The sequence below is a fragment of the Moraxella sp. CTOTU48841 genome, assembly GCF_032061225.1.
GTDB classification, from domain to species: domain Bacteria; phylum Pseudomonadota; class Gammaproteobacteria; order Pseudomonadales; family Moraxellaceae; genus Faucicola; species Faucicola cinerea.
This window is the reverse complement of record NZ_DAMBFQ010000002.1, coordinates 1-115,343: the sequence shown is the minus strand read 5'-3', so window position 1 is coordinate 115,343 and position 115,343 is coordinate 1. Positions and strand designations below refer to the sequence as shown.

The following is a 115,343-nucleotide window of genomic DNA, read 5'->3' as shown; positions in this document are numbered from 1 at the left end:
ACGCCAAGTTGGGCGGGGTTATAGTCGCTTGACATCAGCGCGTGCTTGGCATGGACTTGGGCAAATTCAAACGGTTTTTGCAATCGCTCTAGGCTCTCGGCAACGTGATTATTGACGGCTTGTCCAAGTACGGATGACACCCCGATAAAGTCAGGATTGAGTCGTTCAAGCCGAAAGGTCAACCCTTTGAGCAATTCAGCAGGGGCTTGCAAATGCTGCTCAGCCGCATGATCGAGCACTTGACCGCTATCGTCCGTGAGCCAATATTTTAAGCGGGTATTACCCAAATCTAGCCAAAGTTTTGTCATAAATAATAGCCTTTGAATGGGGTGTTTTATTTGTGTTTATTTGCCTGCAACGATGAAACGGTTGAATCCAAAACTTGAATGGTGCCTGTCCAAATCGTTTGTGTGCTGCCATCTGCTTGCTCAATCAGTAGACAGCCTTGCGCGTCGATACCTGCTGCAATGCCTGTTATTGATTGCTCAGATAAGGCGTTATGAATTTGCAAATGCTTGTTTTTTAATACGTCTCTTTGCGCAAAATCATGGATAAATTGCTGGCTTGCTTCAGCCGCTTGCAGCTGATTAAATTGCCCAATCGCATTAGCTATGGCATCGCTAACAGGCTGATAAAAATCACGGGGCTGTAAGCGCTGCGCTGTCAAATCTTGCAAGCTTACCGCTTGGTAGTTTAAGCCTTCTTGGGTTTGCTCGGTCAGCACAGGGGCATGGGCAATATTGACCCCCACACCGATGACGACCCCTATCATGTGACCTGCGACATTGACAGGCTCTATCAAAATACCCGAGAGTTTTTGAAATTGGTCAGGTAGGTTGTCTTGTGGTTGATAAAAACCCACATCGTTCACCCATTTGACGCCAATGGTTGGCAAATGCTTTGCCAGTCTTGTTTGATTGATGGCTTCTATGATAGGGATTTGACTGAGCTGATAGCCCACGCACAGTGACAAGCGACCATCTAATCGATAAGATAAGCAAAGATTTTGCGACAATGCATAGGCTTGCGTCGGCACATACAGCGATAAATAAACATTGCCTAGCGGTGATTGCCATGTTCTGCCATGTTGACCACGTCCGCCTGATTGGGTGTCGGCAGTGAGTAAATGGGGTCGGCTAAAATGCGGTCGGTTATGGTCGGTGGGCGACTGCTCTTGATAGCTTAGCACCATCCACTCAATCAGCTGGCTGTTGGTTGAGTGGGTGCTAGCTAAGTGGGTATGGCAAAGCGAATCAATTTTCATGAGGATGGGTACGTAGGGTCGGGTTCATAAGCTTAGGCACAATGTTACAAACGTCAAAAAGATAAGTTTGCTATACTAACGCTATTTTTAATCAAAGGAAATGCAAAAAATGATGTATCTGTGGTTTTTGCTGGCGGGGGCATTTGCTGGCACTTGTGCGGGTCTGTTTGGCGTCGGTGGCGGATTGATTATCGTACCTGTGCTGATGGCGATTTTTAAAGCGTATGGCTATCCAAGCGACGTCATTACCCATTTGGCGGTAGGGACATCGCTTGCCACGATTGTGGTGACATCGATAAGCTCCATGCAATCGCACAATAAGCGCGGTGGCGTGCGCTGGGATGTATGGCGCAATATGTCGATTGGCTTGGTGGTCGGTAGTTTTGTTGGTGCTTATATCGCAGATTTATTGCATGGTAAGGTCTTGGCGTTTTTGATTGCTGGAATGGCGCTGTTTATGGGGCTAAAAATGCTTCTGGCTAAAAAATCGGAAGTTGTTGCGACTACTCACTTGCCATCCGCTGCTGTGCAAACAGGGGTCGGGGGCTTGATTGGCGCAGCATCGGCGATTTTTGGTATTGGCGGTGGCAGTTTTACCGTGCCTTTTTTGAGCCGTTTTGGTTTGACCATGCAACAAGCGGTGGGTACGTCAGCAGCCTGTGGCTTACCGATTGCCATTGCAGGGGCGCTCGGGTTTATGTTCTTTGGTAAAGACGTACAGGGCTTGCCCGCTGAGGCGATTGGCTTTGTGCATATCACTGCGTTTTTGTGTATTTCAGTGATGAGTTATTTATTTGCCAAAGTGGGGGCAAAATTGGCGCACCAATTGCCTGCCAATACCTTAAAGCGCATGTTCGGTGGTTTGCTGCTGATTGTGGGAGCAAAAATGATGCTGGGCGCGCTTGGGATTAATTTATGGTAAAAATAAACAATGGGTTTTGTATCATGTCATGAGAGTGAATTTTATAATCCATTCTCAATCATATGCCCCATACGCGCTTTTTTGGTGTTGAGGTAGGCTTCATTGTGGGGGTTGACACCCACCAACAGCGGCACGCGCGCTACCACCTCAATACCAATATCATTGAGATAGTCAATTTTGTTGGGGTTATTGGTTATCAGCTTTACCTTATCCACACCGACATGCTCAAGCATCGGCTTGCACATTTCATAGGTGCGAGCATCGGCAGGTAAATCGAGCAGCAAATTGGCATCAAGCGTATCATGACCTTGGTCTTGCAACGCATAGGCACGGATTTTATTGGTCAGTCCAATCCCGCGCCCTTCTTGGCGCAAATATAAAATCGCCCCGCAGCCGCCATTTTTAGCATAAGCTTGAATCATCTGCATGGTGGCGTTGAGCTGGGGACCGCAGTCGCATTTAAGCGAACTAAAGGCATCCCCTGTCAAACATTCGCTATGAATGCGTACCAATGGGATTTTGGATTTATCAGCCGTGGGCAAGCCAACCGTCAGCATGACGTGTTCATTTTTGCGATTGCCAAGCGCATCGCGTGCGGTGTCGTCGGTATCTTCAAACACATGAATGTCAAATAACCCATGCGCTGTTGGTAAGGTTGCTTGCGTGATAAATTGATACGACACCCACTACTCCAAAAAAATGTCCAACTGACCCAAATAACTGAACCAAGTCGGTAAACCCAAAAATAAAAGTGCCCTTTACATGAAGGCATTGATTAAAATATCAAGAAGGATAGCGTCATTACGCATCTTATCAATAAGCCGCAAGCTAGGCTCACATGCTATATGACGCAACTTTTTTGTCAAAATTTATCAAAAATTCAAGGCGCTAAGCTAAACTTTATAGAAGCTATAAGATACAATCTAAAATAGCGAGGTTTGATGTTTAATCAACAAAAAAATGCTATTATGCCACATTCATGCGCCACATTGGCAATTCAAAGCTGGTAATGCTAGCTTAGTCACCTCGATTTTCAAGCGCCCAACGCTTTGGCAGTCTGTCAACTTTGTGCCCGTATCTTGTGCCAATTTTGTGCCAACAATAAGGTGTTAATAGTCATTGTGCGTTTTACCATTTATTTTTTTCACCTGTGTTAACAAGGCTCATCGAGTGCCTGTAAGCAATGAAAAGTGTCAGCCAAGATATGTCAAAAACTAAAATAGCTAACCAAAACTACTCATTAAAAAACTTTGATACCATCCCTATGCTAAAGCCGCATACGCCGCTGCTCGATGGGGTGGACAGTCCTAACGACCTAAAAAAAATGAGTACCGCGCAATTGCAGCAATTAGCCGATGAACTGCGCGAGTTTTTGCTGTATACAACGGGCGTCAGCGGCGGGCATTTTGGTTCTAACCTTGGCGTCGTTGAGCTGACCATTGCACTGCATTATGTCTTTAACTCACCCAAAGACCAAATTGTCTGGGACGTAGGGCACCAAGCCTATCCCCACAAAATTTTAACGGGTCGCCGTGACAAGCTTACCACCATTCGTAGCCAACATGGGCTGACTGCCTTCCCTGAGCGTCATGAGTCTGAGTATGATACTTTTGGCGTTGGGCATTCATCGACGGCGATTTCTGCAGGGCTAGGCATGTCGCTTGCTATGCGCTATTTAGGCAAACGTGACAAAGTGGTTAGCATCGTCGGTGATGGTGCTATGACAGGCGGCATGGCGTTTGAAGCGATGAATGACGCGGTGCAGCAAAATGCCGATTTGATTGTGGTGCTCAACGATAATGACATGTCAATCTCACAGGCAACGGGCGGATTTTCTAAACATTTAGCCACCCTCTGGCAGCGTGGTTTGGCAGTCGATATCGATAAAAACGGTGATGCTATTTTTACCAAGCGCGTCATCTCTAGTGAAGACCGCCGTATTCGTCATTATTTGCACATGGCAAACGAAGCCTTAGATGATTGGACCTCGCGCCTGCCCAATAAAATTGTCGAAAAATTGGCAGAAAAAGGTATTCCTAAACCCTCTCAGTTAGAGACATTACCTGAGAAAATCGCCAATAAACTCATTGATGAAGTGTTTCCCGAAAACTTATTTAAAGCCATCGGCTTTCAGTATTTTGGACCATTTGATGGGCATGATGTTGCCAAATTGACGCAGGTATTTGAACGGGTCAAGCAGTTACAAGGTGCGGTACTCGTCCATGTACATACGGTCAAAGGTAAAGGCTTTTTACCTGCAGAATGCGACCCGATTACTTATCATGCCATTACCAAACTTAAAAAAATCAACCCAGCGCAAGAAAAATCTGTGCCAGTTGACAGCCAAAAGCCAGTGCCTACTCCCGCCAAAAAATACTCGCAAGTGTTTGGTGAGTTTATCTGCGATAAAGCCGCCACTGACAAACAATTGATGGCAATTACCCCGGCGATGGCTGAAGGCTCAGGTATGACCGAATTTGCCAAGCGCTTTGCCAGCCAATTCTTTGATGTGGCGATTGCCGAGCAACATGCAGTGACGCTAGCGGGCGGTATGGCGACCCAAGGCGTCAAACCGATTGTCGCGATTTACTCCACATTTTTACAACGTGGCTATGACCAACTGATTCACGATGTGGCTTTGCAAAATTTGGATGTCATGTTCGCCATTGACCGTGCGGGCTTGGTCGGTGAAGACGGCGCGACCCATGCGGGGGTGTTTGACATCGCTTTTATGCGAACTGTGCCTAATATGGTGATTGCTTGTCCCAAAGATGAGAATGAATGCTATAACTTACTCAATACCTGTTATGAACATATTGGACCCTCTGCGGTGCGTTATCCACGTGGCAATGGCATTGGGGCAGAGATTGATAAAAACCAAGCGATGTATCCAATCGGTAAGGCACAACTAGAGCAGACTATTGATGCTACTGCAGCCGGTACGAGCAACGTAGAGAAAAAAGTTGCGGTGCTTGCTTTTGGTACCATGGTAAAGACAGCGGTCACGGCGTGTCAAAACTTAGCCGAAACTTACCCAACGACGACGTTTTTTGTTTATAATATGCGGTTTGTTAAACCGTTAGACAGCGAATTACTGGATACTCTATTGGCGCAAAACTGCTCCATTGTTACCCTTGAAGAACACCAAATCATGGGCGGTGCCGGTAGTGCGGTCAATGAATACCTCGTTGCTCAAGCAGCAAAAACAAGCCAAACCTTGCCAACGCTACTTAATATCGGTATCCCCGATAAATATATCGCGCATGGCAGCCCTGAGCAGCAATTAGCCGATTGTGGGCTAGATGTCGCGGGTGTGGTCAAACAGATGCAAACGATTTTGTCATAAATTTTAGATTTTTATCCTTCAACAAAAGGTCAATTATGGAACCGATGGTCGTCATGGCAGCCCGCGCTGCACAAAAAGTAGGTCAAGAGATTTTAAATGCACACAACAATCGCCACAAGCTAGAGTTCACGATTGAAAGCAAAGGCTTAGATGGTTTGGTGACCCAAATCGACCGTTACAGCGAAGAATTATTGATCGCGATGCTCAAAGAAAGCTACCCAACCCACTCATTTTTGGGTGAAGAATTTGGGCTACAAGAAGGCAAGGGCAATGATAAAGACTGGTGCTGGGTCATTGATCCATTAGATGGTACCCACAATTTTATTCATGGTTTGCCGCATTTTTGTGTCTCAATCGGCGTGCAAAAAAATGGCGTCACCGAACATGGCATCATCTATGACCCAGTGCGTGATGAGATGTTCTCAGCCAGTCGTGGTAAAGGCGCGCGTCTCAACCAACGCCGTATCAGCGTCAGTGAGCATAAAACCATTGATGGCGGCTTTTTTACCACAGGTCATCCGCTTGAGCGTAACCGCGCGGAAGGTAAAGTATCGTATGCCAAGGAGCATTTTGAAAGCTTACAAAAAATCTGCGAACAAGGCGGTCAAGTGCGCCGTGTGGGTTCAGCCGCGTTGGATTTGGCATATGTAGCAGCGGGACGGTTTGATGGTTATTTTGAAATGTCTATCAAACCTTGGGATATCTGTGCCGGTGAATTGATTGTCACTGAAGCACGCGGTACTGTGGTTGACCATACAGGCGCACACAATGCAATGCAAACAGGTTCTATCTTTGCGGCAAATATCAAACTGTTAAAACCATTGATGCAAACCGTGGTGCCAGTTTGGGGCAGTGCCGTAAAAGGCTGATGTTACTGTGACACTAAAAACGCGCTAATCCATAGCGCGTTTTTTTTCATAATCAATTTGCAAAAAAAGGCTAAGCTAAAGACGTTAAGTTAAGCAAATAGACAACAACGTTGACGTAATAAGAGATGGCAATATAAAAACGGCAATCAGTATTCACTGATTGCCGTCCGCGTTGTATAGGCTGTTTTATAGCATCTTGTTTATAGCATCTTTATAGCATCTTGCTAAAAATCACCAAAATGGCGTATGTTAGAAAGGCTATCTTTCAATATACTGTAATTTATTGGGTACGCCATCCCATTCTTTGGCGTCGGGTAGTGGGTCGTGCATAGCTGAGATGTTTGGCCATTTTTCGGCGAGTTCTGCGTTCAGTTCGATGTATATTTCTTGACCTTTTGGTACTTCATCTTCTGAGAAAATCGCATTGGCAGGACATTCTGGCTCACACAGCGCACAGTCAATACATTCATCAGGATGGATGACCAAAAAATTCGGACCTTCATAGAAACAGTCCACAGGACAGACTTCAACGCAGTCAGTATATTTACAACGAACACAGTTATCAGTAACGACGAAAGTCATGGCGGTGGCTACCTTTTTTTAGTTGCACAAATGTTAAAAGCATAAAAAATACAATCGTATTATTTTAGCGCGTTACGCTTTTTTTAACAATTCCTTTAATGAATAAATAAATTCTAACGCCTGTTTCGGCGTCAGCTCGTCAGGGTTTAGGGCGTTGAGTTGTTGGCTAAGCTTATATTCATCAGCCTTCAACGTTTGATAGTCAGCTGCTGCACTTTGCAAATCTAGCCCCATTTGCTGCTCATCTTTTGGTGGATAGGGTAAAGAATTGTTGGGCAAGCTTTTTTGTTCGCTTTGGTTATCCAAATAATATTGCGCTTGGGCTAATAAGTCTTGCGGCAAACCTGCCATTTTGGCGACATGCAGTCCAAAACTGCGATGCGTCGCCCCGGGTGCGATTTTATGCAGTAGTAGTAACTGCCCGTTGATTTCTTGGGTAACAAGGTGTTGATTAAACATTTTGGGGTGGCGCTCAGCCAGTTCAGTGAGCTCAAAATAATGGGTGGCAAATAGGGTCAAACAGCCAATTTTTTCTGCTAAATAATTCACGCACGCATGCGCAATTGCTAGACCATCTTGGGTGCTGGTGCCACGACCGACTTCATCCATGAGTACCAATGAGTTGGCATTGGCTTGGTTCATGATATTGGCGGTTTCAATCATCTCGACCATAAAGGTTGATTTACCACTTGCCAAGTCATCTGCCGAGCCAATGCGGGTAAAAATCCGCTCAATACGACCGAGCGTCACCGACTGCGCAGGGACATACGCGCCACAACAAGCAAGTAGCACGATGAGGGCGGTTTGACGCATGTAGGTCGATTTACCGCCCATATTGGGCCCGGTGATGAGCATTAAGCGTTCAAGTTGGGTGGCTGTTCCCATGACACAGTCATTGGCGACAAATGGGTCAAGCGATGGCGTCTGATGGTGAGCTTGGCGCTGTTGACCTGCTTCAACCACGATATGGCGTCCCCCTTGGATATTGAGGCTTGCGGTATCATCCGTGGTATTAAACAACGGGCGGCACCAGTTTTTACTATGATGAGAATGATTCTGCAAACGCGTTAGGCTGACCCAGTTGGCAAGCACGTCCAAATACCCAATCGCTTTGGCAAGGCGCTGCACATCGCCAAGCTGTGACTTGAGCTGATGGAGCAGATTTTCATAGATACGTTTTTCAAGGGTCAACGCTTGCCCTTGAGCTGATAAATAGGATTCTTCAATAGTTTTGAGCGCTGGCGTGATAAAGCGTTCAGCATTTTTGAGCGTTTGACGGCGAGTAAAATATTCAGGCGCGTGCTTGGCTTGTAGGGCACTGAGTTCAAAATAAAATCCGCTCACTTTATTAAAGCCCACTTTGAGCATGGGCAGGTTGTTTTTTTGCCGCTCTTGCGCCGCCAATGCTTCCAAAGTTTGCTCGATATTGCCATGCAGATTTTGTAATTCATCAAGCTGTGGGTCATAGCCCTTTTTTATCATGCCGCCATCACGGATGTGGGCGGGCGGCTCATCGACAATCGCTTGCTCTAGCAAGGCATGGATATTGGCAAAGCTATCAGTTAAGGCTAAGTCAGGTAGCTGTTTGCTAAGCATGGCAAGCAAAGGCGTCTCAGCACTAAGCGTCGTTATGGTGGTAAAATCAAAATGTTGCTGCAACTGCTTTGACAACGCTAACGCTTGCGCCAGACTCAGACGCAATTTGAGCAAATCGGTCGGTTTTGCTGAACCCAAGCCAATGCGTCCCCCAATGCGTTCGATATCGCTCATTTCGCTTAAGGTTTGTTTAAGCAATTCAAACGCTGCTATCGGTAATGTCATCAGTTGTTCAACCGCATCAAGCCTGCGGTTAATCAGGGTGACATTGCGTAGCGGTCGGTGCAAATGATGGACTAGAGCGCGTTTTCCCATCGGCGTTTGGCAGTGATCAATCACCGATAACAGCGAAATACCCGATGCCAACACGGGTTTAAAAATTTCCAAATTTTGCTGACTGATGGTATCAAGCTGCAAAAAATCGCCGTTATGCTCGAGCTGCAGGCTGCGAATATGGCGTAAATCAGCTTGCTGGGTCTGTTTGCCGTAATGCAGTACAACCGATGCCGATGAGATGGCAAGCGGTTTTTGCTCAATGCCAAACCCTGCCAGCGTGGTGACGCTTAGATGTTGGGTGAGGTGTTCAAGGGCGTTATTGGGGAGAAAATAACTGTGCGGCTGTGACAAAATCGGTGGCAGGGTAGCTGTTGGGCTATTTGCGCTCAAACAGTCCTGCAAAAAATGTTGCCATGCCTCAGACAGCTGCTCATCTATCAGCACTTCACTGGGATCAAAGCGGGCGAGGGTATTAGCAAGCTCACTTTGTAGCGCAGTATGGCTATCGCAGTTAAGCTCAGTGACGCGGATTTGCCCTTGTGCCAAATCCAGCTGTGCCAATCCCACCGACATTTGCTGTTTGGCAAAGCTGATAGCGACGACCGTTGGCGTCTGCCCTTGGGTGATAAGGCTATCATCAGTCAGTGTTCCTGCGGTTAAGGTACGGACGACTTTACGTTCCATAATCTTAGCGGCATTGGCTTTTGTTTTGCTGGTTTTTTTTGCTATGCTTTTGCCTGCAGTGTCTGTTGCTACAGTGTTTTCTTCAAGGCTGTCTTCTGGCTTTTCTTCTTCGACTTGTTCACAGACCACCACGGTTTGCCCGGCATTAATCAGCCGAGCAATATAGCCGTCTGCCGAATGAAACGGCACGCCTGCCATCGGGATGGTATTGCCCTGTTTATCTTTGCCACGTCGGGTCAAGGTGATGCCCAAAATATCGGCAGCAAGCTTGGCATCATCGAAAAACAGCTCATAGAAATCGCCCATTCGGTACAGCACCAAGGCATGCGGATAATCCGCTTTTAGCGTAAGATATTGCTGCATCATGGGGGTGTGATGGTCAAGATTGTGAGGCATGGTCTGGGGCATAATATTTAAATGTTATCAAATTAATCAACAGGTGCGTTTGTCGCACCATGTTGGGTGTGTGAGGTTGGTTAAGGCTGGCATGCACGTTACTTGTAGCTTATTTCTGCCAGCCTATTTTTTCGAGCTTGTTTCTTCCAGCTTATTTAAAAGCTTAAAGCGATGCGATTTTTGAGATCCAATGCTGTTTTTCAGCATCCCCTATAAAAGACGCGTTAAAGCTGTTGATTGCCAATTGTTTGATATCGTCATTTGATAGCGCTAACGCTTGCTCAATAGCGACAAAGTTGTCATTCATATAGCCACCAAAGTACGCCGGGTCATCTGAGTTCACCGTCACGCACACACCTTGGTGCAGCATGGTTTTGATATTGTGCTCGCCCATGTCTTGCACCACTTTTAGTTTAAGATTACTTAACGGACACACCGTCAACGGCATTTGCTCGGCTATCAAGCGTTGCATGAGTTTATCATCTTCAGCCGAACGCACACCGTGATCGATACGATTGACCTTTAGTAAATCTAATGCTTGCCAAACATACGCGGGATCGCCTTCTTCGCCCGCATGCGCAACCGTCAAAAACCCAAGCGCTCGAGCTTTGGCAAATACCCGTTCAAACTTGGCGGGTGGATTGCCCACTTCGCTAGAGTCAAGCCCCACGCCAATGATATTATCTTTAAATGGCAAAGCCTGCTCAAGGGTGGCAAACGCGCTGTCTTCGCTCAAATGACGCAAAAAACACAAAATCCAATGCGAGGTGATACCCATTTTTGCTTTGGCATCTAAGCTGGCTTGATAAAGCCCTTGAAAACAGGTGGCAAAATCCACCCCCCGCTCAGTATGTGTCTGTGGGTCAAAGAAAATCTCCGTATGCACCACATTATCAGCCTGGCATTTTTCAAAATACGCCCACGCTAAATCATAAAAATCCTGCTGTTTGACCAAAACGTTTGCGCCGGCATAGTAGATATCCAAAAACGATTGTAAATTATGAAAATTATAGGCATTTTTGACATCTTCAATGGTTTGGTAGGGTATATCGATTTGGTTGCGTTTAGCGATGGCAAACATCAACTCCGGCTCAAACGTGCCTTCGATATGCACGTGGAGTTCGGCTTTGGGTAATTGATGAATCAGTTGTTGTGGCGTCAATGGGGCAGTCATAGCAAACTCGATAGCATAATGGCAAAGATGGGGTTAAAATCTTTCAAGAAAATTTCAACAATGAAAATTTCGAAAATAAAGCTCAATTATGGGGATGGATTCATAAAGATAAAGGTAATAAAAATCAAGCTGCAAAGAAAAGGTGCAAACATCCAGTCGCTTTATCGTATCAATTCATCAGGCATATTAAATAATATGTTATTTCACTTATTTAACGAGACTCGTTATTGAACTGTGATTATTTTAAAGCTTGACGACATTGCTTGGGAGTTAATCGGCTGATAAGTGATCGCCTAAGAGTTAATAGGCGGATGAGGCGAGCGGTTCAAACTCACAGGCTGTCATAACCTTGTATCTAAAAAAAGCAAACCCATATATAATAGCAAAATTTATTTTGAACACCTTTATTAACCGTCATCGTATTAAAAGTCATCGCACTTATTGATTTGAGCACTTTAGGAAAATCCTCGTATGTTAGGCAAAATGATAGGCAAGGTTATCGGCACCAAAAACGACCGTGAGCTTAAGCGAATGCGTAAGTTGGTCGACAAAATCAACGCCTTAGAACCCAAAATCCAGCCCCTCTCTGACGAAGCATTAAAACAGAAAACTGCGGAATTTAAAACCCAGTTTGAGCAGGGTACTAGCCTAGATACCATTTTACCTGAAGCCTTTGCGGTCTGTCGTGAAGCCTCAAGCCGTGTCCTTGGCATGCGTCACTACGATGTACAGCTCATCGGGGGTATCACCCTGCACGAAGGTAAAATCGCCGAGATGCGCACGGGTGAAGGTAAAACCTTGATGGCAACGCTTGCGATATATCTCAACGCGATTAGCGGTAAAGGCGTGCATGTGGTTACCGTCAATGACTACTTGGCAAGCCGCGATGCCGAATTAAACCGCCCGTTGTTTGACTTTTTGGGCTTGACTGTCGGCGTGATTTACTCACAGCAAGACCCGATGGAAAAATTTGAGGCCTATGCCGCGGATATTACCTATGGTACCAACAACGAATACGGCTTTGACTACCTACGTGACAATATGGTATTTCGCCTAGATGAGAAAAAACAGCGCGGACTCAACTATTGTATCATCGATGAGATTGACTCGATTTTGATTGATGAAGCGCGTACGCCGCTGATTATCTCGGGTCAAGCTGAAGACTCATCGGCTATGTACCGGCTGATTGACACCATCATCCCGCGCCTCAAGCGTTCAGAAACCGAAGAAGGCAACCGCGAAAACCGTGAGCAGGATTTTTGGATTGATGAAAAAAATCGCCAAATCGAAATCAGCGAAAAAGGCTACGAGAAAATCGAAAAATTCTTGGTGGAAAAAGGCGAGCTTGGCGAAAACGAGAGTCTATATAGCCCAACGCGCTTGCCACTACTAGCCCACGTCCAAGCCGCGATTCGTGCGCACCATTTATTTGTTAAAAACATTCACTATATCGTGCATGAAGGCGAAGTCATCATTGTTGATGAAAACACAGGGCGTACCATGCCAGGTCGCCGCTGGTCAGAAGGGTTGCACCAAGCGGTTGAAGCCAAAGAACAAGTTGAAATCCAAGCCGAAAACCAAACGCTCGCCACCACGACATTCCAAAATTATTTCCGTCTGTATGACAAACTCTCAGGCATGACGGGTACAGCCGATACCGAAGCTGCGGAATTTAAACAAACTTACGATTTAGATGTGGTGATTATCCCAACCCACAAACCGATTCAGCGTATTGACCTCGATGACCAAATTTTCCTAAGTAAAATGGGCAAATATCAAGGCATCATCCGCGAAATCAAACGCATTCAAGAAAAACAGGCGCCGATTTTGGTGGGGACGGCAACCATTGAAGCCAGTGAAGTGCTTTCAGAATTATTGACGCAAGAAGGCATTCAACATAACGTCCTTAATGCCAAACAGCACGAGCGTGAAGCCGATATTATCGCGCAAGCGGGTAGCCCCAATGCGGTCACTATTGCTACCAACATGGCAGGTCGCGGTACCGATATTATCTTGGGAGGTAACTGGCAAGCCGAGCTCGCCAAAATCGACAACGTCACCCCCGAAATGAAAGAGCAAGCCCATGCCGAATGGCAAGTGCGAAACCAACAAGTGCTAGAGGCGGGTGGTTTACATATCATCGGTTCTGAGCGTCACGAATCACGCCGTATTGATAACCAATTGCGGGGTCGTGCGGGTCGTCAAGGTGACCCGGGGGAGTCACGCTTTTTCTTGTCGCTTGAAGATGACTTGATGCGGATTTTCGCTGGTGATCGCGTGGTGAATATGATGCGCGCGATGGGGCTAAAAGAAGACGAAGCCATTGAACACAAAATGGTGTCACGCTCGATTGAAAACGCCCAAAGCAAAGTGGAAAACCGTGACTTTGATGCCCGTAAGAGTCTACTCAAATACGATGATGTTGCCAACGAACAACGTAAGGTTATCTATAAACAGCGCGATGAACTGCTTGCCCAAAGTAATCTACAAGCAGGTATCGAAGCGATGCACTATGATGTATACAATGCCTTGATTGACCAATTCGTGCCGCCCGGCTCGATTGATGACCAATGGGACATTGATGGGCTTGAAGACGAGCTTGAAAATGAGTTTCGTATTTATATGCCAATCAATGACTGGCTAGATGCCGATCGTCGTTTGGATGAAGAAGGCTTACGCCAAAAAATCATTGAGGCTGCGCTACTCAACTACCGCGCTCGCCGTGAGCAAATGGGTGAAGAAAATGCCGCCCAACTTGAGCGTCACTTTATGCTATCTAGCCTAGATAAGCATTGGAAAGAACATTTAAACCAAATGGATCAACTGCGTAAAGGTATTCATCTGCGAGGCTATGCGCAAAAAAATCCTGAGCAAGAATATAAATCTGAATCTTTCTCATTGTTCCAAAGTATGCTCGGTGCTATTAAGTCTGAAACCGTGCAAGATTTAGCGCGTGTGCATATCCCAACGCCAGAAGAAATTGCTGAGCTTGAGCGCCAGCAACGTGAACAAGCTGAGATGATGCGTCTGCATTTTGAGCACCAAGAAATGAATGGCGTGACCGGTGAGCTGAGTGACGATGAAGACATGATTGCGCGTAACAGCCAGCAACGCACGCGAGCCACATATTCATTTGGTCTTAGCGGCTCAGCCGCGGCAACCGCGAGTCCAGAGATGGCTGAAAATGGTGACAATCCGTATGCCAACTTAGCCATTAGCCGAAATGCCCCTTGTCCATGTGGTTCGGGTTTAAAATACAAGCAATGCCATGGTAAAATTTAAGGTGACATCATTATCATCTTTGAATTAGCAACCTTGTTGATTGAACAATTTTGACTATATAGGCTATCAAGTACATTGTCGGATTGAGCGATTTATTGATAGTAGAGGAATACCCATGCAAAACACCCTAGCAAAAATCACCATGCTGAGTTTAGTATCGGCGCTTACGTTGACAGCTTGTGATAAAAAGACAGACAGCACAGACAACGCCGCGGCAGCATCAGCGGCAGAATCACAAGCCGTACCAATGTCAGCTGCGCCTGCCGATGAAAAAAATAGCGCCGCTGTGACCGAAGCCAATGCTAACGTGGATGCCGGTCCTGATGCTGCCAGCGCCAGTGGCACAGCAGCGACCCCTGTTGATGCGATGTCAGCGAGTAGCACTGAGGCAGACGCTACCGATGACGGCGGCGCGGATAATTCAGACATGGATAAGATTACGGAAAATGATACCGTGATTGATAATGCCCCTGCCTCGCCCAATGCACCAAAAGCTAGCGATGATGCAGCGCCTGCCGTCGGTAACCAAAAAGTAGGTCAATAACAACTAAACCCACAAAAAAAGCTGATACCCATCAGCTTTTTTTAATACTTCCTCTAAACGCTGTTAAAACTAAATGCTGTTCAAATAATTATCAAAACGCACGATATCATTTGATAGGCTTAGATTAGGTGATTGGTTGGCAAAAAAAGGCGCTGATTTAGGTCGTTTAACTACCACCATACCCTGTGGGGTTATTTGCGCCAACGCCGCCGACAATAATTGTTGGGCTTGCGCAATCGACGGCGGGGTCGTCACAGTATGCAACATCTGCATATGTTTATTAACCGCTGATTTGTAGCTATCAGCGGGAAACATCGGATCTAGATAGACACGGTCGACTTTTGGCAATTTAGCCAGCAACTCTATTGCATCGCCATGATAAATCGTTAATCGACTCATCAATTTTTGCCAGTTGCGATGCTGCGCCATTTTTTGCTGTTCAAGTTGCAGTAGCAAAAACATGAGTGGCTGCTGTTCAAGCAACGTCACACTGGCACCGGTACTTGCCAAGATTAAGCTATCATGCCCAAATCCTGCGGTGGCATCGATGACAGTCATGTTAGCTTGTAGCTGCATGGCTTTGAGTAGCAGCTCAGTTTTTTTGCCTGCTTTGACCACCCGCTGTTGTAGGCTTTGCCAATTTGGGCTGACTTTCATGCCAGCTGCGATGACAAAAACGTCGCCTACCTCATCAATCAGCACACTGTTATCATCGACTGATTTCAGCCATTTTTGAGTTACTTTGCTAGTAATCTTTTGCAATTGTAAATTGATGGATAAAGGGGCGAGTATGGTTTCGACGTTTGCCAAACGCTGCTCGCTTGGCAAAGCGTCAACATAATACAGTTGGATTGATTGATGAGATAGCATTGCGAATTAAATATAGCCCAACATGCCAGCGATGAGTACCAGTACGCCTACCACGATGCGCCACCAAGCAAAAATCGTAAAATCACGGGTACTGACCCAGTTAACCAACCATTTGATGAAAATCATGGCAAAAATAAATGATACCACCACACCCACTGCCATGATGGTCCAGTCTTCAGTGGTGGTTAAAATATGATGGTTTTTGGTCAGATCTAGTAGCCCAGCACCCACCAATACAGGAATCCCTAAAAAGAAAGAATACTCCGCAGACGCCTTACGTGATACCCCCAAAAATAGCGAGCCGATAATGGTAGACCCTGAGCGAGAAGTACCAGGAATCAAGGCAAGACATTGAATCAAACCAATGATAATCGCCGTTTTAATATCAATATCTTCCGCTTCGGCATATTTGACCGTATGTTTGTGTTGTTGGCGCTCCGCCCAAAAGATAATTAAACCACCGACAATCAATGAGATTGCCACCACGGTTGGGTTAAACAACGCCGCTTTTAACGCTTTATCAAACATCAAACCTATCAGCATAATCGGAATGGTGGAAATAATCAGCGAGATACCCAATTGACGCGGGTTTTTACGCTCAGGGTCTTTACCCGTAATAAGTCCCATCAAGGCACGCCATAGCCGTCCCCAGTACAAATAAATTACCGCTGAAATCGCACCCAGCTGAATGACGACGATAAACAAGTCGGCTTTATCTTTGGTCCAAAAATTTAACAAGGAGTCGGCAAGAATTAAATGCCCGGTACTTGAAATCGGTAAAAATTCGGTAATGCCCTCAACCATGCCCATGATGATGGCTTTAAAAATCAAAATAAGATCCATAACGTATCCAACAATGTTAGTTATTAACAGTCAAAGCTAACAATTTTTGCGCTTATAACAAGGTAAAGGGTAGCGAGTCAAACTTAACACAATATGAGTAATCAGCCGACAACTTAAGGGTTTTGTTGTTCGGCTAGGGTTTTCCAAGCGTTATTTCTTAAATAAACTGGTAACGCCAGCTCAGCAGGGACGGATTGATGCTGCTGGTATAAGGCTCGCCCAAGTTTGGCAATGATAACCGCTGAGGGGCGAATATCGGCAAATATGGCTTGACCTAGCTGCGCATTGACCAAGGTTGCGCCATTTCCTACTAAGGCTAAGTCTTTGTCTATCACACTGTCATAATCAAGTAAATGCTCAGTAGCGCCTGCCACAAGTTGCATGATATCATCGTTCATGGCGTATTCACCTGCGTACACTTGGTTCATGCGCGCATCTGTCAGCGCCAATACGTGGGGGCTTTGGTGTCGTTCAAATGCCGATTGGGCGATAGCTTGCAGGCTTGATACAGGCAAACATGGCACATCATGGGCAAAGGCGATGGCTTGCGCTACCGCCGTATTAATGCGTATACCACTAAAAGCCCCGGGACCTCGATTAAAAGCAATCGCAGTCAGTTGTGACCAATCAATCGATGATGCCGTCATCAACGCATGTATCATCGGCAAAATTTGCTGGGTTTGTAGACGATTTCCCGTAAGGGTCTGTTCAGCGATGACATTACCCGCTAACTCCACGAATGCCACTGAGCATTGGTCAAATACACTTTCAAGTGCCAAAATCATAACAAATTGCCTTTACCGTTTGTAGCAATCATGCGCTTAAACCGCACAAATTTTGCCTAAAAAATTGCTTGGTATGATACCACTAAAAACAAATTTGAGCACAATTTAGTTAACATTGATTTAGGCAAAAATGCCCTCAATCCCGTCAATAAAATGCTATAATCCTTACTATTTTTAGGGATTTAAAGCCAATGTATTAAAGTTGATAGCTAACGGTTAACAATGGTTTGCAAAGTTACTCAAAGTCACTTTGCAAACCATTTTATAGCGTATGTTATAGCATGTTTTATTAGTGGTCTAAGTTTTATTTGTCGGTTAAATGGGTAGATAGGTTATGAGCGGTAAAATAATTTTTGATAATGGCAAGCATCAGTGCATTATGTTTAGTGATTTGGTAAAAGGTGACGGTATTCAGTCCAATCAATTTTTAATTTTGCACTCAGATGAAGAAACTGTCGGCGCTGTTATTGACCCAGGTGGGGATTTGACCTATACGCCGCTAACCCTAGCACTGCTCAAACATACGGATATAAGGCATATCCGCTATGTGATTGGCTCACACCAAGACCCCGATATCATTGCGTCATTGCCGCGCTGGCTATTGCATACCCAAGCCAATATCGTCATCTCAAGATTGTGGGAGCGTTTTTTACCTCATCTTAACTCCGCGTTTACCACTGACCGCCTGCAAGAAGGGTATCTTAAGCGCTTGATTGCGCTGGCAGATGAAGGCGCGGTGTTGCCTTTGGGTAAAACCCAGTTGTTTGCTTTGCCTGCACACTTTCTGCATTCAGAAGGTAATTTTCAGTTTTATGACCCCATCAGCAAAATTTTGTTTTCAGGCGATATGGGGGCTTCGTTGCTCGGTGATGCGAATGTACCAGTGGAAGATTTTGATTCCCATATTCCGACTATGCGAGGGTTTCATCAGCGCTACATGGTCAGTAATAAAGTCACCCGTTTTTGGGCAGATGCGGTTCGGCAGTTAGATGTCGAGATGATTGTACCGCAGCATGGCAAATCTTTTGTTGGCAAAGCCATGATTAATCGCTTTTTGGATTGGATAGGCAATTTGCCTTGCGGGGTTGATTTGCTCACACAAGACGATTATGACTATGCAGGGCTGATTAATAGTGTTAAAGTTGACTGATTTGTTGTTTTAGTCGATGATGTCCTGTACTGTCACCCCTGTTTTTGAACAATTTGCCAACTCATACGATGCCGCCACGCCGATTCAATCGCAGGTGGCAGAGCACTTGGCGAAGCTCATTGCGCGTTACCATACCGGTGTAACCGATATGTGCGTGGTTGATGTGGGCTGTGGTACAGGAAAATTGACTGAGGCGGTGATGTCAAAGTTTTTACAAAACGCGGCGTTAGCTTCCGCTCAGTTATATGGCGTCGATACGGCTGCCAGTATGCTTGCCATTTGGCAACAGCGAGTCGAGCATCTTTTGTCGATGCCGCTGTCATCTAGCCCAGTCTCGTCGCTACCAACTTTCCCAATGACGCTGCACAGCCAAGCGCTCTGCGCCAATATGGCAGATATGGCATTGGCGAATCAATCTGCCGATTTGGTGATGAGTAGTTTTGCCCTTCATTGGACATCGCCAAGCGTTATCGCAGAGCTTGGGCGCATTGTCAAAACCAAAGGTCAGCTGCATTTGGCGATTCCGGTGGCAGGTTCTTTTCATCAAGTCAGTCAGCGCTTTCCCAAGTTACCTGTTTTTGATTTTTTGCCCAGTCACGCTTGGCTAGCGGCGATAGAGACCTTGCGGCAACAGCGGCAAGGCACGCTAATGTATCACACCGAGCAATCGTTTGCTTTTTCTTATGACAATTTAAAAAGTCTGTTAAAAAATCTCAAGCAAATGGGCGGCGCCGTCTCTGGCAAAGACCGCATCGACACGGCGGTATTTAGACGCTATCTGCAAGACCAATCGCCGATTGGGCTGGATTACCAACTGCTGATGATTGGCTTACAGCTGTAAGGGTAACAAATTTATCGACGATTTGGCTAACATTTAGCGCTACACTAGCATCAACTTTATCCCCTTTTTCGATTAGTTTAATTAAACATGCTATGACTACACACACTCTGTCTTTTAAAGATAAGCTACAAGCCTATATTCACTTGACCCGCTTTGATAAGCCTGTGGGCATTGAGCTGGTGTTTTGGTCGACTTTATGGGCGGTGTTTTTGGCGGCAAAAGGATTTGAGCAACTCCCACCGTGGCATGTGGTGGCAATCTTTGCGACGGGTGCGGTGTTGATGCGAGCGGCAGGCTGTGCCATCAATGACTTTGCTGACAGAAAAGTTGATGGGCATGTGTCGCGAACCAAAGGTAGGCCGCTAGCGGATGGTCGCTTGACGGGTAAAGAAGCGGTTTGGACGTTTTTAATTTTATCTTGGGTGAGTGCAGCGTTATTAGTATTTTTGCCCGTGCAGGTCTTTATTTGGTCATTTGGTGCGGTGGCGCTGGCGTTTATCTATCCGTTTATGAAACGCTTTACCCATTTGCCGCAAGTGTTTTTGGCGGCGGCTTTCGGCTGGGCGATTCCGATGGCGTATGTTGCGGTATCGCAAGTATTAACGGGTCAGACCGAGGTTGATATTTGGTGTTGGCTGCTGTTTTTCGGCTATATGTGCTGGACGGTGGCGTATGATACCCAATATGCAATGGCAGATCGTGAGGATGATTTAAAAATTGGGGTCAAATCCACCGCGATTTTATTTGGTAAACACGATGTATTGATAATTAGTCTACTTCAAGGGGTATTTTTGCTCAGTTTGGCGGGCGTGTTTTGGCATTATTTTGGTGCGCTTTCAGTATTGGCGCTGCTACCTATCGTTGCCATGTTTTATCGGCAAAATAAACAATGTCTCACCTATGATCGCACGCTTTGCTTTAACGCATTTTTAGATAACGTGTGGGTAGGGCGCTATGTATTTTTGCTAATCGTGATATTGAGTGTATCGGCACTTTGAGGGTAAACTGTGATAAACATAAAAAAACGCCTAAATTTGATTGTAGGCGTTTTTTTTACTATAACCATAACTTGATAGGCAAATTGAGTCCAAGGCGGTTGGTGAGTTGATTATTTTTCAGTGAAACAATCCGCTCAGCAAATAACCCCACCACCATAGGCAGCAGTTGGTGCTCCATCGCATGAACGCGCTGCTGTAATTGGTCAGCGCTCTCAGCCGCGTTGACGCAGGTTACTGCTTGGGCGATGACTTCCCCTGCATCGAGTTCGCTCGTTACCAGATGGACGCTGCAACCATGATAGCGCTCGCCTGATTGTAGCACACGGGTATGGGTATCTAAGCCTTTATAATTGGGTAGCAGTGACGGGTGCAGATTTATCATCGGCACGTTTAATCCATCCTTGCTGGTCACCCCATCAATAAACAGCGGCGTTAAAATCCGCATAAATCCTGCCAACACCACCAAATCAGGTTGCCACGCGCGCAATTCTTGCAGTGCCCGTTGCTCAAAACCGACACGGGTATATTTTTTGCCATTATCGTCACGCTCAATCACCGCGGTTGCAATATTGGCTTGCTGCTGCTCATTGGCAAGGCGGATGCGCTCAAGTGCATAGGCATCGGCTTTATTACTAATCACGCCCACGATTTGAATGTTCAATAGTTGCTGTAGCTGCTTATCAATTAATACTTGCAGGTTACTGCCACTGCCAGAGACAAGGACGGCAATTTTTAACGGGGTAGTGTTTGTCATGTTCAACTTCATAATGATAGCAAAGCAATAGGTTGGAAAAACTAAGGTGCGTAAAAACGCACCTTTTAAATTAGCTCAATGATAAATTAGCTCAAGGGTAAAATAGCCCAATAGTAAAATAACCGATTGTGTCGCTGATAAAATTAACGATAGGTTACCGCATCGCCTGTTCTTTCAACGATTTCACCCAATTTCCATGCGGTTTCGCCTTGTTCATTGAGTAAGTCAATGGCTTGGCCTGCTTTATCTGCCGGTACCACGACGACAAAACCCACACCGCAGTTGAAGGTGCGGTACATTTCCATTTGCGCAATATTGCCTTTTTCTTGCAACCAAGCAAACACAGGCGGGAATGTCCAAGAATTCACATCAATTTGCGCCGCCAAATGGTCGGGCAATACGCGTGGTAGGTTCTCCGTCAAGCCGCCACCGGTGATATGTGCCATCGCATGCAAGCTTGCGTTGCCCAAGGTTTTTTGCAGTTGTCCAATGGCTTTGACATAGATTTTTGTCGGTGCCATCAACACGTCTTTTAATGCTTTGCCGTCTAATTGTTTAGTGGCAACATCGGCACCGCTGACTTCAATGACTTTACGCACCAGTGAGTAACCATTTGAATGCACGCCACTAGAGGCGATACCGATTAATACATCACTGTTGGCAACGTTTTTACCCGTGATAACTTCCGACTCTTCGACGACGCCTACACAAAAACCTGCCAAATCATAGTCGTCATCTTGGTACATACCCGGCATTTCAGCCGTCTCACCACCAATGAGCGCACAATTTGCCAATTTACAGCCGTCACCGATACCGGTGATAACCGTTGCTGCGGTATCGACGTCTAGTTTTCCTGTGGCATAATAATCCAAGAAAAATAATGGCTCGGCGCCACAGACTAGCAGGTCATTCACACACATCGCTACCAAGTCTTGACCAATGGTGTCGTGCTGCTGCAGTTGTAAAGCCAGTTTGAGTTTGGTACCGACACCATCAGTCCCTGAGACCAATAAAGGGGATTTATAGCCTTGCGGAATACGGCACAAGGCGCCAAATCCACCCAAACCACCGACTACTTCAGAGCGGCTAGTTGCTTTGGCAACAGATTTAATGCGCTGAACTAACGCTTCGCCAGCATCGATATCGACGCCAGCATCTTTATAACTTAACGAAGTGGGTTGTGTAGTCATGGTCTTCCTATCGCCAGAATCATTGGGAAAAGTAATATGCGCATTATACCCAAATTCCCATCAAAAAGAAAAATAATCCATCGCTTTCCTACCTGGCTAATATTAGAGTGTTTATCGTTGATGACGCCTTCTAGCCCCACAAATGTGATAGGGCTTTATAACATAGCTTTGAATATTTGTATGAGTTGTGCAGTTTGCGCTATCTATTTTTGTCAAATTACCTAAAATTAGTCGAAAATACAACGATGGCAGTGACCGTCTTTTATTTGACATTACCCTTATATTTTTGGCGTATTTGGCTTTTTTGAGGAACCTATGTACAACCCATTCCCTTATCGATTTACGAAAGATGTGTTTTTCAAACGGGTATTTATATCGCTGTTTTTGGTTGCAATAGGCTATATCATTTATCAATTACAATCGGTAATTTTGCCATTTTTGGTAGCATTTATTTTATCGTATGCGATTAATCCGCTCGTACAAAAATTACAGGACAAGGCGCATATTCGCCGCTGGGTGGCGATTTTGCTGGTATATTTGTCCACTGGGCTGATAATTGGATTGATACTTTGGTGGCTTATTCCACTGGTGTGGGAGCAATTACAATCGGCATGGAAGTATGTACCGACAGCGATTGACTATTATAACAATACGCTGCGAGGCTGGGTGCGTTCTCACACCCCCATACGCTTACCTGCCATGCAAGTGCGTGATATGTCCAAAGGCTTGGTCGATTTTCTCAAAGAAAACTACAATATCACCGATGCGCGGTCATTTTTTACCAATTTAATGTTATCAGGCATGAATGTAATCAACGTGGCTGGCATTGTGGTACTGGTGCCGATTTTGATGTTTTATTTTTTATATAATTGGGATGAGCGCTTGGTAAAAATGCGTCATATGATCCCTAACCGTTATATTCCATCTGTTTATCGTATCGCCAAAGAAAGTGATGAAGCGTTGATGTCATTTATCAAAGGTCAGCTACTGGTGATGGTGCTGCTTGGTATGGTGTATGCGGTACAACTGCAACTCATTGGACTTAAAGTCGGTCTTATCATCGGTATGATGGCGGGTATCGCAAGTTTTGTGCCGTATCTTGGCTTTACCCTTGGCTTTATTGCGGCGATTATTGCAGGGCTGTTTCAATTTGGCGTCGACTGGGTACATTTAGTGTTAATTGTCGGTGCCTTTATGGTAGGGCAGGCGGTTGAAGGTTATGTTTTGCAGCCGTTGTTGTTGGGTGATAAAATTGGTTTATCACCATTGTGGGTGATATTTGCGGTACTTGCCGGGGCGGCACTGGCAGGCATTGCAGGTATGCTGATTGCTTTGCCGCTCGCCGCTGTACTCAATGTGCTATTCCAACATGCGTATGACAATTACCGTGAAACTGAGTTTTACAAAGGCGATGCCCAATATAGCCTATTTAAAGAAAAAAATCTGATGGATATCAAGCTTGAGCAACAACAAAAAAAAATCGAGGCGCAAATGAAAAAAGAAAATACCAGTTGGATGACACGGATAAAAAATATCTTCTAAAACAGCAAGCTGTCATTCAAATGACTACAAGCGCGTAATTTTACCGTATAATAGCCGACTATGTGATAGGCGTTTTCTATCTGATAGGCGGTTATAGATACGCTCAATCAAGCATTTATTGTGAGGGGTTGGTCTGCCTTACGTTAAATGCTTTTTTTATTTGCTATTTTTCCAATAAATAACGCGTCGTTGATAGCCGATAGCGTCATCATAGGTTTATTTATTGGTTTATCATCAGTTAGGTATCTTATGCAATCAAACAATTCTGTAAACCCAGCGGCAGCCATGTCTGCCGTTGAATTAAATCCCCAATTATCAGCCCAACTAGTAGAGAGTGACGTAGATGGGCTTGATGATAAGGATTGGGATGATGAGGCGTCAAACAATGATGCTTTAGACAATGAAGCGTTAAACGAAGCGTTAAATAATGAAGCGCAGCAAACCTTGGGCGATGCCAAAGGTGACAGCCAAGGCGATGACATCAAATCTGCGCGTTTTCGCAAGCTACAAAAAAAATTACGTAAGCTGGTCTCTTGGGCGATTCGTGACTACAACATGATTGAAGATGGTGATGTGGTCATGGTGTGTATTTCAGGCGGTAAAGACAGTTTTACCTTACTGGATATTTTATTGTTCTTAAAGAAAATAGCACCGATTCAGTTTGATGTGATTGCCGTTAATCTTGACCAAAAGCAACCTGACTATCCTGAAGATATTTTGCCCAACTATCTGACCAAGCATGGCATTCCGTATTATATTTTAGAAAAAGACACCTATAGCGTGGTCAAGCAAATCGTACCAGAAGGTAAAACTTACTGTTCTGCATGTTCACGTCTGCGCCGTGGTTCGTTATATGGATTTGCCAAACAAATCGGTGCAACCAAAGTGGCACTCGGTCATCACCGTGATGATATCATGGCGACGTTTTTCTTAAATTTATTTCACGGCGGTAGTCTCAAAGCGATGCCACCAAAACTGCTATCGGATGATGGGCAAAATATCTTAATTCGTCCGCTTGCGTATGTGGAAGAAAAAGACATTATCAAATATGCCAATTACAAGCAGTTTCCGATTATTCCTTGTAACCTGTGCGGCAGCCAAGAAAACCTACAACGGGCGATGATTAATGACATGCTACGCACATGGGATCAGCAATACCCGAATCGCTTGGATTCGATATTTGGCGCGATGCAAAATGTCGCACCGTCACAGCTCGCTGACCGGGAGTTGTTTGACTTTGAAAATTTGCAGTTAAAGCGTGATGAGCATATCCGTGTATTTGAAGGGGAAAACATCCAAGCGGGGCAGATTGATGAGCAGCTTCAGCAAAAAGGGGTACCAATCGCACCTGATGTGCAAACCTTTGACCCCACCAAATCTCAGAAAAACAAAGCGCCTCAAAAATCCAACGCCCGCCAAAACGCTGAGAGCCAAAAAATACCGACAATCAATCCTTTGATTTGATAACTAAGCGGGTCAAGCACACGGCTATTTTGGTTACTGTAATGGGTTAAGCTATTGAGGTGATAAGCGGTTGATTCGATAAGCTACTGGTTTAATAAGAAAGTTCGATTAAATAAACCCGAACTTCTTTTTTAGTTTTAATTTGTAAATTGTTGCCATCACGCAACGAGCCGTATCGCTAAACGAGATTGCGCAACGAGATTTCAAAACAAAATTTCACAACGAATTGTCGCGTTATTTTTATCTTAGCCGCGATTATTTTTTTGACCCTATGGTTGCATCATTGCTAGGGGTAACGGGGCGAGGCGCTACAGGTTGGCTTGATTTAGGCTGATGGGTATTAATGTATTTTGGGTGGCGGTTGTTAGGTGCGATGCGAGGATAATACGGGCGTGACCAGCCACCGTAGCCGCCAAAACCGCCGAGCCTTCCATAAAATGGTGAATCCCAAAATGGATCGGTGTTGTACCACAGTTGGTTTAGTCTTTGCTCACGTTGGTAGTTGAGATAACCTTCATCATGCGCTTTTAACAAATCAAGCGTCATCGATTGTGGGCATACATCATTGTAGTCATAGCCCTCACGTCCCAACTGGTAAGCGCGTAGCGGCGTGCAATAACGTTTTAACCCTTCTTCACGACCTTGTCGCCACTGTTGCTGGTTGGGTGTGATATTAGCTTTAGCGCATTGCTTGATATGCTTTTGAATATAATCTTGACTGCGACCCAGTAAACCATCTTGATAACCAATGGTTTGCCAATTGCTTTGTTGGCATTGAGTGGGTGTTAATCCGCCGCCCAAGGTAGCACAACCTGTCATCGAGGCAGTGACAGCAAACAGTCCAAGCAGTTTTTTTGAGTTGGTTGCTGGGTGATAGGTCTCTATGAATGAAAGTATCGTCATGGTGGCACCTTTGAGGTTTGCGGTCGCTATTAGCCAGTCAAAAACTGGCTAAACCGATTAAACCGTTAATGAATTGATATTTTTTAATTTAGCAGATTATTTATATAAAAGCATTTATCAATGGTTAAAATTTTGTTAGGCTACTTAATACAACCAAATGAATAGCATCAAATTAATAGGGTCAAAATTTTGGGTTAATGTGGTGATATTGCATTAATTTTTTATCAACAGGGTGAGGGTCATGCAAAAAATTTTAATCGCCAATCAAAAAGGGGGATGTGGTAAAACCTCGATTGCGATAAGTCTAGCGGCGGCGTTGGCAAACCAAGGCAAAACAGTGGCATTGGCGGATGCAGACCCCCAAAAATCAAGCCTACAGTGGCTAAAAATGCGCCCAGCGGACGTACCTGCCATTATTGGTATTGACTGGCGCGATAGCAATGATATAGGTGATATCCCAAAAACCTTGGGTAAAAACGACTGGCTGATTATTGATGCCCCAGGTGCGTTATCAGGCACTAAAGCCGAGCAGCTGATTGCCGAATGCAAGGCGATTTTAATTCCTGTTTTGCCTGCTTTTTTTGATATTGACAGTACCAAACGCTTTTTAAAAAGCCTAGAAGACATCAAACGTATCCGTAAAGGCAAAGTCGATATTTATCTGGTTGCCAATCGTGTGCGTAGTCAATTGATGCAGGACAATGAACCGACCGAAAAACTGATGGCATATTTTGCTGATATTGGGCAGCAGCCACTGGCTTGGCTATCTGAGCGTAGTATTTATCAAGCCTTGGCAGAGCGCGGCTTGACGATTTTTGATAAAAGCCAAAAACCGTATCGAGACATTCAAGCCCAGTGGCAGCCGATTATGGATATGCTAGCTTCCGAGCCGCAGCCGACTGACAAAGTTGACGCCAAAGCCGAAAACAAAGCTGAAGCAAAAACGTCATCTAAAAAATCCAAAAATAGCAGCTGGTACGAGTAATATAATCAATGGGAATATGGATAGCCATCGCCATCGGGGTGTTTATTGTCGGTAGTATCATGGGGTTAAAACCATCTGCACGTGAGACCATGCGTGATAATCTGCGTATGGCAGCCAGACGCGTGGGCGTGCAGCCAAAACTGGTCGCATGCCCCGATTGGATTATCGGCGATACAGGCGAACGCGGTAAAGGCATGATGGCGCAATATGGCGTGGTGATTGAGGACGCGAAGATGCGCCCCTGTGATTATCAGGTGATTGAGGGCAAATGGCGACCCTTTACCGGGCATTATCCCGCTAATTTTGCGCTTGATAATCGGGAGGTGGATTTACCGGCCTCCATCGCAACAACCGTTAAAGGTTTAAGCTGTAAAGCCAATTTTGTGTGTATTTATTGGCAAGAAAATAGCCAACTGGGCATAAAATCAGAACTTGAAACCACCGAAAAAGACCTAATCATGTTAAAAAGTAAATTGCATGATTATGCCAAATTGGTGCAGAATAACTAACTTTTCGTATTTTAACTTACCCTTTTTAATGATTTTGTGAACCCAACATGAGTAAAACACCGACAGCGAGAAAATCAACCAAAACCACGGATACGGCTGATACAAAAGCAGACACCAAAGCCGCCGCGCCTAAATCAACAGCCACATCAAAAGCATCAAAAACAGCGCCTAAAACGTCGGGGCAAGGCAAAGCCTTGGTGATTGTGGAATCCCCTGCCAAAGCCAAAACCATCAATAAGTATCTGGGAAATGATTTTATCGTCCGCTCTAGTGTGGGGCATGTGCGTGATTTACCTGTGTCGGGTTCTGGCGCAGCAAAAACCGACGATAAGTCGGATACCAAACTCACCAAAGAGCAAAAAGCGCAGCAAGCCTTGGTACGGCGTATGGGAATAGACCCCGAGCACGACTGGGTGGCACATTATGAAATTCTACCCAGCAAAGTTAAAGTGATTAAAGAATTAAAATCCTTGGCCAAAGACGCCAAAGAAATTTATCTTGCAACCGACTTGGATAGAGAAGGGGAAGCGATTGCTTGGCATCTCAAAGAAGTTATCGGTGGCAGTGATGACAAATACAGCCGCGTGGTATTTAACGAAATCACCAAAAACGCGATTCAAAATGCCTTTAAAAGCCCCACTAAGTTAAACTATGACCGTGTCAACGCGCAGCAAGCCAGACGATTTTTAGACCGTGTGGTAGGATTTATGGTATCGCCATTACTATGGCAAAAAGTAGCGCGCGGATTGTCGGCAGGGCGAGTACAATCTGTCGCCACGCGTCTAGTGGTAGAGCGTGAACGTGAAATTCGTGCTTTTACTCCAGTGGAATATTGGGAAATTCACAGCAATACCCACAGTCAGCAAGCCAAACAAGAGACCATTCGCCTAGAAGCGGTAAAAAAATCCGGCAAACCCCTTGAACTAAAAAACGAAGAACAGACCAGTGCGATTGTTGCGCTGCTTGAACAGTCAGATTTTATCGTAGCGGATCGGGAAGAAAAACCTACCCAGTCAAAACCTGCTGCACCTTTTATTACCTCGACACTCCAACAAGCCGCAAGTACCCGCCTTGGTTTTCCGGTTAAAAAAACCATGATGCTGGCTCAGCGCCTGTATGAAGCAGGTCATATCACCTATATGCGAACCGACAGTACTTTTTTGTCAGCGGATGCACTCACCAGTGTACGCGGTTTTATTGACAAGCAATACGGCGCAAAATATGTCCCAAAATCGCCCAATGTGTATGGTAACAAGCAAAACGCCCAAGAGGCGCACGAAGCGATTCGCCCCTCAGACGTTTTGGTGCAATCTGCCTCGCTAAAAGATATGGAGCGCGATGCCCAGCGCTTATATGAGCTGATTTGGCGCCAGTTTGTGGCGTGTCAGATGCCACCTGCGCAGTACCAATCCATGACGTTGATTGTCAACGCTGGCGAGATTGAGCTGAGAGCCAAAGGTCGCGTGATGACCTTTGATGGGTACACCAAAGTACAGCCCCCGGCCAAAAATGAAGACAATCTTTTACCTGATGTAAAAATCGGGGAAAAATTGGTGGTCGATACTATCGAGCCTACCCAACATTTTACCAAGCCACCGGCTCGCTATACTGAAGCAAGCTTAGTCAAAGAATTGGAAAAACGTGGGATTGGCCGTCCGTCCACGTATGCCGCTATCATCTCAACCATTCAAGAACGGGGTTATGTCAAGGTAGAAAACAAACGTTTATTCGCCGAAAAAATGGGTGATATCGTCACTGACAGATTGGTCAACAGCTTTCCGCATTTAATGGACTACACTTTTACCGCTGGGCTGGAAGAAAACCTAGATGAAGTCGCTGAAGGCCAGCAAAACTGGAAAAAAGTGCTGGATGATTTTTATGGCGATTTTAAAGGCAAGTTAGAGCGTGCCAAAGACGAAGACGGCATGAAGCCCAATGACCCAACCGATGTTCCAGATATTCATTGTGACTTATGTCAGCGCCCAATGCAGATCCGTACCGGTTCAACAGGGGTGTTTTTGGGTTGTACCGGCTATAATTTACCCCCCAAAGAGCGTTGTAAAGGCACCAAAAACTTGATGCCTGTGGAGGCCTTTCATAGCCAAACCAGTAAAGAGAGCCAAAATCTCGGTGAGGACGACGCGGACAACAACGACGAAATCCAAGCGCTACTTGAGAAAAAACGCTGCCCGAAATGCCATACCGCGATGGATGGGTATATCGTAGATGGTGGGTTAAAACTCCATGTCTGTGGTAACAATCCTGACTGTGATGGCTATCTATTAGAAAAAGGTGTCTTTGAAACCGCAGGCAATGATGATGTGCCTACCATACCTTGTGATAAATGCGATGGGCAAATGGTGCTTAAAACTGGACGTTTCGGTGCCTATTTTGCCTGTCAGCAGTGTGATAATACCCGTAAAGTGCTCAAAAATGGCGATGCCGCGCCACCACGCATGACCGCAATCCCTATGCCAGAACTCAAGTCACAAAAATTTGATGACCATTATATTTTGCGTGAAGGGGCAGCAGGGTTATTCTTGGCAGCGTCAAAATTTCCTAAAGTGCGAGAGACGCGCCCACCAAAACTGTCAGAATTACGCACGATACAAGATCAGTTGGAAGATAAATTCCAGTATTTATTTAGCGCGCCAGATACCGACAATGAGGGCAATCCTACGATTTTACGTTGGAGTCGTAAAAATGCCGAGCAATATATCGGCTCAGAAAAAGACGGCAAAGCGACTAAGTTTGCCTTGGTTTATCGTAAAGGCAAATGGGTGGAAGAATAATGGCAACCAACAAAAAACCCTAGCCTATGCTAGGGTTTTTATAGATAAATAAAATCTTTATTTTAAATCAGTGCTGTCATCTTCAATTACAAAGCTAACAATCATCATCACGTTATAGTTAGTGATATTACCATCACTAATGCGTACTTTTTGCTCTTTAATCCAAGCACCTTCCACGTTATTAACTGTTTTGTTGACTTGTGCAATGCCTTTTTTGATTGCATCTTCAAAACTTACCGTTGAGCTGCTGCTAATTTCAATATTTTTTGCCACTGACATAACGATATCCTTATTTTCTATTGTATTATTTTCCTAATTAATTTTTAATCTGAAACTTATCAAGTTTAACTTAAGTTATCTCAAACCTGATGCTTATAACTTATCAAATATGCAAAAAAATACCAAAGTTAACTTGTAACTTTGGTATTAGTTTTGGCTATCACATCGACTAGAAGCGTAACCAATATTGCGCAATTTTAAATGATGTAAAGTTAACTATGCAAGCCTTTAAATTAAGCAAAAATCATTTCAATATCTTTGTGATCAAAACGGTAAACATGCCCGCAGAAACCACAATCTAACGCCACCGCGCCTCCATGCTCATTAGCAATTTCTAAGGCAGCTGGTTTGCCCAACTGAAAAATTGCCGATTCACTTTTCTGCTGTGAGCAAGTACAAGCAAAGGTCAACGGCATAGGCTCAGCCGTCACCACATCTTCTTCATGATACAGGCGATATAAAATCTCATCGGCTGGCAAGGTGGTTAATTCTTCAGCTTTTAACGTTTTGGTTAAGATTTTTAAGCGGGGGAACAAATCATTGTCCACTGTCTCATACTCTTCTTCTGTGGTACGTGGTAGCAACTGCAGCACGATACCGCCCGCTTGCTCACCATCACAAGCCAAGTTGATTAGGGTAGGAATCTGCACGGATTGCTGCTGATAGTGTGCCAAACAATCCGCTAAGTTATCCGCCACACGCTCAACGATGCCTTGATAGCCTTCTGCTTGTGTGCCATACGTGGCATCAGGTTGGATATTAATAAATAACACCCCTTCACCGACTTTACCAAGTTTGGCAAAGGCATCATTCGCCGTTTGTGCGGATTGCCATGCGCCTGTCCACTCTGCAAGACCTCGGATGTGACCTTGGTGGTCGCACTCTGCCATCGCCCAAGTTAAGCTGTCCTCTTCAGTATCCACGGCTGCACCTGAATTTTGCAATTGAATGGATAGACGACCTTCGATTTTTAATGTACCAATCAGCAAGCTTGCCGCAACCAACATTTCCCCAAGTAGTTTTTGCAGGGCAACTGGGTAATCTTTTTGCTGCAATATCGTCTGCAGACTGTCGTTGATTCGTACCACGTCGCCGCGTACGGGGCTTTGCTCAAAATAAAAACGTTGGCGCATATCAAAATCGTGAAGTGCTTGAGTCGCTGTTGTCATAAATAACCTATCTTAAGTGAGTTTTAATCAATTTATTGAGCTATAAATGGGGATAAAATCGAAAATAGCAAAAAAATGGTAAAAAAATTGTCGCTGAAGAAAAAAATATTTTTTGTAAATCTATTGTCACAACACAGAAAAGTAAATTACTATAAACTCACATTTGAAATCTTTTGAGTATCCTTAACTATTTTTTATCAGTCATTGTGCAAGGTTTTGCCAGATTTTAATGGGTGCAATGAGGGATGATGAAGGATAGGGAAAGATAAACACAAAGAGATGGGGGGAGTCTTTTCACTAGATTTGGCATTGACAGCCACACAGCGAAAAGATTAACTAAAAACGTATTATACGACAAGGATCATAGGATGATTTTAATCTCTAAAAAGCCAATCGCCTTAGCAACCGTTGCTATTATGGCATTAGGTCTTGCAGGTTGTAACAAAGCCAGCGACAACAAAGCGGCAGGGACTGAAGGTAGCCAACCAGCGGCAGCGGCTACCGGTGAAAAAACGCTCGATAAAATTAAAAAATCAGGGGAAATCGTACTGGGTTACCGTGATTCCTCAATTCCATTTTCTTATATCGCAGGTACACCAAACCAACCTGTAGGTTATGCCCATGACCTGCAATTAAAAATTGTTGATGCAGTCAAAAAACAATTGAATATGCCAGACCTCAAAGTGCGTTACAACCTCGTAACCTCACAAACCCGTATCCCATTGGTACAAAATGGTACGGTTGACTTAGAGTGTGGTTCAACCACCAACAATGAAGAGCGCCAAAAACAAGTGGCTTTCTCAAACGGTTTCTTTGAGATTGGTACTCGCTTATTAACCGCTAAAGATTCAGGCATCAAAGATTTTGCGGATTTAAAAGGCAAAACCTTAGTGACTACCGCAGGTACTACCTCTGAGCGTTTTATCAAAAAACTCAACGATGATAAAAAAATGGGCATTAACATCGTTTCTGCCAAAGACCACGGCGAATCTTTCTTGATGTTAGAAAGCGGTCGTGCGGCAGCCTTTATGATGGATGACGTACTGCTTGCGGGTGAAAAAGCCAAAGCCAAAGATCCCAACAAATGGGTCATTGTTGGTACCCCACAATCGTATGAAATTTATGGCTGTATGATGCGTAAAGACGATAGTGAATTCAAAAAAGTAGTCGATGATGCGTTGGTTGCGACTTATTCATCAGGTGAAATCAACGACATCTACAAAAAATGGTTCATGTCACCGATTCCACCAAAAAACATCAACATGAACTTCCAAATGTCTGACAACTTAAAAGCCTTGTTAGCAAACCCACATGACGGCGCGCAACCAAAAGACGTCGCTAATGCAGCCGCATCTGCTACCGTCAATGCAGTAGCAACGGGCGCTAGTAATGTGGCAACCGCTGTGGCATCTGCAAGCAATGCAATTGCAAGTGCAGCAAAACCCTAGTTGATGGGATAACAACAAACTAGGTTAGGAAGGTTACTATTTAACATAAAACTGACGTCATCACCTATCAATTGTGGTTACGTCAGTTTTAGTTTTTGGGTAAATCAATTTGCTAGACAGGATTTTGGGGGTGGCAATGAATTATAGTTGGAATTGGGGCGTGTTGCTGCAACCAACAGGTGTAGGCAACGAAGTCTACTGGCAGTGGCTATTGACAGGCTTTAAATGGCTGTTGGTCATTGGTGGGAGTGGCTGGCTGATTGCCTTAATTATCGGTACGATTTTAGGTATTATGCGTACTTTACCAAATAAAACTGCCAGAGCGATTGGTACGGCTTATGTGAGTTTTTTTCGTAACATTCCGCTATTAATACAGTTATTCTTCTGGTTTTATGTGGCACCTACTTGGCTGACACCTGCCTTACAAAAATGGTGGTTTCAGGAGTTAGACCCAAATACCTCGGCGGTGATTTCGGCAAGTATTGGTCTTGGGTTATTTACTGCGGCGCGTATCGTTGAGCAAGTGCGTACGGGCATTGAATCATTGCCAAAAGGGCAAACCAATGCTGCCTATGCGCTTGGGTTTACCTTGCCTCAGACGTATCGCCATATCGTCTTGCCACAGGCATTTCGGGTGATTTTACCACCGATGAGCTCTGAGCTTACCAACTGTTTTAAGAATGCCTCGGTCGCTTCATTGGTCGGGGTTACTGAACTGATTAGCCAAACCAAAACTATCAGTGAATATACCCAGAACAATATCGAAGTGTATACCTTTACCACGATTATTTATTTATTGTTTAATTTGGTGTTGATTTATTTTATGACTTGGCTTGAGAAAAAATTACGCATCAAAGGTCAAATCGATGGGGGTGGCGCATGAATATGATGGAATTACAAGCCGCAATGCCAGGGTTGATGGGTGGCTTATGGATTACCTTTAAAGTGTTATTTTTAGCTATCATTGGCGGTTTGGCGCTGGGTACGATTCTAGCCTTGATGCGGTTGTCAGGCGTTCGAATTTTAGCCGTGCCTGCCAAATTGTATGTCAACTTTTTCCGTTCAGTGCCGCTGCTGTTGGTATTGCTTTGGTTTTATTTTGCTGTCCCGATGGTGTATAACTTGGTGACGGGCACGTATTTGACGTTGGATACGGCGTTCACTTCGTGCGTGGTGGCATTTATGGTGTTTGAAGCCGCATATTTTTCTGAGATTGTACGTGCGGGTATCCAATCAATTGGCAAAGGACAGGTCAATGCTGCTAAAGCCTTAGGTATGACTTATGGTCAGACCATGCGCTTTATTATTTTGCCACAAGCGTTTCGCAAGATGTTTCCGCTACTGCTACAGCAGTCGATTATTTTGTTCCAAGATACCACCTTGGTGTTTGCGATTGGCTTGGTGGATTTCTTCCGAGCCTCATACGTGCGCGGTGACTTGATGGGGTTACTCACCCCCTATATCTTGCTGGCAGGGGCGTTTTATTTTGTGGTCAGTCTAACCGCATCGACCGCTGTCAACCACCTACGCAAACGCTTTCGCATGGCTTAATCAATATTGAATAAAGGAATAATAACATGTCAGTAGTTACTAAAATTGATGAAACCACCTGGCTCAACGAATTTGGTGGCTTGGTATCAAACAGTGGACACGCCAGTCCCGATATCATGATTAATGTCAACAAAATCAGTAAATGGTATGGCGACTTTCAAGTATTGACCGACTGTACCGCGCATGTGCACAAAGGCGATGTGACTGTTATCTGTGGTCCATCAGGTAGCGGTAAATCAACTTTAATCAAAACCGTCAATGGGCTTGAAGCGTTTCAACAAGGTGAAATCTTGATTGATGGCATGTCGGTCGGCGCCAAAGAAACCGACTTGCCAAAACTACGAAGCCGGGTAGGGATGGTATTTCAGCATTTTGAACTGTTTCCGCATTTATCTATCTTAGAAAATTTGACCTTGGCACAAATCAAAGTATTGGGTCGTAGTCAGTCTGAAGCGCAGAAAAAAGGCTTGGGTTATCTTGATCGCGTGGGCTTGTCAGCGCATGCCAAAAAATACCCTGCCGAATTGTCAGGCGGTCAGCAGCAACGGGTAGCAATTGCGCGTGCGCTCAGTATGGACCCTATTGCAATGCTATTTGATGAGCCAACTTCCGCGCTTGACCCTGAGATGATTCAAGAGGTGCTTGAGGTGATGATTGAGCTTGCTAATGAAGGCATGACCATGATGTGTGTGACCCACGAAATGGGCTTTGCGCGCCAAGTCGCCAACCGTATTATCTTTATGGATCAAGGTCATATCGTTGAAAACTGTAGCCGTGAAGAATTCTTCGCCGGTGCGCGTAGTGAGCGTGCGAAAGATTTCTTGTCAAAAATCTTAAATCACTAAATATAAAATAAAGTTTATTTCATTAAAAAACGGCATTCACTGCCGTTTTTTATTATAAAAGTTTGGCACAGCCTAGTTGCTGATGAGTGATTCAAACTGCTTGAGTTCCTCTTCCATATAGGCGAGTAATCGTTGGCTATGGGGCAATATTTGGCTACAGGTGACGATACAAAACTCGATTTTATCCACGTAAGTACACAAGGTGATATTCATCGCTTGGTCATTGAGCACAATCGAGGCAGGATACAGCGCCTGCAGTTTTGCCCCTTGCCAATACAAAGGCTGATGCGAGCCGGGTACATTTGAGATAATCAAGTTAAAACCGCGATAATCGGGAAACAGACCCGTAAGTACCTGCAACCCTGCACGGCTATAAGCAACCCCACTATAAATAATTGATGAGGCTTGCTTCATCCGTGAAAAGCGTTTTTTACTATTTTTGGTGCTGCCATTAATCGTCTTTAACCGTGCAACAGGGTCGGCAAGGTGGGTGGCAAGATTGGCTAAAATAAAGGTAATTTGATTGCCAACGTGTTGGCTTGTGCTATCGTTGACATCGCGCAGGGATAAGGGTACAAAAGCAATCAAGGGTTTTTTGGGTAAGCCATTGATATCGAGCAAATAACGGCGTAACGCGCCCGAACAAATCGCCAAAATCACATCATTGACGGTCACAGCGTAATGTTTGGCGATGGTTTGAAAACGAATAAGCTCATAAGATTGGGCAGAGATACGCCGTGAGCTTGATACTGGTTGGTTGAGGGGGCTATCTGGCGCTTGGGTAGTGGTAATGTAGTCTTTGTGAAATCGCTCCACCACATTTTTACCTAAGGCTTTGATGGCAGGTGGGATAGCGAGCGCTTGCTCTTTGACGACACGCAGAAGGGATTTATCTTCTGGTATCAAAGCATCGAGTTGGTGACGATGACGGGTCATTAGCGACCAAATTGGCAAGCTAATACGCTCGGTTGGCGATTCTGATAGCGATTTTTTGACCAAACGAATCGCCGCTATCCCATCGACCATAGAATGATGAATCTTAAAATACAACGCAAAACGATTGCCTTCAATCCCCTCGATGATGTGACATTCCCACATCGGTTTGGCACGATTGAGTAATTTGCTGTGCTCTTGGGACACATAAGTCAATAGCTCACGGATGCGTGCCGGTTTGGGCAGGGCGATATGGCGAAAATGATGGTCGACTTCAAAGTTTTCATCGGTTTTCCACCATGCTAAATGATATAACACTTGGTTAAACGGAAAACTCGGCGGCGTCTTTTGCGTGACCATCTGCTGCACCAAATCACTGACAAAGGTATCGCTTGCGCCATCGGGAATCTCAAACAAGAACAGCCCACCAATGTGCATCGGCTGATTGCGATTTTCAAGTAAGATAAATAACTGGTCAATGGCGGTGAGCAGACGCATGCGATGTCCTTAAGTGTGAAATAATAAATTAGCGGAAAAAATAGCCAGTCTGTGGCGAGCTAGCTTGTGCCATATAGCGTGCTGGCATACGACCCGCTAAGAAAGCCTCACGTCCAGCTATCACCGCATGTTTCATGGCAGAGGCCATCAATACAGGGTTTTGTGCATGGGCAATCGCGGTGTTCATCAGCACACCATCACAGCCTAATTCCAAGGCAATGGCAGCATCACTGGCGGTACCCACACCTGCATCCACCAACACCGGCACTTGGGTCTGCTCAATGATTAGACTTAAAGTATGGCGATTGAGCAATCCTAGACCTGAGCCAATCAAACTGCCCAATGGCATAATCGCCACACAGCCCATGCTCTCTAGTTCTTTGGCAACAATCGGGTCATCTGAGGTGTACACCATCACATCAAAGCCATCATCAATCAAGGTCTTAGCGGCTTTCACGGTTTCGATAACATTGGGATACAAGTTTTTTTCATCGCCCAATACTTCAAGTTTGACAAGGTTGTGCCCATCCAACAATTCACGCGCTAATTGACAGGTACGCACAGCAGTATCAGCATCAAAACAGCCCGCGGTGTTGGGTAGAATGGTGTATTTCTCGGGAGAAATCACATCGAGTAGATTGGGTTCATCTTTCTTCTGCCCGATATTTACGCGGCGAATGGCTACCGTAACAATCTCTGCGCCACTGGCAGCGATGGCTTCGCCTGTTTGTGCCAAATCTGTATATTTGCCAGTACCGACGAGCAAACGAGAGGTAAACGTGCGCGAACCAATGTGTAGGAGGTCGTTTGGGGCGGTCAGCGTATTTTGGCTTGAAAGATTTTGGGTTTCAGGATTTTGAGTTGAAGTGGTTTGGGTCATTGTCATCCCTTTTTAGATTTTGATTGTCATGGTTATCAATCAGTAAAAAATGCTTTAGTATAACAAAATATAGCTTGTCTCAGGGTCTTTTTGTGCGCCTTAGTAGGATTTGTCATGTTGATAAGCTACAATGGAACGCATCTTTTCTTGGCTTATTTCATTCGATAATCCCTATGCTAAATCCGATTGCCTTGCCCTATAGTTTTGCCAAACGTCATCAACTGCTGTTGCAATACTCGCAAGATTTGACTGCCCCGCCGACGTTGTTGATGACGGCTGATACCCCTATGGAAGCCATCAACGAAGCCAACCGTTTTGCCAGTCAAGCAGGAGTGCCGCTGCCATTTACTTTTGCCATGGCGCAAAGTGACGATTTTGAAAAGCAGTTAGCCGCTGTCTATGCAGGTAACACAGGGGAATCTCAGCATATTGCCGCTGGGCTTGAAGACCATCCCGATTTGATGAGTCTGGCTGACAGTGTCCCTGAGACGGAAGACTTGATGGACCAAGAAGATGACGCACCGATTATTCGCCTAATCAATGCGCTACTGTCTGAAGCCATCCGCCTAAACGCCTCAGATATTCACATCGAAACCTTTGAAAAACGGCTATCGGTGCGTTTTCGGGTAGATGGGGTGCTTAAAGAAATCGTCAGTCCAAAACGGGAACTGTCACCACTACTGGTGTCGCGTATCAAGGTGATGGCAAAACTCGATATCGCTGAAAAACGGGTACCGCAGGATGGACGCATCTCATTACGTCTGGCTGGGCGAGAAGTGGATGTACGGGTATCGACCTTGCCATCAAATTTTGGTGAACGTGTGGTGATGCGGCTGTTGGATAAACAGGCGGGTCGGTTAAATATGACCTATTTGGGGTTGTCAGATAGTGATTATAGCGAGCTTAAACGCTTAATTCATCGACCGCATGGCATTATTCTTGTCACAGGTCCTACAGGTTCGGGCAAAACCACGACGCTGTACGCGGCTTTAACAGATTTGAACGATAACACCCGTAATATTTTGACCGCTGAAGACCCGATTGAGTTTCAGCTAGATGGTATTGGGCAAACCCAAGTCAATAATAAAGTAGATATGACCTTTGCCCGTAGCCTGCGAGCCATGCTACGCCAAGACCCTGATGTGGTGATGGTGGGGGAGATTCGCGATTTAGAAACCGCAGAAATTGCGGTGCAAGCGTCACTCACAGGTCACTTGGTACTCTCGACCCTGCATACCAACACCGCGATTGGTGCGGTGACGCGACTACAAGATATGGGGGTTGAGCCGTTTTTGCTGTCATCGAGCCTCATTGGCGTGGTGGCACAGCGACTAGTGCGTACCTTGTGTCCGCATTGTCATACATGGACAGCCGCCGATGAGTTTCAAAGTCAAATTTTTACTGAAATAGGCGAAGTCGGAGAGATTAAACTGCCAAAACCTGTGGGCTGCGAGAAGTGCAATCAATCAGGATTTCGGGGACGTACTGCGATTTATGAAGTGGTGCCTGTGGATGACAAACTGCGACAACTGATTCATAGCCAAACGGCAGAATTTGAGCTTGAAAGCTATGCCCGCAGTAAGACACCGTCAATTCGTGCCGATGGACTCAAAAAAGTATTGGCAGGGAAAACTACATTGGAAGAAGTATTACGTGTCACTAAAGAAAAAGAGATGTGATATATTTTTCTAGTGTTAATGAAAAAATGAATGTAGGTCGCTAAATTGATACAGATAACTTTTGACCAAAATAAAGCTGAGAGTAATAAAATTAAACATGGTGTAAATTTTGATGAAGCAAAAATTGCATTACTTGACCCGAATGCGCTAGTACGTGAAGATTTTGACCACGATGAACCAAGATTTGTATTATTAGGAATGGCAAATCGCTTATTAGTTGTTGTCTATTGTTATGTGGATAATGATGATATGATTCGGTTAATATCTGCACGAAAAGCAACCAAAAACGAGGAAAAACAATATGCAAACTGAATACGATTTCTCAAATGCTCAAAGAGCGACACAAATTTCCCATCTTAATCGGTTGCGGGAACAACAGCATTTGCTGGATAAAGATGTGAGTGATTGGCTTGTAACCCAAGATGATGATACTAAAAAACATATCAGTGAAATGATTCGCCAAGTAATGGCGATGAAAATGAATACCCAAGTAGTAGGCTAGTTTGAATTGTTACTAGTATCTATGCAGGACTCATGATAAAAGTGTCCAAAGAGAACATTATGCTTGAAGTGTTACGATTGACCAAACAAAATGACGTTAAAAATTAGACAAAATGTAGCGATTGTGATGATAAAACTATAATAGGCAAAAAATTATATTAAGGATAATGTGATGAATCATTACGTATACTGTATAAGTATTGGACTAGTTGCAATCGCTCTTACTGCCTGTAATCAGTCGCCAAATTCGACCGAAAGTAATGGTAGGATAACCTCAACACAGCCCAATAGTAGCCAATCTGTGTCATCCACAAATCCACTAAATAAAACAAACCCACTCAATAAAGATACCAATGTTGCGGTTTCACCAGTAAACACAGACAGCGCTACTGCTTCAAAAAATTTGCAAACATTGGGCAAACAAACTGTCCGAATCTTCTATGAAAATTGCGTGTTGACAGGCGCTAATAGCCAAAAAATTGCAGAACAATCCAAACAAAATCAACTATTTGAGTTATCCGACAAGCAAAAACAAGACTTTGACCTTTCAGCAGAGCATGTTTGGGGTGTTAATACAATTGAAGGAGGACAATATTTTGTTGAAACTGATAAAAACAGATGTTCAGTAAAAGCCCATTATGCGGATGAAATGACCGTAAGAGCAGAAGTCCAAAATATGGTAACCCAAACCGCCAAGCAATTGGGTCTTACCAGTCAGATTGTCAGCGATAGAGATAATGTTAACCAACTCCCTATCAAAGAACTTGTATATACGATGCAAAAAGCTGACGCCCCATCGCAATATGTGGTGACGGCTTATACTAGCATGAGTGATAAAACCCCTGTAAAAGCGACCTTAAATTTTCGGTTAATACCAGTTAAATAACAACGTGCATTTACCCCAAAATATCCACCAACTCACCTTCCACCAAATGCGGACTCATGGCACGCGTGACTTTCACCATCACCAGTTTACCAATCAACGCATCATCGCCTTTGAACAATACCGTTCGCGTATTATCCGCCGTTCCCATCAAAAATTCAGGATTGCGGTCGCCATGTTGCTCCACCAGCACACGCACGGTTTGACCCACCATGCCTTGGGTTTTTGCCCAAGTTGAATCGACAATCACCTTTTGAAACTCAGCCAAACGGGCTTTTTTGGTTGCTATATCGATATTGTCGGGCAAGTCTGACGCAGGTGTGCCTGGACGCTTTGAGTAAATAAAGCTATAAGAATGGTCAAAATCCAAATCTTTGGCAAGATTGAGCGTATCTTGGAAATCTTTGTCGGTTTCATTGGGAAAACCGATAATAAAATCGCTTGATAAATACATATCAGGGCGCACCGCGCGCAGTTTGCGGATTTGCTCAATATAAATATCAATGGTGTGGTTACGCTTCATGGCAGCTAGGATAGCGTTGGAGCCACTTTGCACGGGTAGGTGCAGGTGGGATACCAGTTTTGGTATTTTGGCATACGCTTCAATGATATCATCGCTAAATTCCAGTGGATGGCTGGTGGTATAGCGAATACGCTCAATGCCGTCAACGTGCGCCACATAATGCAATAACTCACTAAAACGGCAAATCGTGCCATCGTGTTTTTCACCGCGATAGCCATTGACGTTTTGCCCCAATAGTGTTACTTCACGTACCCCTTGGCTAGCAAGGCTGTCAATCTCAGCCAGTACGTCATCGAGTGGACGCGAGATTTCTTCCCCGCGGGTGTAAGGCACCACGCAAAATGAGCAGTATTTTGAGCAGCCTTCCATGATGGATACAAACGCCTTAAACCCTTCCACTTTGGGCTCGGGTAAAAAGTCAAATTTTTCAATGCTAGGGAAAGACACATCGACGACGCCGATACGGTTTTTGGGTTTGACATCCAGCTGTTTGGTAGATTGGTCATACAGTTCTGGCAGGCGATGCAGGGTTTGCGGTCCAAACACCATATCGACATGCGGGGCACGGCTTTGGATTTTATCGCCTTCTTGTGACGCCACGCAGCCACCCACACCGATGACCAAATTCGGGTTTTTCTCTTTAAGCTTTTTCCAGCGTCCGAGTTCAGAAAATACTTTTTCTTGCGCTTTTTCACGAATCGAACAGGTATTCATGAGCAGCACATCGGCTTCTTCAGGATTGTCCGTCAGCACCATGCCATGGGAGTCGCCTAGCACATCTGCCATTTTTTCAGAGTCATACACATTCATCTGACAGCCTTGGGTCTCGATAAACACGCGTTTGACACGAGTATCCACTGGTGGCATGTTGGGTTCAACACTCACCGCTAGCGTTGGCGTTACCAAATTTTGAGTTTTGGAAATCTGTGCTTTTGGGTCAAAAGTAGCAACTGTCATGACTACACCTAAATGTTTCGCCTAAAATAAACCCTTAATTATAACAGATTTTTTTGGCAAGATGCGGTAGTGATTATTTTGACAGCACTAAATAAATAACATCGGTGCTAAAATTGCCAGCCTCATCTATCTCAAAATATTGTCTAACGGGCGCGGCACAATTTTTTTGTAAGGCTCGAATCACTTGTATGCTGGTATCAGCTGTATGCATACGGGCGACCCAACTGTCAAAATTTAACGCCAGTTTTTGCATCTCGACAGTCGCCACGCTAAAACCGGTGATTTCTGCAAAATACAACCACTCGGCAAGACTATAATCTTTGACATGACTGGGATCGCGGATGGTTTCAATGGTCTGTAAAAAATTATTGAGCACGGGGTTGCTATTACCCAACACATCGACAATCACCACTTTGCCACCGTCAGCTAGGGCGCGATGCATTTCAAACAGCGCTTGTGGTACATTTTGCCAATGGTGCGCCGAATAGCGCGTGATAATGGCATCAAATTGCTGATTGGCAAAGGGTAATTTTTCTGCTTTACCGATTTGCGTGGTAATATTGGTTAGGCCGCGTGTTTTGGCTTGGCTGGCGACAACTTCGGTCATCGTAGGGGTAATGTCATAAGCAATGACTGACGTGGCAACAGGTGCCACCTGATAACTGACGTGCCCACCGCCACAGCCCAAATCTAATATATGCGCAAGCTTGTGAGCCTCAATCAACTGTTTTATTTTGTCGAACTCAGCGCCTTGCGCATGAATAGCGCTATTAAGGTAGTTGTGGGATTTGTCTTGGTATTGTTGAATATTTAGGGCGTGCTGGGTATGGGTCATGGCTTATCGCATTTAGTTAGCTAATAATAGTCTTATCATAATCCAAATAATTGATAATTTATAGTTAATTAAATTTAAAAATAAAAAACTATTCGTTATATAAAATAAGCTGCAACATTTTTATACAATTAGTTGAGATTTGAGTAAATTTTTTTTAGTCGACAATCGTTATAATCGCTTCAGCAAGGTTAACCATTTGTACATTACTTTTGTCATTTTTTACCTATTTATCCTATTTATTTATCCTAGTTAAAGGTCTTACCAATTATTATGAAAAATCTCAAGCTTTCGATGATTTCATGCGGTGTGATTGCTGTTTTTGCAGAATCTGCTTGTGCAAGTAGCTATTCTGTAGGGACGCCTAGCACCGCAGATAGTTATTTTAACCAAGCTGAACGTGAAGCTAGCCGTGGCAACTTATCGCAAATGGGCAACTATCAGCAAATGATGGCGGGTGGCAGTCTAGACATGTATCCAGAATATTGGCAGCTCAATAAAGACTTAGATACTCAGCCTGCATCAACGATTGTGAGTTTTGCTAACCGTTATCCACAAACTGCGATGGCAGAAAAATTGGCGGCGGATTATGCGGAAACCAAAGCGCGGATGGGTGATTATGATGCGGTTAGACAAGTGGCAAGCTACGTAACCAATCCTGATGCCAGTGAAGCTTGTGCCATTGCGTTAGGCTTCAATCACGGTGGCGATAGCATGCGTGCTTATACCGAAAAAGGTAATGTTTGGCTCAACACGGATAAAAAACTGCCACAACTTTGCCAACAGTTGGCGACAGAACTCAATGGCAATCGTATGGTTAGCAATGATGACCGTGAGCAGCGGCTGTACCGTATGCTACGCACGGGCAACAACGGTGACATCGTGCAACTTGCCAACCGATTGGGCGTGCAGATGAGCTACAATCAGCTCATGAGCGTCAGTAGCAGTCCCAATGCGTTTTTCTCACAACTCGGAAGTATGCCAGCGACTGCCAGCAATCGATATTTATATCTATACGGATTAGGGCAACTTGCCAAAAAATCTGTCAGTGAAGCGGCGATGCAGCTCAACTATGATTTGGGGAGAAATCCGCAGTTTTTTGATGCCAAAACCCGTCAATATGCCTACCGTACCTTGGGTGTGGCAAGGATGGGCGTCAATACCGATCAAGGGTTTAGTAGTGACGCGGTTGATTGGATGCAAAAAAGTCTGGGCGTACCATTTAACAATGAAGAAGCCGAAAACTATGCCCAAGCAGCGATACGCTATAGCCGATGGTCAGATTTGGCACAAGCCATTGGCGCAATGGACTATAAAAATCAGCAGCAACCGATATGGCAATATTGGCTTGCCAAAGCTTACAAATTGGGCGGCACTAACCAGCAGCGTCAACAAGCCAATCAGCTATTTAGTCAATTGGCGCAAACCAATGACTATTATGGACTGCTTGCCAAAGACCAACTGGGGCAGCGTTTTGACCGATTGCCGACCAATCCACCGGTGAGCAATAGTGATTACTCACGCCTCGCAAACGATAGTTTCTTTAATCGTGCATTTACCCTCTATAAACTTGCCGCCAATCCTTCCTATACCAACCGTGAATGGAACTGGGCGGTAAAAAAAGCACGAGACCGTGGTGATGAGACGATGATTTTGGCAGCGGCGCAAACCGCATCGGACATGGGATGGTACGACCGTGCTATCTATGCATTGGAGTCTACCAAAACGATTCCAAATTCGGCACTGGCATTCCCGATGCCCCATCAGTCTAGTGTCGTGCAATACAGCCGCCAAGCAGGAATCGATCCTGCGTGGGCGTATGGCATCATGCGTCAAGAAAGTCGTTTTAATATCGGCGCGCGTTCGGGTGTCGGGGCAGGGGGGTTGATGCAAATCATGCCAGACACCGCGCGCTATATCGCACGTAAATTGGGCGAACCGTATGAACCATCTCGCGTCGCAGGGGGCGATACCAATATCCGCTATGGTACGTATTATATGGGCGATATTTTAAATAAATTGGGTGGTCAACCTGTATTAGCCACCGCGGGCTACAATGCAGGACCAGGTAAGGCCAAAACTTGGCAACCTGAGAACGGTAGCCTAGCGGCCGATCAGTATGTTGAGACCATTCCTTATTCAGAAACACGCAATTATGTCAAAGCCGTGATGGAAAATGCCACCAATTATGATGTGCTCCTTGGCGGCAGTAACCAACCGATTACTCAGCGTATGGGTACCATTGCTGCTAAATATTAAATTAATTTGAATTAAATAAACCTGCTAAATCCGCTAAAAAACAACAGCTAATTGATTGATAATAGTCAATAAATTACTGTTGTTTTTTAGTATATACAGGGTTTACAAATTCTGACCTAATCAGTATGATTTCAAAAAATTGACATGACTCATTAAGGTTAGTTGCAATGGGAAAAAATTAAGTTTTTTCAAGCAAAAAATTGATAGGTCAACAACCCCTGCTGTCACTTCTATTTTAAAAGCTCACTGTAAATTTAAAAGCTCACTGTAAACGTTAAAACAACCTGCTTGTTTTTAATCACCAACTATTTGGTTTAATTGTTATGCTGTCATCTTGTCTAAAAACGTTACTCGATTTTACCAACTTGCACGCGGCATCACACGCCGTCAAATGGGCATCGTTACAGTTTCCATTACAGTTTAAAGATGATAAGGCGGCGGCAAATTTAGCTAGTTTAGTTATCAACTCAAGTCATCAAAAAAGGGCAAAGTTTAGCGGCTATTTGTCAGTTGGCTGCTTGTCACTCAGCTGCTTGGCGGTTATGGGTGCTTTAGTAACCCCAGCTGCCCATGCCGACAGTGTTTTAGGGGTAGAATTCTCCCCTGCTGTCTGCAAGCTCAACCCATACATGGGTAATCTTCGCCAATGTATCGAAGGCAACCCGATGACAGTGAATTTTTATCGGGTGGCGAACCAGTCTTGTAGTAATAGCCGCTATAGCATGTCGCCACTGCAAGAAAAGATCACCTCAAAAGTCATTCCAGATGGTAATATTCGCAAAAATATCTGGCAGCAGTATGGCCGCTGTAGTGGTCTAAGTACCCCTAATTATTTTCGTACCATTAACTCGCTTGCCAGTCAATTAAAACTCCCAAAAGAACTCAGTAGCGGTCGCAGTTATCGATTCGCGTCCAGTGGTTTTAGCCGCCAATTGTTATCTTTAAACCCCGGCATGAAGCCAAACTCGTTTAATTTTTTCTGTCAAAAAAATAGTGCAGGTCAATCTGTATTGACCTATATCAACGTGTGCTATGACAACAATGGACGTTTTGCCCAATGTGCCACCCGCTCTTATACCTGCCCCAATCAGTTTTTGATTGATGGTAATTATTGAGGGATGGCGGTATCAGTTTTTGCCTAGTTTTCAGTATTTTCTATCTTGGTGTTTGATGGTCTTGAACCCATAATTGTCAAGCTCACCCGACAATTGACTCCATAAATTTATGGTCTTTGATGGTGACAAGTGATAAACTAGGCAAGCTTTTTTAGACAACTTTTTCTGCTTTTTTCACTGCCTTGCTTTTGCAAAGGATCTTGTACTTATCATAATAGGAGCTTTCAATGAAACAGCCTGTTCGTGTTGCGGTGACTGGTGCTGCTGGTCAAATCAGTTATTCATTATTATTTCGTATCGCATCGGGTGATATGTTAGGTAAAGACCAACCTGTCATTTTACAATTATTAGAAATCACGCCAGCCTTAGAAGCTTTAAAAGGTGTGGTAATGGAACTTGAAGATTGTGCATTCCCATTGCTAGCGGGCGTCGTACAAACTGACGACGCTAATGTTGCGTTCAAAGATGCGGACTATGCACTACTGGTAGGTGCCCGTCCTCGTGGTCCTGGCATGGAGCGTAAAGATTTGCTAGAAGCCAACGCCGCCATCTTCTCTGCACAAGGTAAAGCGTTAAATGACAACGCTAGTCGTAATGTCAAAGTATTGGTTGTGGGTAACCCAGCTAACACCAATGCCTTAATCGCACAGCGCAATGCCCCAGACCTAGACCCACGTAACTTTACAGCGATGACACGTCTTGACCACAACCGTGGTATGGCGCAATTGGCTGAAGAAACTGAAACCACTGTGAATGACATCAAAAAAATGATCATTTGGGGTAACCATTCTTCAACCCAGTACCCAGATTTGACTTTCACTACGGTAAAAGGTCAACCTGCCCTAGAGCAAGTACAACGTGACTGGTACGAAGGTACTTATATCCCTAACGTACAACAACGTGGTGCTGCCATCATTAAAGCACGGGGTGCCTCATCAGCAGCGTCTGCTGCAAACGCTGCGATTGCGCACATTCGTTCATGGGCACTAGGCACTGACGAGAATGATTGGGTATCTATGGGTGTTTACTCAAACGGTGAATACGGTATCCAAAAAGGTCTTATCTACTCATTCCCATGTACTTGTCAAAATGGCGATTGGAAAATTGTTGAAGGGCTAGACGTTTCATCGGCTTTCTCACAAGAAAAAATGAAAGCCACTGAAACTGAATTGGCTGAAGAGCGTGATGCAGTAAGCCACTTATTACCCAACTAATTAGGTTACAATCTTTTAACTTGATAAAAAAACCAGTCTCATTAGGCTGGTTTTTTTACATGAAATAACCACACTATACAATCAAATCACATTTTTTTTACCCAATTTTGGCTACACTGAAGTGACTATTTAGATAGTATTAGACTAAATATTATTAGAATGGTCTGACGATATAAACAACCTGTGGCACTTTTTGATAATTTTTGAATAAAATAAGTGCTAAAAAATAATGACATTAAAATAAATATTGATACTTTTAAACGTTGATACTAAACGTTGATACTTTTAACAGTACTAGGAGAACCACAATGATGACAGATGGCGAAAGAAACATTAATATGTTGTTTGAACAAATGGGTATGGATGGCGATGATGCTGCGGTTGAACAATTTATTCAAGAAAATCAACTGGCGCAATCAGTCCAGCTGAGCGATGCACCTTTTTGGAGCGACAACCAACGTAAATTTTTAAAAGACGAATACCGTGCAGATGCAGGTTGGATTGAAATCATCGATGAGCTCAATACCCGTCTACACAAAGATGCCATGGATGCACAAAAACTGGCTAAATAAGTCATTTTAATACTGTTGAAGGTATTTTCTAAGTGTATTTAAAGCTAATTAAAAACCCAATCACTGATTGGGTTTTTTACATTGTTAAAACAAGTGGTCAAAATAATTACGAAGCCAATTTTTGTAAATGGGCAATACGGTCATCAAGGGAGGGGTGGCTAGCAAATAACTGGGCAAAACTAAAGCCCCCTTTACCTTCATTAATCGCAAAGGCTTTCATGCCTTGTGGCATATAGTCAGGATGCTGGCTGGCAGGTTTTAATGCTTCAAGCGCAGCAATCATATTGTATTTACCCGCCAAACGCGCGCCTGCTTCATCAGCACGGTATTCACGGTAACGAGAGAACCACATGACCACTGCTTGTGCGGCAATACCAAAAACAATATCTAACACCATACTGGTAATGTAATAGCCCATGCCAGGTGAGTTGCTGTCATTTTTAAATACCGCCTGATCTACAAATAAACCCACAATGCGCGCAAAGAACATTACAAAGCTGTTAACCACCCCTTGAACAAGCGCTAAGGTTACCATATCACCATTGGCAACGTGACCAATCTCATGAGCAAGTACCGCTTCGACTTCTTCTTGGTTCATCGATTGTAGTAGCCCGGTCGATACAGCAACCAAAGCTTTGTTTTTATTCCAACCTGTCGCAAAGGCATTGGGCGATGGATTATCAAAGATACCCACTTCTGGCATATCAATATTGACGTTTTGCGCTAAACGGCGAACCGTTTCGACCAGCCAAACTTCCAACTGGGTAGAAGGCTGTTCAATAACTTGCGTACCTGTAGAGCGCTTTGCCAACCATTTTGACATCAACAGCGATACAAAAGACCCTATCATACCGTAGATGAAACACATCACCAGCAGGCTAGTCGTGCCTGTGCCGCCCAAATTGAACCCTAGCATTGGCGCAATGATGTTCATGACGATACCAAACACTACCATTACCGCTAGGTTAGTTAAAAGAAATAAGCCAATTCGTAACATGACGGTTTCCTAAAGACAATCAAACGATAAAATATACTTATCAACAATAAGTTGACGATGATGATTAGTATAATAGCGTTTAATGCAACAAATTAAAGGGAAAAGTGGCATAAATTTGTAACATAAAAAAAGCCAGTATTAAACTGGCTTTAGGCTTCTGGCTTTGCGGTGATAGACACGCTTGCTAGCGGACGATAGTATAAGATTTAGCGGAATTGTAGCTAACATTTTGCAAACCATTGCTGCTAGTGCTAGAGCGAAGATTGGGGTCATTACGATATAGATTGTTGTAACGGCTTAACACACGTTGTACATAGTCACGAGTTTCACGAAAGGGGGGAATACCGCCATACTTTATGACGTTGCCTTCACCCGCATTGTAGCTCGCTATCACATGCTGGATATTACCAAAACGGCTTTGTAAGAATTTTAAATATTTGGCTGCGCCCTCGATGTTCTCCGCAGGGTTCCAAGCATTATACACACCAAACCGTCTAGCTGTCGCGGGCATTAATTGCATTAACCCTTGAGCCCCAACAGGTGAGCGCGCATTGGGATTAAAACCTGATTCAGTATGCATCATGGCTTTCATCAATGCAGGATCGACCCCATGACGCAGCGCCGAAGCCAAAATCATGCTATCGTAGCTATTTTTGTTGCCACGCGCACTGGCAGGTACGGCAGCTTCATTGGCGCCCCAATTGCTATAACTATGCACATTGGTATCCGCATAATAAGTCACTTTGACTTTTTTGGTAAAATTTTGGAAATTATTTCCTGCAGGGCGATTGTTGCTGACTACATTGGTCAACAGTACCTGACCGTTGCTATCTTTAAACACATACATATTGCCAGCGTTCGCTGCATCCATACTTGCCAAACCACCCAATGACAATAGGGAAGCCGATAGCAAATAGGCTAGGCGAGGTTTCTTTGCAAACAATACCATAAATATACCTATGTAAAATTTTCGACAATACGTCACGGTAAAGCACATGACTATAAAATTTGAAGTTAGCGTAATTCTTTAAACTGACATAAAAAGATAAAATTCGTTATGTTTCAATGACATTTGATAACAATATTATAAAAGAATTGGCATGAAATATACCATAAATCTGTCAAAAACTGGTTAAAGTTTACAAAAAATCAGATAAGGGGAAAAAAGGGGATAAATTGCCAAAAAACTTGTAGAACTTTTGGGTAGGATGATACGGATTAGAAAAAAAAGGGTTCAAAATTTTTAGCCATAAAAACTATCAGATTTTCAAGCCTTAAAACTTAAAAAAAAAGTAAAATTTTTTGCTTGCACTTTGCAAAAAACTATAACTCTATGATTTATATAACTAAAATAATTGGTTAAAAAATAACCAATTTAGAGATAACCTATAGCAATATGCGGTTTATTGTTGTCAAGTCAGAAGTTATCCACATGGTTATCCACATAAATTGGGGAAAATGACCTAAATAATTGATATTTATAACAAATAAAACAAAATAAACACCAATAAAACCGAAAAAAATCTCACCGCCCATTTGCTACATGACAAAAAAATGACAAAGTGTTGAATATATTTTTAAGATTTAATTAACGCATAGCCCATCAGCTTATTTTATCGAGTCGTAAGGTCGTTTATTAAACCAAAAAAACCTGCACCGACTTAAGATTGATGCAGGTCTGATGGTGTCAATGGCTACAAAATTATGTCTCGTCGGCAGTATCCAATGGCTGCTGCTGTAGTAATTGTTCAAATGGCTCAAGCACTGGCGCAAGCAGTTTGGCTTGCGCTTGCGACAACACTTCTTCAGGTGCGATACCAAATTCACCCAACAACTGCTTAAGCTTGTCCACCGACATCATGGCAGTCAGTTTGGTTTGACCCGTTTCATCGTAGCTGAGCTCTTCAATCACTTCTAACTTATGCAGTTCGTGTTGCAATTGTCCAAAATTGGCCGGTAAGGTTAATTCAAACCGCTGTAATTGACCTACCAATAACTGCTGCACGGCAAGGGTGAGTTGCTCGATACCTAACCCCTTATGGGCAGAGACATACACCCGATTGGGCTTGGCTTTATCACTATAACCGATGTGCGGCGGCTCACCTGTGAGGTCAATTTTATTAAACACATTTAGCACAGGCACTTGATTATCAATTTCCGCTAACACAGATTGTACCGCGGCGATTTGCTCATGCATGTCTTCACGATGACTATCAATGACATGCAGCAACAAATCTGCCTCTAAGGTTTCTTCTAGCGTGGCATGGAAGGCTTCCACTAGCTCATGCGGCAAATGGCGGACAAAACCGACCGTGTCGACAAGTACCACCTTACCCACGCCCGACCATGACACACTCCGTAGCGTCGGGTCAAGCGTCGCAAATAGCTGATTGGCGGCATAGATATTTTCATTAGTGAGGGTGTTAAATAAGGTGGATTTACCGGCATTGGTATAACCGACCAGTGAAATTGTCGGTACCGAGGATTTTTGGCGTTTGGCACGACCCTGTGCGCGGGTTTGTTTGACCTTATCAAGCTTGGCTTTGAGCTGCCCGACACGCACTTGTAACAAGCGTCTATCGGTTTCAAGCTGGGTTTCGCCTGGACCACGTAGACCAATACCACCTTTTTGGCGCTCCAAGTGCGTCCAGCCGCGTACCAAGCGAGTCGCTAAGTGATTAAGCTGGGCAAGCTCAACTTGCAGTTTACCTTCGTAGGTTCGCGCACGCTGTGCAAAAATATCCAAGATAAGCCCCGTTCTATCAAGCACACGGCACTGCACCAAGCGCTCAATATTACGTTCCTGCGATGGGGTCAAACTATGGTTAAAAATGACAATATCTGCCTCGTATTGTTTGACAAGTTCCCCGATTTCTTCAGCTTTACCTGTACCCACAAAGTATTTGGCATCAGGCTTAGACCGCGTACCCGTGACCAAGGCTTGTTTTTGCGCCCCTGCCGAATCCACCAGCAATTCAAATTCTTCCAAATCGTCTGGGTCATTGAGATGGGTAATATTTAAATGGACTAAGATGGCTTTTTCACCACCTTCATAACGCTCAAAATACTCCAATGATTTATCCTTTCGTTGTGAGTGTAAAAATGTGTCTATTTATAAGTGTACTATTTAAGTCTATTAAGTTAATCATTCGCTTAAATAATCGACAGCCGCGTTAGAAAAGCGCTAGACACGATAGATGGATTATGTATATCAATATAAGGTTTTTTTGCAGAACTTTTAGTCAAATTTACAATTAGTAACTTAAAACGGGGGTAAAGGCGTAGGTTTGGTCATGGTTTTGCCATGAAAACGTCATTGAAACGACACTGGTGTCACGCATACTGAATTCATCCAGACTGACTAACCATCCAATTAGATGATGGGGGCTTTGTAGCTTTGACAATGAGTCAATGACAAGCAAAGGCATTTTTCGCTCAGCAGCTGGCTAATGCCATAGCAAAAACCACCATAGGTAACAGTAAGATGACTGATTTTGTAGAACAAACTAATTTTGTAGAACAAAATAACGGCGCCAAATTATACGAAGATATCGCCACTTATCCTGTTGATAGTCTTTTTAATACCCAGTTTGTTGCGCAGTTGCTGGAACATAATTTTGCTGATATGGCTGTGGTAGAGACCCTAGCGCCGCTGGTGAAGCCAACGATTAGCCGCCCAAGTACCCGCCAACGCCCGTTATTTAAGTCAGTGATTATTAACGTGAGTGAGGATAAGTTTTCGCTACAAACCGAGCAGCATTTACTCAATGCCCAGCGCCTACGCACTTTGACCTTTACCCAAGCGTTTTCTGTAAGTTTTGGGGGGTTTCATCCAAGCTCGGAGCAGCCGCTAGATCGGGATGATTTTGATAATTATTGCACCCATGTGGTGGTGTATGACGAAACCAAACAAGATAGTTTTGGGCAACCACTCGCGGTGGCAACCACCCGATTATTGGATAAAAACGGCGCGATAAAAGCTGGGCAGTTCTATAGCGAGCATGAGTTTAAACTGGGTCGCTTGCTCGATGATTACCCGTATAATGTGCTAGAAATCGGTCGCACCTGTGTGCACCCAGATTACCGAGGTATTACCACGATTAATCATTTGTGGGAATCCATCGCGGCAGTCGCCAAAGCTTACAATGTCAATGCGTTTATGGGCTGTGCCTCAGTTCCGATGGAAGAGGGCAATGTGCAAAACTGGTTAGATTATCAGCTTGATAGCACCAAGCTAGATGTCAAAGTGACCCGTAAATTGCCAGAAGACAAATTATCCGCTATCGACTTGGCGCAAGTGGCTGATGTGGATTTGGCGAATCCGCAAAATTTTGCCTTGCCAGCGCTGTTAAAAATGTATGTCAAAATGGGCTGTAGTCTTGGCGCAGCGGCTTGTTATGATCCTGAGTTTGATTGTGCCGATGTGTTTGTTTGGTTGCCGTTTGAACAGGTCAAACCGCGCTATCAGCACTATTTGCACTAACTTGTTTATTGATAAAGGCAAAGGTGATAATATTAACCAAGATAAATCCTGTTTGCTGATCTTTAAAAGTCAAGCAGACCTAATAAGCCGTGTGCTCGATAATTTGCTATACTACATTCACAATTTTTCACTCACATATTTACCTTATGCAAAAATCTGACTCTAACATCACCCCATCTGTGCTGACGATTAACAACCTACTAAGCGAAACGGCAAAACAACTGCGACAACCTGCTACCTACAGTAAAAAGAATTTGGCGACCCAGTGGCAACGCAGCAAGCGCGTTATGAGCTTAATGGCTGCGATTCAAACAGGGGTTGGCTATGCTTGGCAAATTAGCCGCACACCAAATCCCGATAATCAGCAAATCATCCAATTGATTCAAAAATTCTGTAAAAAATCGCTCAAATCGTTAGGCATTGAGGTGACTGCACTTGAGCCAATACCGACACATCACGCGCTATGGGCAAGCAACCATATCTCTTGGCTCGATATCCCTGTGGTGGGTAGTATTGTACCCACTTTCTTTTTGTCCAAAGCCGAAATCGCGCATTGGCCGGTGATTGGATGGATGGCGTCCACCGCCAATACCTTATTTATCAAGCGCGGTTCGGGCGATACCAGTAAAATCAGTGAGCAAATGAGTGAGTTTTTATCGCAAGGCTCACCCGTGGTTTTCTTCCCAGAAGCGACGACCACAGACGGCACAGCGATTAAACGTATATATGGTAACTTATTGCAGTCTGCGATGGACAGCCAAGTGCTCATTCAACCGATTGTGATTTGCTATGTCAACCAAGATGGCGAGCTTGACCAAAACATTCCGTATTATGGCGATATTGGCTTGATAGATAGCGTCAAACGTGTGCTCGATAATCGTCCTACTAAAGCGTATGTGTTGCCGCTACAAGCCATTGACCCTGCGGGTAAAACCCGAAATGAAATTACCGCTATCTTGCAGCAGCGCATGGTGGATGGATTGGCGCGTTTGCACCAACAAGTGCTTCACGCTAAACAGCCTTAATAGTTACGGTTTTCTTATAGTTAATTATTAAAAGCCAAGCGGTTATTGTCTTGGCTTTTTTTATCCTATGAATATCACAGACGCTCACTAAAATTTTTCAGTCTCGTTGTATTGTAATAAAATGTAAAAATTTTATTAAATTATGTTATCATACTACCCAGCAAAACGTTATTTGATACTCAGTTGCGATTATAGATTGGATACAGGGGTTGAACCGTTAACCTCCATAAACCACCGATGAGCGCCGCTTAATCAGCCCCTCACTTAATAACATTTCCCATCTATTTTTGCCCTATTATTTTTGCACCATGCCAGCCATAATTAAGAATGATTTTAATACGGATCGCATGGGTGCAAGTTTATTTTTATTTTGCCCACTAAATTTGCCCACTAACCCCTAATTTTGTTTACTAAAAAGGTTCTTGATATGCGTACCGATATGTTCCAACAAATCTTAAACGACCTAAACAGCTCTTCAGCTGACGTGGAAGCCTCGGCGTTAATTTCGACCGATGGTTTGATGATTGCGTCAGCATTGCCAGCGGGCATTGATGAAGACCGTGTCGGTGCGATGTCAGCGGCGCTACTATCACTCGGTGACCGTGCAGGTCGAGAACTCGCGCGTGGTAGTATCGAGCGCGTCATGGTACAAGGCGAAAAAGGCTATGTGATTATGTCGGCATCGGGTACAGAAGCGGTATTGACCATTTTGACCAAACCAAATGCAAAATTGGGTCTAGTGTTCTTGGATATGAAGCGTGCGGCTGAAGCCCTATTAAAACTTATCTAATATTTATAAACATTAAAAAGTTTCTCCTTTTCAGCCTATCACTAATATTAGCAACCGTGACTCAATCAAAAATTTATAAGGAGAGGTAATGAAATCTGTACAATTACCCGATATGGACAAACCTGCTGGCGATGCTACAGCGCATCGTCTGACTTACTCAGATGGCTCAAGTCGTATCGTTTATACCACCGAAAACGAGCTGCCTTATCCCGATGGCAAACTTATCGTTTCACGCGTGGATTTAGATGGCATTATCACCCACGCCAATGACGCCTTTGTGGATATCAGTGGCTATAGCCGTGATGAATTAATTGGCGCGCCGCATCATATTTTGCGACATCCACAAATGCCAAAAGCCGCCTTTAAAGACTTGTGGCAAACAGTCGAAGCGGGCAAAAAATGGCATGGCTATGTCAAAAACTTGTGCAAAGATGGTAGCTACTACTGGGTGTATGCAACGGCTGTACCCAATATCCGCCATGGCGAAACGGTTGGCTATACCTCGGTACGACGCAAACCATCACGCAGCAAAATCGCGCAAGCTGAAGCACTGTATCGCAAAATGCTAGAGGAGCAAGCCTAATGACAATTAATTTACTCATTGCGCCTGACTTCGCGCCTGAGCGTTTTGCAGGGTGGCATATGCTAAATACACTGCTACAAAAAAAATCCGGTATTCATATTCACTTACTGACACCCGCGTCTGCGCATGAACAAAACGACTTAATCCAAGCGCAAAACGTGGATATTATCTATGCCAATCCCTTTGACGCAGCGGCAATGATTCGGGAGCAGGGTTATCGCGCCGTGGCGCGTCCACTGGGCAAATCTGATGAAATGGTGATTGCTGCAAAAGCCGATAGTGGCATTGCAGCACTTGATGATTTAAAAGCAGGCTGCACCATTGTCATGGCAGACAACCGTGATGTCAAATTGATTGGGCTTCGTCTGCTAGAAGCCGTGGATTTGTTAGAAACGGACATTACTTGGAAAGTTACCGAGACTTACCAAGCCGCTGCGCGTAATTTGATTAAAGGCGAAGCTGATGCGGCATTCTTTTTATCTGAAGTTTATGATAGTTTGTCACGCTTGACTTTATCGCAGATGCAGGTATTGATTGAAAGTGATTTGAGCGATATCAGCCATGTGTTGCTGATTAAAGAGAGTTTTGCCGACAGTGAGCCATTTATCGAGGCCTTATTAAGCTTAAAAGACACAGCCGAAGGCAAACAAGTATTACAAGAACTGGGGATGAGCGACGGTTTTGAGCCGATGACCCAAGAAGACGGCGAGTTTATGATTGATTTAATGGATACCTTATTGGATTAATCGGTCAAGCTTGTCATCTTGCCCAATAGCGCAATTCATGTTTAGATGAAGTTGCGCTTTTTTTATGCTGAAGCGTTTTGATTGCAATCGGGTTTAATAGTATAGTAGGGGATAAATGCGTGGATTTTTCACAGCGTCAGTCACTAATACCTCACCCTTGTCACATAACTTTTTATATAATTAGGCTAATTTTTTGAGGAATCAGCATGTATTCATTGTCGAATCGTAATCGTAGAAAATTTCAAAAACATTGGCTTAATTTTCGTCTCTATAGTCGACAAGTGATTGACCAACCGATGAACATGGATATCCATACCAGCCGCATCATGGCAGCGATGGAACTTGATGAAAAAGAGCCCTTACAAGGTGCGTTAGCCGATATGTTTTATGGTTGTTGGTTTGACGTGCCCTATTTTGGTGACCGTATGCTCAACCAAGTCAGAGAAAAACTAACGCCAACACTGCTACAAGGGTTTGACCAATGCATCAATCATGGTGAGTATGTGTTTAAAGTAAGCCATCTTGCCACGCGTTGGAGCGTATTGGTATCGCCTTCAATGAACACTTATCAACACCAACTACGTGTGTCCACTGATGACTCAAAAGTAGTGGCACAAATGACGATTGCTTCGCTATTAGATATCATGGAAGAAGAAGACGATCCAGAAGACCAAGCCGAGCAAATTGCCGAAATCGAGGAAGAGTTCTTTAACCATTGTGTTGTTTGTCATGACCGATTGGCATTTAGTATGGTTTGGTGGGAAATGTCAAAAAACAAATGGGATTTTAATGACAAATGGCTTGAAACCAAAGAATATTTTGCCAAGCAAGCCGCTTAATTATAGCCGAATCGATAACTTAGCAACCCAACCGATAAATTAGTAACCCAATTGATGAATGAGCTTTTGCATTCACCAACGCTATCATACAACATTACCTTTGCCGTCTATAAAATTTAAGGAAAACACCATGCCAGAACAAAACGACACCTATGTAATTTTAACGCCTGCCGGGGTATTGCATGGTTTTTCAAGTGCCAATCCCTCAGAGCAGCAACTAGCCTTACAAGCGGTGCTCGCCCCTGAACAAAGTATGACGGCGCGGGAATGGGGTGAGCGTTATAGTGACACTTGGCTAGATATGTTTATCGAAGAAGGTTGGATTGAGACCCTTGAAAAGCGGGTGGTCGCTCCGCACGTGCAGCTGGATAATTTCTTAAAATATGTAGCAGCGAGCCTATCGGGTAGTCGCCGTGTCGTAATTGCATCAGATGAAGGCTTTTGTCTAGCAAAAATGGGCTTTACTCAGCAAGAAGCAGATACGCTGTCGGTAGCCGCCGCCGATTTTTATGGCTTTTTAGAACGCCAACAGCAGCGCGGTTGGGCGGTACATGGCTATGGGGTGTCATTTTTTACCAGTATTGATATGTTGATGCCCAATACCAGTATTGTGTTTTTATGGATCAACAAAACGGGCTATTTCTTGATTATCGAAGATGAGCCGCTCATCAATAACCGCGCTTTTGTGGAATTGGTGTGGGGTATTAAAGCGACGGGCGAACGTTTTGAGCAGCGTGCAACACTGGCAGAACAATCAGACGCTAAACAAGGTGATGCGGCAGACGATGATACCCAAACGGTTAATTGATAGACAATAAAAACCGCTGAGAGTTAATCAGCGGTTTTTTTATTGTCAGGGTTTTTTATTGAAAACTTCCATTCAGCTGAATGCCATATGAATGTCAGCTTAGTGTGATACCTTTACTGTCTTTTGGTGTCACTCTAAAAATCTGCACTTTAAACAGTATATTTTGACCTGCCAATGGATGGTTAAAATCCACTTTGATGGCATCTTCAGTGACGTCACTGACCACACCCACGAGCGTGGTTTTGCCTTTGTCTTCAAATTCCATCATGGTACCGACTTCAGGCAGATTGCCAGTCACGGCAAACTGCGCATGACTAAAAGTCTGTACGTTGTCAGGGTTCCATTCACCAAATGCTTCCTCAGGCGACAGCGATGCGGTGCGCGTGTCACCGGCTGTCAAGTTGATAAGTACCTTCTCAAACCCTTCAAGCAGGCTACCATCACCCACTACCAAGCGAACAGGTTCGCCACGCTCAAAGGTTGAGTCGATGACGGTGCCATTTTCTAAGCTGACCTCAAAATGCAAATCAACAGTTGAGTCTTGAGTGATGCGGGTTTGTTCGTTTGGCGTAATAATGTCATGATTCATGCGGTTGTTTATCCATCTAAAAATTAAAGGGTGTTACGTTTGGATTCTAATAAAAACGCATCGATTAAAATCAACACAACGCCAATATTAATCGCCACATCAGCTATATTAAAAATCGGGAAATGCCACGCATTGCCATAGTGCACATGCAAGAAGTCAATCACATAGCCCAAACGTACCCGATCAATCAAATTGCCCAAAGCGCCCGCCATCACCAATGACAAGCCCAAAGCCAATAATTTGGCTTGTTGGGGTATTTTGCGTAGATACGCCATGATACCAAAGGAAACAGCCAGTGCCAGTCCGCTAAACAGCCATTTTTGCCAGCCGCCTTTATCTGCCAAAAAACTAAACGCCGCGCCATAGTTGTGGGCAAGGGTAAAGTTAAAAATCGGCTCAATAATCGCCGTAGTTTGGTACAGCTGGTAGTTGTGCTCAAAGTACAACTTGGTAAGTTGGTCAATAATCATTGCCAAAACCGCAATACCATACCACACCATAGCTTTATTGCCGTTGATGGGTAGGGTAGTGGATGAATGAGTGGCAGCAGTCGTTGCCTGTGTATTAGGCATAATGACGCACCTCGCCTTGACCTTCGACATTCTCGACGCAGCGACCACAGATTTCTGGATGGGCAGGATTGATGCCGATATCCTCGCGAATGTGCCAACAGCGAATACATTTTTCACCCGTGGCAGGCTTGACCACTACCGCAACTTGGCTGTCTTCGTCGGTATAGGTCACATCGCTTGGTTGGTTGGTTAATGCCGCCACATTGGCTTGGCTTGAAATCAACACAAATTTTAGTTCATCGCCTAATCGATTGAGTGACGCCATGGCAGCATCTGGTGCATACACGGTGACATTAGCCGATAAATTGGCGTTAATCACTTTATCGGTGCGCGCAATTTCATAAGCTTTGTTGACGGTTTCTTTGACATTCAAAATCGCTTGCCAATCCGATTCGCTCACGTCATCCAATACCACTGGCGGGAATTCATACCATTCTTCGGTAAAGATGTAGCCATTGCCATGGCTTGTATGCGGACCTTTTAAGATTTCCCAAGCTTCTTGTGCGGTAAATGACAAAATCGGTGCAATCCAGCGCAGTAACGCATGGGCAATATGATAAATTGCAGTTTGTGCTGAGCGGCGCGCTTCACCATTGGCTTTGGTGGTGTATTGACGGTCTTTGATGATGTCTAAATAAAAACCGCCCAAATCTTGTGAACAAAAACCCACCACCGCTTGACACACTTGGTGAAAATCCATGTTGGTATAAGATTGACGAATGTCAGCTTGTACCGCCTCAGCGCGTTTTAAAATGTACTTGTCAAGGCTGACCATATTGATAGCATCCACCATGTCGGTGGCTGGGTCAAAGTCGTCTGTATTCGCCAGTAAAAAACGAATGGTGTTACGAATACGGCGATACATATCGGTAGTGCGCGCAAAGCCTTCAGTCGATACCGCCATCTCGTAACGGTAGTCACTTGAACCGACCCACAGACGCACGATATCAATACCATATTTATTGGCAAGTTCTTGCGGCTCAAAGCCTTTGGTATTGCCTTTGGATTTTGATAATTTATAGCCTTTGGCATCTACAGTAAACCCGTGCGTCAACACTTGCTTGTACGGTGGACGACCATAAATCGCTTCACTCACCAAAAGCGACGACTGAAACCAACCACGATGTTGGTCAGAGCCTTCAAGATATAAATCCGCAGGATTGGCTAAGTCAGGACGATTGGCAAGCACGGCAAAATTGGTTGACCCTGAGTCAAACCACACGTCTAGCGTATCAGTCGATTTTTGATATTCTTTAGCATCATCTCCAATAAAGTCTTCAGCCGCGGCATCAAACCACGCTTCCACACCACCTTGTTCAATCACTTGCGCGACTTTTTCCATCAGCTCAGCCGTATTTGGGTGCAAATTGCCCGTGTCTTTATGAATGAAAAAGGCAATCGGCACGCCCCAAGTACGTTGGCGGCTGATACACCAATCTGGGCGACCATGCATCATTGATTCGATGCGATTTTGTCCCCAACTGGGTGTCCATACCACTTTTGGAATATCGGTCAACGCTTGCTCACGCAGACCTTGGCTTTCCATGTTGATAAACCATTGTGGCGTTGAACGGAAAATAATCGGCGTTTTGTGTCGCCAGCAATGCGGATAGCTGTGAGTAATCACGTCATGCTTGAGCAAATGGCCACTGGCTTTGAGCGTTTCGATAATTTTTGGTTGCGCTTTATAAATATGATCGCCGACAAAAACTTTGGCTTCAGGCAAATACACGCCGTTACCTGCCACTGGGTTTTCGGTGGGCAAGTGAAATTTTTGCCCGACCATATAGTCATCGACACCGTGCGCGGGCGCAGTGTGTACCAAACCCGTACCGCTATCTGCCGTCACGTGGTCACCTGTGATAATCGGCACTTGACGCTCGGCAATCAGTGGATGCTGGGCTTTAAGTACAGTTAATGCATCGCCTTTCACGGTCGCAACAACGCTGTATTCTTTGGCGTTAAAGACACTCATTAAATGCGGAACTAAATTGTAAGCGACAATTAAATGGCTGATTTTCGTCTGTGGTTTATCGCCTGCCATTTGATAAAACAAGCGCTCGCCTAAACCGTTGTCAGCGGTTTTTTGATAAGTTGCGCCAATTTTTTCTAACGCTTTGGCCGAACGCTGATTATCGGGGGCAACATGAAACCAAATCGTTTCTCGTTGGGGTTGGGCATGACTTAGCATAGCCGATTTAATTTCAGCATTGGCCCCTGATCCCCAATACTCACGGGTCAAAAAGGTATAGCCAATCGCAATCGAACTTTCTTCAACATTATCATCATAAAAACGGGTTGTGCCAATAATGTTATTGGTTTTTTTATCGACAATCACAAAGGCTTTTTGCTCAAGGGCTTTTTTGAAATACGGCTCAAATACGGCAGGTTCGTGGCGTTTTTCCGGCAACATTTCCCAAATCAAGGGGTCAGATGCACTTGCCTGTAAAGCGGTTTTATCGTCTTTGGTTAAACGGCGAAGTAAATAATTGGGCGTATCAAGGGTAGTAGGAATAGCAAAGGCTTGTTTATTAAACGTGACTTTTACCACGGAGTACTCTAGCTCAGCGCTTGCGGTAATCGCCTGATTGGCAGGCAACGTCCAAGGCGTGGTGGTCCAAATCACCGCCTGCAAAGCGCCATCAATCGCTTTAGTCGCCGCTAATGCTTCACGGTTGACGACATCAAAACCGACATAAATCGCATCGGATTTTTTATCTTCATATTCCACTTCCGCTTCCGCGAGCGCCGAACCACAATCCAAACACCAATTCACCGGCTTCATACCGCGAGTGATATGCCCGTTTTTGTAGATTTCTGCCAATGCACGGACAGTATCAGCTTCTTGCTTGAAGTTCATGGTCAGATAAGGATTTTCCCAGTCACCCAGTACGCCCAAGCGTTTAAAGTCAACCATTTGCAGGTCAATTTGGCTTTTGGCATAGTCACGGCAAGCGCCGCGAAACTCGGTTGACGTCACGATGGCACCGTTTTTGCTTTTGTCTTTATGGGGTTGACCCACTTTACCGATAATGCCTTCTACTTTTTGCTCAATCGGCAATCCATGACAATCCCAACCCGGTACATACGGCGCGTCATAACCGTCAAGCGTCTTGTATTTGACAATCATGTCTTTAAGCACTTTATTCACCACATGACCTAAGTGAATCTGACCGTTGGCATAGGGAGGGCCATCATGCAATACATACTTTTCACGACCTTGACGAGCGCTACGAATTTGGGCATACACATCGTCGGCAAACCATTGTTCTAGCCATTTAGGTTCGCGCTTGGCAAGGTCGCCACGCATGGGAAATACGGTATCGGCAAGGTTTAGGGTGTCTTTATAGTCGATTGACTGATTGTCAGTATTGTCGGTCATGTAACTCTCGGTATTCTATAAAAAGTGCAAAAGGTAAAAAATTGATAACAGGGTATTATATGTTAAAATTGGCAGATTGACAAAGCGTGGTTTGGCTTATCTCATGCTTGATTTTGGTAAGTTTGTCACAAAAAAATTTCACTCACCAAAATAGCTATAAACGCTAAAAATAGTTGAAAATGCTAGAAATAGTTGAGGAAGGATACAATTTTCCACCAGCGTACAAAGATTAAAGCATTTACAGTCAATGCCAAATGGCAACGCAGGGTATGGGAAGTATAGGCAGGGTATTTTTGCCCCTGCCGACTCAGAAAATTGGGCTAGCTTGGGTAAGCCTAGTATGTTGCTTAGGAGTAGCAGGGTGGAGGCTGACATGCCAAAGTCATTAAGGGATTGATTTTGCAAAGGCTTGCTGCTCGCGCCAGTCAAGTAAATCCACCACGTCTTGGGCAATGCCTTGTTTTAATGCGTCAAGCCCAGCATAATTTTTTTCCCCATGTAAAAAATGCAAAAATGTCACCGTCAGTTCTCTGCCGTACAAGTCGCCTTCAAACTTTGGAAAATTGACTTCCAGTCGCCATTCTACCCCATACTTATTTTTTAGCGCAGGGCGAGTACCCACATTGCAAGCGCCAAACAAACTGCCTTTGGTGAGTCCTTGCACGCCAGTTTGACTATTTTTTCCCAGTGTTGATAAATCCGTGCCATCGGTAGCGGTAACCGATACCGCAAAAATCCCATGCAGGGCAGGCTTGATACGGTTTAGCGCAATATTGGCGGTGGGAAAATCAAGTGTGCGACCGATTTTATCGCCATGTTCCACCATGCCAGTAATCGCATAATCTCGCCCTAGCAGATGCTTTGCGGTTGCCAAGTCCCCTTGTTGCAAACAGTCTCGAATGCGGGTTGAGCTGACACGCTCATCTTGATGCGCATGGTCGGTCACAGTATGCAAAATTTGCACAGGCAAGCCAAACGCACGCAAAAACTCACTATCGCCAGTACGGTCATGCCCAAAGCGAAAATCATCCCCCAATACCAGATGCTTTACGTTTAATTTGACTAACATTTTGGCAAAATCGTGTGCCGATAAATTCCGAAAGTCATTATCAAAATTTGCCACAATCAAGCTATCGATACGATGTTCAGCAATCAATTGGGTTTTTTCTGCCAAATTGGTGAGTCTTGCAGGGGCGGTTTGCGGGCTAAAAAACTCACGCGGCTGTGGTTCAAATACCATCACCATACTGGCAAGTTGCTGAGATTTTGCCAAAGATTTGGCTTTATCCAGCATCGCTTGGTGACCCAAATGTACCCCATCAAAATTACCAATCGTCAGTACCGAATCAGGTAATAGGGTTGGATTTTTTAGCCAGTCAGATAAGTCAATCACGTTCATAGGCATCGCAAACTATCAATTTTATGAAATCGCTTATTATAAAGTAAAAATGTTGCTAACATACGCGCTAATAAGATTTTTCGGCAAATTTTAGCCGCATTTTTTAGTTCAATTTTGGAGTCGCTATGTCTGCAGCGCATCACAACCTTAGTATTCGCCTAGCTGCGATTGATGATTTACCGCGCATCGTTGAAATTTATAACCAAAGTATCGCAGGTAAGCAAGCCACGGCAGATTTACAGCCTGTGAGTGTGGCAGATAGGCAAGCGTGGTTTGACGCTCATACCGTCAATCGTCCGTTGGTGGTTGCCCAAACTAGCTCCGAAAATAGCTTAGGTGAAATAGTGGGTTGGGGCAGTTTGTCTGATTTATACGCGCGTCCTGCCTATCATATCAGTACTGAAATCAGTATCTATGTGGCAGATGAAGCCAAGGGGCAAGGCGTGGGCAAGGCGTTGGTCAATTATTTAATCCAAGTTGCGCCAAGTTGTGGCGTGCAGCAAGTTGTTGCGCTGATTTTTGCGCATAATACACCAAGCCTTGCGATGTTTGGTAAGCTAGGATTTGAGCCATGGGGCAAGTTTAAGCAAGTTTGTGATATGAACGGATTTATTGCTGATGTGGTGATTTTGGGAAAAAGTGTAGCTTAGATAAACAAGGCGCATGTTGAGCCTTGTTTGTGTTACAAAATTATTGTTACTAGCAGACGATTACGTATTATTAGGATATTGCGTTGTCATTGGCTGCGCTATTATCATCAGATTGCAGTGAGAGCTCCAGCTCGCTTTCCTCGGTTTTATTGGCCGATTTACTCTCTAACTTAATGAGTAGGCGTAAATCGTTGGGTGAATCAGCGTGTTGGATGGCATCGCGGTAAGTGATGTCGCCATTTTCATACAAATCAAACAACGCTTGGTCAAAGGTTTGCATCCCAATTTCACGGGAACGTTTCATGACAGGCTTAATTTCGTGGATTTCCCCTTTACGGATGTAATCACCAATCAGTTGCGAATTGAGCAAAATTTCAATCGCAGGGCGGCGACCTTTGCCATCAGGGGTAGCAATCAGTTGCTGCGCCACAATGGCTCGAAGGTTCAATGATAAATCCATCAAAATCTGCTCGTGATGTTTTGCTTCAAAGAAGTGAATAATACGCTCAAGCGCTTGGTTGGCATTGGTGGCGTGTAGGGTGGCAAACACCAAGTGTCCTGTTTCGGCATATTGAATGGCATAATCCATGGTTTCACGGGTACGAATCTCGCCAATCAAAATCACATCAGGTGCTTGACGTAGGGCGTTTTTTAATCCTGCTTCAAATGACTTGGTATCAATGCCAACTTCGCGTTGGGTGATGATACAGCCTTTATGTTCATGCAGGTATTCAATCGGGTCTTCGATAGTAATGATATGACCGCGCGAATTCTCGTTGCGATACCCCATCATAGCTGCCAGTGTGGTAGATTTACCTGTACCTGTCGCGCCGACTAGTAGCACGATGCCGCGTTTTTTCATGGCAATTTCATTCAAAATCGGTGGTAGATTGAGGTGCTCTACCGTGGGGATTTTGGTTTCAATTTTACGTAGCACCATGCCCGCACAGTCTTTTTGGACAAAGGCAGAAACACGAAAGCGTGCGGTTTGGTTTTTGTCAACAATGGCAAACTGGCATTCTAGGGTGTCGTCAAACTCTTTGCTTTGAGCAGGCGTCATCACGCTTTTGACCAGCGTCATTGATTGCTCGGGGGTCAGCGCTGACTTGGTGACTGGCGCGATAGTACCATTGACTTTCATTGATATGGGCGCATCGGCGGTGATAAAAAGGTCGGAGCCGTTTTTTTGTATCATTAGCTGCAGTAATTTATCAAGATCCATAACGCGTCTCTCGCATTGGTTTTATAAGATTGTTTCTATCAAATAGTTATCACATAAAATTTTCCGGTTGTTTGGCATATTGGCGCGCCGATTCTTTGCTAATCACGCCCTTATTGACCAACTCGCGAAGGCTTTGATCGAGTGTGGTCATACCATCGCCTGCACTGGTTTGGATGGCAGAGTACATTTGGGCGACTTTGTTTTCACGAATCAAGTTACGAATCGCAGGCGTACCAATCATAATTTCATGCGCGGCGACACGACCACCTGTTTGGCGTTTGAGTAGCGACTGCGAGATAACCGCTTGCAGCGACTCAGATAACATCGCACGAATCATGTCTTTTTCGGCGGCGGGGAACACGTCGACCACACGGTCAATGGTTTTGGCCGCAGATGAGGTATGCAATGTCCCAAATACCAAGTGTCCTGTTTCAGCAGCCGTCAATGCCAAGCGGATGGTCTCAAGGTCACGCATCTCACCGACAAGAATAACATCAGGGTCTTCACGTAGGGCAGAGCGCAGCGCAGCATCAAAGCTTAAGGTATCACGGTGGACTTCACGTTGGTTGATGAGGGATTTTTTTGATTGATGCACAAATTCAATCGGGTCTTCGATGGTTAAGATATGTTCTTTACGGGTTTCATTGATATAGTTAATCATCGCTGCAAGGGTAGTTGACTTACCCGAACCTGTTGGACCTGTGACCAGTACCACGCCGCGTTTGTAGTTAGAGATTTTCTCAAAAATCGGTCCCATACCAAGCTGCTCCATCGTCAAGACCTCAGATGGAATGGTACGAAATACCGCACCTGCGCCCCGGTTTTGGTTAAAGGCATTGACACGAAAGCGCGCCACATTGGGAATTTCAAACGAAAAATCGGTTTCAAAAAACTCTTCATAATCGGCACGTTGTTTGTCGTTCATGATGTCATAAATCAAACTATGCACTTTTTGGTGATCAAGCGGTGGCATGTTGATTTTGGTGATTTCACCATCTACCCGAATCATCGGCGGTAAGCCTGCTGAAATATGTAAGTCAGAGGCTTTATTTTTGAATGCAAAACGCAACAAATCGTCAATCGATAATTCCTTTGCCATGATAGCGAATCCTTAGGTGGGTCAAGAAAATAGAAAAAACCGCGGGAAAAAAAGATAGTTATACTATAATCATCCGTCCACAAAAAAAACAGAAAAAACTGACTAGGCATCATAGTTTTTTGTTGATTTTAGCTTATGCTAAACTTAAATTTAAAAATCAGCGGCACCAGTGCGAAAAAAACCAAAAACATCATCTTAACTCGCAAACAGTCAGCCAACCCCCTCTCAACAGGAAAAGTTAACCATGCAAACATTCGATGAACAACAGCCATTGGCGACAAGCGCAACAGATGCTGAAAACCAAGCCTTGATAGCGCGTTGGCAACAGGTGAAAACTGACGTTGCTAGACTCAATCCAACTGTCAAACTGCTTGCCGTATCCAAAACCAAACCCAGCTGGATGATTCGCACCTTAGCGCAGCAAGGTCAGCAAGATTTTGGTGAAAACTATGTACAAGAAGCGGTGGCAAAAATCGCAGCACTCAATGACGTTACTGCCAACGAGCAGCCATTGGTGTGGCATTATATCGGTCATATCCAGCGTAACAAGACCAAAGAGTTGGCGGCGCATTTTGATTGGGTGCATGGGGTCGATCGCTTAATTATTGCCCAGCGTCTCAATGGGCAAAGGGGTGAACACCTTCCGCCACTCAATATCTGTATCGAAGTCAATATTGACGATGAAGCCAGTAAATCAGGCTGCCAGGCGGACCAGTTACCCGAATTGGTGACACAGATTAGTCAACTACCCAACTTGCAATTACGCGGACTGATGATTATCCCTGCCAAAAATTCAGCCGCTGCCTTTGTCAAAACCCAGCAATTATTTGAGCAAAACAAGCGATATCATGCGCATCCTGAGCAGTGGGATACTTTGTCAATGGGCATGAGCGGCGATATTGAGCAAGCCATTGCCGCGGGCGCCACCATCGTTCGTATTGGCACCGCCATTTTTGGGGCGAGAGATTAGTGCGAATGATGGGGTAAAAAGACAGCAATTTAACGATTTTTATCATTTTTTACTCAACAATGAAGCAGGGTCAGTTACATATTGACCCTGCTTTTTTTACAGTAAGCCAAAATAAAGGCGAGATTGTAGGGATTTTTTAACCCAATGTGGTGTTACGTCATGTATTTTCTTACCGAATTATTGCTGTATGCTTTCTATAAGCTTTCTGTAAGCAAATTAGCTTACATTGTAATATTTTTTAACATTTTATGGAAAAAAGATATCCACATCCAAAAAACTTTATTGGTATGATGGCGTTGTTTTACAGAATGTAACCAGTACAATAGTTATGTAATTTTTATCCGTATATCAACTTTTTAGCATTTAGCAATCAATTGTGATATAGCCCATATACGGATAAAAGTTCTGAACGGATTAAAGCCCTATGAACTTTCTTCAAAAAACTTTATTGACCGCTCTACCTTGTGTCTTGTTAAGCGTAGCCCCCACCGCTGCCAATGCCGACAATGGTATCACAGAATATTTCAGTAGCTTTAACTCAAGCGTTTCTGAAAATACAGAGGGTGGCTCAAAAGTAGATAGTCTCATTGCAAAAGCCAAAAATTTTATCGGCTTACCTTACCGCTGGGGTGGCACCAGCCCAGCCAGTGGTTTTGACTGTAGCGGTTTTATGCAATATGTTTATAAACAAACCGCCAACATCAATCTGCCACGTACCTCAAGCAGCATGGCGCAAGTGGGTGAACGTATTAACCGTAGTGAGTTAAAGCCAGGCGATATGGTGTTCTTCTCTCACGGTGGTGGTCGTATCTCTCATGTGGGCATGTACATCGGTGAAGGTCGTTTTATTCATTCCCCATCAACCGGCAAAAGTATTTCTATTACAAGTTTAGATTCTGGCTATTGGGCAAACAAATTCGTGACAGCGCGCCGTGTCTTGGACGCTTAAGTTCAATTGACAACGTCACGATGAATGTTAAACAATCAGGTTAAATCAACCAATCAAGTTAAAATGCTATAAACTGTAGATTAAGGTAAGCTTAGGCTTACCTTTTTTATTTGGTCGAGGAAATTTTGATACAAATAGATAAGTCAAGAATAATTAAAAAAAATTAAACATTTACCCATTGGTTATTAATAAAGTATTAGAATGAAGCAATAATACCTTATATAATCTTTAGGGTAAGTTAAATGCAAACGACTAAAACTAATCAATGAACGACAATGACTGACATCGCTGTTGATTTGTTTAATGCGTGACGCCCTTTTTTAATAGATTTATTGATTTTGCAATAATCCTATGACCCAAACCGCCCTGCCAAGCTTTAAAGAACAATTGCAGCAAACGCTAAAATTTTTTAGCTTTAAACCTTCGCTATATATCAATTCGCCAAGAGTCAACGATACCAATAAATTCATGCTGTTTATCATATTGGCGTTGGTTGAGACATTTTTTCATTTAATTTGGTATGCGACAGTTCTTGTCATCACATCGCCCCTAGATATCTTTCCTTTTGCTCAGACGTTCAATCAAATTTTTAATCGCAGCTTGATGATAAATATTACCTATTTGGGACTCGCGATGGTGTTGTTTTGCGGGTATTCACTATGGGTCATTACCCGCATTCCTGAACAGTCAAGACTTTGGCGAGAGTACCAAATCTTTTTTGTAATCATCTATTTGATTTATGAAAATCTTTTTATCGTCTGGATTGGCAACAACAGTGCGCTTGAAGGTGTAATGCTGATTAGTGCCACCGGTCTTGGGATGGTGCTATTAAGATGGCGACTGGTCTGGGTGTCATTTGTCAGTTGTATTGTTGCGTTATTTATTTTTAATATGAGTAATAGCATGAATTGGTGGCAATTGCTTCCTAGGTTGTATCCAAGTTTAGCAGCGCGTAGTCATTGGCTTTGGGGATTGTCTTTTAGCTTTTTGGTAACCGCCAAGGCAACAGTCACGCTGTATTGTATTTTACAGGGCATGAAAGTCATGAACTTTCAGCGCCGCAAGATTTATGATTTGCTAGAAGCTGATGCGCTCACCAATATTGCCAATCGGCGTACCATTTATAGTTTTTTGAGTTATTTATGGCAACGTAAAAGCGATTGGCATACGCTTAGTGTGATTTATATTGATTTGGACAAATTTAAACATATCAATGACAAATATGGTCATGATGCAGGTGATGCGACGTTGATTTGTACCGCGAATACCTTAAAAAACTTCTTACCGACAGGGACGATGTTTGGACGCGTGGGTGGGGAAGAGTTTTGCATCATCTTGCCTAATATGGGGATTGAGCAAGCCTACGATATGGCAGAGCAGCTGCGCCAAGCGTTTGAAAAGCAAGTGGTGAGATATGGCATCTTTGATACAGAAATTCAATTTACCGCAAGCTTAGGTATAGCCAGCCTTTATCAAAATCATGGGGGGGATAGCGAGCGTGCGATTGATAATCGCAGTTTTATCGAATATATGCGCGAGTATATGCATAGTTTACCAACCATGCCTGCACTGCCGCCCGCCCTTGAGCGCATTATCAAATTCTCCGATTTGGCAATGCAGCAAGCCAAAGCCAATGGTCGCAACTGTGTGGTCAAAGGTCAATGTTATTTACTGATGACGCAAAGTAATTAGCCGTCATAACTTAGCCTTTATAATTTAGCTTCTATAACCCAGCCTTCATAATTCAGTGGTGAGTACCGAGCTTGCAACAAGCGTGTCAATAATGGTCGTTGCAAAACTGCCTGCCGGTAATTCAAAATCTAACACCAATGTCTCACCGTCTTGCCAAACCCATTGCAAGTTACTGGGCAGCATACGCAGGGAGCGGCGCTGCTGCTTTAAACCAAACTCAATCAGACCTTGACTTAGCTGCTGATAAATGGGATTGTCAGTGATGACTGATAGTTCTAATGCGTTAACCTTACCACTGCTTTTTAACTCACCTGCGCCCCACATCGGTGCAGTCAAATGGATATCGCCACTTTGTAGCCTTGATAGCATGGTTTCATCTATATGCTGTGCCACAAAAATACTGTTTGAACCCGCCAAATTCATCACCTCGCCATCAAGCGGTTGGTTCCAAATGCCCAACGCGATACGTTTTGCCAAGATGGCATTGAATAATTCGCTACGCGCTGCCGACAGATACAGACTGATTTTATCTTGGTCAAATTTGCGATGAATTTTTTTACCCCTAATTGTATGATGGGTAAATAGTTCGATAGCGGCATCAATATTATTGGCATCTTGCCCAAAGCGCTGCTCGCCAAAATAATTGGGAACGCCTTGGGTTTTGATGGTCGCAAGTTGTTGCTCGATGGCGGCTTTCTCACCCACCACATTGCGTAAGGTGATGATAAACTGATTGGCCTCATGAGTACCGCGACCCAGTTTTTTATGATGCCAATGCTGTGCCAGTATTTCTAGGGTTTCATCGCTAGCTAATTTAGTTTGGACAAATTGCTCAAAATTTGGTTCAGGGGCAATTTTTTTTGGCAAGCGAAGACTAAACCATTGCGTCGTCAGCGCATGACGATCTTTGAGCCCCGAATATCCCACATCCTTGAGTGGGATGCCTGCCCATTGTGACAGCAACTTTGCCACAAAATTGGTATTCATACGGGTTTTTTGAATATGAAGCCAAAGATGTTCGCCTGTATGGCTGCATTCAATGCCAAGTTTTTCATGGACAATAAAATCAGTGGGTTGTTGTTTATAAATAGCGGACTCAATCGCAGGGGTATAGGGTGAAGGCAGTTTTGGCATGCTAGGGTTACTTGCAAAAGGTTTATTTTAACAAACGGATGATTGATAAACCATCTCGATTACAGATTCGATTACAGCAGCGCTTTATTATAACCATGCTTTATTGTCTTAAGCTAATAGGTTAAAAATATGAGGGCAACGAAAATGAGATCAAATACGGCTTGAATGCCAAAGTGATAGACAATAAAGTAGTGCTTGCTAAGTTGGGTGCATTGGGTGGCAAAATCAGTCAGCTGACTTGGCAAAATGTTCAACGCATCCTATGTTTAGCCAATGTGAGTATAAAAAGAGAAAAAACATGAAAGACCCTGATAGCAATATCGATAAAAACGTCGTGCAATTACGCGTTGCCACGCAACAAGACGTCGAAAATTTGGTAACTTTGCTCAATCGCTGTTACCGCTCAGATGAAGGCTGGACCAATGAAGCTGCTTTAATTGGTGGGATTCGTACCACGACCGAGGAAATGACAGCCTTGATAGACAACCCCAACATTTATCTGTTCGTGTTTGAAAATCCGCACGATAGCGATGATTTGCTTGGGTGTATTTCTGTGGATTTCTCGCCCATTAATCATCAGCCAGCGGCGTATATTGGCACTTTTGCGGTTCATCCTGCTGTGCAAGGTAGAGGCATTGGCGATACGATGTTGTCTGCGGTAGAAACGTTTGCTATCAGACACGCCCACGCCAAAAACGTAACCCATTTACCTTTAACCCATTTGTCCATGTCGATTTTAAGTCATCGACCAGAGCTGTTACGTTATTATCAGCGCCGGGGTTATCTACTGACAGGGGAGAAGATGGCATTTCCAAGAGACGGCAATAATGGCGACCCCAAGCGCGATGATGTATTTTTAGAGTTTTTGCAAAAACCCATTCAAGCAAATGAAGCGTCCATCAAATCTAGTAATACAATCGAATAACAATAATCGTCATGCTTAGCAATAAAGTCTTAAGGGCATTTTATATAATGGTTGAAATAATTTTTTACACAATAATTTTAAACAAAAGTAAATCATGATGAAAAAATGTGCCAAAACCTATTCCCTAGCGCTAAGTTGCTTGATAGCAGGAACGCTGGCAATGACAGGCTGTCAAACCATAGCGGATAGTAAGTCAGGGATCGTGAACCCGACCCAAGCGGTCACCTTACCGTTAGCGGATGCCACGTTGCAAAATTATCGCTGGCAATTGGTCTCGGTGACTGATTTGGCGGGTAAACCCACTAAACTTGAATTGTTTAACCAAGCCAAACCGCTGTTGGTCAGCTTTGATAAAGGTCGTGTCAGCTTTGACAACACCTGCAATCGCATGTGGGGCAATTATAGCTTGACCCATGACAATGTATTGATAAAAAATATCGTTTCCACGCGCATGATATGTCTGCCAGAATCGCGCATGGCATTTGATGCGGCTGCGCCATCCACACTCAATGGACAATTTAAACTGACCCAAGATAGCAAAGGCACACCGATGTTGACGGTAACCGATAACAACCAAATCAGCCTGTTTAAAGCGATTGCCAAATAAGGTTTTTCATTGAATTAAAGCTGATTAACCTCAAACAACCTCTGTGCCTGCTTCATCTTCAATAACTATATCGGTTTCTGTCAACGCCTGTTGTTGCCAAGTCTGCATGCTTGGATGAGCAAGCATTTTTTGTATATAGCTTAAGGTCACTGGGCGTAACTCTATATCGGAGGCTTTTGCGTAAGTGATGAGGCGAAAAATAATCGGGGCAAAAAATACATCAGCGACACTAAATTCGCCTAGCAAATAACCTTCAGAGCCGTTTTGTTTGAAACCTTCGGTGACGATGGCTTCAAACCGCGCCAAGTCGCTTAAACAAGGTTTGGAAGGTGCAATGTGGCGCCTAGCCCGAATATTCATTGGCATTTCATTGCGCAGTGCAGAAAATCCACTGTGCATTTCACCCAGCAAACTCATGGCTAAGTGCGGCTGGTTACCCCAAATGTTTTGCGTAATTAAGTATTTTTCCGCATATAAAGCAATGCCGACACTGTCCCAAATCGTTTTGTCTTCATGTAACAGTACAGGCACTTGACCCAGTGGCGTATAGGTCGTCAAAATCTCTTGATTACTCGGATGAAATAGCTTAATGGGCATTTCATCAAACGCTACACCGAAGGCATGCAGCATAAGCCATGCGCGCAAAGACCAAGTGGAGTAGTTTTTATTACCAATAATTAAAGTGGGTTTGTGAAAATAATTTATTTGATTACCAAAAGTTTTAGCTGTCACTGTCTGATTTCCCCATGCCCAAACACAATCCATTTCTGCGATGTTAAACCTTCAAGACCCACAGGGCCGCGCGCATGGATTTTATCAGTAGAGATACCAATCTCTGCACCCAAACCATATTCAAACCCATCGGCAAAGCGGGTTGATGCATTGACCATCACGCTACTAGAGTCAACTTCACGCATGAATTTTAACGATTTTGAGTAGTTCTCGGTGATAATCGCATCGGTATGGTGTGAGCCATGGGTATTGATATGGGCAATGGCTTCGTCGATATCGGCGACTACTTTAATCGCCAAAATTGGCGCCAAATATTCGGTATCCCAATCTGCCTCACTCGCTGCTGACAGGTGAGCGGTTAATTCAGCGGTATCGCTCAAGATGGCTAAGGTTTTTGGACAGCCGCGTAATTGCATGGCACTGTCTGCCGCGACAATGGCGCTAGCGATTGGCGGCAGGGCTTGCGCAGCGATTTGGCTATCAATCAGCAGCGTTTCCATGGTATTACAAGTGCCGTAGCGGTGAGTTTTGGCATTGACGCAAATATCGGTTGCCATAGTCAAGTTTGCATCGCGATCGACAAAGGTATGACAGTTACCATCTAGATGCTTGATGACAGGCACGCGCGCTTCATTACTGATACGCTCAATTAGGCTTTTACCACCCCGCGGCACAATCACATCGACATAGCGATTCATGGTGATAAGTTCTCCCACTGCCGCGCGGTCGGTGGTTTCGACCACTTGCACTGCCGCCTCTGGCAAACCAACTGCTTGCAAGCCTTGTTTGACACACGCAGCCAATGCTTGGTTAGAATAAAACGCTTCTGAACCCCCACGTAGGATAATCGCATTGCCAGATTTTAATGCCAAAGACGCAGCTTCAATGGTCACATTGGGGCGAGATTCATAGATCATCCCGACCACACCCAGCGGTACGCGCATTTTACCTAGCTGAATACCCGATGGACGAAAGGTCATATCCGTGACCTCGCCAATCGGGTCAGGTAGCATGGCGACATCTTTTAGCCCTTGTAACATGCCTTCAAAACGCGCATCGGTGAGCGCTAATCGGTCAAGTAGTGCGTCATCCAGTCCTTTTTGTTGACCGTTTTGCATATCGGTGGTATTGGCCGCCAACACGTGTGATTTGGCTTGTTGCAGGGCGTCATAGATAGCGAGTAGGGCGCTATTTTTGAGTGCAGTGTCTGCTTTTGCCAAAATCGCTGAAGCAGCGCGCGCTTGCTGTCCCACGGTTTGCATATAATGTTTGGTATCAGTCATGGTTTGCATAGTCAGTCCCTAATATAATCATCGCTTCATCATAACAACTTCAATCCAAAAATGGAATTTAGAAAGTTTTGACAGACAAAAATTAATGGTTATGACTCAATCTAAAGACAAGTGCTAAAGACCGGCACCATAAAATAAAGTTAAATGAGAGAAAAAGTTGCGTTTTAGTAGCGTTTTAAGCGAAAATAGACAGTTTTTTTCCACCTATCGTCAAATTTTGGATTGAATATCATGTCAGATGCTATGCCAAACTTACAGCGTCCTGTAGCCTTGCAACTTAACAATATCCACAAGAACTTTGGATCGCTTGAGGTACTAAAAGGTGTATCGTTGACCGCTTATGATGGCGATGTCATCTCAATTTTGGGCTCGAGCGGTTCGGGCAAATCCACCTTGCTACGCTGTATTAACCTGCTTGAAAACCCCTCACAAGGGGAGGTTTTCTTGGGCAATGAAGCATTGGTATTAAAACCGAATAAATCAGGGGATTTGGTTGCCGCCAATCAGCGCCAACTTGAGCAGTTTCGCTCAAAAATGGGCTTTGTGTTCCAAAACTTTAACTTATGGCCACACCGGACTATTTTGCAAAACATCATTGAGGGGCCCACCCAAGTCCTAAAAATCGCCAAAGACCAAGCCATCAGTGAAGCTGAAGTGCTACTAAAACGCGTAGGACTACTGGATAAAAAAGACGCTTACCCAGAAAACTTATCGGGTGGGCAACGCCAGCGTATCGCCATCGCTCGTGCGCTAGCGATGAAGCCACAAGTATTGCTATTTGATGAGCCAACCTCTGCCCTCGACCCAGAATTGGTCAATGAAGTATTAGCGGTGATGAAATCGCTTGCTGAAGAAGGTCGCACCATGCTGATTGTGACCCATGAAATGCGTTTTGCGCGCGATGTATCAAGCCAAGTGGTGTTCTTGCATGAAGGGCGTATCGAAGAAATAGGCACACCAGAGCAGGTGTTTGACAATCCGCAATCAGCACGGGTGAAAGACTTCATGGCAAGCCATCAAAAATAATCCAAACATCCTATGAGCCGTCAATCGCCATGCGATTGGCGGTTTTGTAATTTTAGGCATCAGAAAAAATTTATTTGATTTAATTGTTGCTGCATACGTTTTTCACTTGCAAAAATGTTAATTTATGTTAATTTTAACTAAATTGTAAACTCGCATTTATTTTAGTCGCATTGATTTTAAATATTGAAATCGCTGAAAGCGAAACCTGATATTAAATCGCTTTTTACTCAAAAATTTCATTTCTAAGGAACATCCATGCAATCAACCTTGAATTCAACCTACTCAAAACTCGCCTTGGCAACGGTATGTGCAGTTAGCATGGGATTAACCGCCTGTCAAAAACCTGCTGAAAAAACAGAAGGTGCAGCCGCGAGCCAACCCGCTGCCAGTGCCAGCACGGGCAAAAAAATTCGTATTGCCACTGAAGGCGCGTACAAACCATTTAACTACACCAATGCCGATGGCACGTTAGGCGGTTATGACGTGGATGTTGCCAAAGCCGTGTGTGCTCAAGCGAAACTCGACTGCGAAATCGTAGCACAAGATTGGGACGGTATCTTACCAGGCTTGATGGCGAGAAAATACGACGCGGTTGCCGCAGGTATGTCAATTACCCCAGAGCGTTCAGCGCAAGTGGATTTCACCACGCCTTATTTTAAAAACACCATGGTTTGGGTCGCTGCCAAAGGTGGCAAATTCAACCCACAAGCAATTTCAGGGTTAAAAATTGGCGGTCAACGCTCAACCACCATGGCACAGTACCTTCAAGATAAACTGAGCAAAACCAATGAAATCAAATTGTATGACAACTATGACAACGCCTATATTGACCTAAAATCAGGTCGTATCGATTCAGTGCTGTCTGAAAAAGTAACCGCTAGCGAATGGCTAAAACAAAACAGCAACTACCAACTCGTAGGCAGTGAGATGGATAATGGTGACAACATCGCAATGGCCATTCGTAAAGGCGATCCACTAAAAGCAGAATTTGACAAAGCCTTAGATGCACTACAAAGCAATGGCGAGTTGGCAAAATTACAAAAGCAACATTTTGGTAATTAATTGACGTTGTATCGAGCGATTTAAGATTTACACAGTAGATGTGGGTGACCCTCAAATTTTGACAAAAAGGTGTTGTTATGAAACAGTTATCGGTTTTGGGTGTATCGTCGTTAGCCATCTTGATGGGGGTAACTGCCTGTCAAAAACCTGCCCAAAAAGCGGCAGACACGGCAGCAGCAAGTAACGCTACCACGGCAGCAAGCGCAGATATGCCACAGATTCGTATCGCTACCGAATCAAGCTTTGTCCCCTTTAGTTATAAAGATGCCAATGGCAAATTAATCGGCTTTGAGATTGATTTGGCAGATGCGTTATGTACTGAAGCCAAACTAAAATGTGAAGTGATTTCCCAAGATTGGGATGGACTGATTCCAGGGTTACAAGCACAAAAATACAATGCCATCATGGCGGGGATGTCAGACACCGCAGAGCGTCGCCAAGTGGTGGCATTTAGCGACCCATACTTTACCAATAACCTCGTTGTGATTGGCAAAAAAGGGGTAGAAAAAGGCGCTGATGACCTAGCGGGCAAATCCGTGGGTGCACAGCGTTCAACAACTGCCGCTGAGTACTTAGCCAAAAACTTCCCAAAAGCCACCCCAAAACTGTATGACACCCAAGATAATGCCTATCTTGACCTAGAATCAGGCCGTACAGATTTGATGATTTCTGACAGTGCCCCAGCCTTATCATGGTTAAAAACCGCCAAAGGTCAAGGCTTTGAAGTTAAAGGTCAACCAATCAATATTGATGACAAAATTGCCATTGCCCTTCGTCAAAATGATCCATTGATTGGCAAATTCAACACCGCACTGGCAGCGCTAAAAGCCAATGGTACTTACGATAAAATCAGCCAAAAATATTTTGCAGATTTGCCGAAATAAGCCGTTAAATAACTGATTAAGCTGTTCGTTTTCTTACAACTCACAAGTAAAATTTTGTCATGTGTTGGATGTTAAAAATTAGGAGTATCAGGTGAAAGCAAATATTTCATTATTAGGTAGTTTGGCATTGGCAGGTCTAGCGCTGGTGGGCTGTCAAAAACCTGCAGAAAAAACTGCGGCAACGGCGGGTAGTACAGCCGCTTCTACAACGGCAAGTAGCAGCACAGAGACATCGAGCAGTATGGCAGGCAAAACCATTCGCATTGCCACTGAAGGCACTTATAAACCCTTTAGTATCACCAAAGCGGATGGCAGTTTGACAGGTTTTGATGTGGATTTTATACGGGCCTTATGTGCACAAATGAAAGCCAACTGTGAAATTAATCCACAAGATTGGGATGGTTTATTGCCAGGCCTCATGGCAAAAAAATATGACGTGGTAATTGATGCCATGTCTATCACCCCAGAGCGTCAAGCACAGGTTGATTTTACCGACCCCTATTTTACCAATACGTTGGTGTTTTTAACCAAACAAGGTAGCCCCATCAATCCGGATGACCCTGCCCAAATTGACAGCCATAAAGTTGCGGCGCAGCGTTCAACGCTATCGACCCAGTGGATGGAAAAAAATCACCCAAAAGCCCAGCTAAACCTATATGAAGGGTTGGACAATGCGTTTATGGACTTGGCAGCAGGGCGCTCAGATATGATGATTTCGGATAAAGCCCCGGCCGCTTATTGGCTGACCACGCCAGAGGGTAAAGGCTTTGAAATCAAAGGTAAAGAGATTGATGTCAATGACAAAATGGGTATCATTGTCCGTAAAGGCGACCCACTGCGTTTAGAATTTAACAAAGCGATTGCCACGTTAAAATCAAATGGCACGTATGATAAAATCTATAACCAATATTTTGGCAGTGCAACCACCACAACAGCGGCGGCAAGCAGCGTGGCAGTTACGGTCTCTAGTACCACAACGACCACGACTGTAGCAAGTACTAGCAAGTAACTTAACCAAGCGCTTGGGTTCAGTCAAAAACTGGGTGAAAAGTCACTCAGTTTTTTGTTTTTTTGATGGTTTTTGATAGGGCAATCACGTAAAATTGCACCCTGCAAAAAACAAAGCAAAAGGTTATATCTATTATCACCTTTTGTCTATGCGCCGGTAAAACTGCGTTTTAAGTATTTTTTGGGTAATAGGTCAACAAACAGAGTTAAAAAGACAGGGTATCGATATTGTGTTAGATCTACAAGGTTTTGGGCAGCTATTATTAAGCGGTGCTTGGGTCACCATCAAACTGGCATTGACTAGTTTGGTGATTGGGCTGATTTTGGGATTATTGGGCGCGACCGCTAAGATGTCACGGTTTAAAGTGCTCAACGCCATCGCCACCGCTTACACCACGATTATCCGTGGTATTCCAGAACTGCTGTCAGTCATGTTTATTTACTTTGGCGGCTCGATGTTGATGGGGCTCATTCTATCGCAATTTGGCAATACGGGATATGTGGATGTCAGTCCGTTCTGGGCGGGGGTTACGGCGCTGTCTGTGGCGTTCGGTGCGTATGCGACCGAAACTTTTCGTATGGCATTTCAAGAGATTCCAAAAGGTCAAGCTGAAGCGGCGCAAGCGATTGGCATGAAAAAATTTCAAATACTTTGGCGAGTGACGTTGCCACAAGTCTGGCGTATTGCACTGCCAGGACTGGGTAATTTGTTTTTGGTACTGCTCAAAGATACCGCGCTGGTTTCTGTGGTCGGGCTTGAAGATATCATGCGCCACGCCAAAACGGCAGCGACTTCCACGCAAAGCCCCTTTACTTTTTATATGGCAGCAGCATTGTTGTACTTGAGTCTGACCGTCATCATCACGGGTGTGATTATGTGGCTAGAATGGGTCAATAACCCAGCAGAGCGTTATGCAAAACGCCTACAAAAAATCGGCATGGCAAAATAGGGGATTCATCAATGAACTGGAATTGGCAAATTATTATTGATAGTATCCCAAAACTGCTGCAAGGCGGTATTATCACCATTGAGCTTGTGGTGTTGTCGGGTTTATTGGGGTTTATGTTGGCAGTGCCGCTAGCCTTGGCTAGGCTATCAAAAAAGCCTTGGGTACAGGCATTGCCATTTGCGTATATTTTCTTTTTTCGTGGTACGCCGCTACTGGTGCAAATCTTTTTGATTTATTATGGATTGTCACAATTTAAATGGGTGACCGAGTCCGTGCTGTGGAAATCGGGTGTGTTAGCGAGCCCATTTTGGTGCGCTATCATCGCTTTTACCCTCAATACGGCAGCTTATACCGCAGAAATCATCCGCGGTGCTATCAAGTCAATACCCAAGGGCGAGAATGAAGCTGCCGACGCCATTGGCATGTCGTATAGCCAAAAATTGCGCCGAATTATTTTTCCTCGTGCCTTTGGCATCATGCTGCCGGCTTATGGCAATGAAGTGATTTTTATGCTCAAAGGCAGTGCGCTGGCATCCACTATCACTTTGATGGATATCACCGGTGTGGCAACGACGATTATGTCAAAAACTTATACCGTTTTTGAGCTGTTCTTTGTCTCAGGTATCATGTATTTGTTATTGTCTTGGCTATTGATTGGGATGTTTCGATTGGCTGAAAAACGCATCAATCGTCATCTTTCTTATCAGCCCGTCAGTAATGGGGGCGTCACTGCCTAAGCTAGATTAAGTTAGGCTAAGATAGACAAAAAGTTTGGATATATTGGAGGCGTGTCAGTGAAACAACTAGTTATAATATCAATTTTGCTGATGGGTGGGGTGTTACTCTCGGCTTGTCAACCTGCCAGTGATAACAAGCCAGAGCAAAACGGCACAGCAAGTGCCACGGTGGCTAGCGTTCAAAGTCCGCATCACGTTGCCAGTGTAGCTGTCGCCAGTACCGTATCCCCCCAAACCGCCCAAAACGGTGTGCCCAAACAAATCAACTGGGCATTGGTGGATTCGGGCGTTAAGCCAGTCGATAAGGCTAGCTTTAAATACCCGTTTGCGCTCGATAGCGAGCCTGTCAAAGCGTATGCCGAAATGTATCATGTAGATAATGAAACCTCCCGCTACAACTTAACGGTGGGTATGGCAGTCAATGAAGTCTTATCTAAAGTGCTCGACCAGCTGGGTACTGCCTATGTGTCACATGAACTCACAGCCGGTAAAAACAGCGCGTTTGTCATCCATACCACCCAGCAAATTGCTCCGAGTCAATACACTTACGTCTTTGCCGAGCCCTTTGCCAAAGGGTTAACCATTCCTGTCAAAATTATCAATGATGGCAAAAAATAACTAAGTTGCCATCGGTATGTTGACGTTTATTTATCGTTTAAGGAAATACCATGCGTGTGCTAGGACTGGAAACATCCTGCGATGAAACGGGATTAGCCATTTTTGATAGTGACCAACGTCACCAACCCAATCAAGGTTTGGTCGGGCAAGTGCTATACAGTCAAATCGCGCTACATGCGACGTATGGCGGGGTAGTCCCTGAACTTGCAAGCCGCGATCATATCCGTAAATTAGTGCCCTTGTTGCAGCAACTGCTGGATGACTGCCAACTCAAAAAAACCGATATCGATGCAATTGCCTTTACCAAAGGTCCTGGACTGGTGGGCGCGTTGATGACAGGGGCATTATTTGGCCGCAGTTTGGCGATGGCGCTTAATATTCCTGCGATTGGCGTACATCACATGGAAGGACACTTGCTTGCGCCGCTATTAGGCGCTAATCCGCCCGATTTTCCGTTTGTCGCGTTGCTGGTGTCGGGTGGACATACCATGTTGGTGGCCGTCAAAGGCATCGGGCAATATGAAATATTAGGTGAGTCGATTGACGATGCTGCAGGCGAGTGCTTTGATAAAGCCGCTAAAATGCTAGAGTTACCTTATCCTGGTGGGCCTAATATTGCACGCTTGGCGCAAACAGGCAATCCGTTAGCCTATGAATTACCGCGCCCGATGTTGGGTAAAGGATTGGATTTTTCTTTTAGTGGTATGAAAACCGCCGTGCATAATTTGATTAAAGACCATCCAACCGATAGCCATAATCCTGAGCATGCCCAAACGCGTGCCGATATTGCGGCAAGTTTTCAATATGCGATGGTCGATACGTTGGTAAAAAAATGCGTCAAAGCCTTGCAGCAAACGGGTATGAAACGTCTGGTAATCGCAGGCGGGGTGAGTGCAAATCAACAACTACGAGAATCGTTAGCTGAGGCATTAGCCAAAATCAATGCCACCGTGCATTATGCACCGCCTGCCTTGTGTACTGACAATGGCGCCATGATTGCCTTCGCCGGTTGGCAGCGCTTGAACGCAGGTCAACAGGATGAGCTAGCGGTTAGCTGCTTGCCACGTTGGGACATGACAACGCTGCCTGCTGTCAATCCAGCTAACCCATAACCATCTACAAGGACTTGAAGATGGCATGGCTATGGATAGGATTGGGGGCGGCATTTGGGGCAATGCTGCGCTGGTGGTTAGGCAGACTCAACAGCGTACATCCTTGGTTGCCCTATGGCACACTATTTGCCAATGTACTAGGCGGGCTGTTGATGGGATTTGCCTTGATACTTACCCAAAAGATGCACCCAAACTTACGACTGTTTATCACCACCGGGTTTTTGGGAGGACTGACAACGTTTAGTACGTTTAGTGCCGAAGTGTTTACTTTGTTGAATAGCGGCAAGGTATGGCAAGGTTTAGCCTTGATTGGCGTCCATGTGCTTTTAACCTTGGTTGCGACTGCCATTGGTTTTTATTGTCTTAAATTGTTAAATTATTGATAACTTTTCAACTTGTTAACTTTTTCACCTTTTCACTTCTCATTCACCGCTAAAGGTTGTAAAGCTGCTCAAGGCTTTGCGAATCGATAAGCGAGTTAAATCTTAAATCCCCTTATCGCGTCTCACCTATAGCAGCGTGTGCCATCCGTCAGCCATTAAACTGTCATGATACTGTCACATTTCTTTGTAATCATATACACAATTTTTATACAAACCGAATTGTGGTTATTATCATTACAATTAAGTCGGTCAGCTTTGAGCTATCATAGTGAAAATAGCCAAAAAAGGTTAAATCGTACGGTTCGTGACATTTATTTTATTCAAGCATTTTCATTGTAAACTCAAAAAATGTTTTTAGGAGCTATCCATGCGTTATTCATTATTAAGTGTTGTTGTAGCATCAACGTTAGCATTAACCGCTTGTGGCAACAAGCAAGCAGACAATCAAGCAGCGGGTGCCTCAGCGACGTCAAGCACTGCGACTACAGGCGCGGCAGGTAGCGATAAAAACGCCGTATTTACTATCACAGGTGCAGGTGCCTCTTTCCCACAACCTATCTATGCTAAATGGGCAGGTGAGTTCAAAAACGCCACTGGCGGTCAAGTAAATTACCAATCAATCGGTTCATCAGGTGGTATCAAACAAATCCAAGCCAATACCGTTGACTTTGGTGCGTCGGATGCGCCTTTAAGCAAAGAAGAGTTGGATAAAAGCGGTTTAATCCAGTTCCCAACCGTTATCGGTGGGGTTGTACCAGTTGTTAACATCGATGGTGTTGCACCAGGTCAATTAAAATTAGACGGTGCCACCCTTGCCAATATCTACTTGGGTAAAATCACTAAATGGAATGACCCAGCGATTACTGCATTAAACGCAGGCGTCACACTACCAGATGCGCCAATCACGACGATTTTCCGTTCAGATGGTTCAGGTACAACCTTTAACTTTGCAAGCTACTTAGCGGCTGTATCACCAGAATGGAAAGCAGGTCCAGGTGTAGACAAATCAATTAAATGGCCAACCGCTGCGACAGGTGCAGGTGGTAAAGGTAACGAAGGCGTGGCAAGTAACGTCGCTCGTGCCAAAAACTCAATCGGTTATGTTGAGTACGCTTACGCAAAACAAAACAAAATGGCTTACACTCAGTTGAAAAATGCAGCAGGTAACTTTGTACAACCATCGGCTGAAAGCTTTGCCGCTGCGGGTAATGCAGATTGGAAAGGTACACCAGGCTTTAACATCGTATTGACTAACCAAGCAGACCCAAATGCCTGGCCAATCTCTGCGGCAACCTTCATCCTAGTCCATACTAAACCCACCAACCCAGAAAACGTCAAAAATACCCTTAAATTCTTTGACTGGGCGTATTCAAGTGGTGATGAGCTAGCAAAATCATTGGACTTTGTACCATTCTCAGCAGAAAGCAAAGCTATCTTCCGTGAAGAGTGGAAAAAAGTTGTAGGTGCTGATGGTAAACCACTGTTTACCTCAGATGCTGCCACAGCAACTGCTTCAGCTGCAAAATAGTCTAATGATGATTAACAGTTAAAAGGGTTATGAATGTCAAACTATACGTAGAGCAATAAACAAGTTAATGCTCTACGTTTTTTTTTCAAATTTCTAGAATTAGTAAACTAAAACTATTTTTTGATGGCTGGGTTCTTATGTCGGATTTACACGCAAAACTCGCAAAGCAAAAACAATTAGACTGGTTGTTTGTCAACGCGACTCGTCTTTTTGCGTTTATCGTGCTGTTGTTGTTAGGTGGTATCTTAATCTCACTATTTCTTGGCGCATTGCCAAGTATGAAGGCGTTTGGCATTAACTTTTATACCAGTAAAGACTGGGATACAGGGATGGATGTATACGGCGCACTCGCACCAATCTATGGTACGTTGGTGACTTCTATCATTGCTATTTTGATTGCGGTTCCGGTAAGTTTTGGTATTGCCATGTTTTTGACAGAGCTTTGCCCCAATTTTTTAAAACGTCCTTTAGGGATTGCCATTGAGTTGTTAGCGGGTATCCCTTCAATTATTTATGGTATGTGGGGATTTTTCGTATTTGCGCCTTGGTTTTCAGAACATATCCAGCCCTGGCTGATTGACCATTTGGGTGATGTGCCTTATGTGGGTCGTTTATTCCAAGGTGCACCGATGGGTATTGGTCTGTTCACTGCAAGTTTGATTTTGGCTGTCATGATTATCCCGTTTATTGCATCAGTCATGCGTGATGTTTTCTCAATTACCCCAAAGATGCTTAAAGAATCTGCTTATGGTTTGGGCTCAACCACTTGGGAAGTGATGCGATACGTGGTGTTGCCTTATACCAAAGCCGGGGTGATGGGCGGTATCATTTTGGGATTGGGTCGCGCATTGGGCGAAACGATGGCAGTCACCTTTGTTATTGGTAACGCTTATAACGTCAGTCCAAGTTTGTTCCAGTCAGGGGTGTCAATCACTTCGGCATTGGCAAATGAATTTGCAGAGTCTGAAGGCTTGCACCAATCATCGCTACTACATTTAGGTTTCTTACTATTTATCATTACCTTTATTGTACTGGTGATTTCAAAATTGATGCTCAGTCGTATGGATAAAAATGCGGGTACTAAATAAGGACGCTGGGGAATACTATGACTACTACCAACATGAATCGTAACAATGCCATTTACAAACGCCGCCGTCTAAGCAATGCTTTAGGACTGGTATTTGCCGGTTTGTCCATTGTATTTGGCTTGACCTTCTTAGGCTTAATTTTATTCAAATTGTTTTTATCAGGCTCGCATGCGTTATTGACCATGCCCATTTTTACTCAAGACACGCCATCGCCAAACGAAATTGGTGGTCTTCGCAATGCGATTATCGGCTCAATCATGGTGACAGGATTGGGGCTTGTAGTCGGCACACCGATTGGTGTCATGGCAGGTATTTATCTGGCTGAATTTGCCGAAAACAGCTGGCTTGGTAAAGTTACCCGTTTTATGAACGACATTTTGCTATCAGCACCATCGATTGTGATTGGTTTATTTATTTTTGCTTTGATGGTACAAGGTCGTAACTTCTCAGGTTGGGCAGGTGCAATGGCTTTAGCGCTATTGGTTATTCCTGTGGTGGTACGTACCACCGAAAATATGCTCCGTTTAATTCCCAATACATTGCGTGAAGCCGCTTATGCGTTGGGTACGCCAAAATGGAAACTGGTAACATCCGTTACTTTACGTGCTGCCAAAACTGGGGTATTAACAGGTATCTTACTGGCATTTGCGCGTATCTCGGGTGAGACTGCACCCTTACTATTTACCGCGCTCAATAACCAATTCTTTAGTACCGATATGGGTCAACCCATTGCCAACTTACCAAACGTGATTTATCAATACGCCAGCCAACCATACCCTATTTCAAACCAATTGGCTTGGGCAGGTGCGTTACTCATCACCTTAGCGGTATTAACATTGAATATTTTGGCACGTGCGCTAAGTGGTAAAGAGCAATCATCACATTGATGATCAATAGAAGATTAAAGCTATTTGCTAGTATCAAACAAATTTTATTAAGGTATTCATCATGACCGCAAAAATGCAAATTCGTAATTTAGATTTTTATTACGGTAAATTTTTAGCCCTTAAAAATATCAACATCGATATCGCTGACAAAAAAGTCACCGCGTTTATCGGGCCCTCAGGCTGTGGTAAATCAACGTTACTGCGTACCTTTAACCGCATGTATGACCTCTACCCAGGCATGAGTGCCACGGGCGAAATCAACCTAGATGGACAAAACATCTTGGATAAATCGGTGGACGTCAACTTGCTGCGTGCTCGCGTGGGTATGGTATTCCAAAAACCAACGCCATTTCCGATGTCAATCTATGACAACGTGGCATTCGGTGTGCGTCTGTACGAGAGCTTAAGCCGCGCTGAGCTAGACGAGCGCGTTGAATGGGCGCTCAAAAAATCGGCACTATGGAATGAAGTCAAAGATAAACTTAAAGCATCGGGTCTGTCATTGTCGGGTGGTCAGCAGCAGCGTCTGTGTATCGCCCGCGGTGTGGCAACCCGTCCTGAAGTATTGCTACTAGACGAACCCACCTCGGCACTTGACCCTATCTCAACAGGCTCAATTGAAGATTTGATTTCAGACCTAAAAAATGATTACACCATCGCCATCGTCACCCACAACATGCAGCAAGCGGCACGTGTGTCTGACTATACCGCGTTTATGTACTTAGGCGAAATGATGGAAATGGGGGATACCGACAAAATGTTCACCAACCCAGACCGTAAAGAAACTGAAGAATACATCACGGGTAAATTCGGCTAAGCTATTTTTTCGTTATTGGCTATCTGCACGTCATTTAGCTCATCACAATACCTCGCTGCTGCGGGGTATTTTTTTGCGTAAACTTCCAAGCTCAATCAGAGCAAAATAAATATTGATAACGATTCTCATTTACCCTATAATTCGCCAATTGTCATTATTTTTTTTATTATTTATTCGTATTTACTTTTAAGGATGTTTTATGTTGCGCCGTACTTTTACTTTATCAATATTACCCCTGACGATATCTGCATTACTCTTGACGGCTTGCCAAAAAACCGAGCAAAAAACCGATGTAGCACCTGCTGCAAGTAGTGCCGCAACAGCGCCTGCAACGAGCAATGCTTCTGCAGTCACAGCGTCAGCGCAGAGCTCAGTTGATATGAGTAAAGAAACGGCAGAATACAAAGCTTGGGTACAAACCCAAATTGATAGCTTGCTCATCGATACCCAAAAATTTGTCGCACTGCTCGCAGCAGGTAAATTAGAGGAGGCGAAGGCGTTATACCCAAAAGCACGCATGTATTTTGAGCGCTCAGAGCCGATTGCTGAAAGTTTTGGCGACCTTGACCCACGTATCGATAACCGTGAAGCCGACCTTGAGCCCAATGAAGTATGGACAGGGTTCCATGCGATTGAAAAAATCTTGTGGACACAAAATACCACCAAAGGCACCGAAAAACTGGGCAAGCAACTGATTGCAGATGTCAAAGAATTGCACGCCAAAATTCCGACGGCAGAGGTGACAGGCGACTTGATGGTGCAAGGTTCAGTAGATTTGCTCAATGAAGTCTCAACAAGCAAAATCACCGGCGAAGAAGAAATTTTTTCGCACACAGACTTGTATGATTTTAAAGCCAATATTGAAGGTGCTGAGAAAATATTTGCCATTTTAAAACCAAAAATCCAAGCCAAAAACCCAGCTTTAGTCACGGAGCTTGAGCAAAAATTTGGCGCAGTCAACCAACTACTTGCCAAACACCAAGTCGGTCAACAAGACTATAAATCCTATAAAGAGTTAACCCCTGCAGATACCAAGGCGCTAGCCGAAGCGGTGAATAAACTCGGTGAACCCTTAGCGCAGATGGGCATTGTATTGCAATAAGTCAAAGGTGAAGCAAAAATTGCTTCACTTTACGGTTTTAGGGTGGCATAAAAAGGTCAGTACGGTGTTAGGGGCAGCATGAAACATAGTAAATTAGATAAGCAAGCGCAAGAAACAGGATTAGGACCAAAAACGTCCAATCGTCGCAGTTTTTTACGCCAATTTGGTGCGCTCAGTGTCGCAGGCGCAGGTTTAGCTGTATCAGCCTGTCAGCAAAAACCAAGTGAAAACTTACCTAACTTGCAAGCTTTGGATGGCAATCAGTCCAAAGATAGCGATAAAAACGAAAATCCTAAACATGCCGGTAATGATGCCAATACTACCAAAAATAGTTTTGCGGATGTCAAATATGATTTTTATGGCGAACACCAAGCAGGCATTACCACGCCGTCACAGCGTAATATTTATTTTTTGGTGATGGATTTACATACCGATAAGCTCGACGATGTCAAACAGATGTTCAAAGACTGGACAGCCTATGCGGCCAATTTGACGCAAGGTAAAAACATCAAAGCGTATGAAAAAAACCCGTTTGTGCCCCCGACCGACACAGGCGAAGCAGACAGTATGGGCGCGTACGGATTGACGTTGACCTTTGGTATTAGCCCAAGTTTTCTAAAAAAAATGGGACTTACCCATAAGCAGCCCAAAGAATTCCAAGACTTGCCCAAGTTCCCGCGCGATCAATTACGAGAAAATTTGACCGGGGGTGATATCTGTATTCAAGCCTGCGCCGAAGATGCCCAAGTGGCGTTCCATGCGGTACGGCAACTAGTTCGCCAAGCGCGTTCTAATATCACCATGCGTTGGAGTCAGTCAGGTTTTGTCGGGTTTGATACCGGCAACCATACGCCCCGTAATTTATTCGGTTTTAAAGACGGCACCGCCAACCAAAGCACCATCAAAGCGGCGGACAAAAACTTATGGGCGGACGCGCCTGATTGGATGAAAGGCGGCACTTATTTGGTCACCCGTGTCATTCAAATGCATCTTGAAACTTGGGATCGCACCTCGCTTAAAGGTCAAGAAGACACCTTTGGTCGACATCGTGATAGCGGTGCGGCGATTGGACAAAAAGGCGAATTTGACACATTTGATGTGCACGCCAAAGACGCGCAGGGGAAGGCAGTGATACCTGAAATTTCCCACATGGGACTGGCAAAACGCACAGGCGTGGAAATGCTACGCCGTTCGTATTCTTACAGTAGCGGCATTAACCCAGCCACTGGGCAGTTTGATTCAGGGCTGCTGTTTATTTCATTTCAAAAATCGCCCGAGCAATTTATCATCATCCAAAATGCCCTAGGTCGTCTTGATAAAATGAATGAATACACCACCCACATTGGCAGTGGGCTATTTGCCTGCTTCGGTGGTATTCCGCAAGGTGGCTATATTGGACAAGCACTATTTGAAGCTTAAGGTTCAAATGCAACATCCATCACTTAAAATAGACGGTTAAAATACACGCTTAAAAATAGACGGTTAAAAAGTTACTCATGATAAACATCACCCAAAAAACCTTGCTAAATTTTGGTCTAGCAAGTTCGCTGCTCATCACCACTCAAGGCTTACAAGCGCAGCAACCAACGCCTGCAAGTGCACAGATAGCGACGCAAGCCAGTCAACCAGCCAGCAAAAAGTTGAATTTAAGCCCTATTTTTATCAACCTATCCGACGCGATGGCAGCGATTAAAGCCAAGGATACTTCAAAAGCCAAGGATACCCTTGCGCAAATTCAAACAGCCTTTGATGCCATAGATGCAACGGCAAAAAATTCCACACTTGGGCAACAGACAAGCCAAGCAATTGGGCAAGCCATCAGCAACCCCACAGAAGCCAATTTATCAGCCGTGTCAAATGCGTTATATGCCTTTGAAAAAGAACAAAATCCTGTAGATTACAGCGCGAAGCGAAAAGAGTTTGCCAAAAAAATGGTACCGGCGTATGACAATCTTAATCAAGTCATACAACGGGCAGCGCCGACAGATGTCGAAGCGTTACGGGCGGCTTACAACCAGTTTAATGCAGTTTGGCTAGGTAATGAGCGGGTCGTACGCAATACCAGTATGGGACACTATGGCAAAATTGAAACATCCATGGCGCTGATGCGAGTGGCGATTGAAACCCAACCCATCAATATGGCGCAAATCAAAACCCAATCTGCCGCGCTAAAGGACGCCATCGACAGTTATAACAAAGGTGACGTAGCCGCTGTACAAACCACACAAGCTGTCACCTTGGCGGATAGTATCGAGTTACTGCGCGATGGCTTACAGGCATTTAAAACAAACGACGCAGCGACTGGTCAAGCCAAGTTAGGCGAGTTTATTAGTATTTGGCCAATGGTCGAAGGCGATGTCAGTACACGTAACCCCAGCCTATATAATCGGGTGGAAAGTCAAATTCCGCTAGTCATGGCGAAAGGTCAAGACCCTAAACAGCAGCAAACACTGCAATCGATTATCAATGAATTGGCAGCAATCAATCCAACAGCCCAATATACCGCGGTTGACTCGATGCTGATATTGCTTCGAGAAGGGTTGGAAGCCTTATTGATTGTCATCTCGCTGTTATCGGCTTTAACCGCTGCCAAACAAGTCAAAGCCAAAAAATGGGTGTATGCTGGTGTCGCTTTTGGCTTACTTGCCAGTATCGCAGGCGCGATGGCATTACAGCTATTATTCCCTGCGGTGACTTCTGCCGCCAATCGTGAGATGTTTGAAGGCGTCATCGGCATCGTTGCGGTCATTATGATGATTGGCATTGGGGCGTGGTTGCATAGCAAATCATCCGTCCAATCCTGGAACGCTTATATCAAGCGTCATATGGGACAAGCCATGACGGCAGGCAGCTTTGCGTCGTTATTTGGATTGAGCTTTTTATCCGTGTTTCGAGAAGGCGCAGAGACCATATTGTTTTATGTCGGTATATTACCCAATATCAGCATGAGTAATTTCTTAACCGGGATTGGTTTAGCGCTTGTAGTACTGGCAGCAGTGGCTTGGGTGATGCTAAAAACCTCAGTCAAATTACCGATTCCACAGTTGTTTAAAGTCTTAACTTGGGTGATTTATCTACTGGGCTTTAAGATTTTAGGCGTTAGTTTGCACGCGCTGCAATTGACAGGGTATCTACCGCTGACTGCCATGAGCGGCTTGCCAGCGATTGAATGGCTAGGATTTTACCCGACGCTACAGACATTTTTGGCACAAATCGGCTATATTATTATCCTTATTGGTATCAATCTTTGGATGAAAAACCATCAACGTCAGCAAACGGCTACGTTAGCCTAAACAACAAAAGCTAGCAAATTTGCTAGCTTTTGTTGTTTTACCAATCGATAAGAGGATAGATATGTGGATGATTAGCCCCATTCTTGATTTGTGCGGAACACATCGGCATTGATTTGTTGACGTACCGTTTGAAAATCAAAGCTGTCACGTTTTTCTGGCAGACAAAGTAGCTTAGGTAAACGTGTTAGTCCAAGCTCGCCATCAATAAAGGCATAGTGGCGGAAATTTTCGTCAATGATAATATTACACTCGAACTCTGGATAAACAATCAGCTGTTTTTGATCTTTAGCCAAACGAATAATTGACATAAAGAAGTTTTCATTGAGTTGATGACGATATTGGGTGAGTTCTTCCAAGCTATATTTGGGCGCTTTTGGTGTAATCAGCCTACGTAAAAAGCCCGACGTTTCAACTTGTTTTTGATAGTACAGTACTTCCTCTGTCAAAATATCAATGGTCGATTGTTCTTCTTCTACTTCTGTAAGCTGTTTATCCAGATACTGCATCGGTGCCATAAACAATTTTTGTTTTTGCTCGGCCTCAATGGTCACATCATTGAGATAATTTCGGATCCGATGGGTGAGCATACGCATCGATACCAATCTTAATGTGGTACGTTTTGCAACCAATGAAAAGCTAGCAAGCGGCTGTAGACAAAAATCCCGTAAGCAGTTGGTCACGTTGGCAATTAACCAATCTAAGTGATAGTAAAAAAACTCAAGGTCATTGATGTCTTTGAGCGCTATATCAAAAATACGCGGTAGTTTATTTAAAATTAATATAGAAAATTGTTTTTCAAAGTTTTGCATCCGCTCTTCAATAATAGCTTCAATCGGACGTCCATCGGTAGCTAGCGGTTTACGAATTAATGGATAAATATAGCGAATTAACAAATCTTTAGAACTATTGATAAAGATTTTTACTGCTTCATTGACGCTTCGCTCGAGTGTATACATACGCGACAATTGCATCAGTATATTAGCTTTATTGGCAGGCAGATTAACCCCCTCACGCTCGACGACGACATGGGTTAAGTAGATATACTGACCCGAAACATCACTGTCTTCGAATAAAAAACGGCGGAATGAAAAAGGATTTTGATTGGCTAAGCGTGTTGGGCCGATCAGGAACCAATACTTTGGCGTTTCAACCACCACATAACGCCGCACTACCGCCTCTTGCTGTAAAAAAACAGGGAAGCGCTCAGAAGATAATTCTTGCATATCTTGACCATCCCAGCTTCGAAACTCCCAGCCTTGAATCTGATGCTTTAAAAATACTGATTTAAAATAAGCGCGAATCATATCGGGAGTCAAGTTGCGTAGCCCTGGCGCCAGCGATATTTCAATATTGTCAATCCAATGCGATAAATCATACAAAAATGCTTGGCGAATTTTTTTGGCAAGGTGATGCTCATTTTTGGCATCATATAGTTCAATGCTGTCAAAATGATCGAGCATCGCTTCTATTTTATCTGCAAGCTCTAAGATGCTAACACCTTGGGTCGGTGCTTTTAGGAATTTGAGCATATGATTCGCCATCATCATGACTTTATCATTGCTAGAGGACGTGAGGGCTAAGGTATCAGATAATGAGATTGGACGCTGGGCTAAAAATTTCTTGCTGGTTTTATCATACATGATACCGCGGGGTACCAATAGTTGTCGAAAAACGCTATTTTGACTTTCCTTATCAAGTTTAGGAAAAATATCACAGAGAGTTTGACGCCAGTCATCGCTAAAAATGGGATCAATGGATTGCAGTCGATAAATGTCGTAATGTGATAAATCAAAGATATGTGCCATTTAAACATTCCAATACACGATAATTGTCTCTAAATGATTGGTTTAAATCCCATTATACAGAATATTAATCGATTATTGTAGATAAAATAGAACTATGGTTGATAAATTAATTTGATTTTAGCGAATTTTACACTGCTGAATTTAAATGCAATAACTTAAGATAAGGCGTAATTCTAGGACAAAATTTTATTAAAATTCGGGGCGTACAAACAAGGAGTTTGAATCATTAGGAAAAAATGGCTTAAAAAATTAGATAAAAAATCTGTATAGATATTTCTACTTAGTTTAAGCAAAAAAGGTTCTAACATTGAACCATGCTAGAACCTTTGAGCTTAATTTTGGCTAAATTTGAATTAGAAATTAAGCGGTTTTCTCGATACGCTCGCGCTGCGATTGACCTTGCCATAAGCCTTCTAGGTCATAAAACGTGCGGGCTTGTGGCATCATCACATGCACCACCACAGCGCCCAAATCAATCAAGGTCCAATCACTGGTGCCTTGACCTTCTACACCAATCGGATTAAACCCTGCTTGCTTCGCTTTCATCGAGACATGGTCGGCAACCGCTTTAAGGTGGCGGGTAGATGTCCCTTCGGCAATCACGATACGCTCCATGACTTCAGTCATATCAGCAACATCGAGTACGGTAATGTTTTTGGCTTTTAAATCATCCAAGGCATCTTGAACGATGTCAAGGCAGGTGGTTAACTGTTGGTGGGCAGGGTGTTGATTGACTAAACTAGCAAATTGGTTATCGGTCATAAATGCGTGGGTTCCATGGATTGGGTCATAATGATTGGGTTATAAGGGTAGCTTAAAATAGGATCATGACAATCCTAAAAAAAGTGCGCTATTTTAACAAAAATCTAACGCACAAGTTATCAAAAAATGTAAATCAATATCAGGCTAAACGTGTGGGGCATATAACTGATGCTCAACAATATACCGATAAACTTCCCTCGGTAAACTTAGCCGCGCTTGCTGTCGTTGTCGAGCTTCTACGCTGTATAGCCAAGCTCTGATATCACTACTGGCGATATCAGGCACGACAAACTTATCAATATAAATATGGTTAGTGGTTTGATTTATCAAGTCTTTTGGTGAATGAATGATAAAAGGCACTAGCCGATTATCAATATTTATATTAGGGGGTTTATCCGTATTGGCCAAAGCATTTTGGTTCAAAGTGTGGCTTAAATTGTGGCTAAGGCTGCCCAAGGCAGGACGGGGTAGTACCCATAGATTGGTCAGCGAAAGCAGCTCAAAGCCGCGATACCATTTATCAAGTTGTTCAACACTGTCTTGCCCAAGGACAAAAATCAGTAGGTCATTGGGGTAACGCTGTTTAAATTCACTCAAGGTATGAAAGCTATACACAGGCGGCTGACACTGCAGCTCAGTTTCATCAATCGACAAAAAAGGCACATCGTCAATCGCAAGCGCAAGCATTTCAAGGCGCTGCTGGTTGGAAGTTGGCTTGGTTTTTAAGGGCGAACCTGCGGTAGGCAATAATTTGGCGATGATATCAACGTTGGGGAAGGCGCGCATGAGCTCATGGTACACATGAGCAATCATCTGTAAATGCGCCAAATGTATCGGATCAAATGAGCCACCCAACCAGACACGAATACAGCGAGGCATTGTCATAATCAAATGCCTAATTTAAAGTTGGGGTAAAGAAAACTAAAATCCTTCATCATCACTGACACATCTTACGGTTGGTTTGCCGGTTCATCGGTTGGTACATGGCGCACAAAAATCACTTTGTGCAGAATTTTACCATAAAGCAATTTTTGGGCATAACAGATTGTAGTGCACTAGCCTAGTGGTGGAACAGTAGCCTTGCCTTGCTTGCATTTAGGCTGATATCCTGTGTGACAACCAATGGTGACAGACAACAAAAAGGTGAGTGTCAAACTCACCTTTTTTTAAACATAAACGCTTAAAATTCACCGCTATCGGCTTGAACGGCTGTGAGCGCAATGGTATAGACAATATCTTCAACCAAGGCGCCACGCGACAAATCATTTACAGGCTTGTTGAGCCCTTGCAGCATAGGACCGACGCTCACCACGTTGGCAGAGCGCTGCACCGCTTTATAGGTGGTATTGCCAGTGTTCAAATCTGGGAAGATAAACACATTGGCTTGACCTGCCACCAACGAGTTTGGCGCTTTTGATTTTGCCACGCTTGCGACACTGGCAGCGTCATATTGTAACGGACCATCAATGAGCAAATCAGGCGCTTTGGCTTTGGCGATTTCGGTGGCTTGACGCACTTTATCCACGTCTGCGCCTTCACCTGATGAACCCGTCGAGTAACTAATCATGGCAACTTTGGGTTCGATACCAAACGCTTTGGCAGATTGGGCGGATTGTAGGGCGATTTCAGCCAGCTGTTCTGCGCTAGGGTCTGGGTTGATGGCACAGTCACCATATACCACCACTTGCTCAGGCAGTAGCATGAAGAAAATCGACGATACCAGCGAGTACTGCGGCGCTGTTTTAATTAACTGAAACGCCGGGCGGACAGTATTGGCGGTGGTATGCACGGCGCCAGATACCAGACCATCGACTTCACCCAAGTGTAGCATCATCGTACCCAGCACGACGGTGTCTTTGAGCTGTTCATGGGCTTGCAGTTCATCGAGTTTGCCTTTACGGCGCTCAACCATCGGTTTGACGTACTTGTCAATCAAGCTTTCTGGGTTAAGAATCTGCAGGCCTTCAGGTAGGATGAGCCCCAAGTTCTTGGCAACCTCTTCGACCTCACTGCGTTTGGCAAGTAAGATACAATGGGCAATACCACGAGTTTGACAGATGACCGCCGCTTCAACGGTACGGGGCTCATTGCCCTCAGGCAGTACGATGGTTTTTTTGGCAGCTTGGGCTTTTTTGACCAAGGTATGACGAAAAGCCGAAGGGGAGAGTTTGCGGTTGTTGTTACCTTGACTAAAAGTGGTTTTGATCCAGTCCAAATCCAAATGTGCGGCGACAAAATCGGTGACTTCACTGGCGCGAGTGGTGTCATCGGCGGGGATTTCATGGCTGATATGGTTAAGTTTGGTGACAGTATCAAAGCTGTCAGTATCAACCAGCATCACAGGAATCCCCGTTTTTAGCGCGGGGCGACACAGATTGATAATCTTTTGGTTCGGCACGATACCGCCTGTCAGAATAAGACCTGCTAGCGGTACACCATTCATGGTGCTAAGCGCAGTTGCCAAAATCAAATCGTCACGGTCGCCTGCCGTCACCAGTAAGTTGCCACGGGTGAAAGAATCTTCAATATTAGCAACAGTACGCGCAACCAGTAAGGTATTAAGCACACGGCGGTTTTTGGCGTCACCTTCATTGAGCCATTTGGCATCAAGCTCACGAGCCACATCCCAGGTACGGGGGACACTTAAGGTATTGCTAAAAGGCACCACGCCAATCAAGCGAAATTTATCGGAGTCAAAATAAGGGGAGTGGGATTTAATCGCCTGTAACTGCTCAGCTGCCAAATCAACTTTGGCTTTACCAGGCGCGACGGGTGCTTCATCATAATGGTTGTACACGTTTTTGACGCGCATTAAAATCGTGCCTAACGTGCGCTCGCTTGCCATGCCGCCAAAATCACGGGCAAAAATATCTAACTTGTCTACCAAACTATCAGGGTTTGCAATATCGCCACTACTGACCAAGATGACTTTGGCATCTAGTGCATTGACGATGGCTAAATTCACCAATTCTGCATAACTTGAATCATTGTCGGCAGCCAGACCTTCACACACGATAACGTCATATTGCTCAGCCAATGCTTGGTGTTTGGCAACCACTTCTTCCATCAAGTCATCCAACTGACCATCCCCAATCACCCGCTCTAAGCGGCTACGGTCAATGGATGTTGGCGGGTTTAAGTTAAAGGCATGTTTTGCAAGCACGCTTGAGCTGTCATCACTCTCATGATTGGCGGTGGTATTTTGGCTAAAAGGTTTTAAAAATCCTGCTTTTAGCCCGATATAATCCAGTGCACGGATAAAACCCAAACAAGCTGAGGTCAAGCCAATGCCGCTACTGGTAGGCACAAATAAAATAGTTTGCATGATAGTTCCTATTTGTTATTTTATTCAAACTAAAAACCCTGATGGGTCATCAGGGTGAGAGGGGTTATAAACCTAAGACTTCTTTGGTTTCTTTGGCGATTTGGTATTCTTCATCGGTCGGAATCACCCACAATTGCAGTTGGCTGTCGGCTTGGTGGAAACTGCCTTCTACGCCACGAGAGAGCTCGGCATTCTTATCAAGGTTCGCTTTGATGCCAAAATGCGGCAAGTTTTGTAAGATTTTTTGGCGAATGGAGGCGCTGTTTTCACCGATACCACCGGTAAATACCAAACCAGTAAAGGTCGGTAATGCACAGCTGAGTGAGGCGATATAACGGGCTGCTTTATAACAGAAAATTTCGATGGCAAGTTTGGCATCTTCGTTGCCTTCGTTGGCGGCTTGCTCCACCGTGCGCATATCACTTGAGATACCTGAAATGCCCAACAACCCGCTTTGTTTATTTAAAATTGTATCAATTTGGTCAAGGCTATAGCCCAAAATACGGTGTAAGTGAATATGCAAACTTGGGTCAACATCACCACTGCGCGTACCCATGACCACGCCTTCAAGCGGGGTCAGACCCATGCTAGTGTCCAAGCTTTTGCCATCATACACAGCGGTTAACGAGCAACCATTGCCCAAATGCACGGTAATCCAACCATTGGCTTGGTCATGAGGGGCTAGGCTGTCAGCGCGGTGGCTGACATAGGCGTGTGAGCTACCATGAAAGCCATAGCGACGGATATAATGCTCATTGTACAAATCTTTTGGAATGGCGTAGCGGTAGGCTTTGGCGGGCATGGTTTGGTGAAAGGCGGTATCAAACACGACCACTTGCGGTAAATCTGGGTAGATTTTTTCCACCGCTTCAATACCTAAGGCATGGGCGGGGTTATGCAGTGGTGCCAATACTTTTAGCCGTTTGACTTCCGCCAAGACATGGTCATTGACTTTTTCAGCATGAGAAAACTCACGTCCGCCATGGACCACACGGTGACCCACGGCAACGGGTTTGTAAGCTGCTAATAAACCTAATATTTTTTGCAGCGCCCATTGGTGATTGGCGCCTGCCAAAGAGATTTCGACTTTTTCCCCATTGAGGTCGGTGTGTTTGATACGCGCCGTATCTAAGCCCAAGTTTTCTGCAAGACCGGCAACGCGCTCGCTGCTGTCATTGCTTAATAACGCGTATTTGATTGATGAAGACCCACAATTAAGTACTAAGATCGGATTTTGCATGGCTGTTCCTTTAGACAAGATCTTGTGCATTCCTTGCAACAAGCCCCTTCCTAACTGGATTAAATTTTAAGCTATCCTTGCCTTAAGTAATTTATTGTAAATTAAAAAAAATGTATTGTGGTAATTTTTTGCCAAATTTTTGTTGTCATCACTATAGCGAAAAAGCATACCACAACAATGAGGGTGTCAACAAAATGAAAAATTAACAAAAATCATCGATTTAACGCTCATCTTTAGTAAGGTGAGAAATAAGGTGAGATAATTGCTTATAAAACGCAAAAAAAGCTACAATAACCCTATCGCAAATTCTATTTTTACACTTATTTTTTTTCTTAAAATTAAGGGCATTCATGCAAATTTCAAAACTATCCCCAACAATCGCCGTGCTGACGGTGATGTTGGCAACCAATGTGCTGACAGGATGTGGGCAAAAAGGGGCATTGTACCTACCCAGCAAAAATAGCCAACAAGTAGTCGATGCGGCTGCCAAACCGACCAGCACCACTGCCAATGCCTCTGATACCAAAGTTGATGTCAACATCCAAGACCCCAACGTCATGATCGACAATAACGCAACATCAGCGCCTCACTCAGCGACTACGCCATCTGTGCCATCGGTTGGAGGTAAAAATGATTACTGATGATGCAGCCGCAAGCTTAGCGATCAACCCGACCGAACACGTCAAGTCAATCAACTGTCTGAGTTATGATGGCACTGCCTTGATGATGGATGGCGTCAGTCTTGCAGATATCGCAAAGACCGTTGGCACACCGACCTATGTGTATAGTCAGCAGGCGATTTTGGCAGCTTATAAAGCTTATGATGATAGTTTTGCTGAGATTGACCATCAGATTTGTTATGCGGTAAAAGCCAATAGTAATCTTGCGGTATTAAACGAACTTGCCAAAGCAGGGTCAGGGTTTGATATCGTCACAGGGGGCGAGCTTGCGCGGGTTTTGGCTGCGGGCGGCGACCCCAAAAAAATCGTATTTTCAGGACTTGGCAAAACCGCCGAAGATATCCGCAGTGCCCTTGAAGTAGGGATTGCTTGCTTTAATGTCGAGTCAGAAGCCGAGCTGTACCGTATCAATGCAGTGGCAGGCAAACTACAGCAGCAAGCGCCAATTTCGCTACGCGTCAATCCCAATGTCGACGCGCAAACCCATCCATATATCTCCACAGGGCTCAAAGAAAATAAATTCGGCATTACCCATGAAGATGCGCCCCGTATCTACCAAATTGCCCATGACCTACCGCACCTAAAAGTTGTCGGTATTGATTGCCATATTGGCTCGCAGTTGACCCAAGTTCAGCCCTTTATGGATGCATTGGACAAAGTCATTGAGATGATTCACGCACTTGCCAAGCAAGGTATTGCGCTTGAGCATATTGATTTGGGCGGTGGCTTGGGTGTGCAGTATATTGACGAAGACGTTGCAAGTATTGAAGAATTTGCGCAGTTACTCTTACCCAAACTGAAAACTTTAGGCTTAACCCTCTATCTAGAGCCAGGCCGTAGTATCGTTGCCAATGCAGGCGTATTGTTGACCCGCGTGGATATTTTGAAACCTACCGAACACAAAAATTTTGCCATTGTCGATGCCGCGATGAATGATTTGATTCGTCCGGCACTTTATCAGTCAGAGATGGCGGTCATTCCCACACAGTTGAACTCACCGGTTGAAGCCAAAGTTTGGGATATGGTCGGGGCAATTTGTGAGACAGGCGATTTTTTGGCAAAAAACCGTGTGTTAGCATTGGCTGACAATGATATCTTAGCCATCACAGGCGCAGGGGCATATGGGTTTGTAATGTCGAGCAATTACAATAGCCGCCCACGTGCTTATGAAATCTTGGTCAAAGAGGGTCACGCCCATGTCATTCGCGAGCGTGAAACGGTTGAGAGCCTTTGGCAAAACGAAAAATTGGTAGATTAAATCTATCCTGTAAGGTTTGCTGGCAACGCTAGGCCTTATTTGTCCCGCTGAGCCCAAAACCTTAGCCACTGAAACCAAAACCTTAGCAACCGAGCCCAAATTTGCTTGACTTGCTAAGGTTTTTTTGTTCCCCAATTACCTTATAAAAAATTAGCTATCATGATAAGATAGCGTGTATAAATCAAAATAATTTTAAGGAATAACAATGTTAATTGAATTTACCAAAATGCATGGACTGGGGAATGACTTTATGGTCATTGACCTGGTCACACAGCGGCTTCACTTGACCAAAGAGTTGGTAGCGTTGTTAGGGGATAGACACTTAGGCATTGGCTTTGACCAGTTGCTGATTGTTGAGCCGCCAAGCCGCCCTGATGTCGATTTTCGCTATCGTATTTTTAACAAAGATGGCAGTGAAGTGCAGCAATGCGGCAATGGCGCTAGATGTTTTGCCCGTTTTGTACAAGCGCGTAAATTGTCATTTAAACAGCGTATTCGGGTGGAAACCGCCAGCGGTATTATCATCCTTAGCACCGATGATTATGGCTGGGTAAAAGTGGATATGGGTAAACCAAAATTTGAGCCCGATGAGATTCCTTTTACCCCCAAAACCATTACTAAAGTTCAAAATTCTTATCGGCTCAATGTGGATGGTACGCCTGTGACACTCTATGTGGCAAATATGGGCAATCCCCATGCCGTCATCAAAGTGGATGATGTATTGACCGCCGAGGTGGAAAAACTCGGTAAAGCGATTGAGAGCCACCCTGCATTTCCTGAGCGTGTCAATGTGGGGTTTATGCAGGTAATGAATAATCGCCATATCAGGCTACGCGTCTATGAGCGTGGCGTGGGCGAAACGCAAGCTTGTGGTACGGGCGCGTGCGCTGCCGTTGCGACTGGGGTGCGTGAAGGCTGGCTAGATGAAGGCGTGGATATTCGCGCCCAGTTGTATGGTGGCAGTTTGGCGATTCGTTGGCAAGAAGGCTATCCTGTGTATATGACTGGTCCTGCGACCTTTGTGTACGAAGGGGTGTTTAGTCCTGAGGGTTTGATGGCAGGTGCGGGGCTGAAATTTGCGCCAGCACAATCAAGTGAGGAACATCGCTCAGACGAGGGACATCCTTACCATGAATAGCCTCCAACCTCGCTAACCGACACTATGCCAACTAGCCGTAGCCTAAGCCAAGGCAAAAATAGTCAAGGGAAAAATCAGCGCAACCGTGTAGGCAAATCAGCAAACGATGATTTGCCCACCCACTTAACGCCGCATGCGGCAGAAGCTGTGCTCAACACCGATGACCAAGCTTTAGTAGATCGCTGGCTTGCTGAGCTAAGCAGTAAGCGTTATAGCGCAGCGACCATCAAAAGCTACCGCCAAGCGCTACAGCCTTTTTTGGCGTATTGCTATGAACAACATACCGAGCTTTGTCACATCACCCGTCAGCAGTTGTCAGACTTCCTAATTCAACGATTGGATGTTGATAAAATATCCAAATCCAGTAGTCAATATGAACTAACCGTGTTGCGTCAACTTTATAAATGGTTGATTGCTCAGCAGCTGATGACACTAAATCCCACCACAACCATACGTCTCAAACGCGCCCCGAGACCCTTGCCCACGTTACTTGATATCGATGTATTATCCCAGTTATTAGACCAAGCTGCGCCAGAAGATAGCCATGAAGCGCGGCTATGGATTCGCGATAAAGCCATGCTAGAATTGCTGTATGGCAGTGGTTTACGGGTCGGCGAGCTAGTAGGACTTAATATGTCTGATATCGACAAATCACAGCGGCTGTTGCGAGTACTGGGTAAAGGTGGAAAAACGCGCATCGTACCGATTGGCGAAAAAGCCTGGCAGGCACTCATCAACTATTTGCCGCATCGCTCGCTATGGGTGGAAGAGCAAGACCCTGCGGTATTTGTCAGTGAGCGTTATGGGACGCGTATCTCAACACGCACCGTGCAGCTGCGTATCAAGCTACAGGCCAAACGTGCCGGTATCGCACAAGATTTATACCCGCATTTGCTGAGACACTGTTTTGCGTCACATATTTTAAGTGATAGTGGTGATTTGCGTGGTGTTCAAGAATTGCTAGGACACAGTGATATCAGTACCACACAGATTTATACCCATTTGGATTTTGGGCATTTATCGCAAGTATATGACAAAGCACATCCCCGCTCACGGCGATAGCTCACGACGATAACAGGCAGGTTAAGCAGTAATATTAAACATGAAAAAAATATTAAGCTTAAGCCTAGCCACATCAGTCTTAGCCATCTTAAGCATTTACCGCGCGGGTCAAATGCTCAGAAGTACGGCGAAGATTAAGGCTCAAGATAATCGCTAAGCCACGCAGCATCTCAACACCGATACGAGGATAATCTGATAACAGTCGCTCAAAGTCAGCGCGGGACAAGGTGACAAGCGCACACAGGCTGGCGGCTTTAATGGTGGCCGAGCGAGATAGTAAATCTAACAGTGCCATTTCACCGGTACTTTCGCCCGCCCTAATCTCGCCAACTTTAATTTCTGCCCCTGAAGGGCTGTATTTAATGACTGATAGCTCCCCAATCAGCAAAAACGCCATAAAATCGCCATGCTCGCCTTCCGTAAATAATACTTCTTGCGGACTCAACTGTTTAAAATGCAATGAGTTCTCGACCACTTGAAACATATAAGGATCAAGACGGCTAAAGATTGGACTATTCTTTAAATATTCAAAAAGTGGATTATCCATTTTTCGCTTACGGATCGTTAGGTATTATTTGCTATGATAGTCAATTTTTGACATTCGAGCAACGCAATATTCTGCCGAGTTATTTGCTGCGCATCCGCATCAAAGTCGGCAAAAATCACGCTCGGGGCTTGCTGTAATAGGGTTGTTTTATTAGTATTTTGGTCAGCATTTTTGTCAAGCTGTTGGCGACTATCTGACGCAGCCAGCCAGCTTGCCGCTTTGGCAGATAAAGGTAAATGCGCTAAATTGTTAGTGATATCGAAATCTCGGGTTGCTGCATCATTTGCTATGTCGTTTGCTGCGTCGATTTTTTGGGTGAAAACGCTCTCACCATCACTGCGGATAAATTCGCTATGCCCCCAAGTGCTACGAACGTTGCTAGGCGCTGAGGGATTGACCACATGGTCACCTGTTTGACCTGCGCCAATAACCATGCACTGACTATCGAGCGCCCTTGCGGTGAGTAGGGCGTGCCAATGTGCTTTACCTGTTTGGTAAGTAAACGCCGAAGGCGCGGTCAATATATCTGCACCTAGTTCGCGTAGTTTGACTGCAAGGGTGGGGAAGCGAATATCAAAACATACCATCATGCCGACTTTGCCAAACTCGGTATCCGCCAAAATCAGCTCATTACCGGCTTCGAAGGTTCTACCTTCATCATAGTTGCCTGTGCTATCATTGACGGTAGCTTTGAACAAATGAATTTTGTCATAGCGCGCTAAGCAATCGCCTGCAGGATCAAATAATAGTGAGCTTTGCCGAAGTTTGCCGTCAGCCACAGGCGTACCGTCAGGTCGATACGGGCAGGGCAAGGTTCCTGCCAGTAGATACACACCATAGTGACTGGCAGCCTGTGCCGACCAAGCTTTTAAGGCGTCAAAATATTGACTGGCAAAACCCTGTTTGCCAAAACAAAAAGCGTTTTCTGGCAAAATCACCATGCGGGTGCCGCGTTCACTGGCAATTTTAATACCTAATTCAATAGATTGAAGATTTGCTAAAATATCGGTCTGGCTATTGAGTTCAACAATCGCAAATTTTGTCAGTTTTGTCATGGTGTGATTTCGTAAGCAAAAAATTTAGGGAGTTTGTGGGTGCTGCAGCTAAGTAAAGTTAAGCTAAGCACAGTTAAGCTAAGTGCAGATAATTAATATACGGCTGAATGTCAAAAAATACTAGCATATCTTGTTGAAACAATACTAAACTAGCAACCTAGCAGAGCATGAACACACCATAGACACACCATCTAAAACAACCTCATTAGAATAAGGCTTAAAAAAACGCGTTATGAAAATTGGTATTGGGGCAAAGCTAACGACGGGGATGACACTCACCCCACAAATGCAGCAGGCAATTCGCTTGCTGCAATTATCGAGTCTTGAACTTGAACAAGAAGTGCAGCTTAAACTCGATAGCAACCCACTGCTTGAGCGTGAAGAAGAGTGGGAGACGTCTTATGAAGACGCTGATAACCTACCCGATGGCGAAAACTATCCCGAACAAGACATGGATAACGACTATGACTATGACTATGACTATGACGATGATGACTATCAAGTAGAAGGTGTTGAGTTGTCTGAAGTTGATTTGGATGACTATAACCGCCATGAAACTGAGGGGTTGGAAGATTATCTAGCGTCGGATGATTTTTATCCTGCTTCTGCTAGCCAAGATTATCCCGAGCACAGTGAACCCTCGGCAGTGCATGAGTATGCAAGTCATAGTCCAAGTGATAGTTATGGGGACAACAATAACAATAGGGACAGTTATGCAGACAGCGATTACCGCTATGATGAGGAATTTGGCTTAGACGGCATTGATAGTAGCGAGCATCTTAGCAGCCAGCAAATCGATATGCCTGTGGATGCACAGTGGGATGATATTTATAGCTATGAATCTTCGGCAGCCACGGGCATTGATAGCGAAGACAGTCAGGATGATTATAAACTTGCTACGCAAGGAAATATTCAAGATTATGTCCGTTGGCAACTGAATTTAAGACGACTCTCCACCATTGATATGCTGATGGCGGAGTATCTGATTGATAGCATGGACGAGCGCGGTTTTATCACCTTATCAAATGATGAACTATTTCAAAGTTTTGATACCATGTTGTCATTTTATCAAGTTGAAAACGTGGACTTGGCGCTTGAAGACATTGAGCTTGTGGTTAAGCAAATACAAAACTGCGAGCCACTGGGCGTTGGCGCGAGAAATTTGGCAGAATGCTTGCTGATTCAGCTCAATAAATTGCCGAGTGATACCCCCTCTTGGCAAGCAGCCAAGCAAATCTTGATGCATTCAGAGTTTTTTGCCAACAATAACATCAATGCACTGCTTAAATCATCCAATCTTGATGTCTCTGAGATTCAGCCTGCGCTTGCCTTATTGCGCACATTAAACCCCAATCCTGCACTGTCTTATGAAAAATCACAGCGCCAGCTAGATAAAGGCATTGAAAGCTACGACATTCCTGATGTCATTGTGGTGCAGCGAGGGCAGCATTGGGAAGTCAGCCTAAACCCAGAAACCTTGCCAAAACTGCGTATTAACCAAGTGTATGCCAAGCTTGTCAATCGCAATGACAACAGCGAGCAAGGCGTTTATCTAAAAGAGCAGCTGTATGATGCGCGGCTGTTTATCCGTAGTATCGAAGAGCGTAATCAAAATCTCCTAAAAGTTGCAACTTGTATCGTCAAACGTCAGCAGGCTTTTTTTGAGCAAGGCGTCATGGCAATGCAGCCGATGGTACTCAAAGATGTGGCAGATGAAGTGGGTTTGCATGAGTCAACCGTTTCTCGTATCACTACTAGCAAAACCATCGTTACCCCCAAAGGGCTATTTAGCCTAAAATATTTCTTTTCCAGTCAAGTCAGTAGTGATGAGGGGGAAGGCGTTTCTTCGACCGCTATCAGTGCGATGATCAAGCAAATGATTGAAGCAGAAGATCCCAAAAAACCGCTATCTGATAGTAGTATTATGAAGAACCTGCAAGATAAAGGTATTGATATTGCCCGCCGTACCGTGACCAAATACCGAGAAGGTATGAACATCGGTTCTTCCACGCAGCGTAAAGTGCGGTTTTGACCGCAATGTTGTGATTAGAGGGTCAGTCAAAATCTTTTCTAGCTGAATTCTCAAATTTAACTAAGCCGTCAAATATAACTAAATTTTCAAATATAACTCAGCTTTTAAATTTAACTGAATTTTCAAATTTAACTCAACTCTTGAACTGTTAACAAATCTCTTGGTATTTTGCTAAACAGCAATGGTTGATGGCATGCCTACCTTTTTGCATAATGGATTCATAAGGGATAAACCTTTTACGCAGTAACATGGCTCTTTTAGCAACTTATCTTGGTACACAGGTATGCTTGAACACTATAATTTGATTTTACTTTTTTTAGGGTTGGCGTTTTTAATCGGGGCATTCTTTCCTATGCTACCGCGCAAGCTTTCGATATCCCTACCTATGATACAAATTACCTTTGGCGCACTGCTAGGGTATTTTTTTATGGGGCTGCCTAGAATTAATCCGCTTAATTATGGCGTTCCTATCGAGAAAGTTACAGAAGTGGTGGTGCTGATTTCGTTGGTTGGTTGTGGTATCAAACTCGATAGTCCGCTCAATTGGAAAACGTGGCAACCGACCTTAAGGCTGTTGGTGATTGTGATGCCAGTTGGTATCGCCGCGATGGCATTGATGGGACATTACATTTTTGGACTCAGTATGGCGGCGGCTATTTTGCTCGGTGCGGTGCTAGCGCCAACCGACCCTGTATTAGCGGCAAGCATCCAAGTCGGTCCACCCAATTCCGAACGACAAGAAGATGTGACCCGATTTACTCTCACCTCTGAGGCAGGTCTCAATGATGGACTGGCATTTCCGTTTGTCTATTTAGCGATAGCCATTGCTACCGCTGCGTCTCTCAATCAAGGTTTTGGTGCAGAAGATTGGCTGCATTGGTTGGGCTATGATGTGTTATGGCGAATCATTGCAGGGGTGGCGGCGGGTTACTGTGTCGGTAAGTTTTTGGCAAACTGGCTATTTACCAAGGCATATCCCGATAAAGTCGAGCAGAGTTATATGGTGTTAGCCTTGATGTTACTGGCTTATAGCATCACTGAGTTCGTGCATGGTTATGGTTTTATTGCGGTATTTGTCGCCGCGTTAACCCTTCGGCGCTCGGAATGTGAACATGAATATCATCAAGGCTTGCATGATTTTGCTGAGCAAATTGAAGGTTTGCTGATGTCGCTCGTGATGGTATTTTTGGGACTGCTAGTGGGTCAAGCATTAGCGAGTGATGTTACCCTTAGCTGGCAAGTGTATGTGGTATGTTTGGCGTTTATATTTTTGATACGTCCCATCGTGGGTTATTTTAGCCTAGGTAAAATGGGAATGAGTCGCAACGAACGCTGGGTAACGGCAGGACTGGGCATTCGCGGGATTGGTACATTGTATTATATCGCCTATGCGATGAATAAAGGCGTATTTACCAGTGATGAAGCGCTAAAAATTTGGGTGATTTGTGTGGTAATGATTGCAATGTCAGTGTTTTTACACGGGCTAACCGCCAATCGTTTATTAGCCATGACCAAAAATTAGTGCAACGCAAAAATAAAAAAGCGGGTAACTTACCCGCTTTTTTTACGCTGATATGATTAGCCACCACCCACCGCTTGCACCACTTCAATGTTCATACCATCTTGCAAGGTGACATTTGCCAATTGGCTTTTTGGAACCAATTCACCGTTGATTTCAACAGCAAAACGACCTTGGGTTTGCCCCATTTCATCCAATAGTTGTAAGAGGTTTTGATGTAACGTTTGTTTGACGTCACCATTTAAAGTCACTTGTGGCATTATTTCGCTTCCTGTTTTGTTACGCTCTCTGTCATGGTTAAATAGGGTTAAACTGATGAGGTGTGCTTAGCAACACTGATAGCAAGCCAAATCCATGCAATAATAAACAGCGTGCCGCCAATCGGAGTAACGGCGCCCAACCAACGTGGCATCCCCAAAGCCATCAAGTACAGCGAGCCTGTAAAAAGCACAATACCCAGTTGCATCACCCACGCGATAGTAGGCGATGTGAGGTTTATACGCAATAACATACCAACAATCAACAACCCAAGCGCGTGATAAAAAAAGTATTGTGTACCCGTTTGCCACCAAGCCATCTGCTCGGCTGACAAACGCGGTTTAAGTCCATGTGCGGCAAACGCCCCACAGGCGACCGCCACTGCCATATTTATCGCCCCAATACTTAGCCAGTTCATGACAGTTAATCCAACTGCAAATGGGTATTGGCTAGCATGGCTTCTTTGATTTTATCCATGGCATTTTTTTCAATTTGGCGTACCCGTTCCGCTGAAATATTGTACTCTGCCGCCAACTCGTGCAAGGTCGCTTTTTGCTCATTGAGCCAGCGCTGCTGTACGATATCCCGCGAACGATCGTCTAAGTCTTCCATCGCTTCCATCAAGGCTGAATTGTTATTTTCTTCCCAATCAGCATCTTCTACCATATCGGCTGGGTCAGCCGCATCTTCTAAAAAATACTGCGGTGCATAGCGACCTTCGTCTTCATCATCACTTTGTGCTTCAAACGATGCATCATACGAAGTCAGCCGGCTTTCCATCTCTAATACTTGTTTGACGGTAACATTTAAGTCTTTGGCAATCGCTTCGGCTTCTTCCAGCGTTAACTGGTTATTGGTTTTTTTCAGTGAGCGTAAGTTAAAAAATAGCTTGCGGTGCGCTTTGGTGGTCGCGACTTTGACGATACGCCAGTTGCGAATCACAAACTCATGGATTTCAGCTTTGATCCAATGTACGGCAAAAGATACCAAACGTACGCCTTTGTTTGGGTCAAAACGTTTCACCGCTTTCATCAAGCCGACATTGCCTTCTTGAATCAAGTCACCTTGTGGCAAGCCATAGCCAGAGTAACTGCGCGCAATGTGAATCACAAATCGCAGATGCGACATAACCAGCAGCCGAGCCGCTTCTACATCCCCTTCATCGGTATAGCGATGCGCTAGCTCCTGTTCTTGTTCTGCCGTTAAAATAGGAATTTGATGAACCGCGTTGATATACGCGCCTAAATTCACTCCAGGGGCAGATAACGCAGTCGGCATGGTAGGAACAAGGGCATTGGTCATGGCTTTCTTTTGACGGGGTCGCGATGCAGTCTTTCGTGGTTTTTCAGCAAACTCATCGTCATAGTCGTCATCAGCCTCATCCACTAATTCATCATAGTCATCATAACTATCAGGGAGCTGTGTAAGGTCGATATCGTCGTCACCTAAGCTATCAAAGTCTGGCTCGTCAAATTCATCGCGTTCGTCATCGTCGATGTCATCAAAGACAGCGTGTGGATCGCCACCCAGCTTATCGTCAAGCTTGGTCGATTTTTTTGCGTTGGCAGTCTTTTTTATTGTCGTTGTTTTGGTCTTTGTAGCCATGAAATAGCCTGTCAATTGTCCTTTAATTTCTGTTATTTAGTATGCCTTAAAGCCAGCTTTTTTGTAAGAGGCGTTTAGCAACTTTTGGTTATGATCGAGTGAAAGATTGTGTCTGTTGTATTTTCAGACGGTGTGATTGATGTCTGTTGCACCAGTGTATATCCGGCATGCTGACAAAAAGCTGCGATGTCACGCTTGCTGTTAGGATCGGTTGCGGTCACATACACCGCATGACCCAACGCGGTCTTTTTTAGTGCCATTTTAAGTTTAAGCAGCGGCATCGGGCAGGCGAGTCCTTTACCATCCACATAATGCTCAATTTGAGCATTGATGTTGAGATTGTTATGTTCGCCTGAGCGAAACAATCCCCAATCTTGGCAAAAGGCGTCATCCGATAGTAAGGCAGGATTTAGCGTAATCTGAGAAGAATCCGTCATGGTAATAAAATCGCTACTTGAAAATTCAAAGTGTGTTAGATGGTCATTATAGGCTAAATTACAAGTGCAGACGATTGAGATAAATCAAAGTTAGCATTATATTTTTGAAAATTTAAGCTTTATCATGCCCTTAGTGGTCGGTAGATTGTAGCAAGATATCATTACAAAATTTGGCTTTTTAAAGCTGCTGAAATTTGTATATTGAGCAGTATTATTTAGCATTTACCTTTTTTAAACACCATTTTTTTAAACATCATTCTAAGCTAATTCGCTGTCAAAGGTCGCGCATGCCCATCAATCCACTTACTAGTTATTTATCTGCTAGTTATTTATTTAGAAAAACGCCCGTAGTAGCTGTATTAAGTACCCTATCAACGGGCGTGCTTGCTGTCGATAGCTTCTCCTATCAAAGTGTGCCCACTTTTAATTCAGTCATGATTGCAAGTGCTGAGCCTACCCAAGTCAATGGCCAATTAGCCTCTATGGACAATGGGCAAGCGCTCATCGATACCGAGCAAAATCGCCAAGTCGGTGAGTGGGCACTTCGACAAATCAACGGCAATGCAGCGCTGATAAAAGACCCTTGGTTGCAGCAATCGCTTGAACAAATTGTGTGGCAAATCAATGCAGTAGCAGGTCTCAACGCACCCATGGGGCTAGTGATTATCAATGACAAGCAAATCAATGCCTTTGCGGTACCGTCTGGGCTTATCGGCATCAATGTCGGTTTGTTGGATAAAGCCAAAAGTCTGGATGAAATAGTGAGCGTCGTTGCGCATGAGATTGCTCATGTTAGCCAACGTCATTATCAACATCGCAACGATGAAAAAACCAAACAGCTACTGATGCAGGCAGGCGGTCTTTTGGCGGGCGTGGCAGCATCCAAAGTCGGAGATGGTGATGCCGCCGCTGCTGTTATGCTAGGCTCTCAAGCGATGTCTGCCAACGCTGCTGCTTCCTATAGCCGTGGTCAAGAGCGAGAAGCTGACCGTATAGGCATGCAAATCATGAACCAAGCAGGTTATGATGTCAATGCCATGCCCAGTTTCTTTGCCACCCTAGACCAACAAAACCCTGTCAAAAGTAACACCTTGATTCCCAGTTTTATTTTAAGCCATCCGCTCACCGCAGATAGAATCAGTGAAGCAAGGGCACGAGTCGTAACTTACAAGCGTGATAGCCAGGCTAATATGGCGTCAAACCGTTATCAACTTATTCAACAGCAGCGTGCGCAACTGTTTGAACAAATCCAGTGGCGTGCTCGCTACTATGGCTATCTAGTCAACAAAGCCGATTTGGAGCAAGGGGCAAAAACGAGTCAAGGTGCCAAGCTTGCGCTGATTAATTATTATCTCGATAACGGACAACCCAAAGCGGCACAAAGTTTAATGCAGGATTTTGACGAGGACATCAACACGCTCGCCAATCCCCTAGCAGTCGTGACATTTAGTCAATTAGCTGCGCAGCAAGGCAATGTCGATGTGGCAATCGCTAAATTGCAGCAACTCGCTTCTGTTTATCCTGAGCGCGCAGATGTGCCACGCTATCTGAGTGACATTTATTTAAAATATCGACCTACTGCAGAAAGTGGTCAAAAAGTATTAGCGCTGCTTCAACCCTTATCCAAGCAAAATCCCCGTGACGTCATGTTGTGGGATCGATTGCAGCAAGCCAGTCAACTAATCGCAAAACATCGTAGCGGTGATGAGCAACTGATTTATCGCATCAATACGTTACGCTATCGCGCGTATGGCGAGTTATGGCGCAATGAGCTAAAAGACGCGGTGACATCACTGACCCAAGCCAAATCGTTAGCAAAGCAGCTACCTAGTAACCAATCTTTGCTGGCACTGCTGAACCAGCAAATCAACCAAGTGCAAGACGCCAATCAGTTTAAACCATCTTAACCATTAGACGGCTAACGTAGGTTCATTATCCGTTGGCGCATCCTGCTCGGGTAGCGCCAACCAACTGGCAAGTTTTAGTGACAGTTCTTCGAGCCCAATTCTATCTTGGGCAGAAAATAATTGAATACTAAACGGCAATTTTAATTTATTAAGCTGATTGCGGGTTTGCTGTAGCGTGTTTTTGGCAGCGCCATATTTGAGCTTATCGGCTTTGGTTAATAGCACATGAACTTCGAGCTCACCGTCTTTTGCCCAGTGTAGCATTTGTTCATCAAAGAATTTTAGTGGATGGCGAATGTCTGTGAGCAGCACTAAACCAGCGAGACTTTTACGCGAAATTAGGTATTTTTCCAGCTCTGACTGCCATTCTTTTTTCATCGCCTCGGGCACGGCGGCATAGCCATACCCTGGCAAATCCACCAAACGCTGATCCAAATTGCCCATATTAAAAAAGTTAATCATTTGGGTGCGACCTGGGGTTTTGGAGGAGCGGGCTAACTGGCGCTGCTGGGTCAATGCATTAATGCAAGAAGACTTACCAGCATTTGAGCGGCCAGCAAAAGCAACTTCGCGACCCGTATCGGCAGGACACAGTTTGAAGGTAGGGGCAGACAGCATAAATTGGGTTTGATGCAACCAGCGTTTTGCCGCATCACTATCGTCAGTAATCGCAGTTGGCGCAAGGGTGTTAGTAAAATCCATCATCAGCACATAATCTTAATGTTAAAGCGCTATTGTATCAGCAAATACCCATAACCCAAAATTTTGAGCACTTGCTACCGCTGTTTTGTGAGATATTTTTTGTAGTGAAACCCGCTTGGCAACCTGCAAATGACTTTTACATGATTATCGAGATATGGCATAATAATCAGCCATATCAATTATTCGATTATGGTTTTAATCATCACTATCACTGTAATTGACAAAACCCTAGGTGTTTCAAAGTCATTAAGCTAACTTAAATGTCGTATTAGCCATATGATTAGCGTTCATTAGTAGGGTAGCCTACAAATTTTGCAGACAAGCGCATGGTTGTCTTGCTATAATATTGTAACTTAGTAGATACATTCACCAGTGTCAAAGCAATAAATATGTATGATGATAACTGGGTGTTGCTTTGATATTGTAAGCAATGCCTTTGTCGCTAGCTCATTGTGAGTCATAACCAACACGCTTTAGTAGGAATTGTTACCGATGAAAAAAATACTCACTGCCGCAAGCCTTTTAATTGCCAGCGTAAGCGGTTCTGCAGCTGTTACCGTACCAAAATATGACATTGCCAAAGGTAAGGTTATTGCTGAATCAGTTTGTGGTGCTTGTCATGGCGTCAATGGCGTTAGTACTGTTCCTGCACAGCCTAACCTTGGCGGACAAAACGTCAAGTATCTCTATAAACAGCTAACCGAATTCAAATCAGGCGCGCGTGTCAATCCTATCATGTCAGCGCAGGTGGCAAAATTAAATGACCAAGATCTGGCGAATGTTGCAGGTTATTATGCAAGCCAACCACGTTGGGGGGTAGGTTATGCCAATCCCGCTTACGCAGCAACGGCGCAAAAATTGTATTATGGTGGTAATAGCACACGCGGTGTGATTCCTTGTGCAGGCTGTCATGGTGGTAAAGCCAATGGTAACGATTTAGCCGCTTTTCCACGTATTGGGGGTCAGCATTCAGCCTATATCGCGACCCAATTAAAACTATTCCGTGCGGCAGGTCGTGAAGACGAGGTGACCGACCCATCACAAGTGCGTGTGAATGATGCCGCTAAAAAAGGCGATAAAGGCATGATGCAAATCGTGGCATCGAAATTATCAGACAATGATATCAAAGTATTGTCTGACTATATCAGCGGTCTACACTAGTATTTAGCGGTATATCATTTAGCCAAGCTTAGCGCTTGGCTTTTTTATTGTCTAAAACCAACCAAACCAATAGTAAATTTTATTGGCAAATTAACTGGTTAATAAAAGCTTAGGGGTAAAAAAAGAGCCACCGAAGTGACTCTTTTGTATGCTTATTAACGATTAATCGTT

General features: G+C 44.4%; 104 protein-coding genes (1 of these 104 running past the window's edge). 62 read left to right on the top strand and 42 right to left on the bottom strand.

Annotated features, from left to right (window positions below; translation table 11 throughout):
* On the bottom strand, nt 1–308 hold the beginning of the coding sequence (locus RT034_RS03225; protein ID WP_313013624.1) for a pantothenate kinase. 433 nt of this gene lie to the left of the window's left edge; 308 of the gene's 741 nt are visible here — the first part of the coding sequence; the start codon lies at nt 306–308; the stop codon falls past the left edge of the window.
* Nucleotides 309–334: 26 nt separating this feature from the next.
* Nucleotides 335–1,264 (bottom strand): biotin--[acetyl-CoA-carboxylase] ligase, encoded by a 930-nt coding sequence (locus tag RT034_RS03220; RefSeq protein ID WP_313013621.1) that lies wholly within the window; start codon nt 1,262–1,264, stop codon nt 335–337.
* 109 nt (nt 1,265–1,373) lie between these two features.
* Between RT034_RS03220 and RT034_RS03215 the strand changes: the two genes are divergently transcribed.
* A complete protein-coding gene (locus RT034_RS03215) occupies nt 1,374–2,186 on the top strand; it encodes a sulfite exporter TauE/SafE family protein (RefSeq protein WP_313014132.1) in 813 nt (270 codons plus the stop codon).
* Between the two features lie 41 nt (nt 2,187–2,227).
* Here RT034_RS03215 and ribA read toward each other — a convergent pair whose 3' ends face one another.
* A complete protein-coding gene (gene ribA / locus RT034_RS03210) occupies nt 2,228–2,869 on the bottom strand; it encodes a GTP cyclohydrolase II (protein ID WP_313013618.1) in 642 nt (213 codons plus the stop codon).
* A 521-nt stretch (nt 2,870–3,390) separates the two neighbouring features.
* Here ribA and RT034_RS03205 point away from each other — a divergent pair.
* A complete protein-coding gene (locus RT034_RS03205; RefSeq protein WP_313013616.1) occupies nt 3,391–5,532 on the top strand; it encodes a 1-deoxy-D-xylulose-5-phosphate synthase in 2,142 nt (713 codons plus the stop codon).
* A 35-nt stretch (nt 5,533–5,567) separates the two neighbouring features.
* A complete protein-coding gene (locus tag RT034_RS03200) occupies nt 5,568–6,401 on the top strand; it encodes an inositol monophosphatase family protein (RefSeq protein ID WP_007115595.1) in 834 nt (277 codons plus the stop codon).
* A 258-nt stretch (nt 6,402–6,659) separates the two neighbouring features.
* On the opposite strand, the gene fdxA is transcribed toward RT034_RS03200, so the two are convergent.
* From fdxA to RT034_RS03185, 3 genes are all read right to left on the bottom strand, one after another.
* A complete protein-coding gene (gene fdxA / locus RT034_RS03195; protein WP_007115596.1) occupies nt 6,660–6,983 on the bottom strand; it encodes a ferredoxin FdxA in 324 nt (107 codons plus the stop codon).
* A gap of 72 nt (nt 6,984–7,055) precedes the next feature.
* Nucleotides 7,056–9,935, bottom strand: coding sequence for a DNA mismatch repair protein MutS (gene mutS, locus RT034_RS03190; protein ID WP_313013610.1), 2,880 nt, complete (start codon nt 9,933–9,935; stop codon nt 7,056–7,058).
* Between the two features lie 163 nt (nt 9,936–10,098).
* A complete protein-coding gene (locus tag RT034_RS03185; RefSeq protein WP_065263064.1) occupies nt 10,099–11,109 on the bottom strand; it encodes an adenosine deaminase in 1,011 nt (336 codons plus the stop codon).
* 471 nt (nt 11,110–11,580) lie between these two features.
* On the opposite strand from RT034_RS03185, the gene secA reads away from it, so the two are divergent.
* Nucleotides 11,581–14,391, top strand: a complete 2,811-nt coding sequence (gene secA / locus RT034_RS03180; RefSeq protein WP_313013607.1) for a preprotein translocase subunit SecA — start codon at nt 11,581–11,583, stop codon at nt 14,389–14,391.
* 115 nt (nt 14,392–14,506) lie between these two features.
* Nucleotides 14,507–14,935 (top strand): hypothetical protein, encoded by a 429-nt coding sequence (locus RT034_RS03175; RefSeq protein ID WP_313013604.1) that lies wholly within the window; start codon nt 14,507–14,509, stop codon nt 14,933–14,935.
* Nucleotides 14,936–15,004: 69 nt separating this feature from the next.
* On the opposite strand, the gene RT034_RS03170 is transcribed toward RT034_RS03175, so the two are convergent.
* The 3 genes from RT034_RS03170 to tsaB all read right to left on the bottom strand — a co-directional run bounded on the left by RT034_RS03170 (nt 15,005) and on the right by tsaB (nt 17,433).
* A complete protein-coding gene (locus RT034_RS03170) occupies nt 15,005–15,805 on the bottom strand; it encodes a class I SAM-dependent methyltransferase (RefSeq protein WP_313013601.1) in 801 nt (266 codons plus the stop codon).
* 6 nt (nt 15,806–15,811) lie between these two features.
* A complete protein-coding gene (locus RT034_RS03165; protein WP_312539432.1) occupies nt 15,812–16,648 on the bottom strand; it encodes an undecaprenyl-diphosphate phosphatase in 837 nt (278 codons plus the stop codon).
* Nucleotides 16,649–16,761: 113 nt separating this feature from the next.
* Nucleotides 16,762–17,433 carry a tRNA (adenosine(37)-N6)-threonylcarbamoyltransferase complex dimerization subunit type 1 TsaB gene (gene tsaB, locus RT034_RS03160; RefSeq protein WP_313013595.1) on the bottom strand — a complete coding sequence of 224 codons (672 nt, stop codon included), beginning with the start codon at nt 17,431–17,433 and terminating at the stop codon, nt 16,762–16,764.
* Nucleotides 17,434–17,767: 334 nt separating this feature from the next.
* On the opposite strand from tsaB, the gene RT034_RS03155 reads away from it, so the two are divergent.
* The 3 genes from RT034_RS03155 to ubiA all read left to right on the top strand — a co-directional run bounded on the left by RT034_RS03155 (nt 17,768) and on the right by ubiA (nt 20,422).
* Complete coding sequence (locus RT034_RS03155; RefSeq protein ID WP_313013592.1) at nt 17,768–18,583, top strand: oxygen-binding di-iron domain-containing protein; 816 nt, start codon at nt 17,768–17,770, stop codon at nt 18,581–18,583.
* A 16-nt stretch (nt 18,584–18,599) separates the two neighbouring features.
* Nucleotides 18,600–19,424 carry a methyltransferase domain-containing protein gene (locus RT034_RS03150; protein WP_313013590.1) on the top strand — a complete coding sequence of 275 codons (825 nt, stop codon included), beginning with the start codon at nt 18,600–18,602 and terminating at the stop codon, nt 19,422–19,424.
* A 92-nt stretch (nt 19,425–19,516) separates the two neighbouring features.
* Nucleotides 19,517–20,422, top strand: a complete 906-nt coding sequence (gene ubiA, locus RT034_RS03145) for a 4-hydroxybenzoate octaprenyltransferase (RefSeq protein WP_313013588.1) — start codon at nt 19,517–19,519, stop codon at nt 20,420–20,422.
* A gap of 58 nt (nt 20,423–20,480) precedes the next feature.
* Here the strand turns inward: ubiA and purN are convergent, their stop codons facing one another.
* A complete protein-coding gene (gene purN / locus RT034_RS03140) occupies nt 20,481–21,176 on the bottom strand; it encodes a phosphoribosylglycinamide formyltransferase (protein ID WP_313013586.1) in 696 nt (231 codons plus the stop codon).
* Between the two features lie 143 nt (nt 21,177–21,319).
* Entirely contained in the window at nt 21,320–22,366 is a 1,047-nt protein-coding gene (purM, locus tag RT034_RS03135; protein WP_313013584.1) for a phosphoribosylformylglycinamidine cyclo-ligase, read from the bottom strand.
* A gap of 315 nt (nt 22,367–22,681) precedes the next feature.
* On the opposite strand from purM, the gene RT034_RS03130 reads away from it, so the two are divergent.
* Together RT034_RS03130 and ttcA are read left to right on the top strand one after the other, a co-directional pair.
* Nucleotides 22,682–23,908: an AI-2E family transporter gene (locus tag RT034_RS03130; protein WP_313013582.1), complete on the top strand. Its 1,227-nt coding sequence runs from the start codon at nt 22,682–22,684 to the stop codon at nt 23,906–23,908.
* A gap of 285 nt (nt 23,909–24,193) precedes the next feature.
* On the top strand, nt 24,194–25,372 hold the full coding sequence (ttcA, locus tag RT034_RS03125; RefSeq protein WP_409566302.1) for a tRNA 2-thiocytidine(32) synthetase TtcA: 1,179 nt from the start codon (nt 24,194–24,196) through the stop codon (nt 25,370–25,372).
* 255 nt (nt 25,373–25,627) lie between these two features.
* On the opposite strand, the gene RT034_RS03120 is transcribed toward ttcA, so the two are convergent.
* Nucleotides 25,628–26,275 carry a DUF2799 domain-containing protein gene (locus RT034_RS03120; protein ID WP_313013580.1) on the bottom strand — a complete coding sequence of 216 codons (648 nt, stop codon included), beginning with the start codon at nt 26,273–26,275 and terminating at the stop codon, nt 25,628–25,630.
* A 241-nt stretch (nt 26,276–26,516) separates the two neighbouring features.
* Here RT034_RS03120 and RT034_RS03115 point away from each other — a divergent pair, with 241 nt between their 5' ends.
* The 3 genes from RT034_RS03115 to topA are packed head-to-tail and all read left to right on the top strand — an operon-like array spanning nt 26,517 to nt 30,561.
* Complete coding sequence (locus RT034_RS03115; RefSeq protein WP_313013578.1) at nt 26,517–27,260, top strand: nucleotide-binding protein; 744 nt, start codon at nt 26,517–26,519, stop codon at nt 27,258–27,260.
* Between the two features lie 8 nt (nt 27,261–27,268).
* Nucleotides 27,269–27,769, top strand: coding sequence for a hypothetical protein (locus RT034_RS03110; protein WP_007115614.1), 501 nt, complete (start codon nt 27,269–27,271; stop codon nt 27,767–27,769).
* Nucleotides 27,770–27,816: 47 nt separating this feature from the next.
* The gene (gene topA / locus RT034_RS03105; protein WP_313013572.1) at nt 27,817–30,561 is read left to right on the top strand and encodes a type I DNA topoisomerase; all 2,745 of its coding nucleotides are present in this window, start codon (nt 27,817–27,819) and stop codon (nt 30,559–30,561) included.
* A 57-nt stretch (nt 30,562–30,618) separates the two neighbouring features.
* Here the strand turns inward: topA and RT034_RS03100 are convergent, their stop codons facing one another.
* Nucleotides 30,619–30,840, bottom strand: a complete 222-nt coding sequence (locus RT034_RS03100; RefSeq protein WP_036593769.1) for a dodecin family protein — start codon at nt 30,838–30,840, stop codon at nt 30,619–30,621.
* A gap of 233 nt (nt 30,841–31,073) precedes the next feature.
* Nucleotides 31,074–32,009 carry an Hsp33 family molecular chaperone HslO gene (gene hslO, locus RT034_RS03095; protein WP_313013567.1) on the bottom strand — a complete coding sequence of 312 codons (936 nt, stop codon included), beginning with the start codon at nt 32,007–32,009 and terminating at the stop codon, nt 31,074–31,076.
* Nucleotides 32,010–32,377: 368 nt separating this feature from the next.
* On the opposite strand from hslO, the gene RT034_RS03090 reads away from it, so the two are divergent.
* The 4 genes from RT034_RS03090 to RT034_RS03075 all read left to right on the top strand — a co-directional run bounded on the left by RT034_RS03090 (nt 32,378) and on the right by RT034_RS03075 (nt 35,853).
* Complete coding sequence (locus RT034_RS03090) at nt 32,378–33,457, top strand: glutamate/aspartate ABC transporter substrate-binding protein (RefSeq protein WP_257619899.1); 1,080 nt, start codon at nt 32,378–32,380, stop codon at nt 33,455–33,457.
* A gap of 136 nt (nt 33,458–33,593) precedes the next feature.
* The gene (locus RT034_RS03085) at nt 33,594–34,340 is read left to right on the top strand and encodes an amino acid ABC transporter permease (protein WP_040404072.1); all 747 of its coding nucleotides are present in this window, start codon (nt 33,594–33,596) and stop codon (nt 34,338–34,340) included.
* Nucleotides 34,337–35,008: an ABC transporter permease subunit gene (locus RT034_RS03080; protein WP_313013564.1), complete on the top strand. Its 672-nt coding sequence runs from the start codon at nt 34,337–34,339 to the stop codon at nt 35,006–35,008. The genes RT034_RS03085 and RT034_RS03080 overlap by 4 nt, the downstream gene beginning before the upstream one ends.
* Before the next feature lie 116 nt (nt 35,009–35,124).
* On the top strand, nt 35,125–35,853 hold the full coding sequence (locus RT034_RS03075; RefSeq protein ID WP_143822824.1) for an amino acid ABC transporter ATP-binding protein: 729 nt from the start codon (nt 35,125–35,127) through the stop codon (nt 35,851–35,853).
* Between the two features lie 72 nt (nt 35,854–35,925).
* On the opposite strand, the gene RT034_RS03070 is transcribed toward RT034_RS03075, so the two are convergent.
* Nucleotides 35,926–37,284, bottom strand: coding sequence for a WS/DGAT/MGAT family O-acyltransferase (locus tag RT034_RS03070; RefSeq protein WP_313013562.1), 1,359 nt, complete (start codon nt 37,282–37,284; stop codon nt 35,926–35,928).
* 28 nt (nt 37,285–37,312) lie between these two features.
* Nucleotides 37,313–38,164, bottom strand: a complete 852-nt coding sequence (locus RT034_RS03065) for a thiazole synthase (protein ID WP_313013560.1) — start codon at nt 38,162–38,164, stop codon at nt 37,313–37,315.
* Between the two features lie 173 nt (nt 38,165–38,337).
* Between RT034_RS03065 and gspE the strand changes: the two genes are divergently transcribed.
* The 4 genes from gspE (at nt 38,338) to RT034_RS03045 (ending at nt 41,230) form a co-directional block, all read left to right on the top strand.
* On the top strand, nt 38,338–39,843 hold the full coding sequence (gene gspE / locus RT034_RS03060) for a type II secretion system ATPase GspE (protein WP_313013559.1): 1,506 nt from the start codon (nt 38,338–38,340) through the stop codon (nt 39,841–39,843).
* A 45-nt stretch (nt 39,844–39,888) separates the two neighbouring features.
* Nucleotides 39,889–40,155 carry a BrnT family toxin gene (locus RT034_RS03055; protein WP_313013555.1) on the top strand — a complete coding sequence of 89 codons (267 nt, stop codon included), beginning with the start codon at nt 39,889–39,891 and terminating at the stop codon, nt 40,153–40,155.
* A complete protein-coding gene (locus RT034_RS03050) occupies nt 40,145–40,345 on the top strand; it encodes a hypothetical protein (protein ID WP_007116972.1) in 201 nt (66 codons plus the stop codon). Before RT034_RS03055 ends, RT034_RS03050 begins: the two co-directional genes overlap by 11 nt.
* 171 nt (nt 40,346–40,516) lie before the next feature.
* Nucleotides 40,517–41,230 carry an NMCC_0638 family (lipo)protein gene (locus RT034_RS03045; protein WP_313013551.1) on the top strand — a complete coding sequence of 238 codons (714 nt, stop codon included), beginning with the start codon at nt 40,517–40,519 and terminating at the stop codon, nt 41,228–41,230.
* Between the two features lie 10 nt (nt 41,231–41,240).
* Here RT034_RS03045 and miaB read toward each other — a convergent pair whose 3' ends face one another.
* Both miaB and RT034_RS03035 read right to left on the bottom strand, forming a co-directional pair.
* Nucleotides 41,241–42,707: a tRNA (N6-isopentenyl adenosine(37)-C2)-methylthiotransferase MiaB gene (gene miaB / locus RT034_RS03040; protein WP_313013548.1), complete on the bottom strand. Its 1,467-nt coding sequence runs from the start codon at nt 42,705–42,707 to the stop codon at nt 41,241–41,243.
* Nucleotides 42,708–42,780: 73 nt separating this feature from the next.
* Entirely contained in the window at nt 42,781–43,542 is a 762-nt protein-coding gene (locus RT034_RS03035) for a class I SAM-dependent methyltransferase (RefSeq protein ID WP_313013546.1), read from the bottom strand.
* A 270-nt stretch (nt 43,543–43,812) separates the two neighbouring features.
* Here RT034_RS03035 and RT034_RS03030 point away from each other — a divergent pair, with 270 nt between their 5' ends.
* The 4 genes from RT034_RS03030 (at nt 43,813) to RT034_RS03015 (ending at nt 48,699) form a co-directional block, all read left to right on the top strand.
* Nucleotides 43,813–45,798, top strand: a complete 1,986-nt coding sequence (locus tag RT034_RS03030; RefSeq protein WP_313013544.1) for a lytic transglycosylase domain-containing protein — start codon at nt 43,813–43,815, stop codon at nt 45,796–45,798.
* A 323-nt stretch (nt 45,799–46,121) separates the two neighbouring features.
* Nucleotides 46,122–46,913 (top strand): T2 family ribonuclease, encoded by a 792-nt coding sequence (locus tag RT034_RS03025; protein ID WP_313013542.1) that lies wholly within the window; start codon nt 46,122–46,124, stop codon nt 46,911–46,913.
* Nucleotides 46,914–47,140: 227 nt separating this feature from the next.
* The gene (locus RT034_RS03020) at nt 47,141–48,127 is read left to right on the top strand and encodes a malate dehydrogenase (RefSeq protein WP_007116966.1); all 987 of its coding nucleotides are present in this window, start codon (nt 47,141–47,143) and stop codon (nt 48,125–48,127) included.
* A 308-nt stretch (nt 48,128–48,435) separates the two neighbouring features.
* Nucleotides 48,436–48,699, top strand: a complete 264-nt coding sequence (locus RT034_RS03015; RefSeq protein WP_050324722.1) for a DUF2789 family protein — start codon at nt 48,436–48,438, stop codon at nt 48,697–48,699.
* Between the two features lie 106 nt (nt 48,700–48,805).
* On the opposite strand, the gene htpX is transcribed toward RT034_RS03015, so the two are convergent.
* From htpX to hflX, 3 genes are all read right to left on the bottom strand, one after another.
* On the bottom strand, nt 48,806–49,696 hold the full coding sequence (gene htpX / locus RT034_RS03010; protein ID WP_313013537.1) for a protease HtpX: 891 nt from the start codon (nt 49,694–49,696) through the stop codon (nt 48,806–48,808).
* A 184-nt stretch (nt 49,697–49,880) separates the two neighbouring features.
* Nucleotides 49,881–50,645, bottom strand: a complete 765-nt coding sequence (locus RT034_RS03005; RefSeq protein WP_313013533.1) for a lytic transglycosylase domain-containing protein — start codon at nt 50,643–50,645, stop codon at nt 49,881–49,883.
* A gap of 753 nt (nt 50,646–51,398) precedes the next feature.
* A complete protein-coding gene (gene hflX / locus RT034_RS03000) occupies nt 51,399–52,769 on the bottom strand; it encodes a ribosome rescue GTPase HflX (protein WP_313013531.1) in 1,371 nt (456 codons plus the stop codon).
* Nucleotides 52,770–53,180: 411 nt separating this feature from the next.
* On the opposite strand from hflX, the gene RT034_RS02995 reads away from it, so the two are divergent.
* The 7 genes from RT034_RS02995 (at nt 53,181) to RT034_RS02965 (ending at nt 58,970) form a co-directional block, all read left to right on the top strand.
* Nucleotides 53,181–54,179 carry a GNAT family N-acetyltransferase gene (locus RT034_RS02995; protein WP_313013529.1) on the top strand — a complete coding sequence of 333 codons (999 nt, stop codon included), beginning with the start codon at nt 53,181–53,183 and terminating at the stop codon, nt 54,177–54,179.
* A gap of 146 nt (nt 54,180–54,325) precedes the next feature.
* Nucleotides 54,326–55,204 carry a lysophospholipid acyltransferase family protein gene (locus RT034_RS02990; RefSeq protein WP_313013527.1) on the top strand — a complete coding sequence of 293 codons (879 nt, stop codon included), beginning with the start codon at nt 54,326–54,328 and terminating at the stop codon, nt 55,202–55,204.
* Between the two features lie 427 nt (nt 55,205–55,631).
* Nucleotides 55,632–55,994 carry a roadblock/LC7 domain-containing protein gene (locus RT034_RS02985; RefSeq protein WP_313013525.1) on the top strand — a complete coding sequence of 121 codons (363 nt, stop codon included), beginning with the start codon at nt 55,632–55,634 and terminating at the stop codon, nt 55,992–55,994.
* An 88-nt stretch (nt 55,995–56,082) separates the two neighbouring features.
* Entirely contained in the window at nt 56,083–56,577 is a 495-nt protein-coding gene (locus tag RT034_RS02980) for a PAS domain-containing protein (RefSeq protein ID WP_099808397.1), read from the top strand.
* On the top strand, nt 56,577–57,323 hold the full coding sequence (locus RT034_RS02975) for a phosphate/phosphite/phosphonate ABC transporter substrate-binding protein (protein ID WP_313013520.1): 747 nt from the start codon (nt 56,577–56,579) through the stop codon (nt 57,321–57,323). Before RT034_RS02980 ends, RT034_RS02975 begins: the two co-directional genes overlap by 1 nt.
* Nucleotides 57,324–57,529: 206 nt before the next feature.
* Nucleotides 57,530–58,162, top strand: a complete 633-nt coding sequence (locus RT034_RS02970; RefSeq protein WP_138018598.1) for a hypothetical protein — start codon at nt 57,530–57,532, stop codon at nt 58,160–58,162.
* Nucleotides 58,163–58,292: 130 nt separating this feature from the next.
* Nucleotides 58,293–58,970 (top strand): hypothetical protein, encoded by a 678-nt coding sequence (locus RT034_RS02965; protein WP_313013518.1) that lies wholly within the window; start codon nt 58,293–58,295, stop codon nt 58,968–58,970.
* Between the two features lie 94 nt (nt 58,971–59,064).
* On the opposite strand, the gene fkpB is transcribed toward RT034_RS02965, so the two are convergent.
* The 4 genes from fkpB to ribF form a co-directional block, all read right to left on the bottom strand.
* Nucleotides 59,065–59,559 (bottom strand): FKBP-type peptidyl-prolyl cis-trans isomerase, encoded by a 495-nt coding sequence (gene fkpB / locus RT034_RS02960; protein ID WP_095355898.1) that lies wholly within the window; start codon nt 59,557–59,559, stop codon nt 59,065–59,067.
* Between the two features lie 23 nt (nt 59,560–59,582).
* Nucleotides 59,583–60,131 (bottom strand): signal peptidase II, encoded by a 549-nt coding sequence (gene lspA, locus RT034_RS02955; protein WP_313013512.1) that lies wholly within the window; start codon nt 60,129–60,131, stop codon nt 59,583–59,585.
* Nucleotides 60,124–63,441, bottom strand: a complete 3,318-nt coding sequence (ileS, locus tag RT034_RS02950) for an isoleucine--tRNA ligase, N-acetyltransferase domain-containing (RefSeq protein ID WP_313014119.1) — start codon at nt 63,439–63,441, stop codon at nt 60,124–60,126. Before ileS ends, lspA begins: the two co-directional genes overlap by 8 nt.
* A gap of 457 nt (nt 63,442–63,898) precedes the next feature.
* Nucleotides 63,899–64,912 carry a riboflavin biosynthesis protein RibF gene (ribF, locus tag RT034_RS02945; protein WP_313013510.1) on the bottom strand — a complete coding sequence of 338 codons (1,014 nt, stop codon included), beginning with the start codon at nt 64,910–64,912 and terminating at the stop codon, nt 63,899–63,901.
* Between the two features lie 125 nt (nt 64,913–65,037).
* Between ribF and RT034_RS02940 the strand changes: the two genes are divergently transcribed.
* The gene (locus tag RT034_RS02940; protein ID WP_313013507.1) at nt 65,038–65,562 is read left to right on the top strand and encodes a GNAT family N-acetyltransferase; all 525 of its coding nucleotides are present in this window, start codon (nt 65,038–65,040) and stop codon (nt 65,560–65,562) included.
* Between the two features lie 70 nt (nt 65,563–65,632).
* On the opposite strand, the gene RT034_RS02935 is transcribed toward RT034_RS02940, so the two are convergent.
* Nucleotides 65,633–66,784: a PilT/PilU family type 4a pilus ATPase gene (locus tag RT034_RS02935; protein ID WP_099808389.1), complete on the bottom strand. Its 1,152-nt coding sequence runs from the start codon at nt 66,782–66,784 to the stop codon at nt 65,633–65,635.
* Nucleotides 66,785–66,833: 49 nt separating this feature from the next.
* Nucleotides 66,834–67,883, bottom strand: a complete 1,050-nt coding sequence (locus RT034_RS02930; protein ID WP_219299044.1) for a type IV pilus twitching motility protein PilT — start codon at nt 67,881–67,883, stop codon at nt 66,834–66,836.
* 244 nt (nt 67,884–68,127) lie between these two features.
* Here RT034_RS02930 and RT034_RS02925 point away from each other — a divergent pair, with 244 nt between their 5' ends.
* The 3 genes from RT034_RS02925 to RT034_RS02915 all read left to right on the top strand — a co-directional run bounded on the left by RT034_RS02925 (nt 68,128) and on the right by RT034_RS02915 (nt 71,494).
* Nucleotides 68,128–68,853, top strand: coding sequence for a YggS family pyridoxal phosphate-dependent enzyme (locus RT034_RS02925; protein ID WP_313013499.1), 726 nt, complete (start codon nt 68,128–68,130; stop codon nt 68,851–68,853).
* A 424-nt stretch (nt 68,854–69,277) separates the two neighbouring features.
* Complete coding sequence (locus RT034_RS02920) at nt 69,278–69,802, top strand: C40 family peptidase (protein ID WP_313013496.1); 525 nt, start codon at nt 69,278–69,280, stop codon at nt 69,800–69,802.
* A gap of 351 nt (nt 69,803–70,153) precedes the next feature.
* Nucleotides 70,154–71,494, top strand: a complete 1,341-nt coding sequence (locus tag RT034_RS02915; protein ID WP_313013491.1) for a GGDEF domain-containing protein — start codon at nt 70,154–70,156, stop codon at nt 71,492–71,494.
* Nucleotides 71,495–71,539: 45 nt separating this feature from the next.
* On the opposite strand, the gene truD is transcribed toward RT034_RS02915, so the two are convergent.
* Nucleotides 71,540–72,628, bottom strand: a complete 1,089-nt coding sequence (gene truD / locus RT034_RS02910) for a tRNA pseudouridine(13) synthase TruD (protein WP_313013488.1) — start codon at nt 72,626–72,628, stop codon at nt 71,540–71,542.
* Between the two features lie 298 nt (nt 72,629–72,926).
* Here truD and RT034_RS02905 point away from each other — a divergent pair, with 298 nt between their 5' ends.
* Both RT034_RS02905 and RT034_RS02900 read left to right on the top strand, forming a co-directional pair.
* The gene (locus RT034_RS02905; RefSeq protein WP_313013485.1) at nt 72,927–73,553 is read left to right on the top strand and encodes a GNAT family N-acetyltransferase; all 627 of its coding nucleotides are present in this window, start codon (nt 72,927–72,929) and stop codon (nt 73,551–73,553) included.
* A gap of 94 nt (nt 73,554–73,647) precedes the next feature.
* Nucleotides 73,648–74,160, top strand: coding sequence for an META domain-containing protein (locus RT034_RS02900; RefSeq protein WP_313013483.1), 513 nt, complete (start codon nt 73,648–73,650; stop codon nt 74,158–74,160).
* A 30-nt stretch (nt 74,161–74,190) separates the two neighbouring features.
* Here the strand turns inward: RT034_RS02900 and RT034_RS02895 are convergent, their stop codons facing one another.
* The gene (locus RT034_RS02895) at nt 74,191–74,892 is read right to left on the bottom strand and encodes a glutathione S-transferase family protein (RefSeq protein WP_313013480.1); all 702 of its coding nucleotides are present in this window, start codon (nt 74,890–74,892) and stop codon (nt 74,191–74,193) included.
* Nucleotides 74,889–76,184 (bottom strand): glutamate-5-semialdehyde dehydrogenase, encoded by a 1,296-nt coding sequence (locus RT034_RS02890; protein WP_409566288.1) that lies wholly within the window; start codon nt 76,182–76,184, stop codon nt 74,889–74,891. Before RT034_RS02890 ends, RT034_RS02895 begins: the two co-directional genes overlap by 4 nt.
* 231 nt (nt 76,185–76,415) lie before the next feature.
* On the opposite strand from RT034_RS02890, the gene RT034_RS02885 reads away from it, so the two are divergent.
* From RT034_RS02885 to RT034_RS02810, 16 genes are all read left to right on the top strand, one after another.
* Nucleotides 76,416–77,210, top strand: coding sequence for an ABC transporter ATP-binding protein (locus tag RT034_RS02885; RefSeq protein ID WP_178086206.1), 795 nt, complete (start codon nt 76,416–76,418; stop codon nt 77,208–77,210).
* Nucleotides 77,211–77,465: 255 nt separating this feature from the next.
* The gene (locus RT034_RS02880; RefSeq protein ID WP_095355911.1) at nt 77,466–78,272 is read left to right on the top strand and encodes a transporter substrate-binding domain-containing protein; all 807 of its coding nucleotides are present in this window, start codon (nt 77,466–77,468) and stop codon (nt 78,270–78,272) included.
* A gap of 77 nt (nt 78,273–78,349) precedes the next feature.
* Nucleotides 78,350–79,156, top strand: a complete 807-nt coding sequence (locus RT034_RS02875) for an ABC transporter substrate-binding protein (RefSeq protein WP_313013474.1) — start codon at nt 78,350–78,352, stop codon at nt 79,154–79,156.
* Between the two features lie 91 nt (nt 79,157–79,247).
* Nucleotides 79,248–80,165, top strand: a complete 918-nt coding sequence (locus tag RT034_RS02870) for a transporter substrate-binding domain-containing protein (protein WP_313013470.1) — start codon at nt 79,248–79,250, stop codon at nt 80,163–80,165.
* Nucleotides 80,166–80,394: 229 nt separating this feature from the next.
* Nucleotides 80,395–81,114 (top strand): ABC transporter permease, encoded by a 720-nt coding sequence (locus RT034_RS02865; protein ID WP_007117180.1) that lies wholly within the window; start codon nt 80,395–80,397, stop codon nt 81,112–81,114.
* An 11-nt stretch (nt 81,115–81,125) separates the two neighbouring features.
* A complete protein-coding gene (locus RT034_RS02860; protein WP_313013464.1) occupies nt 81,126–81,851 on the top strand; it encodes an ABC transporter permease in 726 nt (241 codons plus the stop codon).
* Nucleotides 81,852–81,908: 57 nt separating this feature from the next.
* Nucleotides 81,909–82,469, top strand: a complete 561-nt coding sequence (locus RT034_RS02855; RefSeq protein WP_313013459.1) for a hypothetical protein — start codon at nt 81,909–81,911, stop codon at nt 82,467–82,469.
* A gap of 50 nt (nt 82,470–82,519) precedes the next feature.
* Entirely contained in the window at nt 82,520–83,581 is a 1,062-nt protein-coding gene (tsaD, locus tag RT034_RS02850; RefSeq protein WP_313013457.1) for a tRNA (adenosine(37)-N6)-threonylcarbamoyltransferase complex transferase subunit TsaD, read from the top strand.
* Nucleotides 83,582–83,601: 20 nt separating this feature from the next.
* Complete coding sequence (crcB, locus tag RT034_RS02845; protein ID WP_313013455.1) at nt 83,602–83,964, top strand: fluoride efflux transporter CrcB; 363 nt, start codon at nt 83,602–83,604, stop codon at nt 83,962–83,964.
* 367 nt (nt 83,965–84,331) lie between these two features.
* A complete protein-coding gene (gene pstS / locus RT034_RS02840; RefSeq protein ID WP_313013451.1) occupies nt 84,332–85,492 on the top strand; it encodes a phosphate ABC transporter substrate-binding protein PstS in 1,161 nt (386 codons plus the stop codon).
* 137 nt (nt 85,493–85,629) lie between these two features.
* Nucleotides 85,630–86,580 carry a phosphate ABC transporter permease subunit PstC gene (gene pstC, locus RT034_RS02835; protein ID WP_312276829.1) on the top strand — a complete coding sequence of 317 codons (951 nt, stop codon included), beginning with the start codon at nt 85,630–85,632 and terminating at the stop codon, nt 86,578–86,580.
* A gap of 17 nt (nt 86,581–86,597) precedes the next feature.
* Nucleotides 86,598–87,467: a phosphate ABC transporter permease PstA gene (gene pstA / locus RT034_RS02830; RefSeq protein WP_188874750.1), complete on the top strand. Its 870-nt coding sequence runs from the start codon at nt 86,598–86,600 to the stop codon at nt 87,465–87,467.
* A gap of 61 nt (nt 87,468–87,528) precedes the next feature.
* Entirely contained in the window at nt 87,529–88,284 is a 756-nt protein-coding gene (gene pstB / locus RT034_RS02825; protein WP_050324753.1) for a phosphate ABC transporter ATP-binding protein PstB, read from the top strand.
* Between the two features lie 199 nt (nt 88,285–88,483).
* Nucleotides 88,484–89,386, top strand: a complete 903-nt coding sequence (gene efeO, locus RT034_RS02820) for an iron uptake system protein EfeO (RefSeq protein ID WP_313013446.1) — start codon at nt 88,484–88,486, stop codon at nt 89,384–89,386.
* A gap of 78 nt (nt 89,387–89,464) precedes the next feature.
* Nucleotides 89,465–90,805, top strand: a complete 1,341-nt coding sequence (gene efeB, locus RT034_RS02815; RefSeq protein WP_313013444.1) for an iron uptake transporter deferrochelatase/peroxidase subunit — start codon at nt 89,465–89,467, stop codon at nt 90,803–90,805.
* 77 nt (nt 90,806–90,882) lie between these two features.
* Nucleotides 90,883–92,679 (top strand): FTR1 family iron permease, encoded by a 1,797-nt coding sequence (locus tag RT034_RS02810; RefSeq protein ID WP_313013441.1) that lies wholly within the window; start codon nt 90,883–90,885, stop codon nt 92,677–92,679.
* A gap of 71 nt (nt 92,680–92,750) precedes the next feature.
* Here RT034_RS02810 and RT034_RS02805 read toward each other — a convergent pair whose 3' ends face one another.
* The 5 genes from RT034_RS02805 to RT034_RS02785 all read right to left on the bottom strand — a co-directional run bounded on the left by RT034_RS02805 (nt 92,751) and on the right by RT034_RS02785 (nt 99,811).
* Entirely contained in the window at nt 92,751–94,484 is a 1,734-nt protein-coding gene (locus tag RT034_RS02805) for a hypothetical protein (protein WP_284034656.1), read from the bottom strand.
* Nucleotides 94,485–94,844: 360 nt separating this feature from the next.
* Nucleotides 94,845–95,246: a ribosome silencing factor gene (gene rsfS / locus RT034_RS02800; protein ID WP_313013434.1), complete on the bottom strand. Its 402-nt coding sequence runs from the start codon at nt 95,244–95,246 to the stop codon at nt 94,845–94,847.
* A gap of 144 nt (nt 95,247–95,390) precedes the next feature.
* On the bottom strand, nt 95,391–96,131 hold the full coding sequence (gene nadD, locus RT034_RS02795; protein WP_313013433.1) for a nicotinate (nicotinamide) nucleotide adenylyltransferase: 741 nt from the start codon (nt 96,129–96,131) through the stop codon (nt 95,391–95,393).
* 295 nt (nt 96,132–96,426) lie between these two features.
* Nucleotides 96,427–98,571 (bottom strand): phosphate acetyltransferase, encoded by a 2,145-nt coding sequence (gene pta, locus RT034_RS02790; RefSeq protein ID WP_313013430.1) that lies wholly within the window; start codon nt 98,569–98,571, stop codon nt 96,427–96,429.
* A gap of 64 nt (nt 98,572–98,635) precedes the next feature.
* On the bottom strand, nt 98,636–99,811 hold the full coding sequence (locus RT034_RS02785; protein WP_224054306.1) for an acetate/propionate family kinase: 1,176 nt from the start codon (nt 99,809–99,811) through the stop codon (nt 98,636–98,638).
* A gap of 350 nt (nt 99,812–100,161) precedes the next feature.
* Here RT034_RS02785 and lptM point away from each other — a divergent pair, with 350 nt between their 5' ends.
* The 4 genes from lptM to xerA all read left to right on the top strand — a co-directional run bounded on the left by lptM (nt 100,162) and on the right by xerA (nt 103,949).
* On the top strand, nt 100,162–100,452 hold the full coding sequence (gene lptM / locus RT034_RS02780) for an LPS translocon maturation chaperone LptM (protein WP_313013419.1): 291 nt from the start codon (nt 100,162–100,164) through the stop codon (nt 100,450–100,452).
* Nucleotides 100,442–101,749, top strand: a complete 1,308-nt coding sequence (gene lysA, locus RT034_RS02775) for a diaminopimelate decarboxylase (protein ID WP_409566286.1) — start codon at nt 100,442–100,444, stop codon at nt 101,747–101,749. Before lptM ends, lysA begins: the two co-directional genes overlap by 11 nt.
* 205 nt (nt 101,750–101,954) lie before the next feature.
* Nucleotides 101,955–102,887 carry a diaminopimelate epimerase gene (dapF, locus tag RT034_RS02770; RefSeq protein ID WP_313013417.1) on the top strand — a complete coding sequence of 311 codons (933 nt, stop codon included), beginning with the start codon at nt 101,955–101,957 and terminating at the stop codon, nt 102,885–102,887.
* 24 nt (nt 102,888–102,911) lie between these two features.
* A complete protein-coding gene (gene xerA, locus RT034_RS02765; protein WP_312115478.1) occupies nt 102,912–103,949 on the top strand; it encodes a site-specific tyrosine recombinase/integron integrase in 1,038 nt (345 codons plus the stop codon).
* A gap of 88 nt (nt 103,950–104,037) precedes the next feature.
* On the opposite strand, the gene RT034_RS02760 is transcribed toward xerA, so the two are convergent.
* Together RT034_RS02760 and RT034_RS02755 are read right to left on the bottom strand one after the other, a co-directional pair.
* The gene (locus RT034_RS02760; RefSeq protein ID WP_313013414.1) at nt 104,038–104,496 is read right to left on the bottom strand and encodes a cyclic nucleotide-binding domain-containing protein; all 459 of its coding nucleotides are present in this window, start codon (nt 104,494–104,496) and stop codon (nt 104,038–104,040) included.
* Between the two features lie 17 nt (nt 104,497–104,513).
* On the bottom strand, nt 104,514–105,551 hold the full coding sequence (locus RT034_RS02755; protein ID WP_313013411.1) for a nitrilase-related carbon-nitrogen hydrolase: 1,038 nt from the start codon (nt 105,549–105,551) through the stop codon (nt 104,514–104,516).
* Between the two features lie 232 nt (nt 105,552–105,783).
* Here RT034_RS02755 and rpoN point away from each other — a divergent pair, with 232 nt between their 5' ends.
* Complete coding sequence (gene rpoN / locus RT034_RS02750) at nt 105,784–107,583, top strand: RNA polymerase factor sigma-54 (RefSeq protein WP_313013409.1); 1,800 nt, start codon at nt 105,784–105,786, stop codon at nt 107,581–107,583.
* 283 nt (nt 107,584–107,866) lie between these two features.
* Nucleotides 107,867–109,105, top strand: coding sequence for a cation:proton antiporter (locus RT034_RS02745; RefSeq protein WP_313013406.1), 1,239 nt, complete (start codon nt 107,867–107,869; stop codon nt 109,103–109,105).
* Between the two features lie 56 nt (nt 109,106–109,161).
* Here RT034_RS02745 and thiS read toward each other — a convergent pair whose 3' ends face one another.
* From thiS to RT034_RS02725, 4 genes are all read right to left on the bottom strand, one after another.
* A complete protein-coding gene (gene thiS / locus RT034_RS02740) occupies nt 109,162–109,362 on the bottom strand; it encodes a sulfur carrier protein ThiS (protein WP_188874734.1) in 201 nt (66 codons plus the stop codon).
* Nucleotides 109,363–109,409: 47 nt separating this feature from the next.
* Nucleotides 109,410–109,778, bottom strand: coding sequence for a DUF423 domain-containing protein (locus RT034_RS02735; protein WP_144918116.1), 369 nt, complete (start codon nt 109,776–109,778; stop codon nt 109,410–109,412).
* A gap of 5 nt (nt 109,779–109,783) precedes the next feature.
* Nucleotides 109,784–110,965 (bottom strand): RNA polymerase sigma factor RpoH, encoded by a 1,182-nt coding sequence (gene rpoH / locus RT034_RS02730; protein WP_313013400.1) that lies wholly within the window; start codon nt 110,963–110,965, stop codon nt 109,784–109,786.
* Nucleotides 110,966–111,039: 74 nt separating this feature from the next.
* Nucleotides 111,040–111,402 (bottom strand): sulfurtransferase TusA family protein, encoded by a 363-nt coding sequence (locus tag RT034_RS02725; RefSeq protein WP_313013399.1) that lies wholly within the window; start codon nt 111,400–111,402, stop codon nt 111,040–111,042.
* 287 nt (nt 111,403–111,689) lie between these two features.
* Between RT034_RS02725 and RT034_RS02720 the strand changes: the two genes are divergently transcribed.
* A complete protein-coding gene (locus RT034_RS02720) occupies nt 111,690–113,309 on the top strand; it encodes a M48 family metalloprotease (RefSeq protein ID WP_313013396.1) in 1,620 nt (539 codons plus the stop codon).
* Between the two features lie 3 nt (nt 113,310–113,312).
* On the opposite strand, the gene yihA is transcribed toward RT034_RS02720, so the two are convergent.
* Nucleotides 113,313–114,014, bottom strand: coding sequence for a ribosome biogenesis GTP-binding protein YihA/YsxC (yihA, locus tag RT034_RS02715; RefSeq protein WP_313013392.1), 702 nt, complete (start codon nt 114,012–114,014; stop codon nt 113,313–113,315).
* Between the two features lie 489 nt (nt 114,015–114,503).
* On the opposite strand from yihA, the gene RT034_RS02710 reads away from it, so the two are divergent.
* On the top strand, nt 114,504–115,172 hold the full coding sequence (locus RT034_RS02710) for a c-type cytochrome (protein ID WP_313013389.1): 669 nt from the start codon (nt 114,504–114,506) through the stop codon (nt 115,170–115,172).
* The last annotated feature ends 171 nt before the right edge of the window (nt 115,173–115,343 follow it).

Excerpts from the sequence above, each read along its gene's own strand:
- RT034_RS03090 (WP_257619899.1), top strand. The coding sequence starts at position 32,378 with ATGATTTTAATCTCTAAAAAGCCAATCGCCTTAGCAACCGTTGCTATT.
- RT034_RS03215 (WP_313014132.1), top strand. The coding sequence starts at position 1,374 with ATGATGTATCTGTGGTTTTTGCTGGCGGGGGCATTTGCTGGCACTTGT.
- RT034_RS03075 (WP_143822824.1), top strand. The coding sequence starts at position 35,125 with ATGATTAATGTCAACAAAATCAGTAAATGGTATGGCGACTTTCAAGTA.
- RT034_RS03170 (WP_313013601.1), bottom strand. The coding sequence starts at position 15,805 with ATGCTATCTCATCAATCAATCCAACTGTATTATGTTGACGCTTTGCCA.
- RT034_RS03220 (WP_313013621.1), bottom strand. The coding sequence starts at position 1,264 with ATGAAAATTGATTCGCTTTGCCATACCCACTTAGCTAGCACCCACTCA.
- tsaB (WP_313013595.1), bottom strand. The coding sequence starts at position 17,433 with ATGATTTTGGCACTTGAAAGTGTATTTGACCAATGCTCAGTGGCATTC.
- lptM (WP_313013419.1), top strand. The coding sequence starts at position 100,162 with ATGCAAATTTCAAAACTATCCCCAACAATCGCCGTGCTGACGGTGATG.
- RT034_RS03030 (WP_313013544.1), top strand. The coding sequence starts at position 43,813 with ATGAAAAATCTCAAGCTTTCGATGATTTCATGCGGTGTGATTGCTGTT.
- lspA (WP_313013512.1), bottom strand. The coding sequence starts at position 60,131 with ATGCCTAATACACAGGCAACGACTGCTGCCACTCATTCATCCACTACC.
- gspE (WP_313013559.1), top strand. The coding sequence starts at position 38,338 with ATGCTAAATCCGATTGCCTTGCCCTATAGTTTTGCCAAACGTCATCAA.
- RT034_RS03115 (WP_313013578.1), top strand. The coding sequence starts at position 26,517 with ATGCAAAAAATTTTAATCGCCAATCAAAAAGGGGGATGTGGTAAAACC.
- ttcA (WP_409566302.1), top strand. The coding sequence starts at position 24,194 with ATGTCTGCCGTTGAATTAAATCCCCAATTATCAGCCCAACTAGTAGAG.
- RT034_RS02745 (WP_313013406.1), top strand. The coding sequence starts at position 107,867 with ATGCTTGAACACTATAATTTGATTTTACTTTTTTTAGGGTTGGCGTTT.
- RT034_RS03005 (WP_313013533.1), bottom strand. The coding sequence starts at position 50,645 with ATGGTATTGTTTGCAAAGAAACCTCGCCTAGCCTATTTGCTATCGGCT.
- RT034_RS02755 (WP_313013411.1), bottom strand. The coding sequence starts at position 105,551 with ATGACAAAACTGACAAAATTTGCGATTGTTGAACTCAATAGCCAGACC.
- RT034_RS02990 (WP_313013527.1), top strand. The coding sequence starts at position 54,326 with ATGCAAAAATCTGACTCTAACATCACCCCATCTGTGCTGACGATTAAC.
- purM (WP_313013584.1), bottom strand. The coding sequence starts at position 22,366 with ATGACTACACAACCCACTTCGTTAAGTTATAAAGATGCTGGCGTCGAT.
- RT034_RS02915 (WP_313013491.1), top strand. The coding sequence starts at position 70,154 with ATGACCCAAACCGCCCTGCCAAGCTTTAAAGAACAATTGCAGCAAACG.
- pstC (WP_312276829.1), top strand. The coding sequence starts at position 85,630 with ATGTCGGATTTACACGCAAAACTCGCAAAGCAAAAACAATTAGACTGG.
- RT034_RS03165 (WP_312539432.1), bottom strand. The coding sequence starts at position 16,648 with ATGGATCTTATTTTGATTTTTAAAGCCATCATCATGGGCATGGTTGAG.
- ribF (WP_313013510.1), bottom strand. The coding sequence starts at position 64,912 with ATGAACGTGATTGACTTATCTGACTGGCTAAAAAATCCAACCCTATTA.
- purN (WP_313013586.1), bottom strand. The coding sequence starts at position 21,176 with ATGACAAACACTACCCCGTTAAAAATTGCCGTCCTTGTCTCTGGCAGT.
- lysA (WP_409566286.1), top strand. The coding sequence starts at position 100,442 with ATGATTACTGATGATGCAGCCGCAAGCTTAGCGATCAACCCGACCGAA.
- RT034_RS02900 (WP_313013483.1), top strand. The coding sequence starts at position 73,648 with ATGATGAAAAAATGTGCCAAAACCTATTCCCTAGCGCTAAGTTGCTTG.
- RT034_RS03150 (WP_313013590.1), top strand. The coding sequence starts at position 18,600 with ATGATGTCCTGTACTGTCACCCCTGTTTTTGAACAATTTGCCAACTCA.
- RT034_RS03175 (WP_313013604.1), top strand. The coding sequence starts at position 14,507 with ATGCAAAACACCCTAGCAAAAATCACCATGCTGAGTTTAGTATCGGCG.
- RT034_RS03085 (WP_040404072.1), top strand. The coding sequence starts at position 33,594 with ATGAATTATAGTTGGAATTGGGGCGTGTTGCTGCAACCAACAGGTGTA.
- fkpB (WP_095355898.1), bottom strand. The coding sequence starts at position 59,559 with ATGAATCATGACATTATTACGCCAAACGAACAAACCCGCATCACTCAA.
- RT034_RS02980 (WP_099808397.1), top strand. The coding sequence starts at position 56,083 with ATGAAATCTGTACAATTACCCGATATGGACAAACCTGCTGGCGATGCT.
- mutS (WP_313013610.1), bottom strand. The coding sequence starts at position 9,935 with ATGCCTCACAATCTTGACCATCACACCCCCATGATGCAGCAATATCTT.
- ubiA (WP_313013588.1), top strand. The coding sequence starts at position 19,517 with ATGACTACACACACTCTGTCTTTTAAAGATAAGCTACAAGCCTATATT.
- hslO (WP_313013567.1), bottom strand. The coding sequence starts at position 32,009 with ATGACAACAGCGACTCAAGCACTTCACGATTTTGATATGCGCCAACGT.
- RT034_RS03120 (WP_313013580.1), bottom strand. The coding sequence starts at position 26,275 with ATGACGATACTTTCATTCATAGAGACCTATCACCCAGCAACCAACTCA.
- RT034_RS02995 (WP_313013529.1), top strand. The coding sequence starts at position 53,181 with ATGACTGATTTTGTAGAACAAACTAATTTTGTAGAACAAAATAACGGC.
- miaB (WP_313013548.1), bottom strand. The coding sequence starts at position 42,707 with ATGACAGTTGCTACTTTTGACCCAAAAGCACAGATTTCCAAAACTCAA.
- RT034_RS02890 (WP_409566288.1), bottom strand. The coding sequence starts at position 76,184 with ATGCAAACCATGACTGATACCAAACATTATATGCAAACCGTGGGACAG.
- efeO (WP_313013446.1), top strand. The coding sequence starts at position 88,484 with ATGTTGCGCCGTACTTTTACTTTATCAATATTACCCCTGACGATATCT.
- rsfS (WP_313013434.1), bottom strand. The coding sequence starts at position 95,246 with ATGACCGATAACCAATTTGCTAGTTTAGTCAATCAACACCCTGCCCAC.
- RT034_RS03100 (WP_036593769.1), bottom strand. The coding sequence starts at position 30,840 with ATGTCAGTGGCAAAAAATATTGAAATTAGCAGCAGCTCAACGGTAAGT.
- pstS (WP_313013451.1), top strand. The coding sequence starts at position 84,332 with ATGCGTTATTCATTATTAAGTGTTGTTGTAGCATCAACGTTAGCATTA.
- RT034_RS02965 (WP_313013518.1), top strand. The coding sequence starts at position 58,293 with ATGCCAGAACAAAACGACACCTATGTAATTTTAACGCCTGCCGGGGTA.
- RT034_RS02905 (WP_313013485.1), top strand. The coding sequence starts at position 72,927 with ATGAAAGACCCTGATAGCAATATCGATAAAAACGTCGTGCAATTACGC.
- rpoH (WP_313013400.1), bottom strand. The coding sequence starts at position 110,965 with ATGGCTACAAAGACCAAAACAACGACAATAAAAAAGACTGCCAACGCA.
- RT034_RS02880 (WP_095355911.1), top strand. The coding sequence starts at position 77,466 with ATGCAATCAACCTTGAATTCAACCTACTCAAAACTCGCCTTGGCAACG.
- RT034_RS03035 (WP_313013546.1), bottom strand. The coding sequence starts at position 43,542 with ATGACCCATACCCAGCACGCCCTAAATATTCAACAATACCAAGACAAA.
- pta (WP_313013430.1), bottom strand. The coding sequence starts at position 98,571 with ATGCAAACTATTTTATTTGTGCCTACCAGTAGCGGCATTGGCTTGACC.
- RT034_RS03200 (WP_007115595.1), top strand. The coding sequence starts at position 5,568 with ATGGAACCGATGGTCGTCATGGCAGCCCGCGCTGCACAAAAAGTAGGT.
- efeB (WP_313013444.1), top strand. The coding sequence starts at position 89,465 with ATGAAACATAGTAAATTAGATAAGCAAGCGCAAGAAACAGGATTAGGA.
- ileS (WP_313014119.1), bottom strand. The coding sequence starts at position 63,441 with ATGCGTGGCGACCTTGCCAAGCGCGAACCTAAATGGCTAGAACAATGG.
- RT034_RS02935 (WP_099808389.1), bottom strand. The coding sequence starts at position 66,784 with ATGGATCTTGATAAATTACTGCAGCTAATGATACAAAAAAACGGCTCC.
- RT034_RS02860 (WP_313013464.1), top strand. The coding sequence starts at position 81,126 with ATGAACTGGAATTGGCAAATTATTATTGATAGTATCCCAAAACTGCTG.
- RT034_RS03080 (WP_313013564.1), top strand. The coding sequence starts at position 34,337 with ATGAATATGATGGAATTACAAGCCGCAATGCCAGGGTTGATGGGTGGC.
- nadD (WP_313013433.1), bottom strand. The coding sequence starts at position 96,131 with ATGACAATGCCTCGCTGTATTCGTGTCTGGTTGGGTGGCTCATTTGAT.
- rpoN (WP_313013409.1), top strand. The coding sequence starts at position 105,784 with ATGAAAATTGGTATTGGGGCAAAGCTAACGACGGGGATGACACTCACC.
- RT034_RS03025 (WP_313013542.1), top strand. The coding sequence starts at position 46,122 with ATGCTGTCATCTTGTCTAAAAACGTTACTCGATTTTACCAACTTGCAC.
- RT034_RS03045 (WP_313013551.1), top strand. The coding sequence starts at position 40,517 with ATGAATCATTACGTATACTGTATAAGTATTGGACTAGTTGCAATCGCT.
- RT034_RS02735 (WP_144918116.1), bottom strand. The coding sequence starts at position 109,778 with ATGAACTGGCTAAGTATTGGGGCGATAAATATGGCAGTGGCGGTCGCC.
- RT034_RS03070 (WP_313013562.1), bottom strand. The coding sequence starts at position 37,284 with ATGCGTCTGCTCACCGCCATTGACCAGTTATTTATCTTACTTGAAAAT.
- yihA (WP_313013392.1), bottom strand. The coding sequence starts at position 114,014 with ATGATGGATTTTACTAACACCCTTGCGCCAACTGCGATTACTGACGAT.
- RT034_RS02810 (WP_313013441.1), top strand. The coding sequence starts at position 90,883 with ATGATAAACATCACCCAAAAAACCTTGCTAAATTTTGGTCTAGCAAGT.
- dapF (WP_313013417.1), top strand. The coding sequence starts at position 101,955 with ATGTTAATTGAATTTACCAAAATGCATGGACTGGGGAATGACTTTATG.
- RT034_RS03015 (WP_050324722.1), top strand. The coding sequence starts at position 48,436 with ATGATGACAGATGGCGAAAGAAACATTAATATGTTGTTTGAACAAATG.
- topA (WP_313013572.1), top strand. The coding sequence starts at position 27,817 with ATGAGTAAAACACCGACAGCGAGAAAATCAACCAAAACCACGGATACG.
- tsaD (WP_313013457.1), top strand. The coding sequence starts at position 82,520 with ATGCGTGTGCTAGGACTGGAAACATCCTGCGATGAAACGGGATTAGCC.
- fdxA (WP_007115596.1), bottom strand. The coding sequence starts at position 6,983 with ATGACTTTCGTCGTTACTGATAACTGTGTTCGTTGTAAATATACTGAC.
- secA (WP_313013607.1), top strand. The coding sequence starts at position 11,581 with ATGTTAGGCAAAATGATAGGCAAGGTTATCGGCACCAAAAACGACCGT.
- htpX (WP_313013537.1), bottom strand. The coding sequence starts at position 49,696 with ATGTTACGAATTGGCTTATTTCTTTTAACTAACCTAGCGGTAATGGTA.
- RT034_RS03130 (WP_313013582.1), top strand. The coding sequence starts at position 22,682 with ATGTACAACCCATTCCCTTATCGATTTACGAAAGATGTGTTTTTCAAA.
- RT034_RS03185 (WP_065263064.1), bottom strand. The coding sequence starts at position 11,109 with ATGACTGCCCCATTGACGCCACAACAACTGATTCATCAATTACCCAAA.
- RT034_RS03110 (WP_007115614.1), top strand. The coding sequence starts at position 27,269 with ATGGGAATATGGATAGCCATCGCCATCGGGGTGTTTATTGTCGGTAGT.
- RT034_RS03065 (WP_313013560.1), bottom strand. The coding sequence starts at position 38,164 with ATGACCCAAACCACTTCAACTCAAAATCCTGAAACCCAAAATCTTTCA.
- xerA (WP_312115478.1), top strand. The coding sequence starts at position 102,912 with ATGCCAACTAGCCGTAGCCTAAGCCAAGGCAAAAATAGTCAAGGGAAA.
- pstB (WP_050324753.1), top strand. The coding sequence starts at position 87,529 with ATGACCGCAAAAATGCAAATTCGTAATTTAGATTTTTATTACGGTAAA.
- truD (WP_313013488.1), bottom strand. The coding sequence starts at position 72,628 with ATGCCAAAACTGCCTTCACCCTATACCCCTGCGATTGAGTCCGCTATT.
- pstA (WP_188874750.1), top strand. The coding sequence starts at position 86,598 with ATGACTACTACCAACATGAATCGTAACAATGCCATTTACAAACGCCGC.
- RT034_RS03050 (WP_007116972.1), top strand. The coding sequence starts at position 40,145 with ATGCAAACTGAATACGATTTCTCAAATGCTCAAAGAGCGACACAAATT.
- RT034_RS02760 (WP_313013414.1), bottom strand. The coding sequence starts at position 104,496 with ATGGATAATCCACTTTTTGAATATTTAAAGAATAGTCCAATCTTTAGC.
- RT034_RS02725 (WP_313013399.1), bottom strand. The coding sequence starts at position 111,402 with ATGACGGATTCTTCTCAGATTACGCTAAATCCTGCCTTACTATCGGAT.
- RT034_RS02805 (WP_284034656.1), bottom strand. The coding sequence starts at position 94,484 with ATGGCACATATCTTTGATTTATCACATTACGACATTTATCGACTGCAA.
- RT034_RS02930 (WP_219299044.1), bottom strand. The coding sequence starts at position 67,883 with ATGGCAAAGGAATTATCGATTGACGATTTGTTGCGTTTTGCATTCAAA.
- RT034_RS03205 (WP_313013616.1), top strand. The coding sequence starts at position 3,391 with ATGTCAAAAACTAAAATAGCTAACCAAAACTACTCATTAAAAAACTTT.
- RT034_RS03020 (WP_007116966.1), top strand. The coding sequence starts at position 47,141 with ATGAAACAGCCTGTTCGTGTTGCGGTGACTGGTGCTGCTGGTCAAATC.
- RT034_RS02920 (WP_313013496.1), top strand. The coding sequence starts at position 69,278 with ATGAACTTTCTTCAAAAAACTTTATTGACCGCTCTACCTTGTGTCTTG.
- RT034_RS02875 (WP_313013474.1), top strand. The coding sequence starts at position 78,350 with ATGAAACAGTTATCGGTTTTGGGTGTATCGTCGTTAGCCATCTTGATG.
- RT034_RS02925 (WP_313013499.1), top strand. The coding sequence starts at position 68,128 with ATGCAAACATTCGATGAACAACAGCCATTGGCGACAAGCGCAACAGAT.
- RT034_RS02720 (WP_313013396.1), top strand. The coding sequence starts at position 111,690 with ATGCCCATCAATCCACTTACTAGTTATTTATCTGCTAGTTATTTATTT.
- RT034_RS02940 (WP_313013507.1), top strand. The coding sequence starts at position 65,038 with ATGTCTGCAGCGCATCACAACCTTAGTATTCGCCTAGCTGCGATTGAT.
- RT034_RS02885 (WP_178086206.1), top strand. The coding sequence starts at position 76,416 with ATGTCAGATGCTATGCCAAACTTACAGCGTCCTGTAGCCTTGCAACTT.
- RT034_RS03155 (WP_313013592.1), top strand. The coding sequence starts at position 17,768 with ATGAGCGGTAAAATAATTTTTGATAATGGCAAGCATCAGTGCATTATG.
- thiS (WP_188874734.1), bottom strand. The coding sequence starts at position 109,362 with ATGCCACAAGTGACTTTAAATGGTGACGTCAAACAAACGTTACATCAA.
- RT034_RS02785 (WP_224054306.1), bottom strand. The coding sequence starts at position 99,811 with ATGCAAAATCCGATCTTAGTACTTAATTGTGGGTCTTCATCAATCAAA.
- RT034_RS02970 (WP_138018598.1), top strand. The coding sequence starts at position 57,530 with ATGTATTCATTGTCGAATCGTAATCGTAGAAAATTTCAAAAACATTGG.
- crcB (WP_313013455.1), top strand. The coding sequence starts at position 83,602 with ATGGCATGGCTATGGATAGGATTGGGGGCGGCATTTGGGGCAATGCTG.
- RT034_RS02710 (WP_313013389.1), top strand. The coding sequence starts at position 114,504 with ATGAAAAAAATACTCACTGCCGCAAGCCTTTTAATTGCCAGCGTAAGC.
- RT034_RS02985 (WP_313013525.1), top strand. The coding sequence starts at position 55,632 with ATGCGTACCGATATGTTCCAACAAATCTTAAACGACCTAAACAGCTCT.
- RT034_RS02975 (WP_313013520.1), top strand. The coding sequence starts at position 56,577 with ATGACAATTAATTTACTCATTGCGCCTGACTTCGCGCCTGAGCGTTTT.